The organism is Ancylobacter amanitiformis (assembly GCF_030814815.1).
In the GTDB taxonomy this organism is placed as follows: domain Bacteria; phylum Pseudomonadota; class Alphaproteobacteria; order Rhizobiales; family Xanthobacteraceae; genus Ancylobacter; species Ancylobacter amanitiformis.
In genome coordinates this window covers 227,757-339,118 of the sequence record NZ_JAUSVR010000003.1, presented here as the reverse complement: position 1 = coordinate 339,118, position 111,362 = coordinate 227,757, and the positions used below count along the sequence as shown (strand labels likewise).

General features: G+C 68.6%; 110 protein-coding genes (2 of these 110 cut by a window edge). 46 read left to right on the top strand and 64 right to left on the bottom strand.

All coding sequences use genetic code 11. The features are described 5' to 3' along the window. From clpB to ubiG, 3 genes are all read right to left on the bottom strand, one after another. Positions 1-1,017: the start of an ATP-dependent chaperone ClpB gene (gene clpB, locus QOZ99_RS07025; RefSeq protein WP_306889260.1), read on the bottom strand. The gene continues 1,602 nt to the left of window position 1, outside the view; 1,017 of the gene's 2,619 nt are visible here — the first part of the coding sequence; it begins with the start codon at positions 1,015-1,017; its stop codon lies off the left edge, out of view. 174 nt (positions 1,018-1,191) lie between these two features. Then, positions 1,192-2,433 (bottom strand): MFS transporter, encoded by a 1,242-nt coding sequence (locus tag QOZ99_RS07020; protein WP_306889259.1) that lies wholly within the window; start codon positions 2,431-2,433, stop codon positions 1,192-1,194. Between the two features lie 76 nt (positions 2,434-2,509). Next, complete coding sequence (ubiG, locus tag QOZ99_RS07015; protein WP_306889258.1) at positions 2,510-3,253, bottom strand: bifunctional 2-polyprenyl-6-hydroxyphenol methylase/3-demethylubiquinol 3-O-methyltransferase UbiG; 744 nt, start codon at positions 3,251-3,253, stop codon at positions 2,510-2,512. 182 nt (positions 3,254-3,435) lie between these two features. Here ubiG and QOZ99_RS07010 point away from each other — a divergent pair, with 182 nt between their 5' ends. From QOZ99_RS07010 to QOZ99_RS06990, 5 genes are all read left to right on the top strand, one after another. Then, entirely contained in the window at positions 3,436-4,686 is a 1,251-nt protein-coding gene (locus QOZ99_RS07010; protein WP_183190383.1) for an aspartate kinase, read from the top strand. A 187-nt stretch (positions 4,687-4,873) separates the two neighbouring features. After that, on the top strand, positions 4,874-7,141 hold the full coding sequence (gene ptsP / locus QOZ99_RS07005; RefSeq protein ID WP_306889257.1) for a phosphoenolpyruvate--protein phosphotransferase: 2,268 nt from the start codon (positions 4,874-4,876) through the stop codon (positions 7,139-7,141). Between the two features lie 10 nt (positions 7,142-7,151). After that, the gene (gene prfA, locus QOZ99_RS07000; RefSeq protein ID WP_306889256.1) at positions 7,152-8,249 is read left to right on the top strand and encodes a peptide chain release factor 1; all 1,098 of its coding nucleotides are present in this window, start codon (positions 7,152-7,154) and stop codon (positions 8,247-8,249) included. A gap of 13 nt (positions 8,250-8,262) precedes the next feature. Continuing rightward, the gene (gene prmC / locus QOZ99_RS06995; protein ID WP_370876812.1) at positions 8,263-9,111 is read left to right on the top strand and encodes a peptide chain release factor N(5)-glutamine methyltransferase; all 849 of its coding nucleotides are present in this window, start codon (positions 8,263-8,265) and stop codon (positions 9,109-9,111) included. 612 nt (positions 9,112-9,723) lie between these two features. After that, complete coding sequence (locus QOZ99_RS06990; RefSeq protein WP_306889254.1) at positions 9,724-11,019, top strand: DUF4167 domain-containing protein; 1,296 nt, start codon at positions 9,724-9,726, stop codon at positions 11,017-11,019. Positions 11,020-11,144: 125 nt separating this feature from the next. On the opposite strand, the gene QOZ99_RS06985 is transcribed toward QOZ99_RS06990, so the two are convergent. Further along, positions 11,145-12,002 carry an MOSC domain-containing protein gene (locus tag QOZ99_RS06985; RefSeq protein WP_306889253.1) on the bottom strand — a complete coding sequence of 286 codons (858 nt, stop codon included), beginning with the start codon at positions 12,000-12,002 and terminating at the stop codon, positions 11,145-11,147. Between the two features lie 246 nt (positions 12,003-12,248). Here QOZ99_RS06985 and thpR point away from each other — a divergent pair, with 246 nt between their 5' ends. From thpR to QOZ99_RS06960, 5 genes are all read left to right on the top strand, one after another. Continuing rightward, positions 12,249-12,782, top strand: a complete 534-nt coding sequence (gene thpR, locus QOZ99_RS06980) for an RNA 2',3'-cyclic phosphodiesterase (protein WP_183190388.1) — start codon at positions 12,249-12,251, stop codon at positions 12,780-12,782. Positions 12,783-12,853: 71 nt separating this feature from the next. Further along, positions 12,854-13,231, top strand: a complete 378-nt coding sequence (locus tag QOZ99_RS06975) for a YkvA family protein (RefSeq protein ID WP_306889252.1) — start codon at positions 12,854-12,856, stop codon at positions 13,229-13,231. A 203-nt stretch (positions 13,232-13,434) separates the two neighbouring features. Further along, positions 13,435-13,953: an invasion associated locus B family protein gene (locus tag QOZ99_RS06970; protein WP_306889251.1), complete on the top strand. Its 519-nt coding sequence runs from the start codon at positions 13,435-13,437 to the stop codon at positions 13,951-13,953. 146 nt (positions 13,954-14,099) lie between these two features. Next, positions 14,100-14,873 (top strand): hydroxyacylglutathione hydrolase, encoded by a 774-nt coding sequence (gloB, locus tag QOZ99_RS06965; RefSeq protein ID WP_306889250.1) that lies wholly within the window; start codon positions 14,100-14,102, stop codon positions 14,871-14,873. A gap of 8 nt (positions 14,874-14,881) precedes the next feature. Next, on the top strand, positions 14,882-15,397 hold the full coding sequence (locus QOZ99_RS06960) for a cupin domain-containing protein (protein WP_306889249.1): 516 nt from the start codon (positions 14,882-14,884) through the stop codon (positions 15,395-15,397). Between the two features lie 27 nt (positions 15,398-15,424). Here QOZ99_RS06960 and yddG read toward each other — a convergent pair whose 3' ends face one another. The 3 genes from yddG to QOZ99_RS06945 form a co-directional block, all read right to left on the bottom strand. After that, entirely contained in the window at positions 15,425-16,288 is an 864-nt protein-coding gene (gene yddG, locus QOZ99_RS06955) for an aromatic amino acid exporter YddG (RefSeq protein ID WP_306889248.1), read from the bottom strand. A gap of 265 nt (positions 16,289-16,553) precedes the next feature. Next, positions 16,554-17,279: an acetoacetyl-CoA reductase gene (phbB, locus tag QOZ99_RS06950; protein WP_306889247.1), complete on the bottom strand. Its 726-nt coding sequence runs from the start codon at positions 17,277-17,279 to the stop codon at positions 16,554-16,556. 179 nt (positions 17,280-17,458) lie between these two features. Beyond that, positions 17,459-18,637 carry an acetyl-CoA C-acetyltransferase gene (locus tag QOZ99_RS06945; protein ID WP_306889246.1) on the bottom strand — a complete coding sequence of 393 codons (1,179 nt, stop codon included), beginning with the start codon at positions 18,635-18,637 and terminating at the stop codon, positions 17,459-17,461. A gap of 271 nt (positions 18,638-18,908) precedes the next feature. Here QOZ99_RS06945 and phaR point away from each other — a divergent pair, with 271 nt between their 5' ends. After that, positions 18,909-19,487 carry a polyhydroxyalkanoate synthesis repressor PhaR gene (phaR, locus tag QOZ99_RS06940; RefSeq protein ID WP_306889245.1) on the top strand — a complete coding sequence of 193 codons (579 nt, stop codon included), beginning with the start codon at positions 18,909-18,911 and terminating at the stop codon, positions 19,485-19,487. 45 nt (positions 19,488-19,532) lie between these two features. Here the strand turns inward: phaR and QOZ99_RS06935 are convergent, their stop codons facing one another. The 4 genes from QOZ99_RS06935 to QOZ99_RS06920 all read right to left on the bottom strand — a co-directional run bounded on the left by QOZ99_RS06935 (position 19,533) and on the right by QOZ99_RS06920 (position 23,904). Then, the gene (locus QOZ99_RS06935; RefSeq protein ID WP_306889244.1) at positions 19,533-21,251 is read right to left on the bottom strand and encodes an EAL domain-containing protein; all 1,719 of its coding nucleotides are present in this window, start codon (positions 21,249-21,251) and stop codon (positions 19,533-19,535) included. A gap of 128 nt (positions 21,252-21,379) precedes the next feature. Then, positions 21,380-22,579 carry an alpha/beta hydrolase gene (locus QOZ99_RS06930; RefSeq protein ID WP_306889243.1) on the bottom strand — a complete coding sequence of 400 codons (1,200 nt, stop codon included), beginning with the start codon at positions 22,577-22,579 and terminating at the stop codon, positions 21,380-21,382. Positions 22,580-22,840: 261 nt separating this feature from the next. After that, entirely contained in the window at positions 22,841-23,026 is a 186-nt protein-coding gene (gene rpmF, locus QOZ99_RS06925; RefSeq protein WP_183190398.1) for a 50S ribosomal protein L32, read from the bottom strand. 197 nt (positions 23,027-23,223) lie between these two features. After that, positions 23,224-23,904 (bottom strand): transglycosylase domain-containing protein, encoded by a 681-nt coding sequence (locus tag QOZ99_RS06920; protein WP_306889242.1) that lies wholly within the window; start codon positions 23,902-23,904, stop codon positions 23,224-23,226. 201 nt (positions 23,905-24,105) lie between these two features. On the opposite strand from QOZ99_RS06920, the gene QOZ99_RS06915 reads away from it, so the two are divergent. Both QOZ99_RS06915 and QOZ99_RS06910 read left to right on the top strand, forming a co-directional pair. Continuing rightward, the gene (locus QOZ99_RS06915; protein ID WP_370876807.1) at positions 24,106-25,041 is read left to right on the top strand and encodes a polyprenyl synthetase family protein; all 936 of its coding nucleotides are present in this window, start codon (positions 24,106-24,108) and stop codon (positions 25,039-25,041) included. A 94-nt stretch (positions 25,042-25,135) separates the two neighbouring features. Then, a complete protein-coding gene (locus QOZ99_RS06910) occupies positions 25,136-25,423 on the top strand; it encodes a hypothetical protein (protein WP_306889241.1) in 288 nt (95 codons plus the stop codon). A gap of 239 nt (positions 25,424-25,662) precedes the next feature. Here the strand turns inward: QOZ99_RS06910 and leuB are convergent, their stop codons facing one another. The 11 genes from leuB to QOZ99_RS06855 form a co-directional block, all read right to left on the bottom strand. After that, positions 25,663-26,772, bottom strand: a complete 1,110-nt coding sequence (gene leuB, locus QOZ99_RS06905) for a 3-isopropylmalate dehydrogenase (protein WP_306889240.1) — start codon at positions 26,770-26,772, stop codon at positions 25,663-25,665. A 281-nt stretch (positions 26,773-27,053) separates the two neighbouring features. After that, entirely contained in the window at positions 27,054-28,625 is a 1,572-nt protein-coding gene (locus QOZ99_RS06900) for a GMC family oxidoreductase (protein WP_306889239.1), read from the bottom strand. Between the two features lie 13 nt (positions 28,626-28,638). After that, complete coding sequence (locus QOZ99_RS06895) at positions 28,639-29,175, bottom strand: twin-arginine translocation signal domain-containing protein (RefSeq protein ID WP_306889238.1); 537 nt, start codon at positions 29,173-29,175, stop codon at positions 28,639-28,641. Positions 29,176-29,266: 91 nt separating this feature from the next. After that, complete coding sequence (locus QOZ99_RS06890; protein ID WP_306889237.1) at positions 29,267-29,662, bottom strand: VOC family protein; 396 nt, start codon at positions 29,660-29,662, stop codon at positions 29,267-29,269. A 187-nt stretch (positions 29,663-29,849) separates the two neighbouring features. Beyond that, positions 29,850-30,206, bottom strand: coding sequence for a ribbon-helix-helix domain-containing protein (locus tag QOZ99_RS06885; RefSeq protein WP_306889236.1), 357 nt, complete (start codon positions 30,204-30,206; stop codon positions 29,850-29,852). A 170-nt stretch (positions 30,207-30,376) separates the two neighbouring features. Next, positions 30,377-30,763 carry a RidA family protein gene (locus QOZ99_RS06880; RefSeq protein ID WP_306889235.1) on the bottom strand — a complete coding sequence of 129 codons (387 nt, stop codon included), beginning with the start codon at positions 30,761-30,763 and terminating at the stop codon, positions 30,377-30,379. Positions 30,764-30,799: 36 nt separating this feature from the next. Beyond that, a complete protein-coding gene (gene leuD / locus QOZ99_RS06875; RefSeq protein ID WP_306889234.1) occupies positions 30,800-31,405 on the bottom strand; it encodes a 3-isopropylmalate dehydratase small subunit in 606 nt (201 codons plus the stop codon). Between the two features lie 104 nt (positions 31,406-31,509). Continuing rightward, on the bottom strand, positions 31,510-32,070 hold the full coding sequence (locus tag QOZ99_RS06870) for a cytochrome b (protein ID WP_306889233.1): 561 nt from the start codon (positions 32,068-32,070) through the stop codon (positions 31,510-31,512). A 64-nt stretch (positions 32,071-32,134) separates the two neighbouring features. Next, complete coding sequence (locus QOZ99_RS06865; RefSeq protein ID WP_306889232.1) at positions 32,135-32,566, bottom strand: metallopeptidase family protein; 432 nt, start codon at positions 32,564-32,566, stop codon at positions 32,135-32,137. 64 nt (positions 32,567-32,630) lie between these two features. Continuing rightward, entirely contained in the window at positions 32,631-33,149 is a 519-nt protein-coding gene (locus QOZ99_RS06860; protein WP_306889231.1) for a GNAT family N-acetyltransferase, read from the bottom strand. Between the two features lie 334 nt (positions 33,150-33,483). Then, a complete protein-coding gene (locus QOZ99_RS06855) occupies positions 33,484-33,627 on the bottom strand; it encodes a hypothetical protein (protein WP_306889230.1) in 144 nt (47 codons plus the stop codon). A 125-nt stretch (positions 33,628-33,752) separates the two neighbouring features. Here QOZ99_RS06855 and QOZ99_RS06850 point away from each other — a divergent pair, with 125 nt between their 5' ends. Next, positions 33,753-34,205: a hypothetical protein gene (locus tag QOZ99_RS06850; protein WP_306889229.1), complete on the top strand. Its 453-nt coding sequence runs from the start codon at positions 33,753-33,755 to the stop codon at positions 34,203-34,205. 50 nt (positions 34,206-34,255) lie between these two features. On the opposite strand, the gene leuC is transcribed toward QOZ99_RS06850, so the two are convergent. Continuing rightward, positions 34,256-35,677, bottom strand: coding sequence for a 3-isopropylmalate dehydratase large subunit (leuC, locus tag QOZ99_RS06845; protein ID WP_306889228.1), 1,422 nt, complete (start codon positions 35,675-35,677; stop codon positions 34,256-34,258). A 107-nt stretch (positions 35,678-35,784) separates the two neighbouring features. Continuing rightward, positions 35,785-35,979 carry a hypothetical protein gene (locus QOZ99_RS06840; RefSeq protein ID WP_246340155.1) on the bottom strand — a complete coding sequence of 65 codons (195 nt, stop codon included), beginning with the start codon at positions 35,977-35,979 and terminating at the stop codon, positions 35,785-35,787. A gap of 215 nt (positions 35,980-36,194) precedes the next feature. Here QOZ99_RS06840 and QOZ99_RS06835 point away from each other — a divergent pair, with 215 nt between their 5' ends. Beyond that, the gene (locus QOZ99_RS06835; RefSeq protein ID WP_306889227.1) at positions 36,195-36,482 is read left to right on the top strand and encodes a hypothetical protein; all 288 of its coding nucleotides are present in this window, start codon (positions 36,195-36,197) and stop codon (positions 36,480-36,482) included. Positions 36,483-36,596: 114 nt separating this feature from the next. Here the strand turns inward: QOZ99_RS06835 and rplS are convergent, their stop codons facing one another. The 5 genes from rplS to ffh all read right to left on the bottom strand — a co-directional run bounded on the left by rplS (position 36,597) and on the right by ffh (position 40,613). Continuing rightward, on the bottom strand, positions 36,597-37,004 hold the full coding sequence (gene rplS, locus QOZ99_RS06830) for a 50S ribosomal protein L19 (protein WP_306889226.1): 408 nt from the start codon (positions 37,002-37,004) through the stop codon (positions 36,597-36,599). 96 nt (positions 37,005-37,100) lie between these two features. Continuing rightward, positions 37,101-37,820 (bottom strand): tRNA (guanosine(37)-N1)-methyltransferase TrmD, encoded by a 720-nt coding sequence (trmD, locus tag QOZ99_RS06825; RefSeq protein ID WP_306889225.1) that lies wholly within the window; start codon positions 37,818-37,820, stop codon positions 37,101-37,103. Positions 37,821-37,829: 9 nt separating this feature from the next. Further along, positions 37,830-38,372 (bottom strand): ribosome maturation factor RimM, encoded by a 543-nt coding sequence (rimM, locus tag QOZ99_RS06820; RefSeq protein ID WP_306889224.1) that lies wholly within the window; start codon positions 38,370-38,372, stop codon positions 37,830-37,832. 143 nt (positions 38,373-38,515) lie between these two features. After that, positions 38,516-38,884, bottom strand: a complete 369-nt coding sequence (gene rpsP, locus QOZ99_RS06815) for a 30S ribosomal protein S16 (RefSeq protein WP_183190416.1) — start codon at positions 38,882-38,884, stop codon at positions 38,516-38,518. Positions 38,885-39,047: 163 nt separating this feature from the next. Beyond that, positions 39,048-40,613, bottom strand: a complete 1,566-nt coding sequence (gene ffh / locus QOZ99_RS06810; RefSeq protein ID WP_306889223.1) for a signal recognition particle protein — start codon at positions 40,611-40,613, stop codon at positions 39,048-39,050. Positions 40,614-40,888: 275 nt separating this feature from the next. Here ffh and QOZ99_RS06805 point away from each other — a divergent pair, with 275 nt between their 5' ends. After that, positions 40,889-41,119 carry a hypothetical protein gene (locus QOZ99_RS06805; RefSeq protein ID WP_306889222.1) on the top strand — a complete coding sequence of 77 codons (231 nt, stop codon included), beginning with the start codon at positions 40,889-40,891 and terminating at the stop codon, positions 41,117-41,119. Between the two features lie 151 nt (positions 41,120-41,270). After that, positions 41,271-42,797, top strand: a complete 1,527-nt coding sequence (locus QOZ99_RS06800; protein ID WP_306889221.1) for a pyruvate kinase — start codon at positions 41,271-41,273, stop codon at positions 42,795-42,797. Positions 42,798-42,857: 60 nt separating this feature from the next. Here QOZ99_RS06800 and QOZ99_RS06795 read toward each other — a convergent pair whose 3' ends face one another. Beyond that, the gene (locus tag QOZ99_RS06795; RefSeq protein ID WP_306889220.1) at positions 42,858-43,265 is read right to left on the bottom strand and encodes a DUF930 domain-containing protein; all 408 of its coding nucleotides are present in this window, start codon (positions 43,263-43,265) and stop codon (positions 42,858-42,860) included. 135 nt (positions 43,266-43,400) lie between these two features. On the opposite strand from QOZ99_RS06795, the gene QOZ99_RS06790 reads away from it, so the two are divergent. The 3 genes from QOZ99_RS06790 to QOZ99_RS06780 are packed head-to-tail and all read left to right on the top strand — an operon-like array spanning position 43,401 to position 44,932. After that, positions 43,401-44,135 carry a heme ABC transporter permease gene (locus QOZ99_RS06790; RefSeq protein ID WP_306889219.1) on the top strand — a complete coding sequence of 245 codons (735 nt, stop codon included), beginning with the start codon at positions 43,401-43,403 and terminating at the stop codon, positions 44,133-44,135. 24 nt (positions 44,136-44,159) lie between these two features. Beyond that, the gene (gene ccmD, locus QOZ99_RS06785) at positions 44,160-44,330 is read left to right on the top strand and encodes a heme exporter protein CcmD (RefSeq protein ID WP_306889218.1); all 171 of its coding nucleotides are present in this window, start codon (positions 44,160-44,162) and stop codon (positions 44,328-44,330) included. Further along, positions 44,327-44,932, top strand: coding sequence for a DsbE family thiol:disulfide interchange protein (locus QOZ99_RS06780; RefSeq protein ID WP_306889217.1), 606 nt, complete (start codon positions 44,327-44,329; stop codon positions 44,930-44,932). Before ccmD ends, QOZ99_RS06780 begins: the two co-directional genes overlap by 4 nt. Before the next feature lie 48 nt (positions 44,933-44,980). On the opposite strand, the gene QOZ99_RS06775 is transcribed toward QOZ99_RS06780, so the two are convergent. The 5 genes from QOZ99_RS06775 to QOZ99_RS06755 form a co-directional block, all read right to left on the bottom strand. Next, the gene (locus QOZ99_RS06775; protein WP_306889216.1) at positions 44,981-45,412 is read right to left on the bottom strand and encodes an Ivy family c-type lysozyme inhibitor; all 432 of its coding nucleotides are present in this window, start codon (positions 45,410-45,412) and stop codon (positions 44,981-44,983) included. 28 nt (positions 45,413-45,440) lie between these two features. Next, positions 45,441-45,950, bottom strand: coding sequence for a DUF1178 family protein (locus QOZ99_RS06770; protein ID WP_306889215.1), 510 nt, complete (start codon positions 45,948-45,950; stop codon positions 45,441-45,443). Then, entirely contained in the window at positions 45,947-46,864 is a 918-nt protein-coding gene (locus tag QOZ99_RS06765) for a carbon-nitrogen hydrolase family protein (RefSeq protein WP_306889214.1), read from the bottom strand. The genes QOZ99_RS06770 and QOZ99_RS06765 overlap by 4 nt, the downstream gene beginning before the upstream one ends. Positions 46,865-46,970: 106 nt before the next feature. Then, positions 46,971-47,228, bottom strand: coding sequence for a glutaredoxin 3 (gene grxC, locus QOZ99_RS06760; protein ID WP_183190426.1), 258 nt, complete (start codon positions 47,226-47,228; stop codon positions 46,971-46,973). Between the two features lie 36 nt (positions 47,229-47,264). Further along, positions 47,265-48,104 carry a ComF family protein gene (locus QOZ99_RS06755; RefSeq protein ID WP_306889213.1) on the bottom strand — a complete coding sequence of 280 codons (840 nt, stop codon included), beginning with the start codon at positions 48,102-48,104 and terminating at the stop codon, positions 47,265-47,267. Positions 48,105-48,235: 131 nt separating this feature from the next. Here QOZ99_RS06755 and QOZ99_RS06750 point away from each other — a divergent pair, with 131 nt between their 5' ends. After that, positions 48,236-49,207, top strand: coding sequence for a methyltransferase domain-containing protein (locus tag QOZ99_RS06750; protein ID WP_306889212.1), 972 nt, complete (start codon positions 48,236-48,238; stop codon positions 49,205-49,207). Between the two features lies 1 nt (position 49,208). Here QOZ99_RS06750 and mutT read toward each other — a convergent pair whose 3' ends face one another. From mutT to QOZ99_RS06735, 3 genes are all read right to left on the bottom strand, one after another. Next, positions 49,209-49,661 (bottom strand): 8-oxo-dGTP diphosphatase MutT, encoded by a 453-nt coding sequence (mutT, locus tag QOZ99_RS06745; protein ID WP_306889211.1) that lies wholly within the window; start codon positions 49,659-49,661, stop codon positions 49,209-49,211. Beyond that, positions 49,630-50,868, bottom strand: coding sequence for a bifunctional glutamate N-acetyltransferase/amino-acid acetyltransferase ArgJ (argJ, locus tag QOZ99_RS06740; protein ID WP_306889210.1), 1,239 nt, complete (start codon positions 50,866-50,868; stop codon positions 49,630-49,632). The genes mutT and argJ overlap by 32 nt, the downstream gene beginning before the upstream one ends. Positions 50,869-51,085: 217 nt before the next feature. Then, positions 51,086-52,126, bottom strand: a complete 1,041-nt coding sequence (locus QOZ99_RS06735) for a peptidylprolyl isomerase (protein WP_306889209.1) — start codon at positions 52,124-52,126, stop codon at positions 51,086-51,088. Between the two features lie 439 nt (positions 52,127-52,565). Here QOZ99_RS06735 and secA point away from each other — a divergent pair, with 439 nt between their 5' ends. Further along, positions 52,566-55,364: a preprotein translocase subunit SecA gene (secA, locus tag QOZ99_RS06730; protein WP_306889208.1), complete on the top strand. Its 2,799-nt coding sequence runs from the start codon at positions 52,566-52,568 to the stop codon at positions 55,362-55,364. Next, the gene (locus tag QOZ99_RS06725; RefSeq protein ID WP_306889207.1) at positions 55,361-55,774 is read left to right on the top strand and encodes a nuclear transport factor 2 family protein; all 414 of its coding nucleotides are present in this window, start codon (positions 55,361-55,363) and stop codon (positions 55,772-55,774) included. The genes secA and QOZ99_RS06725 overlap by 4 nt, the downstream gene beginning before the upstream one ends. Before the next feature lie 189 nt (positions 55,775-55,963). Here the strand turns inward: QOZ99_RS06725 and QOZ99_RS06720 are convergent, their stop codons facing one another. From QOZ99_RS06720 to QOZ99_RS06705, 4 genes are all read right to left on the bottom strand, one after another. Continuing rightward, on the bottom strand, positions 55,964-57,877 hold the full coding sequence (locus QOZ99_RS06720; RefSeq protein ID WP_306889206.1) for a L,D-transpeptidase family protein: 1,914 nt from the start codon (positions 57,875-57,877) through the stop codon (positions 55,964-55,966). A gap of 115 nt (positions 57,878-57,992) precedes the next feature. Further along, the gene (locus tag QOZ99_RS06715; protein ID WP_306889205.1) at positions 57,993-58,946 is read right to left on the bottom strand and encodes an acetyl-CoA carboxylase carboxyltransferase subunit alpha; all 954 of its coding nucleotides are present in this window, start codon (positions 58,944-58,946) and stop codon (positions 57,993-57,995) included. A 117-nt stretch (positions 58,947-59,063) separates the two neighbouring features. Next, on the bottom strand, positions 59,064-60,230 hold the full coding sequence (locus tag QOZ99_RS06710; protein ID WP_306889204.1) for a site-specific tyrosine recombinase XerD: 1,167 nt from the start codon (positions 60,228-60,230) through the stop codon (positions 59,064-59,066). After that, complete coding sequence (locus QOZ99_RS06705; RefSeq protein WP_306889203.1) at positions 60,227-60,370, bottom strand: hypothetical protein; 144 nt, start codon at positions 60,368-60,370, stop codon at positions 60,227-60,229. The genes QOZ99_RS06710 and QOZ99_RS06705 overlap by 4 nt, the downstream gene beginning before the upstream one ends. A 189-nt stretch (positions 60,371-60,559) precedes the next feature. Here QOZ99_RS06705 and QOZ99_RS06700 point away from each other — a divergent pair, with 189 nt between their 5' ends. The 3 genes from QOZ99_RS06700 (at position 60,560) to QOZ99_RS06690 (ending at position 63,707) form a co-directional block, all read left to right on the top strand. After that, a complete protein-coding gene (locus tag QOZ99_RS06700; protein WP_306889335.1) occupies positions 60,560-61,153 on the top strand; it encodes a shikimate kinase in 594 nt (197 codons plus the stop codon). Next, positions 61,150-62,289 (top strand): 3-dehydroquinate synthase, encoded by a 1,140-nt coding sequence (gene aroB, locus QOZ99_RS06695; protein ID WP_306889202.1) that lies wholly within the window; start codon positions 61,150-61,152, stop codon positions 62,287-62,289. Before QOZ99_RS06700 ends, aroB begins: the two co-directional genes overlap by 4 nt. Positions 62,290-62,447: 158 nt before the next feature. Further along, entirely contained in the window at positions 62,448-63,707 is a 1,260-nt protein-coding gene (locus QOZ99_RS06690; protein ID WP_503128550.1) for an HlyC/CorC family transporter, read from the top strand. A gap of 67 nt (positions 63,708-63,774) precedes the next feature. Here the strand turns inward: QOZ99_RS06690 and QOZ99_RS06685 are convergent, their stop codons facing one another. Beyond that, entirely contained in the window at positions 63,775-64,089 is a 315-nt protein-coding gene (locus QOZ99_RS06685) for a BolA family protein (protein ID WP_306889200.1), read from the bottom strand. 110 nt (positions 64,090-64,199) lie between these two features. On the opposite strand from QOZ99_RS06685, the gene QOZ99_RS06680 reads away from it, so the two are divergent. From QOZ99_RS06680 to cobT, 3 genes are all read left to right on the top strand, one after another. Continuing rightward, the gene (locus tag QOZ99_RS06680) at positions 64,200-64,817 is read left to right on the top strand and encodes a J domain-containing protein (protein ID WP_306889199.1); all 618 of its coding nucleotides are present in this window, start codon (positions 64,200-64,202) and stop codon (positions 64,815-64,817) included. A gap of 50 nt (positions 64,818-64,867) precedes the next feature. Continuing rightward, entirely contained in the window at positions 64,868-65,854 is a 987-nt protein-coding gene (gene cobS / locus QOZ99_RS06675; protein WP_306889334.1) for a cobaltochelatase subunit CobS, read from the top strand. A 226-nt stretch (positions 65,855-66,080) separates the two neighbouring features. Next, entirely contained in the window at positions 66,081-68,162 is a 2,082-nt protein-coding gene (gene cobT, locus QOZ99_RS06670; protein ID WP_306889198.1) for a cobaltochelatase subunit CobT, read from the top strand. Positions 68,163-68,695: 533 nt separating this feature from the next. On the opposite strand, the gene QOZ99_RS06665 is transcribed toward cobT, so the two are convergent. The 4 genes from QOZ99_RS06665 to hemC all read right to left on the bottom strand — a co-directional run bounded on the left by QOZ99_RS06665 (position 68,696) and on the right by hemC (position 73,578). Beyond that, positions 68,696-70,426 (bottom strand): heme biosynthesis protein HemY, encoded by a 1,731-nt coding sequence (locus QOZ99_RS06665; RefSeq protein WP_306889197.1) that lies wholly within the window; start codon positions 70,424-70,426, stop codon positions 68,696-68,698. Continuing rightward, positions 70,423-71,844, bottom strand: a complete 1,422-nt coding sequence (locus QOZ99_RS06660) for a COG4223 family protein (RefSeq protein WP_306889196.1) — start codon at positions 71,842-71,844, stop codon at positions 70,423-70,425. Before QOZ99_RS06660 ends, QOZ99_RS06665 begins: the two co-directional genes overlap by 4 nt. 94 nt (positions 71,845-71,938) lie before the next feature. Then, positions 71,939-72,643, bottom strand: a complete 705-nt coding sequence (locus QOZ99_RS06655) for a uroporphyrinogen-III synthase (protein WP_306889195.1) — start codon at positions 72,641-72,643, stop codon at positions 71,939-71,941. Between the two features lie 5 nt (positions 72,644-72,648). Then, complete coding sequence (gene hemC / locus QOZ99_RS06650) at positions 72,649-73,578, bottom strand: hydroxymethylbilane synthase (protein WP_306889194.1); 930 nt, start codon at positions 73,576-73,578, stop codon at positions 72,649-72,651. A 63-nt stretch (positions 73,579-73,641) separates the two neighbouring features. Here hemC and tsaD point away from each other — a divergent pair, with 63 nt between their 5' ends. The 5 genes from tsaD to acs all read left to right on the top strand — a co-directional run bounded on the left by tsaD (position 73,642) and on the right by acs (position 78,885). Beyond that, positions 73,642-74,703, top strand: a complete 1,062-nt coding sequence (tsaD, locus tag QOZ99_RS06645; RefSeq protein ID WP_370876806.1) for a tRNA (adenosine(37)-N6)-threonylcarbamoyltransferase complex transferase subunit TsaD — start codon at positions 73,642-73,644, stop codon at positions 74,701-74,703. Beyond that, the gene (locus tag QOZ99_RS06640) at positions 74,703-75,692 is read left to right on the top strand and encodes an NAD(P)H-dependent glycerol-3-phosphate dehydrogenase (protein ID WP_306889192.1); all 990 of its coding nucleotides are present in this window, start codon (positions 74,703-74,705) and stop codon (positions 75,690-75,692) included. The genes tsaD and QOZ99_RS06640 overlap by 1 nt, the downstream gene beginning before the upstream one ends. A 1-nt stretch (position 75,693) precedes the next feature. Beyond that, complete coding sequence (locus QOZ99_RS06635; RefSeq protein WP_306889191.1) at positions 75,694-76,113, top strand: EVE domain-containing protein; 420 nt, start codon at positions 75,694-75,696, stop codon at positions 76,111-76,113. Beyond that, the gene (locus QOZ99_RS06630; RefSeq protein ID WP_306889190.1) at positions 76,074-76,775 is read left to right on the top strand and encodes a class I SAM-dependent methyltransferase; all 702 of its coding nucleotides are present in this window, start codon (positions 76,074-76,076) and stop codon (positions 76,773-76,775) included. The genes QOZ99_RS06635 and QOZ99_RS06630 overlap by 40 nt, the downstream gene beginning before the upstream one ends. Before the next feature lie 151 nt (positions 76,776-76,926). Then, positions 76,927-78,885 (top strand): acetate--CoA ligase, encoded by a 1,959-nt coding sequence (gene acs / locus QOZ99_RS06625; RefSeq protein ID WP_306889189.1) that lies wholly within the window; start codon positions 76,927-76,929, stop codon positions 78,883-78,885. 94 nt (positions 78,886-78,979) lie between these two features. Here the strand turns inward: acs and QOZ99_RS06620 are convergent, their stop codons facing one another. Further along, entirely contained in the window at positions 78,980-83,824 is a 4,845-nt protein-coding gene (locus QOZ99_RS06620) for an NAD-glutamate dehydrogenase (RefSeq protein ID WP_306889188.1), read from the bottom strand. A gap of 253 nt (positions 83,825-84,077) precedes the next feature. Between QOZ99_RS06620 and QOZ99_RS06615 the strand changes: the two genes are divergently transcribed. Continuing rightward, positions 84,078-84,776, top strand: a complete 699-nt coding sequence (locus QOZ99_RS06615; RefSeq protein ID WP_306889333.1) for an OmpW/AlkL family protein — start codon at positions 84,078-84,080, stop codon at positions 84,774-84,776. Between the two features lie 72 nt (positions 84,777-84,848). Here the strand turns inward: QOZ99_RS06615 and purH are convergent, their stop codons facing one another. The 3 genes from purH to QOZ99_RS06600 all read right to left on the bottom strand — a co-directional run bounded on the left by purH (position 84,849) and on the right by QOZ99_RS06600 (position 89,752). Then, entirely contained in the window at positions 84,849-86,438 is a 1,590-nt protein-coding gene (purH, locus tag QOZ99_RS06610) for a bifunctional phosphoribosylaminoimidazolecarboxamide formyltransferase/IMP cyclohydrolase (protein ID WP_306889187.1), read from the bottom strand. A gap of 127 nt (positions 86,439-86,565) precedes the next feature. Beyond that, a complete protein-coding gene (locus QOZ99_RS06605; RefSeq protein WP_306889186.1) occupies positions 86,566-88,284 on the bottom strand; it encodes a heparinase II/III family protein in 1,719 nt (572 codons plus the stop codon). 118 nt (positions 88,285-88,402) lie between these two features. Beyond that, a complete protein-coding gene (locus QOZ99_RS06600; RefSeq protein WP_306889185.1) occupies positions 88,403-89,752 on the bottom strand; it encodes an RsmB/NOP family class I SAM-dependent RNA methyltransferase in 1,350 nt (449 codons plus the stop codon). A 167-nt stretch (positions 89,753-89,919) separates the two neighbouring features. Here QOZ99_RS06600 and QOZ99_RS06595 point away from each other — a divergent pair, with 167 nt between their 5' ends. Then, a complete protein-coding gene (locus QOZ99_RS06595) occupies positions 89,920-90,882 on the top strand; it encodes a glucokinase (protein WP_306889184.1) in 963 nt (320 codons plus the stop codon). A gap of 18 nt (positions 90,883-90,900) precedes the next feature. On the opposite strand, the gene QOZ99_RS06590 is transcribed toward QOZ99_RS06595, so the two are convergent. The 3 genes from QOZ99_RS06590 to QOZ99_RS06580 form a co-directional block, all read right to left on the bottom strand. Then, entirely contained in the window at positions 90,901-91,659 is a 759-nt protein-coding gene (locus QOZ99_RS06590; protein WP_306889183.1) for an RluA family pseudouridine synthase, read from the bottom strand. Positions 91,660-91,904: 245 nt separating this feature from the next. Then, positions 91,905-93,560: a patatin-like phospholipase family protein gene (locus QOZ99_RS06585; RefSeq protein WP_306889182.1), complete on the bottom strand. Its 1,656-nt coding sequence runs from the start codon at positions 93,558-93,560 to the stop codon at positions 91,905-91,907. A 21-nt stretch (positions 93,561-93,581) separates the two neighbouring features. Continuing rightward, a complete protein-coding gene (locus tag QOZ99_RS06580; RefSeq protein ID WP_306889181.1) occupies positions 93,582-94,364 on the bottom strand; it encodes a 3-hydroxybutyrate dehydrogenase in 783 nt (260 codons plus the stop codon). A gap of 183 nt (positions 94,365-94,547) precedes the next feature. On the opposite strand from QOZ99_RS06580, the gene QOZ99_RS06575 reads away from it, so the two are divergent. The 6 genes from QOZ99_RS06575 to QOZ99_RS06550 all read left to right on the top strand — a co-directional run bounded on the left by QOZ99_RS06575 (position 94,548) and on the right by QOZ99_RS06550 (position 100,069). Beyond that, positions 94,548-95,126 (top strand): Fur family transcriptional regulator, encoded by a 579-nt coding sequence (locus QOZ99_RS06575; RefSeq protein ID WP_306889180.1) that lies wholly within the window; start codon positions 94,548-94,550, stop codon positions 95,124-95,126. Between the two features lie 130 nt (positions 95,127-95,256). Next, positions 95,257-96,555: a flavodoxin-dependent (E)-4-hydroxy-3-methylbut-2-enyl-diphosphate synthase gene (gene ispG, locus QOZ99_RS06570; RefSeq protein ID WP_306889179.1), complete on the top strand. Its 1,299-nt coding sequence runs from the start codon at positions 95,257-95,259 to the stop codon at positions 96,553-96,555. 247 nt (positions 96,556-96,802) lie between these two features. Then, the gene (locus QOZ99_RS06565) at positions 96,803-97,093 is read left to right on the top strand and encodes a GIY-YIG nuclease family protein (RefSeq protein WP_306889178.1); all 291 of its coding nucleotides are present in this window, start codon (positions 96,803-96,805) and stop codon (positions 97,091-97,093) included. A 161-nt stretch (positions 97,094-97,254) separates the two neighbouring features. Then, positions 97,255-98,292 (top strand): aspartate-semialdehyde dehydrogenase, encoded by a 1,038-nt coding sequence (locus QOZ99_RS06560; RefSeq protein WP_306889177.1) that lies wholly within the window; start codon positions 97,255-97,257, stop codon positions 98,290-98,292. 182 nt (positions 98,293-98,474) lie between these two features. Further along, positions 98,475-99,110, top strand: a complete 636-nt coding sequence (locus tag QOZ99_RS06555) for a DUF1007 family protein (RefSeq protein WP_306889176.1) — start codon at positions 98,475-98,477, stop codon at positions 99,108-99,110. Continuing rightward, a complete protein-coding gene (locus QOZ99_RS06550) occupies positions 99,107-100,069 on the top strand; it encodes a nickel/cobalt transporter (protein WP_306889175.1) in 963 nt (320 codons plus the stop codon). Before QOZ99_RS06555 ends, QOZ99_RS06550 begins: the two co-directional genes overlap by 4 nt. Before the next feature lie 63 nt (positions 100,070-100,132). Here QOZ99_RS06550 and QOZ99_RS06545 read toward each other — a convergent pair whose 3' ends face one another. Further along, positions 100,133-100,873 (bottom strand): acetoacetate decarboxylase, encoded by a 741-nt coding sequence (locus QOZ99_RS06545; protein WP_306889174.1) that lies wholly within the window; start codon positions 100,871-100,873, stop codon positions 100,133-100,135. Between the two features lie 83 nt (positions 100,874-100,956). Beyond that, entirely contained in the window at positions 100,957-101,952 is a 996-nt protein-coding gene (locus QOZ99_RS06540; protein ID WP_306889173.1) for a WD40 repeat domain-containing protein, read from the bottom strand. A gap of 142 nt (positions 101,953-102,094) precedes the next feature. On the opposite strand from QOZ99_RS06540, the gene QOZ99_RS06535 reads away from it, so the two are divergent. Then, on the top strand, positions 102,095-102,970 hold the full coding sequence (locus QOZ99_RS06535) for a bifunctional helix-turn-helix transcriptional regulator/GNAT family N-acetyltransferase (protein ID WP_306889172.1): 876 nt from the start codon (positions 102,095-102,097) through the stop codon (positions 102,968-102,970). A 52-nt stretch (positions 102,971-103,022) separates the two neighbouring features. Here QOZ99_RS06535 and QOZ99_RS06530 read toward each other — a convergent pair whose 3' ends face one another. From QOZ99_RS06530 to QOZ99_RS06510, 5 genes are all read right to left on the bottom strand, one after another. Continuing rightward, complete coding sequence (locus QOZ99_RS06530) at positions 103,023-104,012, bottom strand: CobW family GTP-binding protein (RefSeq protein ID WP_306889171.1); 990 nt, start codon at positions 104,010-104,012, stop codon at positions 103,023-103,025. 144 nt (positions 104,013-104,156) lie between these two features. Further along, positions 104,157-105,191, bottom strand: coding sequence for a metal ABC transporter solute-binding protein, Zn/Mn family (locus tag QOZ99_RS06525; protein WP_306889170.1), 1,035 nt, complete (start codon positions 105,189-105,191; stop codon positions 104,157-104,159). An 18-nt stretch (positions 105,192-105,209) separates the two neighbouring features. Further along, positions 105,210-106,079, bottom strand: coding sequence for a metal ABC transporter permease (locus tag QOZ99_RS06520; RefSeq protein WP_306889169.1), 870 nt, complete (start codon positions 106,077-106,079; stop codon positions 105,210-105,212). Beyond that, positions 106,076-106,870, bottom strand: a complete 795-nt coding sequence (gene aztA, locus QOZ99_RS06515; RefSeq protein WP_370876805.1) for a zinc ABC transporter ATP-binding protein AztA — start codon at positions 106,868-106,870, stop codon at positions 106,076-106,078. Before aztA ends, QOZ99_RS06520 begins: the two co-directional genes overlap by 4 nt. An 11-nt stretch (positions 106,871-106,881) precedes the next feature. Further along, positions 106,882-107,244 carry a hypothetical protein gene (locus tag QOZ99_RS06510; protein WP_306889168.1) on the bottom strand — a complete coding sequence of 121 codons (363 nt, stop codon included), beginning with the start codon at positions 107,242-107,244 and terminating at the stop codon, positions 106,882-106,884. Positions 107,245-107,499: 255 nt separating this feature from the next. Here QOZ99_RS06510 and ppa point away from each other — a divergent pair, with 255 nt between their 5' ends. Further along, positions 107,500-108,027 carry an inorganic diphosphatase gene (gene ppa, locus QOZ99_RS06505; protein ID WP_306889167.1) on the top strand — a complete coding sequence of 176 codons (528 nt, stop codon included), beginning with the start codon at positions 107,500-107,502 and terminating at the stop codon, positions 108,025-108,027. Between the two features lie 124 nt (positions 108,028-108,151). After that, positions 108,152-108,871, top strand: coding sequence for a phosphoribosyltransferase (locus tag QOZ99_RS06500; RefSeq protein ID WP_306889166.1), 720 nt, complete (start codon positions 108,152-108,154; stop codon positions 108,869-108,871). A 6-nt stretch (positions 108,872-108,877) separates the two neighbouring features. On the opposite strand, the gene QOZ99_RS06495 is transcribed toward QOZ99_RS06500, so the two are convergent. The 3 genes from QOZ99_RS06495 to QOZ99_RS06485 are packed head-to-tail and all read right to left on the bottom strand — an operon-like array spanning position 108,878 to position 111,163. Continuing rightward, entirely contained in the window at positions 108,878-109,918 is a 1,041-nt protein-coding gene (locus tag QOZ99_RS06495; RefSeq protein WP_306889165.1) for an Ldh family oxidoreductase, read from the bottom strand. Beyond that, complete coding sequence (locus tag QOZ99_RS06490) at positions 109,918-110,736, bottom strand: creatininase family protein (protein ID WP_306889164.1); 819 nt, start codon at positions 110,734-110,736, stop codon at positions 109,918-109,920. The genes QOZ99_RS06495 and QOZ99_RS06490 overlap by 1 nt, the downstream gene beginning before the upstream one ends. A gap of 37 nt (positions 110,737-110,773) precedes the next feature. Further along, a complete protein-coding gene (locus tag QOZ99_RS06485; RefSeq protein ID WP_306889163.1) occupies positions 110,774-111,163 on the bottom strand; it encodes a RidA family protein in 390 nt (129 codons plus the stop codon). Between the two features lie 123 nt (positions 111,164-111,286). On the opposite strand from QOZ99_RS06485, the gene QOZ99_RS06480 reads away from it, so the two are divergent. Continuing rightward, positions 111,287-111,362, top strand: partial view of an ABC transporter substrate-binding protein gene (locus QOZ99_RS06480; protein WP_306889162.1) — the 5' portion only. The gene runs 956 nt beyond the window's last position; 76 of the gene's 1,032 nt are visible here — the first part of the coding sequence; the start codon lies at positions 111,287-111,289; its stop codon lies beyond the right edge, outside the window.

Here is a 111,362-nt window from a genome sequence, read left to right as displayed (position 1 = left end):
GAAGACGGGCTGGAAGCGGCGGGCGAGCGCGGCGTCCTTCTCGATATATTTGCGGTACTCGTCCAGCGTGGTGGCGCCGACGCAGTGCAGCTCGCCGCGCGCCAGAGCGGGCTTCAGGAGGTTGGAGGCGTCCATCGCCCCCTCGGTCTTGCCGGCGCCGACGAGGGTGTGCAACTCGTCGATGAACAGAATGATCCCGCCCTCGGCCGCCTGCACTTCCGACAGCACGGACTTCAGCCGCTCCTCGAACTCGCCGCGATATTTGGCGCCGGCGATGAGCGAACCCATGTCGAGGGAGAGAAGGCTCTTGTCCTTCAGGCTCTCGGGCACGTCGCCATCGACGATGCGCAAGGCGAGGCCCTCGACGATGGCGGTCTTGCCGACGCCGGGCTCGCCGATCAGCACGGGATTGTTCTTGGTGCGGCGCGACAGAACCTGGATGGTGCGGCGGATTTCCTCGTCGCGGCCGATCACCGGGTCGAGCTTGCCCTCGCGCGCCGCCTCGGTGAGGTCGCGGGAATATTTCTTCAGGGCGTCATAGGCGTTCTCGGCGGTGGCGCTATCCGCAGTACGACCTTTCCGCAGCGCCTCGATGGCAGCGTTGATCTTCTGCGGGGTGGCGCCCGCCTTGGCGAGGATCTTGCCGGCCTCGCTGTCCTTCTCCAGCGCGAGCGCAAGGAGCAGCCGCTCGACGGTGACATAGCCATCGCCGGCCTTCTTTGCCGCCTGCTCGGCCGCGTCGAACACGCGCGCCGTCGCCGGCGCGAGATAGACCTGGCCGGCGCCGGAACCCTGCACCTTGGGCAGCTTCTTCAGCGCCGCTTCGGTGTCCGCGAGCACGATGCGCGGATCGCCACCGGCGCGCTGGATGAGGCCGGCGCACAGGCCTTCCGGGTCGTCGAGCAGAACTTTGAGCAGGTGCTCGGGGGTGAATTGCTGGTTGCCTTCGCGCAGCGCAAGCGACTGGGCCGACTGCACGAATCCCCGCGCGCGCTCGGTATAGATCTCGAAATTCATGGCTCTCGCCTCCTTGCCCCACGTCCGCCCTCACGAGGCACGAACGCATCAACGGGATGACGGCGCCCGTATCCCGGCCACCGCAGCGGACCCCGATCCGGCGATCCGCTGAAGCTCATGTAGTGTGGCGAAACGGCAACGGAAGAGCCTTGAGCCGGGTCAAGCCGCGAATTTTCAGCCGGGCACGGCGGCAGGCCGCACGGCTGGGCGGGCCGCGGCCTCGCCCCCCGGCGCCCCGCCCGCGAGATAGGCGGCCGCCGCCACCAGCGCCACCCCGCCGAGCGTGAGGAAGGCCGCGGGATAGCCGGCATATTGCGCCACGAAACCGGCCAGTGTCGTCGAAAGCGCGGCGCCCACCCCCTGCGCCGTCATCACCACGCCGAGCCCGACATTGAACCGCCCCGTCCCCTGCAGGATGCGGGCGACGATGCCCGGCGTGGCGACGCCCAGCAGGCCCGCCCCGACGCCGTCCAGCATCTGCACGGGAAACAGCGCGAAGGCGATGTCCCACTGCGCCGCCGCCGCGGCGATCATGCCGCGCAGCGGCAGCGCCGCCAGCGCCATCAGCAGCACCAGCCGATAGCCGCGCGAGCGGGCGAGATGGGAGGCGATCAGCGCCATCGGGATCATGGTCGCCTGCGCCACCACCACGGTGAGCGCGGTGAGAGCGGAAGGGTCGCCCGCCCCGCGCGCCACCATGCCCTGCCCGAACAGCGGCAGCATGGCGCCATTGCCGAGATGGAACAGGCCCATGGTGAGAGCCACCGTCAGCAGCCGCTTGTCGGACAGCAGCGTGCGCCAGCCCTCCGCCTTGTCCCCCGCCGCCGCCGGCGAGGCCATGCCCCGCGCGGCCTCGTGGTCGATCTCCCCCGGACGGATCGCCAGCACCGAGAGGATCGAGCCGACCGCCATCGCCGCCATCAGCGCGAACACCGCCGGCAGGCCGAGCCACCAGCCGAACAGGCCGGCCAGCACCGCCGCGAGAATGTTGCCCGCGTGGTTGAACGCCTCGTTGCGGCCGAGTTGCCGATCGAATCCCCCCGCCCCGACAAGGCCGAGCGTGATGCCGGCCACCGCCGGGCCGAGCGCGGCGGCGGCGATGCCGTTGACGCCCTGCGCCACCGCCACCACGCCGAAACTCGGCGCCATCAGGATGGCGATGGACGCCGCGATCACCACCGCCGAGCCGACCACGATGATGGTCCGCTTGGCCCGGCTCGAATCGACCAGAGCCCCCATCGGGATGGTCGCCACCATGCCGGCGAGGCCCCCGAGGGTCATCACCAGCCCGATCTCGCCGGGTGTCCACTGCTTCTGTTGCAGGAACACCCCGAGGAAAGGCCCGAGCCCGTCGCGGACATCGGAGAGAAACAGGTTGAGCGAGGCGAGAGCGGCAAGCGAGGAAACGGCGGCCATGCAGTGCATTCCGGTATGAGAGTCTCGCCGGGTCGGCGCCGGGGGCGGGCGGGCGCCTCTCGCCGGAGCCCCCGAATCAGGCCGGCCGCTCAGCCAGCATCAGGTAGTTGACCGCGGTGTCGGAGGAACGACGCCACTGGTCCGCCAGCGGATTGAACACCACGCCCTCGCGATCGATCACGCTCAGGCCGCCGGCCTCCAGCGCCCGCGCCAGTTCGTCCGGGGTGACGAAGCGGTTCCAGTCATGCGTGCCCCTGGGCAGCCAGCCCAGCACATATTCGGCACCGACAATGGCCAGCGCGAATGACCGCGTGGTGCGGTTCAGCGTCGCGGCGAACAGCAGGCCGCCCGGCTTCACCATCTCGCTCGCGCGGGCGAGGAACAGGGCGACATCGGCCACGTGTTCCACCACTTCCATGGCCAGCACCACGTCGAAGCGCTCGCCCGCATCGGCGAGGTCCTCGGCGGTGACGGCGCGGTAATCCACGGGAATCCCGCTTTCCTGTGCGTGCAGGGAGGCGACGCCGATATTTCGCTCGGCCGGATCGATACCCACGACTTCCGCGCCCATCCGCGCCAGCGGCTCGCTCAGCAGCCCGCCGCCGCAGCCGATATCGAGCAGGCGCAGCCCTTCCAGCGGGCGCATCTGCCGCGAATCGCGACCGAAATGCTGGACGATCTTCTCGCGCAGATAGCCGAGCCGCACGGGATTGAACTTGTGCAGCACCCCCATCTTGCCGCGCGGGTTCCACCATTCGGCGGCAAGCGCGGCAAAACGCTCCACTTCGCGGGGATCGACAGTGGTTGCGGTCTCGGACATCGACACTCTCTCGGCACAGAACGCTTCAGGCGGTGCGGGCCGTGGCCCGAACCATTCCAACCTCGCCCCCTGGCCGTTGCGGGCGGGACGCGAGGTGGATATGTATACGCGCCTTTTCGACCGGGGGCCCTCTCTCTCTCCGGCTCGACCCCGACAAAAGAACACGAATACGGTTTCCCAGAATGGCACGTCTTGTGATGAAGTTCGGCGGCACGTCGGTCGCCAACATTGACCGCATTCGCAATGTCGCGCGCCATGTGAAACGGGAGATCGAAGCCGGCCACGAGGTCGCCGTCGTGGTTTCCGCCATGGCCGGCAAGACCAACGAACTGGTCGGCTGGGTGCGCGAGACCGCGGTGCTGCACGACGCCCGCGAATATGACGCCATCGTCGCCTCGGGCGAGCAGGTGACATCGGGCCTGCTGGCCATCGCTCTGCAGGAAATGGGCATTCCCGCCCGCTCGTGGCAGGGCTGGCAGCTGCCCATCTCCACCGACGACGCGCATGGCTCGGCCCGCATCCTCTCGGTGAGCGGCGACGAGATCGTGAAGCGCTTCAAGGAGGGCGAAGTCGCCGTCATTGCCGGCTTCCAGGGCATCAACCTCGCCACCGGCCGCCTCACCACGCTGGGGCGCGGCGGCTCGGATACCAGCGCGGTAGCGGTCGCCGCCGGCATCAAGGCCGACCGCTGCGACATCTACACCGACGTCGACGGCGTCTACACAACCGACCCGCGAATCGTCCCCAAGGCGAAGCGGCTCGACAAGATCGCCTTCGAGGAAATGCTGGAAATGGCCTCGCTCGGGGCCAAGGTGCTGCAGGTGCGCTCGGTCGAGCTCGCCATGGTGCACAAGGTGCGCACCTTCGTGCGCTCCAGCTTCACAGACCCGGACGCGCCGGAGTTGAAGACCGCCGGCGACCCGCCCGGAACCCTGATTTGCGACGAGGAGGAAATCGTGGAGAGTGAAGTCGTAACCGGCATCGCCTTCGCGCGGGATGAAGCCCAGGTCAGCATCCGCCGCGTGCCGGACAAGCCCGGCATCGCCGCCAGCGTGTTCGTGCCGCTCGCGGAAGCGAACATCAATGTCGACATGATCGTGCAGAACATTTCGGCCGAGGGCTTCACCGACATCACCTTCACCGTCCCGACGGCGGATTTCGAGCGCGCCAAGGCCGCGCTCGCCGCCGCGCATGGCGAAATCGGCTTCGAGACCATCGTCGGCGCCACCGATGTGGTGAAAATCTCCATCATCGGCATCGGCATGCGCAGCCACGCCGGCGTCGCCGCGCGCGCCTTCAAGGCGCTGTCGGAACGCGGCATCAACATCCGCGCGATCTCCACCTCCGAGATCAAGATCTCGGTGCTGATCGATGCGGCTTATACCGAGCTTGCCGTTCGGACGCTGCATTCTGTATACGGGCTCGACGCCTGAGCCAGAGCATGTGTCGACGGGATGGAATCATCCGGTCGACAAGGATTTGCTCACGTTTTTGAGTCGGGGGCGTTTTATCCGCGCGGATGGCCCCATCCGCGCGACAAGATCTCCAGCAGGGCGCGGCATGAGTCGCGTCCCCAGACGGATCGTCCGGGTTGCAGCGCCCGGAAACCGAGGACTGCCCATGCGTGGCGCACTCGGCGGCCCGCGCGTTTTGTTGCGGCGTCTCCGCGAGGTCATGGCGGAGCCCGTCAGCGCGCAGGACCGCCTCGACAAGATCGTGGTGCTGATCGCGGCCAACATGGTGGCCGAGGTCTGCTCGGTCTATGTGCTGCGCGTCGACGGCACGCTCGAACTCTACGCCACCGAGGGCCTGAACCGCACCGCCGTGCATCTCACGGTGATGCGCATCGACGAGGGTCTCGTCGGCACGGTCGCCCGCGAGGCGGAGCCGATCAGCCTCTCCAACGCGCAGGCCCACCCCGCCTTCTCCTACCGGCCGGAGACGGGCGAGGAGATCTACCATTCCTTCCTCGGCGTGCCGATCCTGCGCGCGGGCAACACGCTCGGCGTGCTGGTGGTGCAGAACCGCGCCCACCGCTCCTATACCGAGGAGGAAATCGAGGCGCTGCAGACCACCGCCATGGTGCTGGCGGAGATCATCGCCTCGGGCGAACTCACCGCCATGGCGCTGCCCGGCGCCGAGCCGGCCGCGCGCCGGCCGCTGCACCTGTCCGGGCTCGCCCTGTCCGAGGGCATCGGCCTCGGCCATGTCGTGCTGCACGAGCCGCGCATCGAGGTGACCAAGGTCATCGCCGACGACCTGCCGGCCGAGCTTGCCCGGCTCGACCACGCGGTCGACACGCTGCGCGCCTCCATCGACATCATGCTGGAGGACGAGGGCGTCGCCCGCGTCGGCGAGCATCGCGACATTCTCGAAACCTACCGCATGTTCGCGCATGATCGCGGCTGGATCGGCCGGATGCGCGAGGCGGTGCTGACCGGCCTCACCGCCGAGGGCGCGGTGGAGCGCGTGCAGTCGGACACCCGCGCCCGCATGCTGCGCATGACCGACCCCTATTTGCGCGAGCGCATGCACGATCTCGACGATCTGGCGAACCGCCTGCTGCGTCAGCTGACCGGACGGGCCGGCGGGCCGGACACGCTGCGGCTGCCGGAAAACGCCATCATCGTCGCCCGCAACATGAGCCCGGCGGCGCTGCTGGACTATGACCGCACCCGCATTCGCGGCCTGGTTCTGGAGGAAGGCGCGGCGACGAGCCACCTCACCATCGTCGCCCGCGCGCTCGGCATCGCCGCGGTCGGCCATGTCGAGAACATTGTCGGGCTGGTCGATTCCGGCGACGCGATCATCGTCGACGGCGTCTCCGGCGAGGTGCAGGTGCGCCCGCCCGCCGATGTCGAGACGGCCTATGTCGAGAAGGTGCGCTTCCGCGCCAAGCGGCTCGAACAATATGCCGCGCTGCGCGACCTGCCGACCCGCACCCGCGACGGGGTGGAGATCGAACTGCATCTCAATGCCGGCCTGCTGGTCGACCTGCCGCATATCGACGAGACCGGCGCGACCGGCATCGGCCTGTTCCGCACCGAACTGCAATTCATGATCGCCTCCGCCTTCCCGCGCACCAACGAGCAGCTCAAGCTCTATCGTTCGGTGCTGGACGCGGCCGGCGACCGCCCCGTGGTGTTCCGCACCCTCGATATCGGCGGCGACAAGGTGCTGCCCTACATGCGGGCGATCGAGGAGGAGAACCCGGCTCTCGGCTGGCGGGCGATCCGTCTCGGGCTCGATCGGCCGGGCCTGCTGCGCAGCCAGATCCGCGCGCTGCTGAAGGCGGCGGCCGGGCGCGAGCTGCGGCTCATCTTCCCGATGGTGTCGGCGGTGGAGGAATTCGACCGCGCCCGCCACATCGTCGAGCGCGAATTGACCCATCTGCGCCGCCATGGCCACGCGCTGCCCGAGCGCGCGCTGATCGGTGTGATGCTGGAAGTGCCGGCATTGCTGTTCCAGCTCGACCAGCTGTTCGAGCGCATCGATTTCGCCTCGGTCGGCTCCAACGACCTCGTGCAGTTCCTCTATGCCGCCGACCGGGGCAATCCGCGCGTCGCCGACCGGTTCGACCCGCTCGGCCCCGCCTCGCTGCGCGCGCTGAAGCTGATCGCCGACAAGGCCATGGCCCATGGCAAGCCGGTGACGCTGTGCGGCGAACTGGCGTCCAAGCCGCTGGAAGCCCTGGCGCTGGTGGCGATCGGCTATCGCAAGCTTTCGCTCTCGCCGGCCTCCTATGGCCCGGTCAAGGCCATGCTGCTGGAACTCGACCTCGGCGCGCTGGCCGCGGCGATCACGCCGCTGCTGGAATCGGGCACCGAGCTATCGACCCTGCGGCCGCAGCTCAAGGCCTTCGCCGAGATGGCCGGCCTGCCGCTGTGAGGACCCACCCGTGACGGCCCTTCCCGACGCCCGGCTCGACCAGCTCCTCGCGCGCCACGCCGAGATCGAGCACGCCCTCTCCGCCAGTCCGGATGCGGAGACCTATGTTCGCCTGTCGCGGGAATTCTCCGACCTCGGCCCGCTGATCGACAGCGTGAAGGCGCTGCGCGCCACCGAGCGCGAGCTGAAGGACGCCCGCGCACTGGCGGACGACCCCGCGGGCGACCGGGAGATGGCCGCCCTGGCGCAGGAGGAGGCGGCCGAGCTCGACGCGCGGCTGGAGAGGCTCGCCCTCGCCGTGCGCCTCGCCTTGCTGCCCAAGGATGCGATGGATGAGCGCGGCGTCATCGTCGAGGTACGCGCCGGCACCGGCGGCGACGAGGCGGCATTGTTCGCGGGCGACCTGTTCCGCATGTATGAGCGTTTCGCGGCGCTGAACGGCTGGTCGGTGGAGGTGCTGTCCACCACGGAGGGCGCCGCCGGCGGCTACAAGGAAATCGTCGCCGCGCTGCATGGCAACGGCGCCTATGCCAAGCTGAAATTCGAATCCGGCGTGCACCGGGTGCAGCGCGTGCCCGAAACGGAAGGCTCGGGCCGCATCCACACCTCCGCCGCCACGGTCGCGGTGCTGCCGGAGGTGGAGGATGTCGACATCGCCATCAACGAGGCGGATCTGCGCATCGACGTGTTCCGCGCCTCCGGCGCCGGCGGCCAGCACGTGAACAAGACCGAGAGCGCGGTGCGCATCACCCATCTGCCGACCGGAACCGTGGTGGCGGTGCAGGATGAGCGCTCGCAGCACAAAAACAAGGCGCGCGCCATGGGCATGCTGCGCGCGCGCCTCTACGACGCCGAGCGCGAGAAGCGCGACAGCGCCCGCGCCAGCGAGCGCAAGCTGCAGGTGGGCTCGGGTGACCGCTCGGAACGCATCCGCACCTATAATTTCCCGCAAGGACGCGTCACCGACCACCGGATCGGGCTGACGCTGCACAAGCTGCCGGAAATCCTCGCCGGCGATGCCCTGGGCGAACTGGTGGACGCGCTGACCACGGAATATCAGGCCGCGCTGCTGGCGGAGGCCGAGAGCAGCGGCTGGGGCGAGCGGTGAGGCTGGTGCGGTGATCAGCCGCAGCGAGCTTCTCGCCACTCTCGCCCGGCGCCTCGCCGAGGCGGGCCTTGAAGCGCCCGAGCGCGAGGCGCGTGCCCTGCTGCGTGCCGCTCTTGGTCTCTCCGACCTCGATCTCATCGTGCGCGGCACGGAAAAGGTGGCGGAGCCCGACGCGGTCCGCCTCACCGCCCTCGCGCGGCGCCGCGCCGCCGGCGAACCGTTCGCCCGGCTCATCGGCCGGCGGGAGTTCTGGAGCCTGGATTTCGCGCTCACGCCCGAGACGCTGGTGCCGCGCCCCGAAACCGAGACGCTGGTGGAAGCGTCGCTCGCGCTGTTCCCCGATCGCGCCGCACCCTTGCGGATCCTCGATCTCGGCACCGGCAGCGGCGCCCTGCTGGCGGCGCTGCTGTCGGAATATGCCAACGCCCACGGCCTCGCCGTCGACCGTTCCGAGGGCGCGGCGCGGACGGCCCGCGACAATCTCGCGCGGCTCGGCCTCATCGCCCGCGCGCAGGTGATGGTGGGCGACTGGGCGCAGGCGATCGCCGCGCCCTTTGATCTGGTGGTCTCCAATCCGCCTTATATCGCCGCCACGGATATTGCCGGGCTCGATGTCGACGTGCGCGACCACGATCCGCGTCTCGCACTCGACGGCGGCCCGGATGGGCTCGACGCCTATCGCGCCATCGCGAGCACCCTCCCCCGCCTGCTGGCACCGGGAGGGCGCGCCGTGCTGGAACTTGGCATCGGGCAGGAGCGCGATGTCGCCCTTCTGCTGGCGGCGGCCGGACTGCCGGCGGACGGCGCGGCGCGGCGCGATCTGGCCGGGATTGCCCGCGCTTTGGTGACCGTTCCGGCTTGAATTTCACTGCGGCAGTGCAAAAAAGCGCTTGGAACAAGGGTTCGAACCGACTAGTGTTCTTCATAGGAATCGACCCGAGACATTATCCGCACATGGTGAAACGGCCTGTGATTTCTCTTCGGAGTGATCGTGGCTGGCGCTAGCGGTGAGCATCTGAAGAAGGTGCCGTGTGTGTCTCGTGCGGACGAATGCTTCACGGTTTTGTTGGTGCGGCCTCGGTTGCACGACGAAGCATGGGAAGGGCAGATGCGCAGGGAAGCGCACGCCTGATTTCGGTCGAGTCATTTCGACCGGAATCGTTCGCGGCAGGCTTTGCCGGCCGCGGCGCATCCGGAGGATGCACTCCCATGGAATGAGGTCCAACGGTCGGGAGGCGACCTGCGGCACATGCTGGCGACGGGGCTTTGTTTTGCCCTGTGTCCGGCCTGGGCCGGGTGTTTGCCGATCGAGGGCTGACTTTCCGACGTTCCCTCCCAAGGCTCCGGCCGGAATGGAAGGGCGACGGACAACCAAGGCGATTGACACGCCTGTAGCCGGTCCGGGATGTCCCCACCGGCGGCGTATGGGCATCAGAGATCCATTTCGATGCGAAATAATAACCAGCAGAAGCGTATGCGTGGCCGCAACAACGGCAACCGGCGCAGCCAGAATCCGCTTACGCGCGTCTACGAATCGAACGGGCCGGATGTAAAGGTGCGCGGCACCGCTCAGCATATCGTTGAGAAATACCAGCAGCTCACGCGGGATGCGCAGGCCTCCGGCGATCCGGTCGCTGCGGAGAACTACCTGCAGCACGCCGAGCATTACTACCGCATCATCCTCGCCGCGCAGGCCCAGTTCGGCGTCCAGGCGCAGCCCTTCATCCGTTCCGACGAGGATGACGAGGACGAGGATTTCGAGGAAGGCGGCACCGAGGGGCAGCCGAGCTTCCAGGGCCGCGAGCCGCAGCCCAATCGCGAAGGCGGCTATCGGGACAGCGGCCAGCGCGACAATGGTCCGCGTGAAAATGGCTCGCGAGACGGTGGACAGCGCGAGGGCGGAAACCGGGACGGTGGAAACCGCGACAGCCAGCCGCGCGACTTCTATCGTGACCGCGATCGCGATGGCCAGGGCCGGCGCGACAACCGCGATCGCAACCAGGATCGTAATCAGGACCGCAACCAGGATCGCGGCAGTCAGGATCGCGGCGCTCCCGAGCGGGTGCAGGACCGCGCACCGCGCGAGGAGCGCGGCGACTATCGCGAGGCACGCGACACCCGTGAAGGGCGTGAACCGCGCGAGGGCCGCGAGCCGCGTGAAGGACGTGAGCCGCGCGAGGGGCGCGAGAACCGCTGGCAGCGCGACAATAACCGTCCCTTCCGCGAGCCGCGGGAACCCCGTGAGCCGCGCGAGGCGGCCGATACCAGCTATCGTGATCCCGCCCAGCAGCCGCAGCCCCGGCTGGGCCCCGAGGTCGAGGGTGAGATCGGCCTTCCCGCCTTCATCACGCAGAGCAGCGCCGCCTCGGTGAGCCCCACCGCGACGCCGGCCCCGCGTGTCGACACCGCCCGGGCCGAGGCGCCCAAGGCCGAGGCACCGAAGGCAGAGGCATCGAAGCCTGAATCGCCGAAGGCTGAGGCCCCCAGGGCGGAAGCCGCGAAGGTGCAGGCTCCGGCCGCCGAGATGTCCGCCCCGGCATCCGACGCTCCCGCCGAGCCCACCCCAGCACCGAAGGCCCCGCGCAGCCGCAGCCGCGCCGCCGCCACCTCCACCGCCCCGGAAGCCGCCTCCGTTCCAACCGCGGAAGCGGCTGCGGGAGACGAGGGCGAAGCCCGCGCCCCGCGCGCGCGCCGCCGTCGCTATCGCCGCGCCGAGACGGAAGGGGAAGCCGGCTCCGATGCTCCCGAGCCGGCAGAGGCGGGCGAGTGAGCCCGCCCCTCTCCCGCGGGAGGCACGCCTGACTGGCGGGCGGAACATGTGAAACGAGAAAGGCCCGGCAATGCCGGGCCTTTTCATTTTCCAAAGGTCATCATCCGGGTCGAGCGCGGCCCGTGTCAGAGCTCGATGCGCACCGGGTCGCCCTCGGCGATCAGGCCGCCCTGCAGCACCTCGGCGAAAATGCCGCAATCGGTATGCCCGAAGCTGCGCATCAGCGTGGCCGGCACGTCCATGTCGCGCTTGGCGCTGGCTGGATCGACATTGGTCGCCGCACAGCGGAAAATGCGCTGCGTCACCTTCAGCTTCACATGATTGCCGATCTCGATGGTCTGGCCGACCAGGTCGAACTCCTCCCACGGCTCCATGCCGTCGAGATAGAGATTGGCGCGGAACCGCAGCGGATCGACCGGCTGCCCGATGATGTCACCCAGCGCCCGGCAACTCGCGAGGTTGATCAGCGAGATGAAGCCTTCCGTCGTGTCGACGAAACGGAACCCCGCCGGCGCCGCCAGCACCTTGGGCGCACCGCGCAGTTCGTAGCGGAAATGGCGCTGGAAGAAGAGCTCGATCGCCGCCCGCCCCTCCTCCGTGCCCAGATTGCCGCGAACCACCTCCGCCCCCTCGTGGCGGATGACCAACTCGGCGGTCGCGTCGTCATAATGCGCATCCAGCGCGGCAAGCCGCTCGTTGCGCATCAGCATGAGAAACTTGATCTTTGGCTGGAAGCCCGGCGTCTCGGCGCTGAAGCCGGAGGGCCCGTTCTCGATGGCGAACAGCCGGTCGCCGGGGAAATAGCGGCCCGCCTCCAGGTCCACCACCTCCATCCGCTCGGGCGTCAGGCCCTTCACGGGATAGCGGAAGATCTGGGCGATGGTGGCAAACGTGACCGGACCGGCCAGAACCGCCTCCGTGGAGGACGGGCCCTCGGCCAGGGCATCGTCGAAAGTCTCGCCGTTCTCGGTCGATTCGCTCATCAGGATCACCATATAGGGTTCGCCCCGCTCCGTCAGCGGGGAGATAGGGCCGCCGCAAGGTCGACGCCGCGTATTGTGCGCAGATTGTCGATCTGCGGCGGGCAATGTCGTGGACGCGCGTTTTTGTAGCACGCGTAGTGGGCGTGTCTTATTTTACGCTTTTCCTCAAGGGGCGAATCCGTATCAAATCAATCCGGTTTCCTCGCGGGGAATTCCTCCTCGCGCGGGAAATTGCAGGAGGCGGCCATGCCAAGGCTTTTCACCGCCCTCGAAATTCCGTCAAACGTCGCGGAAACCCTGTCCATGCTGCGCGGCGGCCTGCCCGGCGGCCGCTGGATCAGCCCGGAATTCTACCACGTCACGCTGCGTTTCATCGGCGATGTCGACCACGCGGTGGCGCGCGATGCCGCAGCCTCGCTCGACGAGATCGACCGTTTCGGATTCGATGTGACGCTGCAAGGGGTCGACCAGTTCGGCAATCACAAGCCGCATTCGATCTTCGTCGGCGTCAAGGCGAACGAGGCGCTGTTCGACCTGCAGGCGGAGCACGAGCGGGCGATGAAGCGCATCGGCCTGCCGCCCGAGGGACGCAATTTCCGCCCCCATGTCACGCTGGCGCGCCTGCGCGATGTGGCCCCGCGCCAGGTGGCGGAATATCTCGCGCTGCGCGGCTATTTCCGCAGCCCGACCTTCGAGGTCTCGCGCTTCGTGCTGTATTCCTCGCGCGATTCGGTCGGCGGCGGGCCCTACCGGCTGGAGGCCGCCTACCCGCTGATGTGACAGCGCATGTCGCCGGCCCCATTGCGAAAAAGCCGGGCCGGGGCCATCTCGATTCGCGTGGAGGAGGCAGCATGGCCGCACAGTCCGACCCGATATTCGACGAACACAGCCCGTCCGGCATGGCCGGCGCGGACGAAGAGCGCGTGCGTGCCGGCTTCTGGCGCAAGCTCAGCGCCGCCGCTACCCGCATTCCGTTCGCCGAGGATGCCACCGCGGCCTATTATTGCGCGCTCGACACCCACACCCCGATGCGGGTGCGCGCAGTGCTGTTCGGGGCGCTGGCCTATTTCCTGCTCCCCTCCGATGCGGTGCCGGACTTCCTGCCGATGCTCGGTTTCGGCGATGACGCAGCGGTCATCGCCACCGCGCTCAACCTGCTGGCCAGCCATATCACCCCCGCGCATCGCGGCGCCGCGCGCGAGGCGATGGAACGGCTGCGCCAGCCCTGAGGCGATATCCTCAGCTCTGTTTACCGGTCGTTCACCATGGCCCTCAATTTGCCGCCATGGCTCGCGCATTTGAGCGTCAATGGCGCCGCTTTACCGCCGCAAGGGTTCACAGCCGCCGACCGGGCGGATATCCCTTGGGCGGCTTGATCGGCGAATCGTACGAATCCGCACAGCGGCAGCACCTATTGAGGAGGACAGAGACCATGGCACGACATTTCGTGCGCGCGGCACTCGCCAGCTTGGCATTGGTTATCGTCGGCACGGCCGGCGCCAGCGCTCAGGGTGCACCCAAACAGCTCGGCCAGTTTGGCGACTGGGGTGCGTATCTGGACGAAAGCGGCAGCGGGAAGATCTGCTACGCCCTCGCCCAGCCCAAGAGCCGGCTGCCGGCGGGATTGTCCCGCGATCCCGCCTATTTCTTCATCTCCACGCGCACCGCGGAGAACGTGAAGGGCGAGGTGAGCGTCGTCATGGGCTTCCCGCTCAAGGAAGGCGTCGACGCCACCCTTACCATCGGCACCGAGAACTTCGGTCTCTACACGCGCGGCACCGGCGCCTGGGTGCGCAACGCCGCCGAGGAGACGCGCCTCGTCAACGCCCTGCGCAAGGGTCGCGATGTCGTGGTGAAGAGCACCTCCCTGCGCGGCAATGTGACGACGGACAGCTACTCGCTGTCGGGCATCGCGGCCGCCATCGACCGCGCGGCGCAGGAATGCCGCTGACGCGGGCGCGGTGCATTTGCGGCGGCGTGAGCGAAGACCGCTGACGCCGCGCCGCTTCGTGCTCTAAGATGCCGGACTGGGCCGCCCTCCCGTTGACACCGGGCGGCCTTCCGCGAGCGTCCGAAGGACCAGCCCCGAGGAACGACATGTCGGTCGAACTGCGTCTCGTCCCCTGCCTCGCCGATAATTACGCCGTGCTGCTGCGCGACACCGTCACCGAGGCCACCGCCGTCATCGATGCTCCCGAGGTCGCCCCGATCGCCGCGGCGCTGGAGCGCGAGAACTGGGCGCTGACCCATATTCTCGTCACGCATCACCACACCGACCATATTGCCGGGGTGATGGCGCTGAAGGAGCGCTTCGGGGCCACCGTGATCGGCCCCAAGGCCGAGCGCGATACCATACCCGGCCTCGACTTCGCCGTGGTCGATGGCGACCCGGTCGCGGTCGGCAACCTGGTGGGACGGGTGATGGAGACACCCGGCCATACCAAGGGGCATATCGTCTTCCTGTTCGAGGAGGACCGCCTGCTATTCTCCGGCGATACGCTGTTCGTGATGGGCTGCGGACGCCCCTTTGAATGCGATCCGCCGGTCTTGTGGGAATCGCTGCTGCGGCTGCGCGCCCTGCCCGACGACATCGTGGTCTATTGCGGCCATGAATACACGCTGTCCAATGCCCGCTTCGCCCTCTCCGTCGATCCCGACAACGCGGCGCTGGCCGCGCGGGTGACGGAGGTCGAGGCGCTGCGGGCCGCCGGCAAGCCCACCCTGCCCACACTGATCGGCGCGGAGAAGGCGACCAACCCCTTCCTGCGCGCCGACGAACCCGAGCTGGCCGCACGCATCGGCCTTGCCGGTTCGGAGCCGGGCGCCGTGTTCACCGAACTGCGCAGCCTGAAGAACAGTTTCCGCGGCTGAAGACAGCGATGAGCGAAGCTTCGCCCGAACCGCCCTCACCCGAACCGCCCGCCGCCGTCACCAGCGGACACCTCGCCGGGACCCCGACGGTCGCGCAACCGACAGCCGCGCAGGTCATCGCCCGACTCGGGCTGCGGCCCCATCCCGAGGGCGGCCATTTCCGCGAGACCTTCCGCGACCCGCATCCGGCTGGCGAGGGCCGCGCGGTCTCGACCGCGATCTATTTCCTGTTGGCGGCCGGGGAAGTCTCGCACTGGCATCGCGTCGACGCGGCGGAAGCCTGGCATTGGTATGCCGGCGCGCCGCTGGAACTACGCATCGCCGGCGAAGCACCTGAACCGGTCGAGGTCCACCGGCTGGGCCCGGATGTGCTGGGCGACGAGGCGCCGCAGGCCGTGGTGCCGCGCGGCGCCTGGCAGGCGGCGCGCAGCCTCGGCGAGTGGACACTGGTCGGCTGCACGGTGGCCCCCGGCTTCGACTTTGCCGGCTTCGAACTCGCCCCGCCCGGCTGGTCGCCGCGCTGAGTGATGCGCTGAGCGATCCCCGCGCGTTCAGCGCCGCGCCAGCAGCGTCGCCACCACGGCGCCACCGACGATGAGCGCGCAGGCGAGGCCGAGCGACCAGCTCGCCGTCGCGAATCCCGCCGCCACCAGCAGCAGGGTCGACAGAACAGGCGCGGCGTAGGAGGCAACGCCGAGCAGGCGGATGTCGCCGCGCTTCATGCCGATGTCCCAGGTGTAGAACGCGATGCCGACCGGGCCGATGCCGAGCGCAAGAACGGCAAGCCACTCGCGCCCCACGGGCCAGATGGCCGGCTCGAACAGCAGGTGGCACAAGGCGGAAAGCGCCGCCGTGGCGAGGCAGAAGCCGGCCACCACTTCGGTCGGCACACCCGCGAAGCGCCGCGAGGCGACCGAATAGACCGACCACACGATGGCGCACACTCCGGCCGCAAGATAGCCCGGCACATAGGCTGCCGCGAAACCGAAGCCTCCCGCCTTCGCACCCAGCAGAACCACCGTGCCGGCCAGCCCCATCAGCGCGCCGACAATATGCGCCGGGCGCAGCCTCTCCCCCGGCAGGAAAGCGGAGAACAGCACGATGAGCAGCGGCCAGAGATAGGCGATCAACCCGGCCTCGGCCGGCGGCGCGAGCTTCAGCGCGGAAAAATAGAAGAAGTGGTAGCCGAACAGCCCGCCCACCCCGTGCAGCCACACCGGCCAAGGCTGGCGGAACACGGACAGGCCCACCCCGCGCGCGAGCCCGGCCAGCAGGCCGACGCTGCCGCCCACCGTGAAGGTGAGCGCGGTAAGCAGGAAGGGCGGCACGGCACCGGTCGAGGATGTCGCGAGGGCGAGCGTCGCCCAGAGCAGGATGGCGGTGAAGCCGATGAGCGTGGCGGTCATGCGGGACATGGGAAGCGGCACCAGGGGCGGGAAAGCCCGCTTAGCCCATCACGCCCGCCCGCGCACGCATCAAGTTACCCGCCGCCGCCTTCCCTGATTGGCACAGCGCGGATCGGCCGGATACCAATCCGGCAGCGCGTCACAGGGTGCGCGTCACAGGGAAGGCGCGACAGGATCACGGGAGGGGAAACCGCGCGTCCCGCCCACGCGCTTCAATCCCTCCCGCAGACCGACCCCTCCCGCAGACTGACGGCGAAGCCGCCCGCCACGGCTCTCAGACGATATACTGCCCGCCATTCACGCTCAGCGTCGAGCCGGTGATGAAGGCGGCCTCGTCCGCCGCGAGGAACACCACGCAGCGGGCGATTTCCTCGGGTTCCCCGAGCCGGCCGACCGGAATCTGCGGCAGGATGCGCTTTTCCAGCACTTCCTGCGGCACGGCCTTCACCATTTCCGTGCCGATATAGCCAGGGCAGATGACGTTGACGGTAATGCCCTTATTGGCGTTTTCCTGCGCCAGCGCCTTGCTGAAGCCGATCTCGCCCGCCTTGGCGGCGCAATAATTGGTCTGTCCAAGCTGGCCCTTCTGGCCATTGATCGAGGAAATGCTGATGATGCGGCCGAAACCGCGCTCGCGCATGCCCTCGATGACATTGCGGCACATGTTGAACACCGAATTGAGATTGGTGTTGATCACCGAATGCCACTGCTCCGGCGCCATCTTGTGCAGCATGCCGTCACGGGTGATGCCGGCATTGTTCACGAGAATGTCGATCGGGCCGAGCGTGGCCGTCACCTCGGCGATGCCGGCCTTGCAGGCCTCGAAATCGGCGACGTCCCATTTGAAGGCCGGAATGCCGGTCTCCTCGGTAAAGGCGGCCGCGGCGGCGTCATTGCCGGCATAGCTGGCGGCAACCTGGTACCCCGCTGCCTTCAAGGCCCTGCTGGCAGCCGCGCCTATACCGCGCGTGCCGCCGGTGACCAAAGCAACACGTGACATCTCACTCACCCCCTCTGGCGTCCTTCCCAAGGAACCGCACGACGGCTTGTACGTCGTTTTTTCGCGGCGGCAAGACAGGCAGCCCCGTGAGGCACCGCGCCTTGCCGCCCAGCCTTTTCACCGGCAGCCTGGGCTGTGTCTGACCCGCATCCGCGACATGCCGGGCGCGCCGGGGCGCGTCAGTCGCGTTCCACACACATGGCGATGCCCATGCCGCCGCCGATGCACAGCGTCGCCAGGCCCTTCTTGGCGTCGCGCTTCTGCATTTCATAGAGAAGCGTGGTGAGCACCCGCGCGCCGGAAGCGCCGATGGGATGGCCGATGGCGATGGCGCCGCCATTGACGTTCACCTTGGACGTGTCCCAGCCGAGATCCTTGTTCACCGCGCAGGCCTGCGCCGCGAACGCCTCGTTGGCCTCGATCAGGTCGAGGTCGGCGGCGCTCCAGCCGGCCTTTTCCAGCGCGCGGCGCGAGGCCGGGATCGGGCCGGAGCCCATGATCGCCGGATCCACGCCCGCCTGCGCCCAGGAGACGATGCGCGCCAGCGGCTTGGCACCGCGGGCGGCCGCGGCCGCGGCGGTCATCAGCACCAGCGCGGCCGCGCCGTCATTGATGCCCGAGGCGTTGCCGGCCGTCACCGTGCCGTCCTTGGAGAAGGCCGGGCGCAGCTTGGTCATCGATTCGATGGTGGCGCCGTGGCGGGGATATTCGTCATCCGCGACGATGATGTCGCCCTTGCGGGTGGAGATGGTGACGGGAACGATCTCGTCCTTGAAGCGACCGGACTTCTGCGCCGCCTCGGCCTTGTTCTGCGAGCCGACCGCGAAGCTGTCCTGTTCGTCGCGGGTGATCTGCCACTGGCGCGCCACGTTCTCGGCGGTGGTGCCCATGTGGTAGCCGTTGAAGGCGTCCCACAGGCCGTCCTTGATCATGGTATCGACCAGTTCAAGATTGCCCATCTTGGTACCGTTGCGCAGATGCGCGACATGCGGCGCCTGGCTCATCGATTCCTGGCCGCCCGCGACCACGATATCGCTGTCGCCATTGAGGATCGCCTGGTAGCCGAGCGCCACCGCGCGCAGGCCGGAGCCGCACAGCTGGTTGACGCCCCAGGACGGGCTTTCCACCGGGATCCCGGCCGCGACCGAGGCCTGCCGCGCCGGGTTTTGCCCCGCGCCGGCCGTGAGGATCTGCCCCATGATGGTCTCGCTCACTTCGCCCGGCGCCACGCCCGCGCGCTCCAGCGCAGCGGCAATCGCCACCTTGCCGAGCTCATGCGCCGGCAAGGACGACAATGCGCCGTTGAACGCGCCGACTGCCGTGCGTGCGGCGCCGACGATCACGATATCGTCTTTCATCAAACAGACCCTCCCGATCTGGTTCTGAAGGCACGTTGGCCGGCTCGCCGTCCCATGATGTTTACCCGCGCCCTTCTTTTTCTAAATGTGCCCGCATGGTGAGTGGCGCAACTGATTCATGTCAATGGGCCCCCGAATTTGCCGGCCGCAACGGAATGCATGAAGGGGCCGTCCTCGGGAAGCGCCGGATCAGGTTGCATAATCCTGTGGCGGGGCGCCTGGAAACGTCCTAGAATTTTTTAAGGGAAACGACCAAGGCGACTGGATCACAATGGCTAAATCCAACGAACCCGTCACCATCAAGAAATACGCGAACCGCCGACTGTATAACACCGGCACAAGCACGTATGTGACGCTCGAGGATCTCGCGCAGATGGTGAAGAACGGCGAGGATTTCGTCGTCTATGATGCGAAGTCGTCTGATGACATCACCCACTCCGTGCTGACCCAGATCATCTTCGAGCAGGAAGGAAAGGGGCAGAATCTTCTGCCGATCAACTTCCTGCGCCAGATCATCCGCTTCTACGGCGATAGCATGCAAATGCTCGTGCCCCGCTATCTCGACATGTCGATCGAGAACTTCACCAAGGAACAGGGCCCCCTGCGCGAGCAGTTTACCAAGACCTTCGGCGTCGGCGGTTTCGGCGTGATGGAGGAGCAGGTGCGGCGCAACATGGAAATCTTCGACCGCGCCTTCAAGATGTTCCTGCCCAATGCCCGCATGGACGAGGCCGCGGCGACGGCCGCCGCCGCCCCGGCCCGGCCGGATGATTTCGACGAGTTGAAGCGTCAGGTGGCCGACATGCAGCGGCGTCTCGACCAACTGGGCGACGGAACGAAGAAGGATTGACGCCGCGCGCCGGCGGCGCATCCACGCGGCAGGCTGGCCCCGCGTTCAGGCTTGCGCGGGAGTGTCGCCGAGGGGTGATGGCCCCTGCGCCAGCCCGATCAGTTGCCCCTGCAGATAGGTGCATCCCCATTCGGCGAGTTGCCGGGCGGTCGGCTCGTCCAGCACCCATTCGGCAACGGTTTCCATGCCGAGATTATGCGCCAGATCGAGCAGCGCGCGCACGAAATGGCGGTCTTCCGCGGATTCCATCAGCGTGCAGATGAAGCTGCCGTCGATTTTCAGCAGGTCGACGCCGAGCCGGCGCAGACTGCGGAACGAGGTGTAGCCGACGCCGAAATCGTCCATCGCGACCCGCACGCCCCGCTCCTGAATCCACCTCACGCGCCGGCGCATGACATCCAGGTCGAGGATGCCGGCCGCCTCGGTGATCTCGATGATCAGCCGCGCCCCGCGCCCCGCGCCCGTGCCCTCATCGAGGATCCGCAGCCAGACATCATCATGGATGCTGGTCGGCGAGACATTCACCGACAGGCGCAGCCCGGCATCGCGCGCCAGCGCCGCCAGCGCCAGTTCGAGCGAGCGCCGGTCGAGCAGCACGGTCAGGCCGAAGCGATCGGCGACCGGCATGATGGTCGCCCCGTCATGCATCCTGCCGTCGCGCCCGCGCACCCGCACCAGCGCCTCGTGAAACTGCACGATGCGGGTTTCCGTAGCGGCGATGGGCTGGAACGCGAGGAAGACGCGATTCTCGCCAAGCGCCGAGAGCATGTCGTCGACGAAGCGCAGATTGGCCCGTTGCTGGAGCGCGTGGTCGCCGGCCGCGTGGAAAGTCTCGAAACTTCCCGCCCCCCGGGCACGGGCGCTGCGCAGGGCGTCACGGGCATGTGCGAACAGTTCCGCCGCCCGGCCGCCATCGCGCGGCGCCACCACGGCGCCGGCGGACACGCTGGCGGTGACCAGCCCCGCGCTGGTGCGGAAGGGCGTGGCGTTCACCCGCGCGAGGAAATGCGGCGCCAGCGCCAGCCTTTCCGCTGCGAGAAGCAGGCCGAACTTGCTACCCGAGAATCGCGCCAGCACCTCGCCCGAGCCGCGTTCATCCCGCAGGCGCCTCCCGACGGCATCGATGAGTTCGTCGCCGATCTCCGAACCATAGGCCTCGTTGAGGCGGCCCAGGCGATCGAATCCCACCATGAGGAAGCCGAATTCCGCGTCTCCGCCCGCCGCCTCGGCCAGCTTCCGCTCGACCAGCCGCGTGAGATGCACACGCCCGGCCATCGGGTCGGCCCCGCCCTCCCCCGGCGCAGCATCCATGGCAGCATCCAAGGCGGCATCCATGAGCGCTGCCGGCACAGGCCGGACCATGCCATCAATGCGCAGCAATTCGCCATCCGTGTCGAACAGACCGACGCCGCAATCCTCCACGCGGAGCGTGGGCATGAAACTGCCCGGCGGGGGCAGCAGGCAATAGCTCGTCTCGAACAGCCGTGTTCCCGCCTGCGGGCCATGGATCGCGCTGACTCGCGCCGCTTCCGCCCGCGACAGGCCGGAGCCGCTGGCGATCAGCCCGTCATAGGCCTTCCCGCTCTTCAGGTGATCGCCGCGCGCGGGGCCCAGCATCGCCTCCGCGCCCTCGCTCCACACCATCCGGTCATCCGGCGGCGTCCAGCGATAGGCGGCAGCCCCGAGGTCGCGGATCACCTGCGCGACCGCGTCAGGCGCCAGCACATCGGGCTCCGCTCCGCCCCGGCGAGACTTGTCGATCATGGCGCGTCGGTCACCAGCCGCGAGACGGCACATTCATGCAAAACCGCGCCGGACCGCCCGCGGCGCGAGGCGTCCGCTTCTCGAATCAGCCCATCACCGCGCGGACGCCCGGCGAGAACCCGCCGGATCTATTGCGTCGGGGTCGCGGCGGCCGAGGGCGGGGCCGCGGCAACCGTGGTCGTTGGCAGATAACGGCCCATGCCGTCGAAGTGAATGCCGGTGAGGCCCGGCAGGGGCACGCCCTGCGCGACGCCGCCCTTGCGCGCCTGCGCCAGCATGCTGCTGATCTCCGGCGCCGCCGCCGCCAGCTGCGCGAACTTGCCGTGGTTGAAACCGTCCGACGACTTCACATTGGTCATGTCGACCACGACGGCGCCCAGCGCGACAAGATCCTTGTCGTCGGTATAGGCGCCGACGCGCGGCTTGTCGCCGGCGATGAAGTCGGAGAAGGCGAGCGCCTTGTCGTCGCGCGAGACGATGACGAAGAACGGCCTGTGCGGCGTATTGAACCGCTTGAGCTGCGATTTGAAGACGTCGACATCGATATCCGGCGAGGCCAGAACGATATTGCCGATCTTCTCCTGCGGCACCGGCTTGCCGGAGATCTGGATCTGGCGCAGCGCCTCGACCGTGACCCAGTTGCCCATGGAATGCGCGAGAATATTCACCTTCTCCGCGCCGCTGTCGAAGGCGAGACGGATGGTCTCCTCCAGCCGGTCGCGCGCGGCGGTGGCACTGTTGGTGTCGTAGACATAGTCCTGGATGCCGCCGCGCGAGGCCCAGGTGAACAGCACCGGCACGGCGGTCGACTTCGAATCCTCCGCCATCTGCGTGAAGCGGTACAGCGCCTCCGAATACAGCGTGTTGAAGCCGTGCACGAAGATGAACACCTGCTTCTGCCCCACCGGGCGAAGGGCCAGCTCGGCCTTGAGGTCGCTCGTGAATTCCTGCGGCGTGTCGCGATAGACCGCCTCGCGCACCACCATGTCGGTGGCGGGGTTGGGCTTGTCGCGCGGAAACTCCACCATGCCCGGCTTGTGGGTCGGCGGCACGCTCATGTCGACGCGGGCAAAGCTCAGGCCCGGCGTGCGCTCGCCATTGTAGAACACGCCCGGCCGCGGATCCCGCTCTCGCGAGGAAGCGACGAGGATGACGTGCTCCCGCGTGCCTGGCACCTGCGTCTCGACCACGGAAAGAGCATCGGGCCCGGGCCGCGAGGCGCAGCCGGCCAGCGCCGACAGGCAGATCAGCGCCGCGGCGACCCGCAGCAGAGGTTCCGAGATCTTTCCCCGGCAGAAGGCGACATGCCCGACACGCAACACAGCCACTCCCCCAGATCGACACGATCAGTCATAGCATCGCGCAGAGCGGTTGAGAAATGACCAATGCGGCCACGCTCAATTGCGGCACCCGCCATTGCACGGGGCGAGCCATCTGCCGATACGCAAAGGCCGGCCCCGCAACGAGACCGGCCTCAACGCCAGAGCGTGTTCTGCGACGTCATGCACCTCGCGATACCCTGCCTATTCCGATACGGGAACCAGCCGGCATCGATCAGCGCAGGCGGAGCGAGGCCCCGCCGGCCGGGCTCACGCCTCGACCTTGACCTTCAGCACCTGCCGGCCCTTGTACATGCCGGTCTTCAGGTCGAGGTGGTGCGGACGGCGCAGTTCGCCGGAATCCTTGTCCTCGACATAGGTCGGCTTGGCGAGGGCGTCCGCCGAACGGCGCATGCCGCGACGCGACGGGCTGGTCTTCTTCTTCGGAACGGCCATAGTCTTCTCCTGTGCCGGCATGGCTCTCGCCCTGTCAGGGCCGGCGCCGGGTCGTGCGTAATTCGAGTGGCGGCTTATACAGACTCAAGTGCGCGAGCGAAAGGGGGCCCGCACGCCCTTTTCCCCGGCCTCATAGCCCGTTTTGGCGGGCTCGCCAAGCGGGGACACCAAGCCGGCGCGCGGTTTCTCCCGCAGCGTCACGAGCCGAGGCCGAGACAGGCGGTCAGTTCCGGCCCCTCGCGCGGCAGGCGGGCGACCAGATTCCCCGCCAGCCGGCTGAGCCCGGGACCCGGCTTGCCGGCATCGCGCCTGTAGGGATTGGGCAGCATCACCGCGAGCAGCGCCGCCTGCCGGGCCGAAAGCCGACCGATGCCGCTGCCAAACGCCCGCTGCGCGCCCGCCTCGGCACCGAATTCGCCGGTCGGGCCCCATTCGGCCAGGTTGAGATAGATCTCGATCTGGCGCCGCTTGGACATCACCGCGTTGAGATAGAGCGCGAGCGGAAACTCCAGCCCCTTGCGGATGAAGCTGCGCCCCGGCCAGAGGAACAGGTTCTTGGCCAGTTGCATGGTGATGGTGGACGCCCCGCGCGAGGGCTCGCCATCGTCCGAATCGTCCATCGCGTTCTGCAGCTCGACGAAATCGACGCCGTCATGGGCGCAGAAGCGCGCATCCTCCGAGGCGAGCACGCTGCGGATCAGCGCGGGCGAGATGTTCTCGATCGGCACCCAGATGCGCGTCACCGGCTCCAGCATTGCCTGCCGCCACAGCATGAGCGTGGAAACCGGCTGCACCACATTATAGAGCAGGGCGAGCAGCAGCGGCGCCGCCACCACGACCAGCGCCACCCGCCAGGCCCACCATATCAGAACGCGCATCCCGATCCCCTTGCCGCGCGACATTACCCAGCGGCGACGCGGCGGTCGACCATCGATCGAGTGTTTCGCGCGCCCGCCGCACGCCAGCGCCGCATTGGCTCTGCCCCTTTCGCGGCACGCCCTGGCTGCGTTTCCCTTGACCGGCCGCGACGGCTCGGGCAGGCAAACTCAGCCGCAGCCGACAGCCAGAGGGTGACATCGATGAGCATCGCCGCCTCCGAGGACCTCTCCGCCCGCCTGATGCGGGCGCTCGGCGACTGCGCCGCCATGGTCACGGAGTATATGGACGGCGCCATTGCCCGCGCCGGCGGCCCGAGCCCGCGCCTCGCGGCGGCGATGCGGCATGCCGCGCTGGCGGGCGGCAAGCGGCTGCGTCCCTTCCTCGTCATCGAATCGGCGGCCCTGTTCGGCGTGGCGCGCACCGCCGCCCTGCCCGCCGCCGCCGCGCTGGAATGCGTGCACTGCTATTCGCTGGTGCATGACGACCTGCCGGCCATGGATGATGACGACCTGCGCCGCGGCCAGCCGACCGTGCACCGCGCCTTTGACGAGGCGACGGCGATTCTCGCCGGCGACGGCCTTCTCACCCTCGCCTTCGAGATTCTCGCGCGCGAGGATGCCGGCCCCGACGCGCACGCGCGAATCGCTCTGGTTGCCGGGCTCGCCCGCGCCGCCGGCGCCGGCGGCATGGTCGGCGGGCAGATGCTGGACCTCGCCGCCGAGGGCCGGTTCGCCGCCGCCGGACGCGGTGCCGCGACAGCGGGCGACATCGAGCACCTGCAGGCGCTCAAGACCGGCGCGCTGCTGCACTATGCCTGCGAGGCCGGCGCCGTGCTGGGCGGGGCGAGCGCGGCGGAACGCGCCAGCCTCGAGACCTATGCCCGCGCCATCGGCCGCGCCTTCCAGATCGCCGACGACCTGCTCGACGTGGAAGGCGATGCGGGCGAGGTGGGCAAGGCGGTCGGCAAGGATGCCGCCGCCGGCAAGGCCACGCTGGTGGACCTGATGGGCGTTCCGGGCGCGCGCGCCGAACTCGCCCGCCTTGTCGAGGAGGCCCGCGCGGCGCTGGCCGGCTTCGGCAGCAAAGCCACACTGCTCGCCGAAGCGGCGAACTTCATCGCCAACCGACGCAATTAGTACTTCTCTCATCTCGACGCGGCGATAAGTTGCGACCATATGTTATCGTGACGTAAGTCGCGTCGTCCGAAGCCGGCGTCGCCTGGAGGTAAAAATGCGCGTCAACCCGATCATGCTCGCGACCCTGATGGCTGGCGCGGCCTTTGTCGCCGGCACGTTCGTCGTCGCCGCGCCCGCGCAGGCGCAGGAGACGCGCATCATCATCCGCAAGCCGCCTCCGCGCTCTTTCCTGGATCCGGGCCCGGTGGTGAAGCCGGGCACCGCGCGCGACCTCAACTATGTGTTCGCGACGATCCCGCGCTATCCGACCTATGGCGATAACGGCTCCATCACGGGCACGCGCTGGCCGCTGCCGAGCGCCTTCGACCTGCCAGCCTATTGATCGCGCCGGCCTGTTGATCGCGCCGGCCTGCGGAACGGGCCGGGAGGTGGGTTTCACCCTCCCGCTTTTCCAAGCGCCCCGTGCCGACCGCCCCGTGCCGATCCCGCATGAAAAAAGCCCGGCTCGCGCCGGGCTTTTATTTTATCTGCCGATCCCATTGGCAAGACCGCCGGCATGAGGAGCGCGAGCCCGATGGGTCGCCGGCCCGGAAACCGCCGAGCTCATGCCGCCCTGTTGGGTCAGGCCGCCTTGGCCAATTCGGCGATGACCGCATCGCCCATGCCCGCCGTGCCGACCCGGGTCATGCCTTCCGACCAGATATCGCCGGTGCGGTAGCCATCCGCCAGCACGCCGGCAATGGCGGCCTCGACGCGATCGGCCGCCTCGATGAGGCCGAAGGAATAGCGCAGCGCCATGGCCAGAGAGCCGATCATGGCGATCGGATTGGCGACGCCCTGGCCGGCAATGTCCGGCGCGGCGCCGTGCACCGGCTCATAAAGCGCGCGGCGCTTGCCGCTGATCTCTTCCACCGCGCCGAGCGAGGCGGAGGGCAGCATGCCGAGCGATCCGGTGAGCATGGCGGCCACGTCGGAGAGAATGTCGCCGAACAGGTTGTCGGTGACGATCACGTCGAACTGCTTGGGCGCGCGCACCAGCTGCATGCCGCAGGAATCGGCAAGTTGATGTTCGAGCGTCACGTCATTGTAGTCGGAGCCGTGAACCTCGCTCACCACCTGCTTCCACAACACGCCGGTCTTCATGACGTTGTGCTTTTCGGTGGAGACCACGCGGTTCTTGCGGGTGCGCGCCAGCTCGAACGCGACGCGGGCGATGCGCTCGATCTCGTAGGATTCATAGACCTGCGTGTCGATGGCGCGCTTCTGACCGTCGCTGAGATCGGTGATGGTCTTGGGCTCGCCGAAATAGACGCCGCCGGTCAATTCGCGCACGATCAGCACGTCGAGACCCTCGACCAGATCGCGCTTGAGGCTGGAGGCGTCGGCGAGCGCGGGATAGCACATGGCGGGACGCAGATTGGCGAAGAGCTGCAGGTCCTTGCGCAGCCGCAGCAGGCCCGCCTCCGGGCGCACTTCATAATGGACATTGGCCCATTTCGGCCCACCGACGGCACCAAGCAGGATGGCGTCCGCGGCGAAGGCCTTGGCCATCGCCTCCTCGGAAATCGGCTGGCCGCAGGAATCATAGGCCGCGCCGCCGACGAGGTCCTCCTCGATGGCGAAGGAGGCGAGCCCCTGCGCGTCGAGCCAGCCGATGACCTTCTTCACCTCGGCCATCACTTCGGAGCCGATGCCGTCGCCGGGGAGGAGGAGGAGCTTGTGGGTGGCCATGGTTTCCCTCGCTTGCGCCTGTAGAGAATGCCGATGCTGCGATCAGTCATAGGGCCAGCGAGTGCTAATGGCTGGCGCGAGGACTGGCAAGCGGCGGCAGGGCCCCACCGGCAAAAGAACACCGCCGGCGCGTGGGCCGGCGGTGGGAGGGAGGCAGGTCGCCTGATCGGCCGGGCCGGCGGCGAGGCCGAGCCCCGACGGACGGCACGGAAACCTTGTCCGGCAGGCCGCAGGGCCGGAGCCCGCCGACGCAACGCCGGAAGGCTCTCGCCTGCCGCCGGTCAGATCGTCTTCTTCGACATCTCCCCGGCGATGAAGTCGGCCTGCCGCAGCGCCAGCGCCACGATGGTGAGCGTGGGGTTCTCGGCGCCGCCGGTGGTGAACTGGCTGCCATCGGAGACGAACAGGTTTGGCACGTCGTGCGTCTGCCCGTGCTTGTTCACCACGCCGTCGCGCGGCTTCTCGCTCATCCGGTTGGTGCCGAGATTATGCGTCGAGGGATAGGGCGGCGTTGGCATGGCCCGCACCGCGCCGACCGCCTCGTACATCGCCGTGCCCTGCCGGTAGGCGTGGTCGCGCATGGCGACGTCGTTGGCGTGGTCGTCGAAATGCACGTCGGCGACCGGCAGGCCATACTGGTCCTTCACGCTGGTGTTGAGCGTGACCCGGTTGGTCTCCTGCGGCATGTCCTCGCCGACGATCCACAGGCCGGCCATGTTGACATAGCCGTCCATGGCGGAGGTGAAGGAGCGGCCCCAGCCGCCCGGATCGAGGAAGGCGGCCATGAAGGGCAGGCCGAGCGAGAGCGTCTCCAGCTCATAGCCGCCGACGAAGCCGCGCTTGGTATCGAAACCCGCCTCGTCGCGCACGATGCCCGCCATGGTGGTGCCGCGATACATGTGCACCGGCTTGTCGAACACCGCGTAGACCGAGCCCGTCATGTGGCGCATGTAGTTGCGCCCGACCTGGCCGGAGGAATTGGCCAGCCCGTCCGGGAACATGTTGCTGGCCGAATTGAGCAGCAGGCGCGGGCTCTCGATCGAGTTGCCGGCCACCGCGACGATGCGCGCCTTCTGCCGCTGCGTCTTGCCGTCCTTGTCGACATAGACGACGCCCGTCGCCTTGCCGGAGGCATCGTGCTCGATCTTCTGCACCATGCTCTGCGGGCGGACTTCGAGATTGCCGGTGGCCTCGCCGCGCGGGATCTCGGCGATCAGCGTCGACCATTTCGCGCCCGACTTGCAGCCCTGGAAGCAGAAGCCGATCTGCTGGCAGGAGCCGCGATCGGCGCGCGGCTCGCTGTTGATCGCCATGCGGCCGGTCGAGACTTCCTTGTAGCCGATCTTCTTCGCGCCGGCCTCGAACACCTTGAAATTGTTGTTGCCGGGCAGGCCGGGAATGCCGTTGGTGCGCGTCACGCCCATGCGGTCCTCGGCCTTGGCGTACCACGGCTCCAGCTCTTTCAGCGTGATCGGCCAGTCCAGCAGGTTGGCGCCCTCGAGGCCGCCATAGGTCGAATGGGTCTTGAACTCGTGCTCCTGCAGACGCAACGAGGCGCCCGCCCAATGCACGGAAGAACCACCCACCGCCTTGACGATCCACGCCGGCAGGTTGGGGAAGTTCTTGTGCACGCGCCACGAGCCGGACGTGGTGCGCATGTCGGTCCAGGCCAGCTGGGCGAAGCTGTCCCACTCGTTATTGATGAAGTCTTCCATATTGTGGCGCTGGCCGGCCTCAAGGATCACCACCTTGATGCCCTTGAGCGCAAGCTCGGTGCCCAGCGTGCCGCCACCGGCGCCGGAGCCGACAATGACGACGACGGAATCATCGTTCAGATCGAAGGGTGCAGACATGTTCCCACTCCCCTCACAGCCAGGCGAGATCGTTGAAGCCGCGGTCGATGTAACCGCCCTTGTCGGCCGAGGAGCCCTCGTAGCCGAAGATCGGCCACACCTCCTCCTGGTTGTAGAGACCGACCACCAGTCCGGAGCGCACCTTCTCGAAGAAGGCGCCGCCCTCGATCTGCCGGAGCACGGCGACGCGCTGGTCCTCCCAGCCGAGATCGGCATAGGCGGTGCCATGCCGGGCCTTGGCCAGCGTATCGAGAGTGACCACGCCGTCCTCGATCAAGGTCTTCGTCGCGGGATCCTTGGCCGCTGCCGCCTCATAGGGCTTCACCGCGATGGCGTAGAAGCGGTCGGGCACGCGGTCATGGGGGTAGATGTCGCGCGCCATCACGATGAGGGTGCGCATGGTCTCCGGCTTGAGTGCGGAGACTTCGAGCCCCCACGCCTCGCGCGGGTTGAGCACCGCCGCCCCGCTCACCATCAGCGCGCCGGCGGCACCGATGCCGCCGAGCACGGCACGGCGGGACGGACCTCGCCTGTCGATCAGAGTTGGCATTCTATCCTCCCAAGATTTTTATATGTTCTTTGAGTCTTGTTTCAGTACAGCGCGCCGCCCTGGCGCTGCGGCGCGCTGCAGGTGTGGTCAATCAGCGATAGCGCCCGTGCTTCTGCAGCACTTCGATCTTGTAACCGTCGGGATCGGTGACGAAGAAGAACTTCGCGAGCAGTACGCCCTCGCGGAAGAATTCCTTGACCGGATTGGGATTGAGCCCGGCTTCAACGAAGCGGGCGTGCTCGGCGTCGAGATCATCCACCACGAAGGCGATATGCCCATAGCCATCGCCGAGCTGGTAGGGCTCGGTGCGGTCGTGATTGATGGTCAGCTCGACCTCGAAATCGGCTTGCGCGTTGCGCAGGTAGACCAGCGTGAAGCCGTCAAATGCGAAGCGATCGGCAATATCGAGCCCGAAGGCGCGATGATAGAAATCAACCGAGCGCGCCTCGTCGAGCACGCGGATCATCGAATGAATGGCCTTCGCCACCTGTTCCTCCGGCCTTGAATCCCGATGCGGCGCCGCTGCGCCGTCGAAGGAGGATGCTAGGCTCCGCGAGAGGCGGGAGGTGGTAGGCAGCTAACACATCACCACGATGTGCATTGCGATGCGGCAGCGGATGTCCTCGGGCCGGGGCCCTCGCGCCACACTTTCCGCGGAGAGAGCGAGCCAAGCCCTATTCCGCCGCCTGGAGCTGCAGCGTCGCGCTCTGGTGCAGATAACGCTCGCGCGCCGCTGCCGCGCTCATCGGCACGGGACCGGCCGCGCCGGGGCGCACCTCGGCGAGATAGATCAGGCAGGAGCAGCGCAGCAGCGAGGCGAAGTTGCGCACCTCGCCATGCAGGTCGAGCACCTCGTCATGCAGCTTGGTGACGAACTTGCCCAGACTCATGCCCTGATGTGCCGCCACGTCCTCCAGCACGGTCCAGAACGCGGCCTCCAGTCGAATCGACGTGGAATGTCCGCCGATGCGCACGGAGCGCGTCTGGCCTTCATAGGTCTCGGGCGCCTGGCCCGCGAAGATACGGCACATTGGGCGTCTCCCGGAACGTCCATTTATATTTTGAACGATTCCATCCCGGGACGGCGGCGCTGTAAAGGACGAAATTGCGCCGCCCGACATCTCACCCGTCTCCGTGCACCGACACGCGCGCGAATCACGACATTCCCCCCCCGTCCGGCGGGTGGACTGAGGGACCGTTGCTAGCGGCGCCGGCGCGCCGTCACCTCGATCTCGATCTTCATCTCCGGCTGCAGCAGGCCGGCGACGATCAGCGTGGCCGCCGGGCGCGCCGTGCCGAAATACTGGCCGAAGATCGGGAACACCTCGTCGGCATATTCCGCCCGCGTCACGATGTAGCGCACGCGCACCACGTCATCGAGGGAGCCCCCCGCCTCGCCGAGCGCGCTCGCGATGTTGCGGAAACAGCCATGGGTCTGCGCGAGAAGATCCTCGGGCAGTTCCATCGCCGCGTAATCATAGCCTGTCGTGCCGGAGACGAAGATGTCGTCCCCGTCCACCACCGCGCGGGAATAGCCGGCAATCGCCTCGAAGGACGAGCCGGAGGAAATCAGGCGACGCGTGCTCATGGGCGGATGTTTCTCGCGCTCGTCACGGCCGCCGGCTCACGCCCACGGACGATCCTCGGCGAGCTGGGCCTCATAGGTCTTGATCTTGTCCGCCTTCACCTGGGTGAGGCCGATATCGTCCAGCCCGTTCAGCAGGCAGTGCTTGCGGAACGGGTCGAGGTCGAAATGGATGGTGCCGCCATCCGGGCCGGAAATGGTCTGGCTCTCCAGATCGACGGTGACGCGGGCATTGGCGCCACGCTCGGCATCGTCGAACAGGGCGGCGAGCTGCTCCGGCGTCACCACGATCGGCAGGATGCCGTTCTTGAAGCAGTTATTGTAGAAGATGTCGGCGAAGGACGTGGAAATCACGCAGCGAATGCCGAAATCGAGCAGCGCCCAGGGTGCGTGCTCGCGCGAGGACCCGCAGCCGAAATTGTCGCCGGCGACGAGGATCGAGGCGCCCTTGTAGGCCGGCTTGTTCAGCACGAAATCGGGATTGTCCGAGCCGTCATCCTTGTAGCGCAGCTCGGAGAACAGGCCGGTGCCGAGCCCCGTGCGCTTGATGGTCTTCAGGTACTGCTTGGGGATGATCATGTCGGTATCGACATTGACCAGATGCAGCGGCGCGGCGATGCCGCTCAGGGTGGTGAACTTGTCCACGGCCAACATCCTCTTCCGGTCCGGGAGCCGGGCCCATGGCCGGTCCCGGAGATTTTCCCGCCCTCAATATCAACGCGCCGACCCGATGCCCAGCTTTCCCTGCATCAGTGCCGGGGCAACATGCGGCGCAGCACGTCGTCCTTGAGCACGAAATGGTGCGCGAAGGCCGCCAGCGCATGGGCCAGCGCGAGCAGGACCAGCCCATTGGCCAGCCATTCGTGAATTTCCTGCACCTCCCGCGCTGCCGTGCGATCGACCGGGATGGGCGAGGCAATCGTGAACAGGCTGAAGAACGACACCTCGTTGCCGCGCAGGAAGGCGAGATAGATGCCCACGAGCGGTGTGACGACGAGCAGCGCGTAGAGCAGCACGTGAACCGCGACCGAAGCGAGGTGAACCAGCCGCGACAGCGCCACCGAGGGCGGGGGAACCGGCCCCACCGCGCGAAACACGAAGCGCAGCACGACGAAGGCGAGGACGAGCAATCCCACCGATATATGCGTCCACCACAGCAGCGTGCGCCCCAGCGAACCGCGCTCGAAGAGCGGTTCGGCATATGTCACGCCGTACACGACGATGATCGCCAGAACGGTCAGCCAGTGCAGCGCACGCAGCGACAGGGGGTAGTGCGGGGTGAGCGACGATGAGGCCGTCGATAGCGACATGACACGCGTCTCCTAGGTTAGATTTATTCTAATCAGGACGACGCGCCCTTGCCAATCGGGTGGCCTACGTATCCGCCTGCTCCTCCAGCCGCTCCATGTCCTCGTCCGACAGCCCGAAATGATGGCCGATCTCATGCACCAGCACATGGGTCACGACATCGCCCAGCGTGTCCTCGTGCTCGGCCCAGTAGTCGAGAATGGGCCGGCGGTAGAGGAAGATCATGTTTGGCAGCGTGCCCGTCACCCGCTCATAGCCCTGCGCGAGGCCGATGCCCTGGAACAGGCCGAGCAGGTCGAACGGTGTTTCCGCCTCCATCTCCTCCAGCACGTCGTCGGTGGGGAAATCCTCCACCCGCACGACGAGATTGCCGCACATGGCGCGGAAGGCCTCGGGCAGCCGCGCATAGGCGTCCAGCGCCATCGCCTCCATTTCGGCCAGTGTCGGCGCGCTCAGCTTCAGCCACTCGGCCGCCGGCCGTCCTCCGTCAGCGCTCATCCGTCCAGCCTCCGCCTGTTGGGGATTGTCCTCGGCGGGCCCGCGCGAATCGGGGCTCCGCTCATCAGTTCTTGCTGAACATCATCGCGAAATGGCGGCAGCCGAGCGCCGAATGATCCGAGACGACCCGGTAGCCGATACGCTCGAATATGCCAATATTCTGGTCCAGCGTGGTTTCCAGCCAGAATTCCGTGCCCTGCTTATGGGCCTCGGCGAAGAGTTCCGAGGCGATCCCGCGACCTCGATGCTCCGCCAGAATGGCGACGAATTCGATGATGATGGGCTTGTTCCTGGGCCAGCTATCCCGGCGCTGCCATTCGGCCATCAGCGATCGAAACACCACCTTCAGCCCGCAGCCCAAGCAGATCGTCCAGAACCAGCCCCAGGCAACGGCGAGACTCAGCTTTTCGCGGCCCGACAAGATGATGGCGCCGACGATCCGGTCGTCCTGCTGCGCGATTATGGCCTGGTTGGGGGCTCCACTTGTCCACACCGAGAGCGCGGCCACGAACCAGACCTGCAAGGCGCCGAACGGCAAAGCTCCGGGCGGCAAACCTGCGGGTACGGCGAAAATGGCCCGCATGCTGGGCTCGGACAGGAAATTCTGCGCCAGAAAAGACGCGAGCGCCTGCCTGTCGGACGATTCCGCCGATCGGATTGTAAGCATGTTCTGCCGGCCGCCCCTGTTGCTGGCGCCGACACAGCATCACGTCTTCGCGGCGAAACTCCGGCGCATCCCGGTGCGGACGGAAAACGCATCGACATTGCGCCCGTGGAAGGCGGTATAAAACCCGAGCCCTCCAAAAATGTGACAGATGGAATGGCCCGCGAGCACCCGCGCGGGAACGCCGATCTCGCATTGTGTCATCGGCGTCCCACAGGCTCACCGCGCCGCGCGGCCCCGGGGCCACCGTTCCTCATCCCGGCAGCCGGACATAGGTCGTCAGGAGGTAATAGGCCAGCACGAGGCACGCCACGATCGCCAGCCCACGGCCGATCCGCCGGCCCCACATTTCCATGGGGTCGTCATCCGGCGAAGGCTCGAAGGGCGAGCGGCTCATGCCATCCTCTTTCCAATTCGCATGTTTCTCCACCCGTCACGCTGCGTCAGAAGGGCTGGCGGCCGGCCCCGACATCCCCACCTGCCCCGTGGGCGACGTCCTGCTGAAGTTACTGAAGGACGACGATGATGACTACAATCACGTCTCGCGCAGCCGGCGCGCTGAAGGCCGGGCTTCTCGCGCTGTCTCTCGTCAGTGTCGGTGCCGGCGCGGCTTCCGCGCATGGTTTCGGCGGCGGTGGCGGCCATTTCGGAGGCGGCCATATGGGCGGGGGTTTCGGCGAGCACCTGGGCGGCGGCGAATTCCACGGTGGATTCCGTGCCGCCCCGGCGTTCCACGCGGAGGGCTATGGCAGCCCGCTCTTCCTGCCCCACGCCCTTCATGTCCACGAGGCCTTCCACGGCGTTCCCGGCCATTACGGCTTTCCGCTCTTCCGCTCGGGCTACGCCTTTGCACCCTATGACGTGTTTCGCGACGACGTGTTTCGCGACGACGTCGGGCCGAACTGCTTCGACCGGGTCGTGAAGCTCGGAACGCGCGGGCATTACCACTATGCCCGCGAGGACAGCTGCGGCTGAGCAACGCGACGCGGCCCGGCCCCGCGAGGAGCCGGGCCGCGTCCATTCGATCAGTTCGAATAGGGCCACTGGCGGATGTCGACGAAGCGGCCGGCAATGGCCGCCGCCGCCGCCATGGCCGGCGAGACGAGATGCGTGCGCGCCTTGTGGCCCTGCCGCCCCTCGAAATTGCGGTTCGAGGTGGAGGCGCAGCGCTGCCCGGGGCCGATCTTGTCGGCATTCATGCCCAGGCACATGGAGCAGCCCGGCTCGCGCCAGTCGAAGCCCGCCGCCCGGAAGATGGCGTCCAGCCCCTCCGCCTCGGCCTGCAGCTTCACCAGGCCGGAGCCGGGAACCACCATCCCCGACACGCCCTCGCGCACCGTGTGCCCGGCGATCACCTTCGCCGCCGCGCGCAGATCCTCGATGCGGGCATTGGTGCAGGAGCCGATGAACACCTTGTCGATGGTGATGTCGGTAATCTTCGTCCCCGGCGTCAGCCCCATATAGGCGAGCGCCCGCTTCTTGGCGTCGCGCCGGCCCTCGTCCTCGATCAGTTCGGGATCGGGAACCAGCCCCTCGACCGAGATGACATCCTCCGGGCTGGTGCCCCAGGAGACGATGGGCGGCAGAGCCGAGCCGTCGAGCCGGATTTCCTTGTCGAAGAACGCGCCGTCATCCGTGCGCAGCGTGTCCCAATAGCGCAGCGCGGCGTCCCAGGCCGCACCCTTCGGCGCGCGCGGGCGGTCCTTCACATAGGCATAGGTGGTCTCGTCGGGCGCGATCATGCCGGCCCGCGCGCCGCCCTCGATGGACATGTTGCAGACCGTCATGCGGCCTTCCATCGTCAGGTTGCGAAACACCTCGCCGGAATATTCGATGACATGGCCGGTGCCGCCCGCGGTGCCGGTGGCGCCGATGATGGCGAGCGTCACGTCCTTGGCGGTCACGCCCTCGGGCAGCGTGCCGTCGACGCTGACGCGCATGTTCCGCGCCTTGCGCTGGATCAGCGTCTGGGTGGCCAGCACGTGCTCGACCTCCGACGTGCCGATGCCCTGCGCGAGCGCGCCGAACGCGCCATGCGTCGAGGTGTGGCTGTCGCCGCACACGATGGTCGTGCCCGGCAGGGTGAAGCCCTGCTCCGGGCCGATGACGTGGACGATGCCCTGGCGCCGGTCGAGCTCGTTGAAATACTCGATGCCGAAATCGCGCGCGTTCTCGGCCAGCGTCTCGACCTGGGTACGGCTTTCGGGATCGTCGATGCCGAAACGGCGGTCGGTGGTGGGCACGTTGTGGTCGACCACGGCCAGCGTCTTGGTGGGCGCGTGCACGCGGCGTCCGGCGAGGCGCAGCCCCTCGAAGGCCTGCGGGCTCGTCACCTCATGCACGAGATGGCGGTCGATATAGAGCAGGCAGGTGCCGTCTTCCTGCCGTTCAACAACGTGGTCCTCGAAAATCTTGTCGTACAGGGTACGGGGGGCAGACGTGCTCATGTCGGCGTCTCTTGAAGGAGGGTGTCATGACGGGGCTCGCAAGCCGTCAGGTTGGCAATCACCTGGCTCGCACGCGCGGCCGGGGGCGTGATCGCCCCGGACCGCGCTCAGCTAAGCCCCGCGACCGCGCTGGCGGTGAAGCGGCCGAAAAAGCGCGACGGCAGGCGGACATGGTCCGGCACGGCGGCAAAGCCGATGGTGGTCGGCAGGCGACGGCGGACTTCCGGACGCACGCCGCCGCAAGCCGCGGAATGCTCCGCGTCCCGGCTCGCCCCTGCCTTGATGTCCGGCATGCTGATCATGGAACTCTTCTAGCAAGTCTCACCGCCGCGAACAATCGGGCGGCAATCCGTCGCGGCCAGAGACGCACGGATACCGACCCGTCAGATGGGAACACCCGCGCGCTTCCGCAAGCACGCGCCCGTCATGCTGAAATAATGTATTATTGAGTAGTGACCGCAGATTTCGGCCGTGATTTCCACAAATGCCGCTGCGTCATTGATATGTAGCGCAATAGATGACGCTGCGTTACGCTGCTCCATCAATTCTGGAGCCGCACATGCGCGCAACCGATATCGCCCTGATTCTGGCCGCCATCGGCGCGCTCGTTGCTTCGGTTGAAAACCGCAATCGGGTTGAGGTGACGGTGCAGGCGAAACCTGTCGCCCGCGAGACCCAGCTCATCACCTGCCCGCTGCGCAAGCCCGACTTTGCCACCGTGATGCAGGCGGCTTTCCTCGGCGATGGCACGCTGATTGTCGAGCAGCAGACCAATACCCGCGTGCGACACATCAAGGATTGCTGAAGGCGCGCGCGCCGCCGCCACGCCCCCGCCACGCGCCCCTCGCGGGGGCGTCCCGACAAACAAAAGGCCGGGGCATGCCCCGGCCTTGTCGTCAGCCATGTCAGAAAACGGAGATCACTCGGCGGCGACCGGCGCGCCCTTCTTGCGGCTGGCGGCGTTCTTGTCCTGGCGCTCGGTGATGCGGGCGGCCTTGCCGCGACGATCGCGCAGGTAATAGAGCTTGGCGCGGCGCACCTTGCCGCGACGGACAACCTTCAGGCTGTCGATGTTCGGCGAGAAGAGCGGGAAAACGCGCTCGACACCCTCGCCATAGGAAATCTTGCGGACGGTGAAGTTCTCGTTGATGCCGCCGCCGGAGCGCGCGATCACGACGCCTTCATAGGCCTGAACGCGGGTGCGCTCGCCTTCCTTCACCTTCACGTTGACGATGACGGTGTCGCCCGGCTGGAAATCGGGAATGGCCCGGATTTCGGAAAGCTTGGCAGCCTGCTCGATGTCGAGCTCGCGGATAATATCGACCATTTTATCACCTCAGGCGAAATCGGCCTTTGCCGTTCGCATCTTGCTGTTGTCAGTTGGTAGTGATGGCGCGCCCTATACGCGAAGTCGGGCCGCTTGTCATGCCTTCTTCGTCGCAGAACGGTCATGCGCGGCGGCATGGGCCGCCCACAGGTCCGGCCGCCGCGCCCGCGTCACCGCTTCCGCCTGCTCACGGCGCCAGCGGGCCACCTTCGCGTGATCGCCCGAGGTGAGGATGGCGGGGATCTCCATCCCCTCGAAGCTCTGCGGCCTCGTATATTGCGGATATTCCAGCAGCCCGGCCGAAAAACTCTCCTCGGTGCCGGATTCGGGGTGCCCCATCACCCCGGGCAGCAGGCGCACGCAGGCGTCGAGCAGCACCAGCGCGCCAATCTCCCCCCCGGAGAGCACCACGTCGCCGACCGAGACCTCTTCCAGCCCGCGCGCCGCGACCAGCCGGTCGTCGACACCCTCGAAGCGGCCGCAGACAAGGACGACCCCCTCCCCCGCCGCCAGATCGCGCACGCGGGCCTGCGTCAGCGGGGCACCGCGCGGGGTCATGAGAAGGCGCGGACGGGCATCGCCCTCGGGCGCCGCAGCGTCGACCGCGCGGGCCAGCACATCCACGCGCATCACCATGCCCGGCCCGCCGCCGGCCGGGGTGTCGTCCACCGAGCGGTGGCGGTCGGTGGCGTGCAGGCGCGGGTCGACGGTCTCAAGCCCCCAAGCGCCCTGCCCGAGCGCGCGCCCGGCAAGCGAGACGCCGAGCGGGCCGGGGAACATCTCGGGAAAAATGGTGAGAACCGAGGCGCGCCACATGTGCCGCGCCTAGCTCTGGTCCGCCTCGGGAGGCGGGGCCTCCTCGCGCGCCCATTCGCCGGCATCGACCACGACGAGCCCGCCCTTCACGTCCACGCTCGGCACCACCGCGCGGGTAAAGGGCAGCATCACGGTCTTGCCGCCGCCCTCGGGCACGATCTCCAGAATATCGCCGGCGCCGAAATCATGCACCGCCGCGACCTTGCCGAAGGGCGCGCCCTCCGGCGTCACCGCTTTGAGCCCGATGAGATCGGAATGGTAGAAATCGTCCGCGTCATCGGGCGGAGGCAGCAGGCTGCGCGCGACATAAAGGCCGGTATTGGTCAGCGCTTCGGCCTGCTCGCGCGTGTCGACGCCCTCGATGCGGGCGACGAAATGCTCCTTCGCGGGCCGCATCGTCCTGATGCGGAAGGTGCGCGTGCCGCCTTCGTCGGAGAGCGGGCCGTATTCGCCGAGCGCATCGGGATTCTGCGCGAAGATGAACAGCCGCACCTCGCCCCTCACCCCGTGCGGGGCGCCGATGCGGGCGAGCATGACGAGGTCGTTCGGCATGGGCAGGGTCCAGCGCTGCGTGCTCCCTCTCCCCGACGGGGAGAGGGTCGGGGTGAGGGGCCTGTCGCCGGATGGGCAGGCAAGACCCCCTCACCCGGCCCGGAGGGCCGACCTCTCCCCGATGGGGAGAGGTGACGAAAGCCTCACTCGGCGGAGGCAGCAGCCGCGGCGGCGGCTTCAGCGGCCTTGGCGGCTTCGGCGGCGCGCTCCTGCGCCTTCTTGCCGGGAACGGCCTTCTCCGGGTTGTTGCGGGCGGCGCGCTTGACCAGTTCGAGGCTGTCAAGGAAGCGGGCGACGCGGTCGGTCGGCTGGGCGCCCTTGGCGAGCCAGGCCTTGGCCTTCTCCACGTCGAGGGTGAAGCGGTCGGCGGCGTCCTTGGGCTTCAGCGGATCGAAGGTGCCGATCTTCTCGATGAAGCGGCCATCGCGCGGGGAGCGCGAATCGGCGACGACGATGCGGTAATAGGGACGCTTCTTGGCGCCGCCACGGGCGAGACGAATCTTGAGGGACATGGGTCTTCCTTTCAGTGTGTCTGTTCTGTTTTTCGGTGTCGGCCGTCATCCCGGATGACGAAGGCGTCACGAACGCCGATCCGGGATCGCATGCCGCCCAAGGCGGAGAACGATCCCGGATCGGCGCTTGAGGCACCGTCCGGGATGACGGATGTTCAAACGCTCACTTCTTCTTCGGCCCCTTGCCAAAGCCCGGCAGGCCGGGAAAGCCGCCCGGCTTGCCAAGACCGGGGAAGCCGCCCGGCATGTTGCCGGGGAAATTCGGCGGCAGGTTCGGCAACCCGCCGGGGCCCGAGGCCCCGCCGCCCGGCATCTTCTCGGCCATCTGCTTGAGCTGCTCGGGGCTGGGCATGCCGCCCATGCCGCCGCCCCCGCCGAGGCCGAACATCGAGGCGAGGCCCGCCATCGGGCCGCCGCGCTTGCCGGCCGCGTTGGCGCCCATCGCCTTCATCATGTCCGCCATCTGGCGGTGCATCTTCATCAGGCGGTTGACCTCTTCCACCTTGGTGCCGGAGCCGGCGGCGATGCGCTTGCGGCGCGAGCCGTCCATCAGCTTCGGGTTGCGCCGCTCCTTGCGGGTCATCGAATCGATGATGGCCTTCTGGCGCTTGATGACACCGTCATTCATGCCGGACGCGGCAAGCTGGTTCTTCATCTTGCCGACCCCGGGCAGCATGCCCATCAGCCCGCCGAGACCGCCGAGCTTTTCCATCTGGTCGAGCTGCATGCGCAGGTCTTCAAGGTCGAACTGCCCCTTGCGCATGCGCTCGGCGGCGGCCATCGCCTTTTCGGCGTCGATATTCTCAACCGCCTTCTCGACCAGCGACACCACGTCGCCCATGCCGAGAATGCGCCCGGCGACGCGGCGGGGATCGAAATCCTCCAGCGCGTCCATCTTCTCGCCGGTGCCGATGAGCTTGATCGGCTTGCCGGTGACGGCGCGCATGGAGAGCGCCGCACCGCCGCGGCCATCGCCATCGGCACGGGTCAGCACGATGCCGGTGAGGCCGACGCGCTCGTCGAAAGCCTTGGCGGTGGTCACGGCGTCCTGGCCGGTGAGGCTGTCGGCGACGAGCAGCACTTCATGCGGCTGCGTCGCCGCCTTCACCTCCGCCACCTCGGCCATCAGCGCCTCGTCGAGCGTGACGCGGCCGGCGGTGTCGAGCATCACGACGTCGTAGCCGCCGAGGCGGGCGGCCTCCATCGCGCGCCGCGCGATCTGCACGGCGGACTGGCCGGCGACGATCGGCAGGGTGGCGACATTGACCTGCTGGCCGAGCGTGGCCAGCTGCTCCATCGCCGCCGGGCGGCGGGTGTCGAGCGAGGCCATCAGCACCTTGCGGTTCGACCGCTCGGTGAGGCGCTTGGCGATCTTGGCGGTGGAGGTGGTCTTGCCCGAGCCCTGCAGGCCGACCATCAGCACCGGAACCGGCGGGGCGGCATCGAGGTCGATCGGCTTGGCGTCGGAGCCGAGCATGGCGATGAGTTCGTCATGAACGATCTTCACCACCATCTGGCCGGGGGTGATCGACTTGATCACCTCGGCGCCCACGGCGCGCGTGCGCACCCGATCGGTGAAGGAGCGCACCACGTCGAGCGCCACGTCGGCCTCGATCAGCGCCCGACGCACCTCGCGCATGGCCTCGTTCACGTCGGCCTCGGTGAGGGCGCCGCGTCGTTTCAGCCGGTCGAGTATGCCGCCGAGGCGGTCGCTCAATGAATCGAACATGCGTTCGCTCAGCTCCATGTCCCCGCGGAAAGACACGCAATGCCGAACGCGCCCGAGGGCGCATCGCGCTGTCGGGCGTTAACCTCCGGACTCAAGGTCCGGGCGGCGGGTCGGCTCGCGACTATGCGAGGATGGCCGGGCTTTACCGTGGGACGGCGGCGGAGTCAAGAAATGGGTGCCTTTCCCCGCGCCGGGGCCTGTTCGATCGCGCCGGACTCCCCAAATCTTGCCCCCGGCATGCTAGCGTGATTCACGACGACGCAGGGGAGAGCATCATGGATCTGGAAGAACGGGTACTGGCGATCGTGGGCCGCTCGCGCGGCGGCCTGACGGTCGAGGCGGTATCCGAGGCCTATGCGAAGGACATGCAGAAAGACATCCAGGAAACGCTCGACAGGTTAAGTCAGGAAGGCCAGGTGAACCGCAATCGCGGCGCCAACGGCCAGCCCACCACCTATCACCGGGCCGTCATCCACCGTCGGGGCCAGTCGCCCGGCTCGGAATGACACGAGTCCGCGCTGGTCAAATCTTGTCTGTACTGAGCTTCATCTGCGCCCGTGGGGTATACTGGATGACCTATATCAAGAAGGCTCTGGTCACGGGCGCGTAACATCATCTGCCTAGCTTGGCGCTCTCACGCGCAGGAGCCTTCAGGCGATGAACGTTCAGGATCTGGCACCTTCCTTCACCCTCCCGGCGGGCGAACTCGACGACGCCGCGCTGCTCGATGCCGTCCTCGCGCTGCGCGCCGCCGTCTTTGAGGGCGCCGCGCCGCTCGTCGCCCGGTTCGCGGCGGCGGCGGAACGCGAGGAGCCTGCCCTCGTCAATCTCGCCCACTATCTCAGCCTGCGCCACCACGATCTGCGCGACCTGCAGCGCCAGCTGATGCAGCGCGGCCTGTCCTCGCTCGGCCGGCTGGAGAGCCGCGTGCTGCCGACGCTGGATGCCGTGATCGCCGCGCTTGCCGCCCTCGCCGGCCGCCCGGCCCCCTTCCCCGCCCCGGATGACGCGACCTTCTTCGCCGGCGCGGACCGGCTCGATGCGGCAAGCGCGACCAGCTTCGGCCCCGAGCCGGCGGGTCGCTACACGCGCATCATGGTGACGCTGCCGAGCGAGGCCGCGGGCGACCCGGATTATGTGATGAACCTCGCGCGCCACGGCATGGACGTCGCCCGCATCAACTGCGCGCATGACGATGCCGAGGCCTGGCGCGCCATGGCCGCGCATGTGCGGGCCGCCGGCGCGGCGCTGGGGCGCCCCATAACGCTGTTGATGGACATTGCCGGCCCGAAGATCCGCACCGGCGCCGTGCTGCCGGTGAGCAGGAAGGGCAAGCCCTCCGGCAAGCTGATGACCGGCGACCTCATGCGCCTCGTCGCCGAGGGCGAGCCGCGCACCGGCAGCGGCGTCGATTTCGCCGCCGCCGTGTCCTTGCCGGAAATCGTCACGCGCCTGCGCGTCGGCGATCGTGTACTCTATGACGACGGCAAGGTGTCGGGCGTGGTCGAAAGCGTCGGCGATGGCGAGGCGGTGATCCGCATCGTCCATGCCCGCGCCCAGGGCACCCGGCTGAAGCCGGAAAAGGGCATCAACCTGCCCGATACCACGCTCGGCCTCTCTCCGCTCACCACCAAGGACGATGCCGACCTCGCCACCGTGCTCGAGTGCGCCGACATGCTCGGCTATTCCTTTGTCAGCCGCGCCGAGGATCTCGACCTGCTCGACGCGGCGATCGCCCGCCACGGGCGCAACGACCCGGACGGCCGTCCGCTCGGCCTCATGGCCAAGATCGAGCGGCCGGAGGCGGTGCGGAACCTGCCGGACCTCATCGCCCGCGCCGCGCGCAGCGGGCCCTTCAGCGTGATGATCGCGCGTGGCGACCTCGCGGCGGAAATCGGCTTCGAGCGGCTCGCCGAGATGCAGGAAGAACTGCTGTGGATCTGCGAGGCGGCCGCCGTGCCGGCGATCTGGGCGACCCAGGTGCTGGAAGATCTGGTGCGCGACGGCATCCCCTCGCGCGGGGAGATGACCGATGCCGCCATGGCGGCGCGTGCCGAATGCGTGATGCTGAACAAGGGGCCGGCGGTGATCGAGGCGATCGACCTGCTGGACCGGCTGCTCGGGCGCATGGCCGGCCACCTCGACAAGAAGACGCCGACCCTGCGCGCGCTCAAATCGTGGTGAAGCACATTTCGGTGAAGCGCGCGTCCATAAAGCGCGCTTCAGCGACGCGCGCGTCGCCCTTCACTGCCCCACGAGATAGTGGCCGCTCCATTCGGACGTGGGGATGGCCGCGCCGAGCTTGTAGCTGAAGGACTTCACGTCCAGCCCGTCATGCTCGGTCTCGCACTCGTAGGACAGGTGATACCAGGTGTTGCCGCTGCGGACGGCGGCGCCCGGCGCCTTGATGCGCCAGCCCTTCACCACCGGATCGCGATAGGCATAGGCGACCAGTTCATCCGGCCTCATGGCCTTGTTGGCGCGCCCCACTTCGCCCATGGCGCGGGCGTTGCACCGCTGCTCGATTCGCTCGGAAGGTTCGAGCAGCATCATCTGCTCATTCTCCGACCGCGCCTGCGCCGGTGCGTGCAGGACAAGGGTGAGGCCGCCCAGGGCGAGGCCGGCGATTTTTGCGGCGGTCGACGGTGCCATGCGTACTCCAATCCCCTGACGAATCGTGTCGGCCCTCTTCAATCCGCCACTTGTGACCATCCTGTGACCCCCTTCCGCATTGTGACGCAGGCCGGGCGAGTTGCCGAGCCTGCAAGGCCGGATTAGAACCGGCCCATGGCGCTCATGGACCTTGCCAACCCCACCCGTTTCCTCGCCCTTTCCGGGCGGGTTCTGCCGTGGCTCGCCGGCGCCGCCGTGCTGGCGCTCGCCATCGGCTTCCTTCTCGCCTTCCGCGCCCCCGCCGACTACCAGCAGGGCGAGACGGTGAAGATCATGTATATCCACGTGCCCTTCGCGTGGCTCGCCATGTTCGGCTACACGCTGCTGGCGCTTTCGGCGATCGGCATCCTCGTGTGGCGCCATCCGCTGGCCGATGTCTCGCACAAGGCGCTGGCGCCCATCGGGGCGGTATTCGCCTTCCTGTGCCTCATCACCGGCTCGCTATGGGGAAGGCCGATGTGGGGCACCTACTGGGTGTGGGATGCCCGGCTCACCTCCATGCTGGTGCTGCTGCTGCTCTATCTCGGCCTGCTGGCGCTGCGCTCGGCCATCGAGGATGCCAGCCAGGCGGGCCGCGCCGTGGCGGTGCTGACGCTGGTGGGCTTCGTCAACGTGCCGATCGTCAAGTTCTCGGTCGACTGGTGGAACACGCTGCACCAGCCGGCCTCGGTGTTCCGCATGGGGGGATCGACCATCGATTCGAGCATGCTCTGGCCGCTGATGATCTGCGCGCTGGGCTTCACCCTTCTCATGCTCGCGCTGCACATGGCGGCGATGCGCAACGAGATCTTGCGCCGCCGCCTGCGTTCGCTGGAGGCGCGCGCCGCCGCCGAGGCGGCGCATGCGTAGGTTAGCTGTGCAGAGGGCGTATTGATGCTGGGTGAGCACGGGGGCTTCATCCTCGCAGCCTATGGGGTCAGTGCGCTGGCGCTTGCGGCGCTGGCACTGTCCACCTTGCTCCAGGGGCGAGCCGTGCGGCGCCGGCTCGGAGAACTGGAAGCGCGCGGCGTGCGTCGCCGCTCGGCACGGCGAAGCCCCTCATGAGCGCGGAACCCGCCCCGGAGAGGCCCGGCCGGCGCCGCCTTCTGGTGCTGTTGCCGCTGATCGCCTTCATCGCGCTGGCCGCGCTGTTCTATGGCCGCCTGTTCTCGGGCGATCCCGCGCGCATCCCCTCGGCGCTGATCGGCCGGGAGGCGCCCGCGCTCGACCTCGCCGCGCTGGAGGGCCTGTCGCGCGATGGCGCCCCGGTTCCGGGCCTCGCCTCGACGGAGCTGAAAGGCGGCGTCACGGTACTGAACGTCTTCGCCTCCTGGTGCGTGCCCTGCCGCGACGAGCACCCCTTCCTGGTCGATCTGTCGAAGATGCCGGGCTTCCGTCTGGTAGGTCTCAACTACAAGGATGACGCGGGCAATGCCCGCCGCTTCCTCGGCCGATTCGGCAATCCCTATGCGGCCGTGGGCGTCGACCCGAACGGGCGCGCCGCCATCGACTGGGGCGTCTATGGCGTGCCGGAAACCTTTGTCGTCGGCAAGGACGGGCGGATCGCCTACAAGTTCATCGGCCCGCTGGACGCCGAAGGCGTGAAGCAGCGCCTGCTGCCGGAAATCCAGAAGGCCATGGCCGCTTCTGCGCCCGCTGGCGGCTGAGGCCGGCCCGGCCGCTCTCCCGGCCCTTTGTGTTCCTGCGGCGCCGCTTTATTCCTGCAGCGCCTTCAGCAGGGCCTTGTGCATCACGACATTCGGCGAACCCAGCACCTGCGTTCCCGCACTCGTGCGCAGCGCGCCATAGGCCCTGGTGCCGTCCGGCGCGAAGATGACGCTGATCCGCGTGCTCGCGCACTCGTTCACCTTGCACAGCAGGAACACCTTGAAGCGCTGGGCATCGACCTGCACGATCTGCGCCGGCGACCAGATGCCGTGCCCGCCCTTCAGCCAGCGTTCGGACTTGATGACCGGGGCGGTGAGCTTCTTCCACGCCCCGCGATAGGGGTCATGGCCGATGACCTCGTAGAGCGCGAACTTGCCCTGCGTCGTGACCGCGCTGGTCGCGGCACGCGCCGGTGAGGCCAGCATCGGCGCGGCGCCGAGCAGGACGAGCACGGCCAATCCTGTGAGCACGGCCCTCATCACCATCTCCACCCGCCATCGGGCCGCATCAATTGCGCTCGTCGGGCAGCACGGGCAGCGGCAACACCTCGATCTCGTCCTCGACCAGCGCACGCACCTCGTCGGGCGTCGCCTCGCCATGGATGGCACGCTGCTCCTCCTCGCCCTCGTGCATGCGCCGGGCAAGGCGGGCGAATTCATCCCCGACATAGTCGGAATGGGCCGTGACATGCGCGCGCACCGCCCGCAGCATGGCCCGCAATTGCTGCTCGCGCTCCGACATCAGGGCGACCGGCTGGGCGGAGGGCTCGGCAGCCACCGGCTCGGGCGGCGCGGCAGCGGCAGCGGAAGACGCATCGGCCGGCGGTGCCGCCTCGACCTCGCGCTTGCGGGTGCCGCGCCCCAGCGCGGGCGCCATGATCGCCTTGTCGACCTCCGCCGAGCCGCAGACCGGGCACGTCACCAGCCCACGCGCCTTCTGCCCGTCATAGGCGGTCGAATCGCGGAACCAGCTTTCGAAATCATGATCCTGCGCGCAGTGCAGCCGGTAGAGAATCATGCGGCACCATCTGTCGTCACGAGGTGCAGGCGGCCGGCTTCGAGCGGCTCCACCAGTTCGAAGCGCCGCCCGTGCTCCAGCGAGGGAACGCGCGAACGTACCGCCCGCACCTTGGCGGGATCGATCTCGGCGAGAAGGACGCCCGGCTCGGCGCCGGCTTCGGCGAGGATCGTGCCCCAGGGATCGATGATGAGGCTGTGGCCGAAGGTCTGGCGGCCATTCTCATGCGTACCGCCCTGCGCCGCCGCCAGCACATAGGAGCCGGTCTCGATGGCGCGGGCGCGCAAGAGGATATGCCAGTGCGCCTCGCCGGTGGTCTGCGTGAACGCGGCCGGCACGGCGATCATTCCCGCACCCGCCTCGGCCAGCGCGCGGAACAGCGCGGGAAAGCGCAGATCGTAGCAGATGGTGAGGCCGAGGCGGATCTGCGGCAGGTCGGCCAGCACGGCAAACTCGCCCGGCCGGTAGGCGGCCGATTCGCGATAGACGTCGCCATTGGGCAGGTCGACGTCGAACATGTGGATCTTGTCGTAGCGCGCGGCGATCGCCCCATCCGGCCCGAGGAGGAAAGCGCGGTTGGCGGCGCGATGCTCGCTCGCCCGGATCGCCAGCGAGCCGATATGCAGGTGCACCCTGAGTTCCGCCGCGAGCGCGCGGAACGCCGCGAGCGCGGGATCGGTCTCTTCCTCGTGAAGAATGGCGAACAGCGCCTCGCGCCCCTCCTCCATCGTGCCGGTCATTTCCGGCGTCTGGATGTAGCTCGCCCCGGCCGCTGCCGCCTCGCGGATCAGGGCGGAAGCCGCCTCGACATTGACGGCCACGCTCTTGGCTGTGCGCATCTGCACCACACCCGCCACGAACGGCGCGCCCAGATGCAGGGGGCGGGGGCTGGAGGCCGGCGTGGTGTTGGTCATGGCGTCATCCCTTTCACGAGGGGCGATGGAGTGTCGGGATCGCAAAGTGCGTAAGGAGCGGCGTGACGAGGATTGCGGAAGCCGGCGCGCGGCTCCCCGGCCGGGCTCAGCTGCCCAGCAGCCCGTCGAGTTCGCCGGCCTCCTCAAGGGCATAGAGGTCGTCGCAGCCGCCGACATGGCGGCCGTCGATGAAGATCTGCGGAACGCTGGTGCGCCCGTTGGCGCGGGTCGACATGGTCGAGCGCCCGACGGGATCGCCGGTCACGTTGATCTCGGCAAAGGTCGCCCCCTTGCGCTTCAGCAGGTCCTTGGCGGCATGACAATAGGGACAGCTAGAGGTGGTGTAGATCTCGATCTGCGACATCGGTTTGCCTCACACCGCGCCGCGCGGCGCATGTTCCTATGATATGGGCGTATCGCGCCCGTCAACAACCCGCGCGAATACCAGCACATCGACGCGCTGGGCCCCCGCGCGCATCAGCGCCTTGGCGCAGGCGTCGATCGTGGCGCCGGTGGTCAGCACGTCGTCGACCAGCACCAGTCGACGGCCCCTCACTTCCGCGCGCATCGCCTCCGGCACCGTGAAGGCGCCGGCGACATTCTGCGCGCGGGCGCTGCGGTCGAGCCCGACCTGCGGCGTGGTTGCGCGGGCGCGCCTCAGCCAGCCCGCCCGCACCGGCACGCCGCTCACGCCGGCCACACCCCGCGCCAGCAGCATCGACTGGTTGAAGCGGCGCTTCCACAGCCGCAGCGGATGCAGCGGCACCGGCACCAGCGCCCCGGCATCGGCGAGAATGTCCTCTCCCGCGCGCGCCATCATCCGTGCCATGGGCGCGGCGATATCGAGCCGGTCGGCATATTTCAGCGCATGGATCATGTCGCGCGAGACATCGCCGAAGGTCGCCACCGCCCGCGCCCGCCCATAGGCCGGCGGATGGGCGAACGCGGCCTCGCTCACCACCGGCCCGGCCGGGCCGAACGTCCGGTACTCATGCGTGAGCGGAATGCCCAGCCGGTCACAATAGGGTCGCTCGATGAATCGCATGCGGCTCCAGCACGGCGCGCACAGGCACCCCGGCTCGCCCACCGCGGCGCGGCAGGCCATGCAGACCGGGGGCAGCGCGAGATCGACCAGCCCGCGCGCCCACATCCGCCCCATGCCGAGCCACCGCCCAGCGCGCAGGCCGGGCCTGCGCAGGCCCAGCGTGCGGTGCCGTTCGGGCGCGAGGGGGTTGTCCATGGACACCAGCTTACCATGTGTGCAGCGGCACCGTCGCTGCGGTTCCTCGCGGCATCGCGCTCCCGACTGCGGGAGCACGGCTTTGACCCGCCGCCGCCGCCGCCCTATGGCTCTCGCCCGAGGAGCATCGCATGTCCACACCCCCGAGTTCCACACCCCCGAGTTCCGCCCCCCCGAGTTCCGTCCCCCCGAGTTCCGTCCCCCCGAGTTCCGTCCCCCCGAGCCCACGCATCGTCGACATCTTCGATCCCCGCGCGCTCGGCGCGCGCCGCCGCCGCGCGCTGGCGCTGGGGCCGGAAACGTTTCTCATCGACCGGGTGGCGGAAGATCTCGCCGACCGGCTCGGCGCGGTGAAGCGGCAATTCGCGACGGCGGTCGACCTCGGCACCCCGACCTCCGCGCTGGCCGCCGCGCTGGCCGGCTCGGGCATGGTTGCGAAGCTCTTTGCCGCCGGCCCCTCCGAGCGGGCGGACGTGGATGTGGTAGCCGACCCGGAAGCCCTGCCCTTCGCCCCCGAATCGCTCGATCTCGTGGTATCGGCCCTCGCCCTGCAGACCGTGAACGACCTGCCCGGGCAGCTGGCGCAGATCCGCCGCGCGCTGAAGCCGGACGGGCTGCTGCTCGCCGCGTTTTTCGGCTCGGGCACGCTGGCCGAGTTGCGCGAGGCCTTCGCGGTGGCCGAGAGCGAGACGCTGGGCGGCATCTCGCCGCGCGTCGCTCCGTTCGCGGATCTGCGCGATCTCGGCGGCCTGCTGCAGCGCGCCGGCCTCGCTTTGCCGGTGGCGGATGTGGACCGCATCACCGTGCGCTATGGCGATCCGCTCGCGCTGTTGCGCGATCTGCGCCGCATGGGCGCGGCCAACCCCTTGACCGACCGGCGCCGCACGCCGCTGCTGCGCAAGACGCTGGCGCGGCTGTTCGATGTCTATGCCGAGCGCTTTTCCGACCCCGACGGCCGGCTGCGGGCCACGTTCGAGATCGCCTGGATTTCCGGCTGGGCGCCGCATGAGAGCCAGCAGAAACCGCTGCGCCCCGGCTCGGCCAAGCTGCGGCTGGCCGATGCCCTGAAGGTGCCGGAAGGCCGACTGCCGGGCGAGAGCTGAACTATCGCCCGGGTCCCAGCAGATCCAGCAGCATCGGGATCAGCGGCTCGTCGGCGGGCGGCATGGGGTAGTCGCGCAGATGGCCCGGCTTCACCCAGGCGAGGCGCTGGCCCTCGCGGCCGTGTGGATTGCCCTCCCAGCGACGGCAGATCCACAGCGGCATGAGCAGCTGGAAATTCTCATAGGTGTGCGACGCGAAGGTGAGCGGGGCGAGGCACGCCTCCTTCACCGTGATGCCGAGTTCCTCGGCAAGCTCGCGGATCAGGCATTCCTCCGGCCGCTCGCCGGCCTCCACCTTGCCGCCGGGAAATTCCCACAGGCCGGCCAGTGACTTGCCCTCCGGCCGCTCGGTCAGCAGCACGCGCCCGTCGACATCGACAAGCGCGCAGGCGGCGACGAGGAGCAGCTTCACGGCATCATCCCTATGAACGGTAATCGCCGTTGATGGCGACATATTCCTTGGTGAGGTCGCAGGTCATCACCCGATCCGTGCCGTGCCCCAGCCCGATATCGACGGTGATGTCGATCACGTCGTTTTTCATGTAGGCGGAGGTCTCCGCCTCGTCATAGGCCGGGTCGCGCGCGCCCTCATGCGCCACGCGGATCGGCCCGAAGGAAATCGACAGCAGGTCGCGCTCGGCCGGCTCGCCGGCCTTGCCCACCGCCATGACGATGCGGCCCCAATTGGCATCCTCACCGGCCACCGCGGTCTTCACCAGCGGCGAATTGGCGATCGACATGGCGATCTTGCGCGCCGATTCCTTCGATGTGGCGCCGGTGACATGGATGCGCACCAGCTTGCGCGCGCCCTCCCCGTCCCGCGCCACCTGTTCGGCGAGATCGGCCAGCACCTCGGTCAGCGCGCGGCGGAAGTCCGACAGGCGCGGGTCCATCGCATCGGCCATGCGCGGCGCGCCGGAGGCGCCGGTGGCGAACAGCATCAGCGTGTCGGAGGTCGAGGTGTCGCCGTCGATCGTCACAGCGTTGAAACTGTCGGTCACGCCCTTCGAGAGCAGCGCCTGCAGCGCCGGCGCCTCGATGGCGGCGTCGGTGAACACGAAGGAAAGCATGGTGGCCATGTCGGGCGCGATCATGCCGGCGCCCTTGGCGATGCCGGCCAGCGTCACCTCGACGCCCTCGATCAACACCTTGGCGGTGGCGAGCTTGGGGAAGGTGTCGGTGGTCATGATCGCCCTGGCCGGGTCGATCCACGGCAGCGGGGCGAGGCGCGTGGCGGTTTCGTCCAGCACGTGCTCGAACTTGGTGGCGTCGAGCGGCTCGCCGATCACCCCGGTCGAGGCGAGATAGATCTCGTCCTCCGCGCAGCCGAGCGCCCGGGCGGCGATCTTCGCGGTGAGCGCGGTGGCGTCGCGCCCCTTCCGCCCGGTGAAGGCATTGGCATTGCCCGAATTGACCACGAGGCCCCGCGCCAGCCCCTTGGGCAGGATGTCGCGGCACCATTCGACCGGAGCCGAGGGGCATTTCGACTTGGTGAACACGCCCGCCGCCGTCGTGCCGGCATTGAGCGCCAGCAACAGCACGTCCGTTCGCCCACGATAGCGAATGCCCGCCTCGGCGGTGGCGTAGCGAACGCCGGCCACCGGGCCGACATCCGGCGTGGTCTTGGGCGCGAGCGGAGAAACGGCGGAAGCGTGGGCCATCGGGCAGTCCCTGCGGGCAAATGAAAGCGCCACGGGTGTGCCCGATGCGCGCGACATCCGCAAGACGGCGGCGCCACCGCACGGCGCGATTCAATCCGCGCGACGTCCATGGGCCAAGGAAGAAGGCCCCGCGCCGGATGGCGCGGAGCCTTTTGATCAAACGGCGTTCAGACCCGGCCGAGAGCCACGCTCACGGCGCGCGGCTCACTGCGCCGGCTCACTGCGCCGGCTTGGGCGCCGTGGCGGGGGCGGCCGGAGCCGCGCCGGCGGGCTGGGTGGTGAGGTCGGCCGGGCTCGGGGCCGCGGCGGTCTTCTCGACCTTGGCGGACTCGCGGAACTTCTGCACCGCCTCGGCCTGCGCCTTCTGGGCGAGGAACTGCTGGATCTGCGGCTTCACCTCGTCGAAGGTCGGCACCGGCTTCTGGCGCTTTTCCTCAACCTTGATGACGTGCCAGCCGAACTGCGTCTTCACCGGCTTGGAAATCTCGCCCGGCTTCATCGCGAAGGCGACGTCGGCGAATTCCGGCACCATCTGGTCCTTGGCAAAGAAGCCGAGATCGCCGCCGTCCTTCTTGCCTGCGGGATCCTCGCTAAGCTCGCTGGCGAGCTTGGCGAAATCCTCGCCCTTCTTCAGGCGGGCCTCGACCTCGTCAGCCTTCTTCTTGGCCTCGGCGTCGCTCTCCTTCTTGGCCGGATCGGTCAGGAACAGGATGTGGCGCGCATGAACCTCTTCTTCCGGCTGCTGCTGCTTGATCGCCTCTTCATAGGTCTTCTTCAGCGCTTCGTCGGTCATCGCGGCCTTGGTGGCCTGCTCAAGCGCCGCCTGCATGAGCAGGCGCTTGCGGATGAAGGCCATCTGCTGCTGGAAGTCGGGGGTCTGGTCGAGCTTCTGCGCCTCGGCGGCCTGCGCCATGGCGGTGAGGTCGATCAGGAAGCCGAGCACATATTCGTCGCGTGCCGCGCCCTGGATCTGCTGCGGCAGGTTCTGCGCCAGCTCTTCCGTCGCGGCCTTCACATCACCACGGGTGATGGGCGCCCCGTTGACGGTGGCGAGCACCGTGTCATCGGCCTGCACGACCGGCGCGGCCGCAGGCGCCGCAGCCGCCGGAGCGGCGGTCGTCGCCGGCGCGGTCTGCGCGAAGGCCGGCATGGCAACGCCCATCAGCGCGGCCACCAGGCCAGCCCGCACGAGGCCGGCGCGGCGATTCTGCGCCTTGGGCGCCGACAGGGTTTCGGGGTGCGGACGATGGAAGTTCATGAAGGCCATTCCTTGGGTTGCGGTTGTCCGCTGTTCGGGCGGCGAAAGCTGGCGCAGTCGGACCGAGGTTGCAAGCGGGGGTTTAGGCAATCGGCAAAGCATGTCAGGTTCACGACGGCGATACCGGCGCGAGCCGCCGTCCGAAGCTCCGCTGCGTCAGGAAACTGTCGTCCGGCGCGCGATTGACAACCCCTAAACCCGTTCATAAGTGTGGCGGAAGGTGCGTGGTCGCTCTGATCCTCGCATTGATGTGACGCAACCACCCGAACGCCGTTCGCGACCGCCTGGCCCGGCAGACCCAATTCGGCCGCAAATGGCGTCTGGATGAATGGCATGGCCCGCATGGCGCGTGCCGGCGTGGGGCGGCGTCTCACTGGTCCCGGCGGCCCGTCACCGTTGGTACCCGACCTCTGCCCTGGCGGACACGGATTGGAAGCTCATGTTCGGCGCTCTCGCGCGAAAGCTGTTCGGATCGGCCAATGATCGCCGCGTGCGCGGTTATCAGCCGAAGGTCGCCGCCATCAATGCGCTCGAGCCGGAGTTGCTGAAGCTCACGGATGAGCAACTGCGCGCGCGGACCGTCGAGTTCCGCCAGCAGCTCGCCAACGGCGCCAGCCTCGACGACCTGCTCGTTCCCGCCTTCGCCACGGTGCGCGAGGCCTCGCGGCGCGCGCTCGGCCAGCGGCATTTCGATGTGCAGCTGATCGGCGGCATGGTGTTGCATGAGCGCGGCATCGCGGAGATGCGTACCGGCGAGGGCAAGACCCTGGTCGCCACCGCGCCGGTCTATCTCAACGCGCTGACGGCCAAGGGCGTGCACGTCGTCACCGTGAACGACTATCTCGCCAAGCGCGACGCCGAATGGATGGGCCGGGTCTACCGCTTCCTCGGCCTCACGACCGGCATCATCCATCACGGCCTCGACGACAATGAGCGCCGCGCGGCCTATGCCTGCGACGTCACCTACGCCACCAATAACGAGCTGGGCTTCGACTATCTCCGCGACAACATGAAGTACGAGCTGAACCAGATGGTCCAGCGCCCGCACTTCTTCGCCGTGGTCGACGAGGTGGACTCCATCCTCATCGACGAGGCGCGCACGCCGCTCATCATTTCCGGCCCGCTCGACGACCGCTCGGATTTCTACAACACCATCGACACCTACATCCCCCGCCTGTCCAAGGAGGATTACGAGGTCGACGAGAAGCAGCGCTCGGTCTCCATGACCGAAGTCGGCATGGAGAAGATCGAGACGCTGCTGCGCGAGGCGGGACTGCTCAAATCCGAGAGCCTCTACGACATCGAGAACGTCTCGGTGGTGCATCACGTCAACCAGGCGCTGCGTGCCCACACCCTGTTCCAGCGCGACAAGGACTATATCGTCCGCAACAATGAAGTCGTCATCATCGACGAGTTCACCGGCCGCATGATGCCGGGCCGGCGCTATTCGGAAGGTCTCCACCAGGCGCTGGAAGCCAAGGAGCGCGTCCAGGTCCAGCCCGAGAACCAGACGCTCGCCTCCATCACCTTCCAGAACTATTTCCGCATGTACGAGAAACTGGCCGGCATGACCGGCACGGCGAACACGGAAGCGCAGGAATTCGGCGACATCTACAATCTCGAAGTGATCGAGATCCCGACCAACCTGCCGGTCCAGCGCGTCGACGACGACGACGAGGTCTACCGGACGGCGGGCGAGAAATACAACGCCATCATCGACCTCATCACCGAGTGCAAGGCCAAGGGCCAGCCCGTGCTGGTGGGTACCACCTCGATCGAGAAATCGGAACTTCTGGCCGAACTGCTCAAGAAGCGCGGCTTCCGGCAGAAGGATTTCTCCGACCCCGACGCCTTCCGCCCGCTCTATGACGGCGACCAGGGCAAGGCCGAGGACAAGGTGTTCGCGGTGCTGAACGCGCGCCACCACGAGCAGGAATCCTACATCGTCAGCCAGGCCGGCGTGCCCGGCGCCATCACCATCGCCACCAACATGGCCGGTCGCGGCACCGACATCCAGCTCGGCGGCAATGCCGACATGCGCATCCAGCACGAACTGGCCGACCTGCCCGAGGGCGAGCAGCGCGCCGCCGCCGAAGCCAATATCCGCGCCGAGATCGCCACCCTCAAGGCCAAGGCGCTGGCTGCCGGCGGGCTCTACGTCATCGGCACCGAGCGCCATGAGAGCCGGCGCATCGACAACCAGCTGCGCGGCCGCTCCGGCCGCCAGGGCGACCCCGGCCACTCGCATTTCTTCCTGTCGCTGGAAGACGACCTGATGCGCATCTTCGGGTCGGACCGGCTCGACGGCATGCTGCAGAAGCTCGGCCTCAAGGAGGGCGAGGCGATCGTCCATCCCTGGATCAACCGCGCGCTGGAGAAGGCGCAGCAGAAGGTCGAGGCGCGCAACTACGACATCCGCAAGAACCTGCTCAAATATGACGACGTGATGAACGACCAGCGCAAGGTGGTGTTCGAGCAGCGCGTCGAGCTGATGCAGGACGAGGACGTCGCCGAGACCGTCGCCGAGATGCGTCACGGCGTGATCGAGGACATCGTCGTCAAGTTCGTCCCGCCCAACGCCTATCCCGAGCAGTGGAACACCGAGGGCCTCAATGAGGCGCTCGCCCGTGTCACCGGCCTCGACCTGCCGGTCAAGGAATGGGCGGCCGAGGAAGGCATTGCCGACGAGGAAATGCGCGAGCGCATCCAGAAGCGCGCCGACGAGGCCATGGCGGCCAAGCTCGCCCAGTATGGCCCCGACATCATGCGCTATGTCGAGAAGTCGATCCTGCTGCAGACGCTGGATCACCTCTGGCGCGAGCACCTCGTCACGCTCGATCATCTGCGCCAGGTGGTCGGCTTGCGCGGCTATGCCCAGCGCGACCCGCTGAACGAGTACAAGTCCGAGGCGTTCCAGCTGTTCGAGGCGATGCTCTCCAGCCTGCGCGAGGCCGTCACCGCCCAGTTGATGCGGGTCGAGGTGATGATGACGCCGCCGGCCGAGCCGGAGCCGCCGATGACCGCGCATCACATCGATGCCGTCACCGGCGAGGACGAGTTCGCGCTGGCCGATGCCGCCTTCGCCCAGCAAGCGACGCTGGCACCTTCCGCCGATGCCGGAGCCGCCGCGCTCCGCGATCCCAACGACCCCTCGACCTGGGGTCGGGTCGGCCGCAACGAGGCCTGCCCATGCGGCTCCGGCCTCAAATACAAGCACTGCCACGGCAAGTTCATATGAGCGTGCCGGCGGCGCCGCGGGCCGATGCCGATCTCGCCGAGGCCGAAATCGCCGAGGTCGAAATCGCCGAACGCCGCCTGCGTGACGCCGCGCTGGCGGGAGATACCTTCGCGCTGGATCGGCTGCTGGCCGACGATCTCGTCTTCGTCGACCAGCGCGGCCAGTTCCTGAGCAAGCAGGACGACCTCGACCTTCATCGCGTCGGCGCGCTGAAATTGAGCCGGCTTATATTTTCGGATTATCGCCTGCGCGCGCTGGCTCCCGGTGCGGTGGTCGCCGTGCTGCAGGCTGAGGCGAAGGGCCACGCCGGCGGCGCGGCCTTCACGGCGAGCCTGCGCATCACCCGCCTGTGGCATCGCTCTGCGGAAGGCTGGCGGGTGGTCAACCACCACGCCACTGTCATCAGCTGAAAAGCACTCTCTCGGCACGGTGATTGCGGGCTGCGGCAGCGCGGCGCGCGCGCTCATCAGATAGCCGACTTATGATATCCGGCATCGCCCGCACCCACATCACGTGCGCGGATCAATCTCTCACAGGCCATGAAACGCGAAGGCGGGCGAGAGCCACGCCAGCCTTCGGTCCATCGTGTTCTCACCGGCTTACTGGACGGTGGTGGAGAAGCTTCCCGAGGTGAGGATCGACGCGCCGGGAAGGGCCGGCGCGGTTCCGCTGAGCGGCTGACCCGCGGTGGCCGATGCCTGTGCGGAAGCCTGCGCGGGCGTCGGCACGGCGGGCGTGGCGGCCGCGGTGGCGGCCGACGGCGTCGGCACGGTGGAATAGGACGTGCTCGGCGTCGGCACCGCCGCATAGGCCGGCACCGCACCCGTGGCGGGCGCGGAATTTGCCGGCGCGCGCGCCGGGCGGGCGGAGGGGGCGGCGGCCGCTACGGGATGCTGGACGACAGGAGCCGAGGCGCGCGACGCCGCCTGCGGCGCGGCCACCGGCCGTACGGGCGGCACCGGCACATCGACCGCCGCGGCCTCCGCGGGAAGAGCGGGCGCCACCGTGTCAGCCGCGCGCGTCGAGCCGCCGCCAAACAGGCTGCTGAGCGAGAAGCCGGAAAACGGCGCCGGAGTGGCAGGAGCGGTTACAGGAGCGGCTGCGGCAGCCGCCGGAGCGGCAGACGTCATGCTGGCGGGGGCGGGAGCGGCGGCAGGGGCGACCACTGCCGCCGCCGCGCTGGCGGGCGGCTCGGTCGCGGGCGACGCGGTGGGCGACGCGGCGCCGCTGAAGAAGCTCTTCACGCTGGCGAGGAACCCGCCGCCCTCCAGCGCCGCAACCTCCGTACCCGGCGCGGTGACGGCGGGTGAACGGGCGGCAAGCAGGCCGGCGGCCGGCTCCGGCAGGGCGGGTGTGCCGGCGGGCTGTGAACTCAGCGGCGGCAGGTCGGTGGGGCGCGGCGTCGGCAGCGGCACATCGGCCGTGGTCGGCACGGACGCGGCGGTAGCCAGCGCGATGCTCTCGGCCGGCGCCGGCTCGTTGGTCGCCACGCCATAGTCGCTCCCCGGCGGCTTGACCACGGGCGGCAGCGAACCCGGGGCCTTCAGCTCGGGATTTTCCAGCTTGGCGAGGAACACCTTGTGCATGCCCCCGTCCTTGCCGGTCTTGACCGGCGCGACAGGCACCAGCGCCCCCGCGCTGGCGATCCGCGTCGCCACATCGCGCTGGCGGGCGGCGAGTTCCTCGCCGAGATCCCCCGGCTGGGTATAGGCGGGGCACGGCGAAGAGGCCTGGAACTTCTGACCCGGATCGACCGGCGTCGCGTTGAACACGTAGCGCTTGCTGCAATAATCGACCTTGGGCGGCGCCTTGGTCAGATCGAACGTGTCGCTGCCTTCCTTGAGCATCTTCCAGAAGGCGAGATTGGGATTGTTGCGGTGGCGGACCATGTTTTCCGGCGTCATGCGGAAAGGATAGGCCTGCACCTGGAAAGATCGCTGGCCGCCCCGGAAGCTCTCGCGGCCGAGCGCGAAGATTTCCTGCACCTGCTCGTCGGTCATCGCATAGCAGCCGCGCGAGGAGCAGTCGCCGTGCACCATCAGGTTGGAGCCGTAGCGGCCGAGCGCCCGGTCATAGGGGTTGGGAAAACCGAGGTCGAACGAGAGATAATAGCTCGAATTCGGATTCATCTGGCCGGGCGTGATCGTATAGAAGCCCTCCGGCGCCTGCCGGTCGCCTTCCGTCTTCTTTGGCCCCAGTTCGCCGGACCAGCGGCAGATCGGGTAGGTCTTGAGCAGCGCGTAGTCGCCATCCGTGGTCTGTTTCCAGACCTCGAGTTCCGATTCTTCCTTGAAAATGCGCACGACGAGCGGGCTGTCGGTCGACATGCCCTTCTCCTGCAGCAGCGCGACGGTCTGGGGCGAGAGCGTCTTCATCGCCTTGGACATCATCGGCGAGGGGCCGTCATCACCGGTGCAGCCGGCGAGCGAAAGGGCCGCGACACCCGACAGCAGGGCCATGCGCCAGCGCGCCGCCCCGCCACCGACCAGCCGCGAAAAAGCGGAAAGGTTCAAGCGCGACACTCCCCGTCCGTCCCCAGATGGACTCGACCGCGTAGTCGTTATCCTCGTGGCGACCATACAGCAAGCGTGCACCCGCCGCCAAACGGCACCGGCAACCGACGCCCGCCTACAGGGTGCGGCCGATGGCGAGGAACTTCTCGCGCCGCGCCTTGCGCAGGCCCGGGCCGTCCAGCCCTTCGAGATCCTGCAGCGCCGCCTCGATCGCGTCGCCCGCCCGGGTCATGGCGAGCGCGGGATCGCGATGCGCACCGCCCGGCGGCTCCGGTATGATGGTATCGATCACATGAAAGCGAGCGAGATCCTGGGCGGTGATCTTCATGTTCATCGCCGCCTCCTGCGCCTTGGCGGTATCGCGCCAGAGAATCGAGGCCGCGCCCTCGGGCGAGATCACGCTGTAGATCGAATGCTCCAGCATCAGCACCCGATTCGCCGTGGCGATGGCGATCGCCCCGCCGGAACCGCCCTCGCCGATGATGACCGCGACATTGGGCACGCTGAGCGCGAGGCAGGCATCGGTGGAGCGGGCGATCGCCTCCGCCTGGCCGCGCTCCTCGGCGTCGAGCCCGGGGAAGGCGCCGGCGGTGTCGACCAGCGAGATCACCGGCAGCGCGAAACGATCGGCCAGTTCCATCAGCCGCACGGCCTTGCGGTAGCCCTCGGGCCGGGCCATGCCGAAATTGTGCTTGATGCGGGTCTCGGTGGTGTTGCCCTTTTCCTGGCCGATCAGGCACACCGGCCGGCCGCGAAAGCGCGCCAGACCGCCGAGAATGGCATTGTCGTCGCCGAATTTGCGATCGCCGGCGAGCGGCTCGTATTCCTCGAACAGCGCGCCGGCATAATCGGAGAAATGCGGGCGCAGCGGGTGCCGCGCGACCTGCGCCTTCTGCCACGGCGTGAGATTGGCGTAGAGATGCACCAGCGCATCCTGCGCCTTGCCTTCCAGGCGGGCAATGTCGTCGCCGATGGCGACCGCGCCGCCCTGCGCGGCAACGGCGCGCAATTCTTCCAGCTTGGCCTCGAGTTCGGCCACGGGCTTCTCAAAATCGAGGTAGCTGCGCATGGGGTTTCGGTCAATCCGGCTTCGGGAAACGGTCGGCCTGCCGGGCAGGCAGGCCCTAAAGTTGCGCGGAAGCTGCCCCGAGAGCACGGCGACGTCAAGGCACGGCTTGATTCGCGCTTAATCGCCGGCGGAATCGCCCAGCGGATGCAGGTCGCGCACCAGGCTCTTCAGACGCTCGTCGAGTACGTGGGTGTAGATCTGCGTGGTCGAGATGTCGGTATGGCCGAGCAGCGTCTGCACGATGCGCAGATCGGCGCCATGCGCCAGAAGATGGCTGGCAAAGGCGTGGCGCAGTACATGCGGGGAGAGCTTGGCGGGGTCGAGCCCGGCGGCGAGCGCGAGGTCCTTCAGGTCCAGCGCCACCTGCTGGCGGGTAATATGGCCGCTCGCCGCAGCGGAAGGAAACAGCCAGCGCCCGGCAAGCGCCCTAGGTTCAACTCCGGCCTTGGTATCACGCCCGGCCCGTCCCTCGATCCCGGCCCGTCCCTCGATCCCGGCCCGTCCCTCGATCCCGGCCCGTCCCTCGATCCCGGCCCGTCCCTCGATCCCGGCCTTGCGTCCCGCCGTTCGGCCGCCGGCGGCACGGTCCTTGTCCCCCTGCGCCATGGCGTCGAGCGCGGCACGCCAGGCCCGCATCGCCGCCTTGGCGGGCTCGCCCAGCGGCACCAGCCGCTCCTTGGCGCCCTTGCCGCGCACGATGATCGCCTCGCCCCGCGTGCCGGCCGCCGAGGCCGGCAGCGCCGCCAGTTCGGAAACGCGCAGGCCGGTGGCATAGAGCAGTTCGACAAAACAGGCGACGCGCGCGCGCCGGGCCTGTTCGGCAAAGCTCGGCACCGCCTCGGCGGCGCGCGCATGGGCGGTCTCGATCAGCGCCGTCACCTCATCCAGCGTCAGCACCTTGGGCAGCGGGCGCGTACGGCGCGGACCCTCCAGCACCGCGGCGGGGTCGTCGCCGCGGTGATTCTCGACATAGAGAAAGCGGTGAAACTGGCGCAGCGCCGACAGCCGACGCGCCACGCTGGCGCTGGCGAGGCCGCGCGCCGACAAATCGGCGAGATAGGCGCGGATCTGCGTCGTCCCCGCCTCCAGCGCCCCCACGCCCTCGGTGGCGAGAAAGCCCTCGTAATCCTCGAGGTCGCGGGCATAGGCGGCGAGCGTGTTGGCGCTGGCGCCGCGCTCCGATGCCATCATGTCGAGAAACAGCGCCGCCGGTCCGGTGGAGCGCGGAGCGAGAGACCCGCCCGGCCTGCCCCGTTCGCCGCCCTTGGGGCCCTCCCCGCTCATCGGCTCGGCTTGTCGAGCGGCACGGTCACGCTCATCTCGCGCGGCTGCGGCTCCACCAGATTGGCCAGCGCCCACATCGCGCCATAGCCGATGCCGCCGAGCACGGCGAGGATGACGAGGAGGCGAATGAGGCTCGGCATGATGTCTCGGGCGTCCGACGAATCGATGGGGGTCGCTCGCCGCGACCTTAAGGCCTTTCGCCATCCGGACGGAAGGAACCGCGTGGCCACAGGCGATCCGCGCGTCGCAGCGCTTGTCGAAAGACACGCTCACATTGCGTCGCCCCCGCGCGGATGATAGTCCGCGAGGTGATGAGCGGACACGATGTCATGACGGCGGATTTCGTCCAGGACGACAAGGGGGCAGGCTTGCGCGAACGGCTGGGCTCGCGCTCGATCGTCCTCGTGGGCATGATGGGAGCTGGAAAGTCGTCGGTCGGCAAACGCCTCGCCCGCCGGCTCAACCTGCCTTTCGCCGATGCGGACGTCGAGATCGAGCAGGCCGCGGGCATGACGATTCCCGAGATTTTCGCCCATCACGGCGAACCCGCCTTTCGCGACGGTGAGAAGAAGGTGATCTCGCGGCTGCTGGAAAACGGGCCGATGGTACTGGCCACCGGCGGCGGCGCCTTCATGAGCGACGAGACGCAGGCGGCGATTGCCCGGCACGGCATTTCGGTGTGGCTGAAGGCCGAACTCGACCTGCTGCTGCGCCGGGTGCGCCGACGCGACGACCGCCCGCTGCTGAAGACCGACGATCCGGCCACGACCCTCGCCCGGCTGATCGACCTGCGCTATCCCGTCTATGCCAGGGCCACCCTCACCGTCGTCTCGCACGACGTGCCGCAGGACGTCATGGTCGAGGCGGTGGTAGACGCGCTGGCCGGCCATCTCGGCGCCGAGCCGACAGGAGAGACCCCGTGAGCCACGTTGCCGAGGAGCTTCGCCCCGATATCACCCGGCTGAATGTGGGGCTCGGCGAACGGGCCTACGACATCCTCATCGGCCCCGGCCTGTTCCACGAGGCGGGCGAGCGCATCGCCAGGCTGCGGCCCGGCGCGCGGGTCGGCATCGTCACCGATCGCCATGTCGCCGAGCGCCACCTCGCCACGGTGGAAGCCGCGCTCCGGGCCGCCGGGCTCACCCCCACGCCGGTCATCGTCGAGCCGGGTGAGAAATCGAAGTGCTTCCGCGTGTTCGAGGAGGTGGTCGACGCCCTGCTCGCCGCCCGCATCGAGCGGCGCGATCTGGTGCTGGCGCTCGGCGGCGGCGTGGTGGGCGACCTCGCCGGCTTCGCGGCGGCGGCGCTGCGGCGCGGCGTCGATTTCGTGCAGGCCCCGACCAGCCTGCTGGCGCAGGTGGATTCCTCGGTCGGTGGCAAGACCGGCATCAATTCGCGCCACGGCAAGAACCTGGTCGGCGCCTTTCACCAGCCGATCCTGGTGCTCGCCGACAGCGACGCGCTCGACACGCTGCCGCTGCGCGAATTCCGCGCCGGCTATGCCGAGGTCGCCAAATACGGCCTGATCGACAACGCTCCGTTCTTCGGCTGGCTGGAGCGCAAGTGGCAGGAAGTGTTCGAGGGCGGGCCGGCCCGCATCGAGGCGATCGCCACCAGCTGCGCCTCCAAGGCCGCCGTGGTTTCGCGTGACGAGAAGGAAACCGGCGACCGCGCCCTGCTCAATCTCGGCCACACGTTCGGCCATGCGCTGGAAGCCGGGGCCGGCTTCTCCCAGCGCCTGCTGCATGGCGAGGCGGTGGCGGTGGGCATGGCGCAGGCCTTCCGCTTCTCCGCCCGGCAGGGATTGTGCACCCAGGCCGATGCCGTGCGCGTCGCCACCCATCTCAAGACGGTCGGCCTGCCGACACGCATCCAGGACATTCCGGGCGATCTGCCGGACACGGACGGGCTGATGGACCTGATCGCCCAGGACAAGAAAGTCTCGCGCGGCGCGCTGACCTTCATCCTGGCGCGCGGCATCGGCCGCAGCTTCATCGCCCGCGACGTCGACCCGGCCGAACTGCGTGCCTTTCTTGAGGCCGAGCGCGCCGCCATCTGATATCCGGCGACGCCGTCGGCGCGGACGGGCGTCGGGCAGGCATCGAACGGGCATCGAACGGGCATCGAACGGGCATCGAACGGGCATCTTGCGCGCGGCAACCCGCGCCGCGGGATCGCCCGCATTCTGGGGAGGGCCATGTGACCACCTATGACTGGATGGCCCTGGGCGCGGTTGTCGTCTGCCTGCTGCTGTCGTTCTTCTTCTCCGGCAGCGAGACGGCCCTGACGGCCTCTTCCAAGGCGCGCATGCACGCGCTGGAGAAGAACGGCGACACGCGCGCCGCCCTCGTCAACAGCATGATGGCCCGGCGCGAGCGTCTGATCGGCGGTATCCTGCTGGGCAACAATCTCGTCAACATTGCCGCGTCCTCGCTCACGACCGGCCTGCTGCTCGCCTGGTTCGGCACCGCGGGCATCGCGTATGCCACCATCGGCATGACCATCGTCGTGGTCATCTTCTCCGAGGTGCTGCCCAAGACCATCGCCATCAACCATCCCGACCAGGTCTCGCTGCGCGTGGTGCGTCCGCTGCGGGTGCTGGTGAGCCTTTTCGGCCCGCTGACCCTCGCCATCGAGGCGCTGGTGCGCAGCATGCTGAAAGGGCTTGGGGTGCCGCTCGGCAAGACCCAGAGCGTGCTCTCCGCCGCCGAGGAACTGCGCGGGGCGGTCGACCTTCTGCACCGCGAGGGCAGCGTGGTGAAGGACGAGCGCGACATGCTCGGCGGCCTGCTCGACCTCAGCGAGCTGGCGGTATCCGACATCATGGTCCACCGCACCAAGATGGCCAGCCTCGATGCGGATGATCCACCCGAGACCATCGTCAGCGAGGTGCTGGCCTCACCCCATACCCGCCTGCCGCTCTGGCGCGAGCGACCCGACAACATCATCGGCGTGCTGCACGCCAAGGATCTGCTGCGGGAACTGCGCGCCATCGGCAACGACACGTCGAATCTCGATGTCGAGGCCATCGCCCGCCCGCCATGGTTCGTGCCGGACGTCACTTCGCTGGCCGACCAGCTCAAGGCGTTCCGCCGCCGCAAGCAGCATTTCGCCCTCGTGGTCGACGAGTATGGCGAGGTGATGGGGCTGGTGACGCTGGAGGACATTCTCGAGGAAATCGTCGGCGACATCACCGACGAGCACGACAAGGCGTTCACCGGGGCCCGCCGCCAGCCGGACGGCTCGGTCAGCGTGGAGGGATCGGTGGCGATCCGCGATCTCAACCGCGCCATGGGCTGGGACCTGCCGGACGAGGAGGCGACCACCATTGCCGGGCTGGTCATTCACGAGGCGCGCATCATTCCCGAGCCCGGACAGGCCTTCCTGTTCCACGGCTTCCGCTTTCAGGTGATGCGCAAGCAGCGCAACCGCATCACCCTTCTGCGCGTGGTGCCGCTGCGCCGCACGACGGTGTAAGGACGGGCGGCGTGAGGGCGGGCGCTGGAATTTCCGCCGGCGCGGCCCATATAGAGCGGGCTTGCCGTCACTCCCCGGGGGCTTTGGCCTCGATCGCGAGCGCATGCAGTCCGCGGGCGATCTCCTCCGCGAGCAGGCCGTTCACCACGCGGTGCCGGGCAATCCGGCCCTGCCCCCGAAACGCTTCCGCCACGATGCGCACGCGCAGATGCGTGAGCTGCCCCGCACGGTGTCCACCATGTCCCTCATGCCGATGGCTTTCGTCCTCAAGCTCCAGAACGCTCGGGGACAGCTGCGCCAGCGCGGTGCGCACGCGCGCCAGCGCGCTGGCGACGGCATCCTGCGCGTCAGGAATCTGGGAATTCGGGGGGAGCGTGCTCATGGCTGATGCGGTACCTCCCGCAGCGCGAAGCGTCAATATCGCCGTCCGGCACGGTGACGCACCGTTGGTTTCTTGTATACCCGTCCCAGCCCACGCATAATCACCCGACCATGAAACTCGACTCCCCCATATTCGACCGCATTCGTGTCAAGCCGGACCGGGAACGCCGTCTCAAGACGGAGTGCCCGACCTGCGAATGGGCGGGCTGCGACAAGCCGGCCACGCACCGCGCGCCCAAGGGGCGCCATCGCGAAGGGCAGTTCTGGCGCTACTGCTTCGACCACGTGCGCGAATACAACCAGTCCTACAACTATTTCGCCGGCATGCCGGACGATGCCGTGACGGCCTACCAGAAGGACGCGATGACCGGCCATCGCCCCACCTGGAAGATGGGCCAGAATGGCGGCGCCCGGCGCGGCGCGCAGGGCCAGGAACATCAGCCGGAAGGCTTTGCCGACCCGTTCGGCGTGTTTGGCGAGATGGGCGGGAGCAGCCGGCCCACCCCCGAGCCGCCGCGCGACGGGCGCATGATCCGCAATGCCGAGCGTCGCGCCTTCGAATCGCTCGGCGTGGAGATTTCCGCCACGCCGGAGGAGATCAAGGCGCGCTTCAAGCTTCTGGTAAAAAAATACCATCCGGACGCCAATGGCGGTGATATTTCCACCGAGGACCGGCTGCGCGACGTGATCCAGGCCTATAATCATCTGAAGACGGCGGGCTTCTGTTAGGGCCGCTATGCTGACAAGTCCGCGATCGCTAGCGCGGCAACGGAGGAATGATGACTGCCTCGCCCACGCATACCGCCGTGCTGCCGGACATGAAGGTGTCCGTCCGCCAGGTGTTCGGCATCGATGTCGATCTGGAAGTCCCGGCCTATGCCGAACCGGACGCGTATGTGCCGGAGGTTGATCCGGACTATCTGTTCGACCGCCCGACCACGCTCGCCATTCTCGCCGGCTTCGCCCATAACCGCCGCGTGATGGTGACGGGGTACCACGGAACCGGCAAGTCGAGCCATATCGAGCAGGTCGCGGCCCGCCTCAACTGGCCCTGCGTGCGCGTCAACCTCGACAGCCACATCTCCCGTATCGACCTGATCGGCAAGGATGCCATCGTGGTCAAGGACGGGCTGCAGGTCACCGAATTCCGGGACGGCATCCTGCCCTGGGCCTACCAGAACAATGTCGCGCTCGTGTTTGACGAATATGACGCCGGCCGGCCGGACGTGATGTTCGTCATCCAGCGCGTGCTGGAATCGGCCGGCCGGCTGACGCTGCTCGACCAGAACCGCGTCATCCGCCCGCACGGCGCGTTCCGGCTGTTCTCCACCGCCAACACGATCGGCCTCGGCGACACGACCGGCCTCTATCACGGCACGCAGCAGATCAATCAGGCGCAGATGGACCGCTGGTCCATCGTCACCACGCTGAACTATCTGGCGCATGACAAGGAGGTCGACATCGTCCTCTCCAAGGCCAAGCACTTCCAGACCGAGGGCGGGCGCGACACCGTCGCGCGCATGGTGCGCCTCGCCGACCTCACCCGTCAGGCCTTCATCAATGGCGACCTGTCGACCGTGATGAGCCCGCGCACCGTGATCACCTGGGCCGAGAACGCCGAGATCTTCCAGGAACTCGCCTTCTCGTTCCGCGTGACCTTCCTCAACAAGTGCGACGAACTGGAGCGCCCGCTGGTGGCCGAGTTCTACCAGCGCTGCTTCGGCAAGGAACTGACGGAATCGGCGGTCAACGTCGTCATGTCGTGAACGGGCTCTCTCCCTCTCCCCGCCGAACCCGGCTGTTGCCGGGTTCGGTTCGCAAGATCGAAGTCGGCAACAGCTGATTTTGATGGAGAGGGGTACGGTGAGGGGTACCCGACGCTTCGCAATCGCGCAGCCCCTCACCGACCCGCTTCGCGGGCCACCTCTCCCCCACGGGGAGAGGAATGAAACCTCGGCATCCGAGGCTGCCTCTCGATCCAAGGCGATGATCATGTCCACCTCGAACCGCCCGACCCGCGCCCAGCCCAAGGAAGCCCCGACCGAGCCGCTCAAGCGCGCCGTCACGGGCTGCCTTCGCGCCATCGCGGGCAATCGCGAGATCGATGTGAGCTTCGGCGCGGAACGGCCGGGCTTCGCCGACGGGCGCGCGCGCCTGCCCGAACCCACCCGCCGCATGACCAAGCAGGATGCCGCCATCATGCGCGGCCATGCCGATTCCATGGCGCTGCGCATGGCCTGCCACGACCCCAAGGTGCACCAGCGCCTCTCCCCCGTCGGCCAGCAGGCACGCGCCGCGTTCGAAGCCGCCGAGCAGACCCGCTGCGAGTCGCTTGGCGCGCTGCGCATGGACGGCGTGGCGCTCAACCTCTCCGCCATGCTGGAGGACCGTTACCAGAAGGCGAATTTCGCCAATCTGGCCGACCGTTCGGACGCGCCGCTGGAACATGCGCTCGCGCTCATGCTGCGCGAGCGCATGACCGGCATGGCCCCGCCGGCCGCCGCGCGCGAGATGGTCAATCTCTGGCGCGGCTTCATCGAGGAGCACGGCGCCACCGCGCTGGACGAGCTTGCCGGCTCAGCCGCCGACCAGACGCGCTTTGCCGAGGCGATGCGCGATCTTCTGTCCTCGCTCGGCATGGGCGAGGACATTGCTCCGTTCGACGAGAATAACGACCCCTCCACGGATGCCGATGACAGCCGCGACGAGGACAGCGGCAAGGGCAGCGACGCCGAGGAGGATGAGAACAGCGAGGGCCAGACCGAACTCGACACCGACCTCTCCTCCGACCAGAACCCGGAGGACAGCGAAGACCAGCAGGAACAGCCCACCTCCGACCTCGCCGACGAGGCCGAACTGGGCGATTCCGATGAATCGTCCGAGCCCTGGCAGCCGCAGAATGCCGTGCCGGCCGAGCCGCGCCCGCCGGAATACCACCCCTTCACCCCGCGCTTCGACGAGACGGTGAACGCGGACGAATTGTGCGACCCCGAGGAACTGGCACGGCTGCGCGCCTATCTGGACAAGCAGCTCAGCCATCTCTCGGGCGTCGTCTCGCGCCTCGCCAACCGGCTGCAGCGCCGGCTGATGGCGCAGCAGAGCCGCGGCTGGGATTTCGATCTCGAAGAGGGCATGCTCGACCCCGCGCGGCTCTACCGCGTGATCCTCGATCCGATGCAGCCGCTCTCGTTCAAGCGCGAGCGCGACACCGATTTCCGCGACACCGTGGTCACGCTGCTGCTCGACAATTCCGGCTCGATGCGGGGGCGCCCGATCACCGTGGCCGCCGCCTGCGCGGATATTCTCGCGCGCACGCTGGAGCGCTGCGGCGTCAAGGTCGAGATCCTCGGCTTCACCACCAAGGCGTGGAAAGGCGGGCAGGCGCGTGAGGCGTGGCTCTCCGCCGGCAAGCCGGGCGCGCCCGGCCGGCTGAACGACCTGCGCCATATCATCTACAAGTCGGCCGATGCCCCCTGGCGCCGCGCCCGCAAGAATCTCGGCCTGATGATGCGCGAGGGCCTGCTGAAGGAGAATATCGACGGCGAGGCGCTGGACTGGGCGCATAACCGCCTGCTCGCCCGCAACGAGCAACGCCGCATCCTGATGATGATTTCCGACGGTGCGCCGGTGGACGATTCCACGCTTTCGGTGAATCCCGGCAATTATCTGGAGCGGCACCTGCGTTGGGTGATCCAGCAGATCGAGGACAAGTCCCCGGTCGAGCTCATCGCCATCGGCATCGGGCATGACGTGACGCGCTATTACAAGCGCGCGGTGACCATCGTCGACGCCGAAGAACTGGGCGGGGTGATGACGGAAAAACTCGCCGAACTGTTCGCCGAGCACGGCCCCGTGCGCGGGGAGCGCGGAACCTCGCCGAAGGGCGCGGCGAAGGCGGCGGCCGCCCGAGCGGCGGCGGCGAAACCGGCTCCAGCCACCACGGCGGTGGCCGGCAAGACGCCGGGCGGAAAGACACCGAGCGGAAAGGCTGCGGGCGGAAAGGCTGCGGGCGGCAGGCCGGGCGCTCCCGCTGGGGCCGGGCCCGTGCATCTTCCCACGCGACGCTCGACCTGATCGGGCCGGTCTGTGAGGGCCGGTCTGGAAGGACCGGTCTCGCCCCCGCCTTCCGGCACATCGTTCGCCTGCAGGGGCCGCCTCCGGCTTCCCCATCCCGGCCATGCGGCAGGGAAACAAGGCTGCGGAGCGGCAGCGTCATTCATGCCGCCCCCGCCCCTTGAAATGCCGCTGCGGCATCCCACATTACTGACAACCCAGCCAGAACGGGGCTGTCGGTAGGTTGGCGCTTCGTCAGCGTCTCGCCGGCAGGAACGTGGTCAGGACGGATGTACTCCGGCCACGTTCGTTCCCTCCGGCCGCTTGACGAGCGGCCGGCTTCTGGCGGGGCATTTCCCGAACAGAGCGACATTCCGGCGCGCCGTCACGGCACGCTTTTTTTGCCGGTGGCCTGAACACGCCCCGCGCCTCGCGCTTGACGGGACATCGTGATCGGACGCAGGGGCGTCAGCTGCCTCCAGCGCCCCACAAGAGCGCTTCGGCCCGTGCCCTGCCGAGAACCACCGGTTTCGCGAGCACGGGCCGACGCCGCATCACACCCCGAAGGGACGGCGCCCGCGCGGGGATGCTTCCTCGTGAAGCGGTCCGGTGCCGGGATCGTCCGGCAGATGCGGCATGGCCACCACAACATCCGGCCCGGACCGCCCGCGTGCCGACGCGCCGGCCGGCGAACTGGGCGCGGCGACCAGTGTCTCCCCGGCGGCGGAAGACGGACGCTCGCTTGTCGCCCGATGAGCCTCGGCCTCCGGGGCCAGCGTCGGCGCGCCCGGCCCGGACGGCAGGTCGACCACGGCTGGCGCGGGCTGCGGCACGGGCTGCGGCACGGGCTGCGGCACGGGCTGCGGCTCCACCTTGGATGGCGCCACATCGTGCGGCACCGCCTGTGCCCGATCGGCATCCGCCTGCGCCACCGCGCGGCTTTCGATGGCGGCGGCGATCGCCGCCTTCACGCGCTCGGCCTCGTTTTCCAGCATCGGCGTCGCGGCGATGCCCGGCAGCACCTTCCATTCGAAGGCGTCGAGCTTGCCCGTCACCGGCGACACCGGCGCCCAGCGCTCGGCGACCACCCCATCCGCCACCCAGGCCGGATCGCGCAGGGCGCGCACCGCGCGCGCGGTCCATTCGCGCGCCTTGCCGACATCGGCGTGCTCGGCCGCTTCCAGCTCGGCCATCAGCAGGCAGACGCGCTGCGACGGCTCGCCCAGAAGCGGCGCCAGCGCCGTGCGGGCAATGTCGAATTCCTGCGCGTCGAGCGCGGCGCGCGCCATCACCATGGCGCTCTCCCGGTGCGCGGGCATGCGCGAGGTGAGCGTGCGGATGCGCTTGAGCCGCTCCTGCGAGGAATCGCCGGGCCGCAGATGCAGATAGGCGTCGGCCAGATCGGGATGCGGCGTCGCCGCATAGGCGGTCTCGATGATCTTCGCCGCCTTGCGGGCGTCGCCCACCGCGCCGAGCAGACGCCCGGCGACATCGGCCGCCGGCACCAGCGTCGAGGCAAGGCGGGTGGCCTCCACCGCTTTCTCGCGCGCCGTCGAGGGATCGGAAAGCTCCAGCGCCAGCGCCTGCGCGGCGAGCAGCACCGCCCGTCGGCGCCGGTGGGCCGCGCGGTCGAGCCCGCCATGGGCCGCCTCGCGCTCCAGCATGGCGAGCGCCCCGGCGAAATCACCGGAGAGGCAGCGCGCCTCGATCACCGCGTCCGCCGCCCAGGCGAGCCCCGGCTCCTGGCGCGCCGCTTCTTCCGCCGCCATCAGCGCGGCATTGGTGTCGCCGCGCCGGCGCGCCTCCACGTGCAGGCCGCGCAGGCCGAGCAGGCGGGTTGCCGGCGTTTCGGTCATGGTGCGGAAACTGGCCTCGGCCCCCGCGGTATCGCCCGAGAGCTGTGCCGCCTGCGCGGCGAGCAGCTGGGTCAGCGGCTCGCGGCCGAGCAGGCGCTGCGCGTCATTGGCGGCGCGGCGCGCGCCCATGATGTCGCCGGAACCGACCGCGACGAGCCCGCGCGAGATCGCCGCCCAGCCCTTGTTGCGGCGGCGGCTGCGCAGCGACGAGCCGATGAGATCGGGCGAGCGCACGAGGAGGCGCAGCAGCGTCCAGACGAGAATGGTGGCGGCCAGCAGCACCAGCAGCGCGCTCGCCGCGACGAGGATGCTGGTCTCGATGTGCCAGCCCTGCCAGTCAATGGCGATGTCGCCCGGACGGTCGGCCAGCCAGCCGACCCCGAAGGCGATGGCGGCGAGGATCAGCAGATAGAGGACGATGCGGATCACTGGACTCCTCCCGCGAGCGTGGCCAGCACGTGCTGGCTGAGGCCGGCCACCGCGGCGAGCGCCGCCTGACGGGCCTCGATGTCAGAGATGACCGGCGCGGCGAGCGCGCGCGCATCCGCCGGAAGGCCGTTCAGCGCCGCCAGCGCGACGGAGAGATCGTCACGCGCGAGCGCCGCCTCGGCCGTCGCAAGGCCGGACGTCGCGGCCTCGGAGGGCGCTTCCGTGCTGCGCCGCACGGTGACGAGATTGCCGGCGCTCTTCATCAGCCGGTCGACGATGCTGGCTTCGGCATTCGGCGCGGCGTCGGGCGCGGCCGGCTCGGCCTTCGGCGCGATCGCGGCCTTCAGTTGCGCGAGCAGAGCCGGCCCGGCGGGAAAGCCCGTGGCGGCACGGGGCTCCAGCGCCGCCAGCGTGTCACCGCCGGCGCCGAGCAGGGCGCGGCTGGCCTTGAGTTCAGTGACGAAGGGACGGCCGGCGACGACCGCCTCCTTCAGCGCGCCAAGCGCGGCAAGCTGCGCCGCCGCCTGCCCGCTGGCGCGCTGCTGCGCGCTGACCGTGGCGACCTGCTGCTCCAGCGCGCCGATGCGCGTACGCGCCGCCGCAAGTTCTTCCGGGGAAACGGCCGGTACTGGGGCGGGAAGTGCCGCGACATGGCTTTCCAGCGCGCCGAGACGGGTGTCGAGCGTGCCGACGCGGGTGCCGAGGCCGGACACTTCCTCGGCCGAGGCGCCGGGCGCGGGAGTGGCGGCGGGCGGAGCGCTGGCCATCTCGTTCACCTTGCCGCCAATGGCGGTGAGACCGGATTCCAGCGCATCGAGCCGGGTCGCCAGTTCCTGCGGCGCCAGCGCGCCGGCCGGCAGCGGGTTCGCCCCGCCCGTGGACGCCTCCAGCACGTCGATTCGCTGGCGCAGATCGAGCGCGCGGGCCTCGAGATCGGTGATGGCTTCCACATTCTCGCCGGCATTATAGAAGGTCGAGACCACCGCGAACGCCACCGCGCCGCCGATGAGGCCGGAGACCAGGGCGATCAGCAGGCTGGCGAACACGCCGGGCCGGCGGGTCGTTGCCGGGGCAACCGCCTCCGGCTTCGGGCCGGGCACTTCGCTGGGATGGACGGGCTCGGGCGGGGTCGCATCCTCCGTCGCGGGGGATTGCGCCGCAGAACCGGCGGCGGCAGCCTCGGAAGCGGCGGGCTCGGGAGAAATGCTCTCGGAAGCCAAACCCTCGGAAACGTCGGATTCGGCCGCCGGCGCGAGCGTATCTGCCGCCTCGGAAGCCTGCGCGGCCTCGCGCGCCGGCGGGGTGACGTCGGTGGCGGGCAGGTCGAGCGTCGGCGGAGGCCGGCGGCGCGATTTGTCTTTCGCGCCGGTCACGGCCGTCTCGTCGGTCGGGTCGAGTTTCGGATCGTCCTGCGCCACGTTGATACCCCTGACATCATAAACCGCCGAGCCGGTCCCGGTTCCGGGATAGACCGCGCCCACGCCCGCCGCAACCTCGGGAGACCCCCATGGTTCACCCGTCCAGCAGCGCGAACAAGCCCTCTTCCGTCGGCGCCGCCGCGATCCGCGTCGGCCAGCCGACAGCCACCAGCGGCGCCGCCACCTTCGCCGAGAAGCATAGATGCGTCACCTGCGCAAAAGGCCCCATCAGGCCCGCTTCGCCGGCCCGGGCGACCAGCGTCGCCGCCGTGCGCGGCGAGAAATGGAAAGCTCTGTCGATCCGCCCCTCCCGCGCCGCGGCCATGGTGGTAGCGCCGAGCCGCGGCGCCGCCACGGCACGGTAGATCACGAAAAGGTCAACGCCGATGCCGGCCGGCGCCAGCGCGGCGGAAAGATCGACCGCGCGATCCTCCCCCGCGACATGCAGCACGCGCATGCCCGGTGCGAGCCGCCCGCGCAGCAGCCCCGCCAGCGCCAGGCCGTCGCCACCGGCGATATGCACGGTGCCGAACGCGGCCGGCGCGGCAGCGGCGGTGCGCCGGCCCACCGCGTAGAGCGGCAGCGCGGCCAGCGCCGCCAGTTCGGGGCGCAGGCCGAGCAGGCGGGCGCCGTTCACGCTGGTCAGCGCCACCGCGTCGAACGCGCCCGCCGGCAGGCGGGCATCGGCGAGGGTTTCGACGAGCAGCAGCGGGTCGAGCAGCGCGGCATGGCCGGCGGCGGCGAGGCGGTCCGCCGTCGCCTGCGCATCGGGCTGCGGGCGTGTGACGAGCACCCGCATGGCGTTCAGGCGGGAAGCAGGTCGGGCGGCACCAGAGCGCGCATCTCGCGCCCGGCGGCGAGGCCGAGTTCAAGCGCCCGGTTGACCGGGCCGTGGCGCACCACCTCGTAATATTGCGTGCCGTCGGGCGAGAGCACCGCGCCACGGAAACGGATCTCGTCGCCGTGGATCTGCGCGTGGCCGGCGATCGGCGTGCGGCAGGAACCATCAAGTTCGGCGAGGAAGGCCCGCTCCACGCGCAGCGCCAGCCCCGTGGGGGGGCACAGGACGGGCACCAGCAGCGAATCCACGGCAAGGTCGCGCTGGCGCGATTCGATGGCGACGGCGCCCTGCCCCACGGCGGGCAGGAAATCGGCGGTGTTCAGCACCTCGCTCGCCTTGTCCGCCAGGCCCAGCCGGGTGAGGCCGGCCAGCGCCAGCAAGGTGGCGTCGAACTCGCCGCTCGCCACCTTGGCGAGCCGGGTCTGCACATTGCCGCGCAGCAGCGAGACCTCAAGGTCCGGTCGGAGACGGCGCAGCTGCGCCTCGCGCCGCAGCGAGGCGGTGCCGACCTTCGCGCCCGGCTTGAGGCCGGCCAGCGACCAACCCTCGCGCAGGATCAGCGCGTCGCGCACATCCGCGCGCGGCAGGTAGCCGACCAGATGCAACCCGTCCGGCAGTCTCGTCGCCATGTCCTTGGCCGAATGCACCGCGAGATCGATGCGCCGCTCCAGCAAGGCTTCCTCGATTTCCTTGGTGAACAGCCCCTTGCCGCCGGCCTGCGACAGCGCCCGGTCGGTGATGGCGTCGCCGGTGGTGCGGATGACCTGGATCTCCACCGCCTCCGCCTCCCAGCCATGCGCCTTGAGAAGGGCGTCGCGCACGGCATGCGCCTGCCAGAGCGCCAGCGGACTGCCGCGCGTGCCGAGCCGGAGACGGGGAAGCGATTGCGTCATGAGGTCCTGCGGTGCTAGCGGTTCGCGACGGGGTTCAAAACACTGTCCATCGGCATGGAGTCAATGCGCGATCTTCTTCTGCTCGGGATCGAGACCACTTGCGACGAGACCGCCGCGGCCGTTGTGCGCCGCCGCGCGGACGGCAGCGGCACGATCCTGTCGAATATCGTGCGCTCGCAGACATCCGACCATGCGGCCTATGGCGGCGTGGTGCCGGAAATCGCCGCGCGCGCCCATGTGGAGGTGATCGACACCATCATCGAGCAGGCTCTGCGCTCCTCCGCCGTGAAGCTGGTGGAACTAGACGGCATCGCCGCGGCGGCGGGGCCCGGGCTGATCGGCGGCGTCATTGTCGGGCTCACCACCGCCAAGGCGATCGCGCTGGCCGCCCGCAAGCCGCTGATCGCCGTCAATCATCTGGAAGCGCATGCGCTCACGGCCCGGCTCACCGACGCGGTGCCCTTCCCCTTCCTGCTTCTTCTGGTCTCGGGCGGGCACACCCAGCTCGTCGCCGTCACCGGTGTCGGCGAATATGTGAAGCTCGGCGGCACCATCGACGACGCCATCGGCGAGGCCTTCGACAAGACCGCCAAGATGCTCGGCCTGCCCTATCCCGGCGGACCGGCGGTGGAAGCGGCGGCCCGCGCCGGCGACGCGCTGCGCTTTGCCCTGCCGCGCCCGCTCTATGGCCGGCCGACGCCGGACTTCTCGCTCTCCGGCCTCAAGACCGCGGTGCGGCTGGAGGCGCTGAAGATCGCCCCGCTGTCCGACCAGGACGTGGCGGACCTGTGCGCCTCGTTCCAGGCCGCCGTGGTCGACATTCTCGCCGACCGGGTGCGCTGCGCGCTGCGGCTGATGCGCGAGCACGGGCTCGCCCCGCATGCGCTGGTGCTGGCCGGCGGGGTCGGCGCCAACCAGGCGGTGCGGCGCGCATTGCACAAGGTGGCGGCCGATGGCGGCACACGCCTCGCCGTGCCGCCGCCGGAACTGTGCACCGACAATGGGGCGATGATCGCCTGGGCGGGAGCCGAGCGGCTCGCGCTCGGCCTCACCGACGACCTCGCCACCTCCCCGCGCGCCCGCTGGCCGCTGGAAGACGTGGTCGGGGTCGACTGGGCGGACTGATGCCGGCATCCTTCACCCGGATCGGCATTGCCGGCGCCGGCGCCTGGGGCACCGCGCTCGCCAATGCCGCCGCCCGCGCCGGCCGCGAGGTCGTGCTCTGGGGGCGCGACGCCGACGCGGTGCAGGCGATGCGGGCGACGCGCGTCAACGCGCGGCATCTGCCCGGCGTGGAACTGGCCCCGGCGGTTCGGCCCACCGCGTCGCTGTCCGACCTGTCGGATTGCGAGGCGGTGCTGCTGGTCGTGCCCGCGCAGGCCAGCCGCGCGGTGGCGGGCGCGCTCGGCTCCCACCTCGCGCGGGGCACACCGCTGATCGCCTGCTCGAAGGGCATCGAGCGCGGCACCTCGCTGTTCATGACACAGGTGCTGGCGCAGGCCTGCCCCCACTCGCCCCCCGCCATTCTCTCCGGACCGAGCTTCGCCGCCGATGTCGCCGCCGGCCTGCCCACCGCCGTGACGCTGGCGGCGCGCGACGCCCGGCTGGCCGAGGCGCTTGCCGCGGCGCTCGGCTCTCCCTCGTTCCGGCTCTATCACAGCGAGGATGTGCGCGGCGTCGAGATCGGCGGCGCGGCCAAGAACGTGCTGGCCATCGCCGCCGGCATCGTCGGCGGGCGCCGGCTGGGGGCCAGCGCGGCGGCGGCGCTGATCGCGCGCGGCTTCGCCGAACTGATGCGCTTCGGCAAGGCCTATGGCGCGCGGGCGGAGACGCTGACCGGGCTGTCGGGCCTCGGCGATCTCATCCTCACCTGCTCCACCGCGCAGTCGCGCAACTACGCGCTCGGCCTGTCCATCGGCGAAATCGGCGGCTTCCACCCCACGGGCCGGCTGGCGGAGGGGGCGCTGACCGCCGGCGTGCTGGTGGCGATGGCGCAGGAGCGCGGCGTCGACATGCCGATCGCCCGCGCGGTCGAGGCGGTGCTGGCGGGGCGCAGCGATATCGAACAGGCGATCGGGTCGCTGCTGGCCCGTCCCCAGAAGGCGGAAAGTTGAGATGGCGCACTGGCTCTACAAGTCCGAACCGTTCAAGTGGTCGTGGGACCAGCAGGTCGCGGCCGGGCTGAAGGGGACCCATTGGGACGGTGTGCGCAACCATCTCGCCAAGCAGCAATTGCTCGCGATGAAGATCGGCGACCGGGGGTTCTTCTACCATTCGAACGAGGGCAAGGAGATCGTCGGCATCGTCGAGGTGATCCGGGAAGCCTATCCCGATCCCTCCGACCCCTCGGGCAAGTTCGTCATGGTCGACATCAAGGCGGTGGAGCCGCTCGCGCATCCGGTCTCGCTCGCCACCGTCAAGACCGAGCCGCGCCTGTCGGAAATGGCGCTGATGAAATTCTCCCGCCTCTCCGTCCAGCCCGTGACCGACGCGGAATGGGATATCGTGCTGGAACTGGCGAGGCAGGCCCGGTGAGCGGGGCTGCCGCCGCTGATCCCGCCGCTTTCATCCGCGCGGAAACGCGTCTTCTGCCGGTGCCGCTGGTGCCGGAAATCGTCCTCCACCTCGCCGCCGAATCGCTGCCGATCTGGCAGCGCACCGAGGAGGAACTGGGCGAGATCGGCCTGCCACCGCCCTTCTGGGCCTTTGCCTGGGCGGGCGGGCAGGCGCTGGCCCGGCATGTCCTCGACCATCCCGCCATCGTGCGCGGCAAGCGTGTGCTCGACTTCGCCTCCGGTTCCGGCCTCGTCGCCATCGCGGCCGCCAAGGCGGGGGCGGCGGGCGTCGAAGCGGCCGATATCGACGGATTCGCGCAGGCCGCCATCGCCGCCAACGCTCGGGCAAACGGCGCCGACATCACGGTGATTGCCGGCGACATCATCGGCACCGCCGGGACCTGGGACGTGGTGCTGGCCGGCGACATCGCCTATGAGCGCGACCTCAGCGCGCGCGTCTTCGGCTGGCTGGAGAGCCTGGCGGCGGGCGGGGCGGATGTGTGGATCGGCGATCCCGGACGGTCCTACCTGCCCCATGAGCGGCTGGAGAAACAGGCCGAATATGGCGTGCCGGTGACCCGCGACCTCGAGGATTCCGAGATCAAGCGCACCTTCGTCTGGCGTCCGCGCAGGGGGGCCTGAAGGCCGGCGCGGGACCGTCACGCGGCGCTAGGTGCGAATACATACCGACCAAAGTTAGCCCCGGCCATGCTTGTCGGCCCCCGAGCGGGTCCGCATAATCGTGCCAGAAGCAAGAGTGGCGCACAGCGCCGACCCAAGGGGAAGAAACGCCATGTCCGAGAAAATCTACGACGTCCCGGCGGATTGGGCCCAGCACGCCTATCTGGACGCTCACGGCTACAAGGCGAAGTACGAGGCCTCGGTGCGCGATCCCGACGCCTTCTGGGGCGAGGAAGGCAAGCGGATCGACTGGTTCGAGCCCTATACCAAGGTGAAGAACACCTCCTTCGACCCCGGCCATGTCTCGATCAAATGGTTCGAGGACGGCGTGACCAACGTCGCCTGGAACTGCATCGACCGTCATCTCGACACGCGCGGCGACCAGGTGGCGATCATCTGGGAGGGCGACAACCCTTCCGAGCAGCGCCTCATCACCTATCGCGAACTGCATGACGAGGTCTGCCGCTTCGCCAATGTGCTGCGCAACCGCAATGTCGAGAAGGGCGACCGCGTCACCATCTACCTGCCGATGATCCCCGAGGCCGCCTTCGCCATGCTGGCCTGCGCCCGGCTCGGCGCGGTGCATTCGGTGGTGTTCGGCGGCTTCTCGCCGGACAGCCTGGCGAGCCGCATCCGCGACTGCGATTCCAAGACGATCATCACCGCCGACGAGGGGCTGCGCGGCGGGCGCAAGGTGCCGCTCAAGGCCAATGTCGACGCCGCCATCGCCAAGCTGGCCGATGTCGAGGTCGATCACGTGATCGTGGTCCGCCGCACCGGCGGCACGGTCGATATGACCCCCGGCCGCGACGTCTGGTATCATGAGGCGGCCGATCTCGTGACCACCGAGTGCCCCGCCGCGCATGTGAACGCGGAAGATCCGCTGTTCATTCTCTACACATCCGGCTCGACCGGCCAGCCCAAGGGCGTGCTGCACACGACCGGCGGCTATCTCGTCTACGCCTCGATGACGCATCAATACGTGTTCGACTACCACGAGGGCGACGTCTACTGGTGCACCGCCGATGTCGGCTGGGTCACCGGCCACAGCTACATCCTCTATGGGCCGCTGGCCAATGGCGCGACGACGCTGATGTTCGAGGGCGTGCCGAACTACCCCAGCAATTCCCGCTTCTGGGAAGTGATCGACAAGTACAAGGTCACGATCTTCTACACCGCGCCCACCGCGATCCGCGCGCTGATGCAGTCGGGCGACGCGCCGGTGAAGAAGACCTCGCGCGCGTCGCTGCGCCTGCTCGGCTCGGTCGGCGAGCCGATCAACCCGGAAGCCTGGGAATGGTATCACCGCGTGGTCGGCGACGAGCGCTGCCCGATCGTCGATACCTGGTGGCAGACCGAGACCGGCGGCATCCTCATCACCCCGCTGCCCGGCGCCACGCGGCTCAAGCCCGGCTCGGCCACGCAGCCCTTCTTCGGCGTCATCCCGCAGGTCGTGGACGCCGAGGGCCGCGTGCTGGAAGGCGCCTGCGAGGGCAATCTGGTGATCGCCGATTCCTGGCCGGGGCAGATGCGCACGGTCTATGGCGACCATGAGCGCTTCGTGCTCACCTATTTCTCGACCTATCCCGGCAAGTACTTCACCGGCGACGGCTGCCGGCGCGATGCCGACGGCTATTACTGGATCACCGGCCGCGTGGACGACGTGATCAACGTCTCCGGCCACCGCATGGGCACGGCGGAGGTCGAGAGCGCCCTCGTAGCCCATCCGAAGGTGTCCGAGGCCGCCGTGGTCGGCTATCCCCACGACATCAAGGGTCAGGGCATTTATGCCTATGTGACGCTGATGTCCGGCGTGGAGCCGACCGAGGAACTGCGCAAGGAGCTGGTGTCGTGGGTGCGCCGGGAGATCGGCCCGATCGCCTCGCCCGACCTCATCCAGTTCGCCCCCGGCCTGCCCAAGACCCGCTCGGGCAAGATCATGCGCCGCATCCTGCGCAAGATCGCCGAGGATGAATTCGGCAATCTCGGCGACACCTCGACGCTGGCCGACCCCGGCGTGGTCGAAGACCTCATCTCGCACCGGCAGAACAAGAAACACGAGGCCGCGTGAAGCGGGGGCAGCCGCGACACGTCAATGAGAAGGGCGACCCTCGGGTCGCCCTTTTTTGTTGAGCTGCCGTTTTGTTGCCGGGCCGGCGCGCGCCTCAGCCGCGCACCAGATCCCCGATCAGGCTGGCCGCCACCGACAGCTTGGAGACCGACAGCCCCGAGCCGGCGATCTCGTGCACGCCGTTGCGGGCCCGCTCCACCGCCTCGCCGCGCGCCTGCGCCCAGGCGGTGACGCCTGCCGCACCGCTTCCATGCTCGACGACCACCTCCGCCGTGAGCCGGCGCACCGCCACCTCGAAGGCCGCCAGCGCCCGCTCCAGCGCCAGTCGGTCGTAATAATCGGTCACGACCAGCCCTTGCGCGGCGCCGAGAACGCGGTCGAGCCGGAAATGCAGCCCCACCGCGAAGAAGGTTGCCGCCACATCGCCCAGCGGGGCGTTGGTGCGGTCGGCGATCAGCACGATATCGGTGGCGCTTTCCACCGCCGGCAGCCGGGCGATGCGGCGGGCGAGCGGCTCGGGCACGCCGGCCTCGGTCCAGCGGGCGATGCGTGCATCATGCAGCGCGCGCGTCTCCTCGGGGATCAGCTCGCGCACCACCCCCTTCAGCGCCGCCTCCACCGGCGCGATGCCGAAGGCGTAATGCGCCACCAGTTCATCCAGGCTCTGGCGCAGATCGACATTGCGCAGGAACCAGACGGTGCGGTCGAGCAGCATGTCCTGCACCACCGCGTAGAGATCGAGCTGCACCGCGCCGGGCACAAGCCCGTCCAGCGCGTCGATTTCGCTATTCAGCGCGTTCAGCTCGAAACTGTCGCGCGTCGCCGCGAAGGCCTTGGCGATGGAGCCGATGCCGGCGCCGGTCTCGTCGGCCAGCCGTGCCGCGAAGGCCGGCCCGCCATGGTTGATCATGGCATTGCACAGCCGCGTGGCGATGATGTCGCGGCGCAGGCGATGCCCCTCGATCCCGTCGGCAAAGCGCGCGCCGAGTTCCCGGGGGAAATAGGCGGTGAGTTCGCGGGCGAGATACGGATCATCCGGCACGTCGGTATCGAGCAGGTCGGCATGGGCGGTGAGCTTGGCATAGGCCAGCAGCACCGCGAGTTCCGGCCGGGTCAGCCCATCGCCGCGCCCGCGCCGCTCCTGCAGCTCGCCGTCGCCGGGCAGGAACTCCACCGCGCGGTCGAGCAGGCGGCGCGCTTCCAGCTGCTGCATCAGGCGCTGGTGGAAGCCGAGGTCGCCCACCCCGCGCCGCTGCGCCAGCGAGAGCGCCAGCGTCTGCAGGTAATTGTTGCGCAGCACCAGCTGGCCGACCTCGTCGGTCATCGAGGCGAGGAAGGCCTTGCGGCTCTCGGCGTCCAGCCGGCCCTCACGCACCGCCGGCACCAGCGCGATCTTGATGTTCACCTCGACATCGGACGTGTTCACGCCAGCCGAATTGTCGATGGCGTCGGTGTTGACCCGCACGCCATGCCGCGCCGCCTCGATGCGCCCGCGCTGGGTCACGCCGAGATTGGCGCCCTCGCCGATCACCTTGGCCCGCACGTCGGCGCCCGCGATGCGGATGGCGTCATTGGCACGGTCGCCGACCTGCGCATCGCTCTCGGCCGCAGCGCGGATATAGGTGCCGATTCCGCCGAACCAGAGCAGGTCCACCGGCGCGCGCAGGATCGCGGCCATCACCTCGGCCGGCGAGGCCGAGCTTTTGTCGAAGCCGAGCGCCGCGCGGATGGCCGGGCTGAGCGCGATGCTCTTGGCCGCGCGCGAGAACACGCCGCCGCCCGCCGAGATCAGCGACGCATCGTAATCGCGCCAGGAGGAGCGCGGCAGCGCGAACAGGCGCTGGCGCTCCCTGAGCGAGGCCACCGGGTCCGGGCTCGGATCGAGGAAAATGTCGCGATGGTCGAAGGCCGCCACCAGTTTGATGGTGGTCTCCAGCAGCATGCCGTTGCCGAACACGTCGCCCGACATGTCGCCGACGCCGGCCACGGTGAACGGGCTCACACGGATATCGACGTCCATCTCGCGGAAATGCCGGCGCACCGCCTCCCAGGCGCCACGCGCGGTGATGCCCATCGCCTTGTGGTCATAGCCGACCGAGCCCCCGGAGGCGAAAGCGTCGCCCAGCCAGAAATCGCGCGCCATTGAGATCGCGTTGGCGGTGTCGGAGAAGGTCGCGGTGCCCTTGTCGGCGGCGACCACGAGATAGGGGTCATCCTCGTCATGGCGCACCGTCTCGCCGGGATGGACGATCTCGCTGCCGTCAATATTGTCGGTCAGGTCCAGCAGCGAGGAGACGAACAGCATGTAGGCCTGCGTCCCCTCGGCCTGGATCGCCTCGCGCGGACCCGTGGGCAATTGCTTGGGCACGAAGCCGCCCTTGGCGCCCACCGGCACGATGACCGCGTTCTTCACCTGCTGCGCCTTGACGAGGCCGAGCACCTCGGTGCGGAAATCCTGCGGCCGGTCGGACCAGCGAAGCCCGCCGCGCGCCACGCGGCCGAAGCGCAGATGGATGCCCTCCACCCGCGGCGAATGCACGAAGATCTCGAATAGCGGCTGCGGCAGCGGCATGCCCTCGACCTGGTGGCTGAGAAACTTGACGGCGATCGCCGGCTTCGGCCCGCCATCGGCGCCGAGCTGGTGGAAATTGGTGCGCACCGCCGCCTCGACGAGGTTGGCGAAGCGGCGCAGGATGCGGTCTTCATCCAGGCTCTGCACGCTCGCGAGCGCCGCCTCGATTTCCTCGCGGATCGCCGCCTCGCGGCCCTCCTCCGGGCCGGCATCGAAGCGCGCATGGAACAGCGCGACCAGCCGGTCGACGATGGCGGGATGCGCGTTCAGCGTCGCCCAGAGATAATCCTGGCTGAAGGGCACGCCGATCTGCCGGAGATAGCGCGCCAGGGTGCGCAGCAGCGCGATGTCGCGCCAGCCGAGCCGGGCGTTCAGCGCCAGCGCGTTGAACCCGTCGCTCTCCGCCGCGCCGCGCAGCACCGCCATCAGCGTGGCGTGCAGCCGACCTTCCAGCACTTCCAGCTCGATCTCCCCGCCACCGCGGCGACCGAGCAGCATGTCGTGGACATAGATCGGCGCCACGTCGTCGGGGCTGAGGGTGAAGGTGCGCTCGTCCACGACGACAAAGCCCATCGCCTCCAGCATCGGCACGCGCTCGGAGAGCAGGCGCGGCACCTCGTAGCTCAGCACCTTGAGGGAGATGCGCTCGCGCCCCGGCGCGCCCGGCGGGCGATGGAAATCGACGGCGACCGGATTGGCCGCGCTCAGTCGCTCGATCAGCCTGAGGTCCGCCAGCGCCTGGTCGGGCGTGTAGCTGCCCTGGTAGCCGGCGGGAAAGGCGGTGCCGTAACGGCGGGCGAGCGCATTCGCCTGCGCCGGCGGGAAGACCAGCGCCAGCGCGGCCGCGAAGCCATCGCTCCAGGTGCGGATGATGGCGCCGACGCCATCCTCCAGCTCGGCGCGCCCGACCTCCGGCACCACAGCCCCGGACAGTTCGACGATGAAATGGACACGCGTCAGCGGTCCTTCCATGAAGAGCGGGCGGAAGGCGGCGACCTGCCCGCCGAAGCTGCGCTCCAGCAGCGCGCCGATGCGCTCGCGCACCTCCGAGCCGTAGCGGTCGCGCGGCACGAAGACCAGCACCGAGACGAAGCGGTCGAAGCGATCGCGCCAGGCCAGCACGCGCACGCGCGGATGCTCGTCCAATTGGAGGATGGCCAGCGCGAAGGCATAGAGCGTCGGCGGGTCGATCTGGAACAGGTCGTCGCGCGGAAAGTTCTCCAGCACCTTGACCAGCGCGCGGCCGGAATGGCTCTCGGGCACGAAGCCGGCGCGCTCCAGCACGCCATCCACCTTGCGACGCACCAGCGGAATGGCGCGAACCGATTCGGCATAAGCCGTATTGGTGAACAGCCCGGCAATGCACAGGCCGCCGACGATGCGTCCTTCCCCGTCATAGCGCTTGACCACGACCACATCGATCCAGGCGCGCCGGTGGACCAGCGACAGCGTGCGCGACTTGATCACCACGAGCGGCGACGCCTCGCCCAGCACATTGCTGAGATCCACGCTCACCGCGCGCGGGTCGCTGTCGCGACGGAACATGCGGAACTCTTCGTCCGCCAGCACGCCGCGCGCATCCTTCATGCGGCGATCGAAGACCAACGGGCCGCCCGCCACCTCGCGGGCGTCATAGTGACGGCAGCCGAGAAAGGTGAAATTGCCCTCCACCAGCCATTGCAGGAAGGCGACCGCCTCGTCCGTCTCCTCGCGCACGCCGGCCGGGGCATGGGCGAGATCGGCCAGCGCCGCGCGCACCTGATCGATCATCGGCCGCCAGTCGACGACGGCGGCGCGCACCTGCGCCAGCACCAGCGCGATCTCGCCCGCCAGCGCCGCGCGCGTCGGTGCATCCTCGATGCGCGGAACATGGATGTGAATCAGGCTCTCGCGCCGTGCCCGCCCGCCCGCCGGCGCGTCCGCCGGGGCCAGCCCGTCCAGCGCCCCGGTCGCGTCGCGCTCGATACCGAGAATGGGATGCACGACGAAGGAGGCGCTGAGGCCGCGGGCATTGAGCGCCGCCATCACCGAATCCAGCAGGAAGGGCATGTCGTCATTGACGATCTCGACGACCGTCACCTTGGTCAGCCGCTGGCCGTCGGCGGCGGCCGACGGCGCCTCGACCCGGATGTCGGCCTTGCCGCCGGGAGCACGGCGGCGAAGATGGTCGTGGGCCGCGAGCGCCAGCGCCGCCAGTTCGTGCGAGGTATAAAGTCGCACATCCTCGGCGACCGCCCGCCCGAACAGCCGGCTGGCAAACTGCGTCGGAACGTCGCCATCGGTTGCCTGCAGGATGAGATCGGCCTGCTCGACCAACTGGCGCGCCGCGCGCTCGTCCTCTGTGGAGAGGAAGCCTTCCACGCCCATGATGTCTGTCTCCCGGACCCTGATCCTGCCGATTTCGCAAGCAGCGAGCCTAATTCTGCATCTTATATCATGCAGCACGATGACGGCACAGCATGATGTTGCAATGCGGTCACACGACGGCGCGGCAAGCGCCCGGATTGACCTGTATCAAGCACCGACGCGGGCGCCGGACGCACGGTCAGCCTCATGAACCGGACGATGATCCGGGCTGGGGCCAACTGGGATTTTACCGATGTCGACACGTCGTCCGGCACTGAACATGTTCACCGCCCTTGCGGCACTTCTCGCGCTGACGGTGTCCCCGCTCGCGCTCGTCGCGGCGGCCGCGCCGGCGGCGGCGGCGGACATCGCCACGCCGGTCTACAAGGCGCCGGTGGTACCGGTCGTCGAGGAGTTCAACCCCTGGCAGCTGCGCGTGCGCCTGCTCGGCGTCATTCCCGACGGAGGCGGCTCGGTCAACGGCGTGCCCGGTTCGGATCTCGACTATTCGAGCTCGGTGGTTCCCGAGCTCGACATCACCTACTTCTTCTCCAAGAACTGGGCCGCCGAACTCATCCTCGGCGTGACGAAGCACAATATTGACGGCGCCGGCACGCTCTCCAGCCTCGGCAAGATCGGCGAAACGTGGCTGCTGCCGCCGACACTGACCCTGCAATACCACTTCACCGATTTCGGCAAGTTCCAGCCCTATGTCGGCGCGGGCGTGAACTACACGTTCTTCTTCAATCAGAAGGCCGATGCCGCGGACTCGCTCGACGTGAAGGACACCTGGGGCTGGGCGCTGCAGGCCGGCTTCGACTACATGATCGACGAACACTGGGGCTTGAACGTCGACGTGAAGAAGCTGTTCCTGGAGCCGGATTTCGACGTCACGGTTTCCGGCACGCCGCTCACCGGCAAGGCGGACCTCAATCCCTGGATTGTCGGCGTGGGCGTTACCTACCGCTTCTGAGGGGCGCAGAACGGTGGGGGGAGAGGGCCGGCGCAAGCCGGCCCTTTTTTCGTGACTGCTGATCTTTCCCGCTCAGTGGCGGAAGTGACGCACGCCGGTGAACACCATGGCGATGCCGGCCGCGTCGGCCGCCGCGATCACGTCCTTGTCGCGGATGGAGCCGCCCGGCTGGATCACCGCGGTCGCTCCCGCCTCGATGGCGGTGAGCAGACCATCGGCGAAGGGGAAGAAGGCATCGGATGCCACCACCGATCCCCGCGTCAGCGTCTGCGCCAGCCCGGCGGCGGTCGCCGCCTCCTGCGCCTTGAGCGCGGCGATGCGCGCCGAATCGACGCGGCTCATCTGGCCCGCGCCGATGCCCACCGTCGCCAGGTCCTTCGCATAGACGATGGCGTTCGACTTCACGTGCTTGGCGACGCGGAAGGCGAAGGCGAGATCCGCCAGTTCCTTGGGGCTCGGCGCGCGCCGGGTGACGACCGTCAAGGTCATGTCGTCCACGACAGCATTGTCGCGCGACTGCACGAGCAGGCCGCCCGCCAGCGATTTCACCTGCGTTCCCGCCGCGCGCGGATCGGGCAGCGCGCCCGTCACCAGCAGGCGCAGGTTCTTCTTGGCGCCGATAATCGCGGCGGCTTCCTCGGTCGCGTCGGGAGCGACGATCACCTCGGTGAAGATCTCGACAATGGCGCGCGCCGCCTCGGCGTCGAGCGTGCGGTTCAGCGCCACGATGCCGCCGAAGGCGGAGGTGGGGTCGCAGGCGAGCGCCTTGGCGTAGGCCTCCACCAGGCTGGCCCCCTGCGCCACGCCGCAGGGATTGGCGTGCTTGACGATGACCACCGCCGGACCCTGCGCGGGATCGAACTCCGCCACCGCCTCATAGGCGGCATCGGTGTCGTTGAGGTTGTTGTAGGAAAGCGCCTTGCCCTGCAGCTGCCGCGCGGTGGCGACGCCGGGACGGGCCGCGCCGCCGCGATAGAACGCCGCGCTCTGGTGCGGGTTCTCGCCATAGCGCAGCGCTTCGGCCAGCGTGCCGTCGAAGATGCGGGTGCGCGGCGTGGCGTCCTCTTCGACCTCGGCAAACCAGCGGGTGATGGCCGCGTCATAGGTGGCGGTGCGGGCATAGGCCAGCTGCGCCAGCTTGCGGCGGGTCGCCAGCGTGGTGCCGCCCTGCGCGTCGAGGTCGGCGAGCACGGCCGCGTAGCCCGAGGGATCGACCACGACCGCGACATCGGCGTGGTTCTTGGCGGCGGCGCGGATCATGGCCGGCCCGCCAATGTCGATGTTCTCGACGCACTCGTCATAGCCGGCGCCACGCGCCACTGTTTCTTCGAACGGATAGAGATTGACCACGACGAGGTCGATCGGGCCGATGCCGTGCGCCGTCATCGCGGCCTGGTGCTCGGCATTGTCGCGAATGGCGAGGATGCCGCCATGCACCGCGGGGTGCAGCGTCTTGACCCGGCCATCCATCATCTCCGGGAAGCCGGTGAGGTCGGACACGTCGAGCACCTTCAGCCCGGCATCGGCAAGCGCCTTGCGGGTGCCGCCGGTCGAAACCAGCTCCACGCCACGCGCGGCGAGCGTCTGGGCGAAGGCCACCAGCCCGGCCTTGTCGGAGACCGAGAGGAGAGCGCGGGCGATCGGGCGGACATCGGTGGACATGGCGGCCATTGCTCTTGCGGGGGAACGGGCGGGGTGAACGTGCAGGCTGAACAGGGCGCCGCCCTATCACGTCTGCGCCGCGAGGTGAACCTTGCCGGCCGCAGCCCTGCCGCGCGCCGAGCCGGGTTCACACCCGCGCGGCCCGCATCCGCATGAAGGCCCAGGGCACCCGCGCCGCGATATGGGCGCGCCCGGTGATCACCAGTTGCCCGGTCGAGCGCGGTCCGCTGCTGGAGGCGAAGATGATGCTTTCCTCGATGCTGACCAGATGGTCCGGCGCGGTGAAGGCCCACTGGTCGCCGTCCGGCAGCCGCAGGATCACCGTATGCCCGTCCGCCGCGCGCGCCGGCTGCACGGCGGGGTGGAGGTGGAAGCGGATGGCATAGCGGTCGCGATGCTCGGGCGAGATGGTCTCGCCCTGGGCGATGCGGAACAGGTCCTCGCCATCGAGCCGCAGGCCATCCGGCGACAGGCGCCAGGAGCGCTGGTGAACGAGATCAAAGCGCCGGACATAGCCGTCATGGCTGGCGCGCAGCACATCCGCCCCGCCGCGCTCGCCCCGGTCGACATGCAGTTCCGCCGGCCCCTCGATGACAGGCGAGCCGCACAGCCGGCCGAGCAGGCCGCCGGCAATGAAGCGGCAGGAGGACGCGTCCTCGATCACGGCGGTCGAATGGGCGGCGGTCTGGCGGGCCACCGCGCGCCACTTTTCCCGCCCGGTGGCGGGCATGCCGCAATTGACCACGACGCGGCTGCGCCCCGACGACAGCTCGAAGGAAAGGCATCCCGCATGCGCCTCGTGGCTGAAGGCGATGGGCGGGGGCGCGCCGGTATCGGCGATCACCACCGTGCCGCCGGCCTCCATGCGCTGATAGCCGGAATAGGGCGCGTTCGACACCGGCCGGCCGCGGGCATCGTCATAGGCCGTCACGGTGGCGAGCCAGTCGGCCGGCGTCGGGCCCATGCCGTTGAAATGGGCGAAGACGCCGTCGCCATGCCGGAAGAAACGCAGCATCGGCATCATGCGGTCGATCGCGTTGAGCAGCGCCGGCGGCGGCGGTAGGTGGCGCGCGCCATAGCTCTGGCGCAGCGGCAGCAGATCCAGCAGCAGTTCGGTCAACAGGCCGGGATTGCGGCCGACATGGCCGCCATCGGCCAGCACCTGCCGGTCCAGTTCGTCCGACAGCCGTTTCTGGGCAAAGCGGATGAGCCGCGCCTGATCGGCCATGCACAGGCTGGCGAAGGCGAGGGCGAGAGCGCAATCGAGCCGCGGGCGCCCGTCGCGCACATGCGGCACCACCCGCTTGAGGTAGCGCACCTGCGAGGTGAGGCTGCGGATGAAACGACGGTGGAAGGCGGGATCGGCGTCCTGCAGGATCAACGGCGCCTGCGACAGCCAGTTGATGACGCGCCGCGCGGCGATTTCCGGCGTCAGCGCGACAGGCGCGCGGTGGCCGCGCAGGGTGATCCAGTCACCCACCAGCGCCCGCGCATTGGCCCGCGCGATCGAGGTTCCCGCCGCCTGCATGTGGCGCAGCCAGCCGAACGCCATCAGTTCCTCGGCCCATTCGCGCGAGGGCGGATCGACCTCGAAGGGCGAGGCGCCATCGGTCAGCACCGCCTTGCCGGCAAAGGCGAAGCGGCCGGAATAGAACTCGGTGGCCCGCGTCGGATCCCCGGTGCGCAGGTCATGGGGGGCGAAGATCAGCCGCGAGGGCACCGCGACGGAGCGCGAGCGCCAGGGGTACCAGCGGTGGGCGATCAGCCGGGTGCGCAGGCGCCGCCAGGCGGAATCGAGCACGAACCGCGTCAGCCGGCCGCGGTCCGCATAAATATTGCGGGCCATCAGCGCCTCGTTCCTCGTCGATTCCGGTCGAACTTCTCAGGCACCGAGCGCTCCTCCCGAACGGCCAGCTTAACCAAGCCGAAACCAAGGTCCAACCGCCGCGGTCCGGAAGCCGCTTTCAACCGCGGCGCAGCCGGGCGGCAAAGAAGCCGTCCAGCCCGGCGAAGCGCGGGTCCTCATCGGGCAGATGGACCGGCAGCGTGCGCACCTCGCCTTGCGGATTGATCCACTCGGCGGCGATGCCGCATTCGCCCGGCCGGACGGGGTCGCGGGTGAAATCGGGCCGCGCGGCCAGGAAAGCCTCGACCTGCCGCTCGCCCTCCTCCGGCTCCAGCGAGCAGGTGGAAAACACCAGCAGCCCTCCCGGCCGGACAAGATCGCCGGCATGGGCGAGGATGCGCGCCTGAAGCGCTCCGAGGCTGGCAATGTCGGCCGGCGCCTTGGTCCAGGCGACGTCGGGATGACGGCGGATGGTGCCGGTCGCCGAGCAGGGGGCGTCGATCAGCACGGCGTCGAACGGCCCGCCATTCCACGAGGTGGCATCGGCTTCCACGATCTCCGCCGCGAGATGGAGGCGGTCGAGATTCTGCTGCAGCCGCCGCAGACGCGGGCCGGAGCGGTCCAGCGCCACCACCTCAGCGCCGGTCGCCGCGAGCTGTGCGGTCTTGCCGCCCGGCGCCGCGCACAGGTCCGCCACGCGCTGGCCGGGCCCGGCGCCCAAGAGCCGCGCCGGCAGCGCCGCCGCCGCGTCCTGCACCCACCATTCGCCATCGGCGAATCCGGGCAGCGCGGGCACGTTGCCCGCCTCCGCCAGCCGCACCGTGCCGGTGGGCAGCAACCGCCCGCCCAACCGCTCGGCCCAGCCGGCGGCATCGCCCTTGACGGTGAGATCGAGCGCCGCCTCGCTGGCCAGCGCGCGGGAAATGGCCTGCGCCATCGGCGCGCCATAGGCGTTGGCCCAGCCGTCGATCAACCATGGCGGCTGGTCGGCCACGTCGGGGAGCACCGCCCGGCCCTCGCGGGCGATCCGCCGCAGCACGGCATTGACCAGCCCCTTGAAACCGGCCGTCGACTGATCCTCGCCGGCCAGTTCGACGCTGGTCGCCACCGCGGCATGGTCCGGCACGTCCATGAACAGGATCTGCGCGGCGCCGATGAGCAGCAGCGTCTCCACCCGGCGCGCCTTCTCCGGCAGGGCGCGCTCCAGCATGGAGCGCACCAGCGCGCGCAGGCTGCCGAGACGGCGCAGCACGGTGGCGGCGATCATGCGGGCCAGCGCCCGGTCGCGCTCGTCGAGGCCGCGTGCCGCCCGCTCGATCACCTCTTCGAGCGGGCGGGCTCTTTCCAGCACCGCGTCGATCGCCTCGGCGGCGGCGCGGCGCACGGCGAGGCCCGGCGCCTCGGGAGGCCGGGTGCCGGCGGGAGCGTTCGCGCGGGAACGGCGCGGTGCAGGTGATTTCGTGTTCATCGTCGATGGCACTAGGCCGGCACGCGCGCGAAGGCAACATCGCGATGGCCGCAAGGCGCCCGGAAGGGGAAGGATGACGCCACGTCGCACCGCCTCCCTTGTGAAAGCGGGCAAGATCGTCTCCTATCCTTTCCTCATCCCGAGGCCGTCTCCGCAGCGCTGGTTTCATGTCCCATCTGATCCTGATCGCCGATATCGGCGGAACCTCCTCGCGCCTTGCCCTGGTGGGCGTCGATGGCGTGCCGCGCGATGTCCAGATCCATCGCAATGATTCGTTCGCTGGCTTCGAATCAATGATCGAGGCCGACCTCGCCGCGCGCGATCCGGCCGCCGCCCAGGCGGTGCGCGGCGCGGTGCTGGCCATTGCCGGCCCGGTGGACATCGCCGAGGTGAGACTGACCAATCGCGACTGGGCCTTCACCCGCCCGGAATTAAGCGCGCGCTTCGGCTGGGACCGGCTTGCCGTGCTCAACGATTTCGAGGCCCTGGCCCATGGCGTGCCGGCGCTCGGCGCGGACGACGTGGTGACGATCAATCCCGGCCATGCCGCACCGGATGCCCCCTGCCTCGCCTGTGGTCCCGGCACCGGCTTCGGCACGGCCGCGCTGGTGCGCACGCCGGGCGATGCGACCGTTGTCAAGGGCGAGGGTGGTCATGTGCGGCTCGGCGCCGTCAACGTGCAGGAGGCCCGCCTGCTCGCCCATCTGTCGCGCGCCTTCGGCGGCACGGTGAGCGTCGAGAACGTGCTGTCCGGCTCCGGGCTCGCCCGCGTGCATCAGGTGTTTTCCGGCGATCGGCTGGAATCGCATGCCGTCATCGCCGCGGCGGAGGCGGGCGATGAAGAGGCGCTGGAAAGCTGCCACATCTTCCTGCGGGTATTCGGCCGCATCGCGGGCGACCTCGCTTTGCTGTTCGACGCGCGCGGCGGCGTGTTCCTGGCCGGCGGCGTCTCGGCGGGCCTCGTCCCGCTCTTCGCGGGCTCGCCATTCATGGAGGCTTTCCTGGAGCACCCACCCTTCGATGAGCGCCTCGCCGCGACGCCGGTATCGGTCATCACCCACCCGACGCCGGGCCTTCTCGGCGCCGGTCAGGTCGGTGCCAGCCTGGCGCGGGCTCTATCGGTGGGCTAGAGCGGCCCGAAGACGGCTCTAGCCGAGCTTCGAGAAGGCGATCGCATCGGCCGCGGCTTCCAGCGTGGCGGGGTCGAGGCCGGCGCGCTCCAGCGTCGCCCGCATGTGGCCGGGCAGCGGCGCCCGCACATCGATCGGCGGATGGCCCTGTCGCTGCGGGACCACCACGCGGCGCGCATGAAGATGCAGGATCGGGCCGCCGGGCAGGCGCGAGGCCCCGCCATAGATGCTGTCGCCCAGGATCGGATGGCCGATCGCGTCGAGATGCACCCGCAGCTGGTGCGTGCGGCCGGTGAGCGGCGAGAGCGCCAGCACGGCGAGGCCCTCGCCGGTAGCGATGCTCTCCCATTCGGTGATGGCTTCCTGCCCGCGCGGATCGACCGCCATCCACCAGCCGCGCGTGGGCGAACGCTTGGCCAGCTTCAGCTCGATGCGCCCGCGCGCCTCGCGCGGCACGCCGCGCACCACCGCCATGTAGGTCTTGCCCACCGTGCCACCGGCGAAGGCCTTGCCCAGCTCGGCCAGCGCCTTGCGGTGGCGGCCGAGCACGAGGCAGCCGGACGTGTCCTTGTCCAGCCGATGCGCGAGTTCGGGGGCGCCCGGCAGGCCGAAGCGCAGCGCGTCGAGATGATCGGCCAGCGTCTCCCCGCCCTTGGGACCCTTGTGCACGGCCAGTCCCGGCGGCTTGTCGATGACCAGCATCATGCCGTCGCGATGCAGCACGCGGGCGGCGATGTCGAAAGGGGCGGCCGCGAGGGGGGGATCGGGGAGGCTCATGACGCCGTCACACCACAAAAGCGTCGAGGCGTCGAGACCCCGACCTCCCGCGCATCATCCGCCCGGGTGATGCGCGGCCTCGGCGACCGGCAGCATTTTCGCGGGGATTCTGGTGCCGCCGTCCCGCGACACACTCTGCAGCCCGCCTCGATCTGATGGCGCTGCACGTGAATCGACGCGGGCTCCATCGCGGGCTTGGGGGCGGATTGACCGATCCGCCGGGTTCTATCTGGCCGATTCCGGCCCTAGCCGCGGCGAAGCTCCTCGCGGACGTCGAGCGTCGAGCGCACGCCGATATCGTCGAAATGGGCTTCCAGGAAGGCCTCGGCCGCCTCCCGGCCGATGGCCTTGAGGTAGACTAGGAATTCCCACTCGGCATTCATCTTGGTCGAGGCGTCGAGATTGACCAGCTTTTCCGCCCCGTCGATGCGGTGCAGGCGCAGGTCGCGATAGCCATCCACGCCGCCGCCCTTCTTCTTCAGCTTGCCACTGTCCAGCAGGCGGGTGACGAACTCGGCCGCGCGCAACTGGGCCAGCAGCGAGGCGTTGAAGGTGATCTCGTTCATCCGGTTGTTGATGTCGCGCGCCGTCTTCGGCGTCTCGCGGCGGATGATCGGGTTGATCTGTACCAGCAGAATGTCGTCGGTCTTCACCGCGTTATAGAACGGATAAAGCGCCGGATTGCCCATATAGCCGCCGTCCCAATAGGGAACGCCGTCGATTTCCACCGCCTGGAACATGAAGGGCAGGCAGGCCGAGGCCATGATCGCCTGCGCGGTCAATTCGTGCTTGGCGAAGACCCGTGCCTTGCCGGTGTGCACATTCGTGGCGGACACGAACACGTGGACATGATTGCAGGACTGCAGTTCCTTGAAGTCGACATGTTCCTCGATCAGCTCCATCAGCGGATTGATGTTGAGCGGGTTGAGATCGTAGGGCGACAGGAACCGGCTCATCATGTCGAAGGCGATGTAGGTGGGATTGCCGTTGAGCGACCAGTTGCCCATCAGCCGGTCGAGCAGCGTGCGCTGCAGCGGGCTGGTGCGCCCGTCCTTGGAAACCGCGCGCCAATAGCGGTCGAGCGCCTCGCGACCGCCCTGGTTTCCGCCACGCGCCAGACCAGTCGCCAGCACCGCGGCGTTCATCGCGCCGGCGCTGGTGCCGGAAATCCCCTCGACAGCGATGCGTCCATCTTCCAGCAGCCGGTCGAGCACGCCCCAGGTGAAGGCGCCATGCGCGCCGCCACCCTGAAGTCCCAGGTTGATCGGCTTGAGTTCCGGCCCCTTGGCGCCGGACGCCGCCTTGGCCTCGGCCGCGGGTCCGGGCGTGTGCCGGACCTCGCCCGTGCCGGCCGGGGTGGCCAGCGCCGCGGCGACGGTTTCGACCGGCGTGGTCGCCGCCTTCGCGGCCCGGCGCGCGGCGGGCTTGCGCGCAGCGGGCCTGCTCTCGGCCGGCGCTGTCCTGGACCGCGCATTCTTGGGGGGCGCCGGCTTGGCGGGCGCCGTATCGAGGGACGCGGGCTCTTCCGTCGTGGTGGCCACGGGGTCGGCCGGCTCCACGGCTTCTCCGGAGGACGCGGGATCGGCCGCCACCGTTTTCGTGGCGGGCCGGCGCCCCCGCCGGGGCGCGGGCGCCGCGTCGGCTTCAGGTTCGGGAGACGCGGCGACCGGCGCGTCGTCCGCCGGCTCACGCGGCACGGCCTCCGCAGAACCCGCCTCCAGCGTACCGGCCTCAACCGGCGCCGTCATTTCCGCAGGGACATCCGCCGGCACGGCCGGCGCAGCGGCCGGCGCGGCGATGGCAGGTGTCTCCGTCGCCGGGCTGGCGACGCTGTCGGCGGCAGTATCGGCAGCGGCTTTGGCGCGGCCGCGCCGCACCGGCTTCTTCGGGGTTTCAGCCATGCGGCGTCTCCGTTCCCGGGCTTATTCGGCGACCCAGCCGCCGTCGATCTGCTGCATCGAGCCGGTGATCGACTTGGCATTGTCGCCGCACAAGAATACCGCGAGCGCGGCGACCTGCTCGACCGTGACGAATTCCTTGGTGGGCTGCGCCGCCAGCAGCACGTCATGCTTGACCTGCTCCTCGGTGATGCCGCGCGCCTTGGCCTGCTCGGGCACCTGCTTTTCCACCAGCGGGGTCCAGACATAGCCGGGGCAGATGGCGTTGCAGGTGATGCCGAAGGTGGCGGTCTCCAGCGCCACGGTCTTGGTCAGGCCGGCAATGCCGTGCTTGGCCGCGACATAGGCCGACTTGAACGGCGAGGCGACCAGCGCGTGCGCCGAGGCGGTGTTGATGATGCGGCCCCATTTGCGCGCCTTCATGCCCGGCACGGCAGCCTTGGTGGCGTGGAAAGCGGCCGACAGGTTCAGCGAGATGATGAGGTCCCACTTGTCGTCCGGGAATTCCTCGATGGGCGCGACATGCTGCACGCCGGCATTGTTGACCAGAATGTCGACCGAGCCGAGCGTGTCCTCGGCAAACTTCACCAGGCCCGCGCATTCCGAGCCCTTGGTGAGGTCGGCGGCGGAATAGATCGCCTTGACGCCGAATTCGCTCTCGATCGCGGAGCGCTCCGTCTCGATCGCCGTCGCATCGCCGAAGCCGTTCAGCGTGACATTCACGCCTTCCGCAGCGAGCGCACGGGCGATGGCGAGGCCGATCCCGCTGGTGGAGCCGGTGACGACGGCGTTCTTACCCTTAAGCATCGAAGGCGCTCCTGCACATGTGTCGAGGCCGGCGGAGCCCCCAGGGCCTCGCGCCATGCCATTGGAATTCCCACATCAACTAGGCTAGCACGGTCGCATGGCGTGCAAAGCTTTTATCGCGGTGCATCACCTGGATGCGGCTGCGTGGTTTTCGCATCCCTAGCCGCAGGTTAAGATGACGTTATGACACCTTCCCGCGCTCCCCCTCGTCCGCCCCCCTCGGGGCATGACAGCCACCACGACCACGACCATGGCGCCTGCGTCGCCGTCGCGCTGGCGCGGGCGGAGGCGAGCTGCGGCGAGCGCGGCGCGCGCCTTACCCCGCTGCGTCGCCGCGTGCTGGAAGGCCTGGCCGACAGCCATGTGCCGCTTGGCGCCTATGAGCTGGTCGAACGGCTCGGCAGCACGGGCGACAAGCCGCCGCCCATGTCGGTCTACCGCGCGCTCGACTTCCTCGTCGCGGAAGGGCTCGCCCATCGCATCGAGAGCCGCAACGCCTATATCGCCTGCGGAAGCACCCACGGCGCCGATGACGTGATCGTGTTCCTCATCTGCGAGAGCTGCGGGCTGACCTCCGAGGTCGCCTCGCACGCCATCGGTCGCGATCTGGCCTGGGCGGCGCGCGCCGCCGGCTTCGCGCCGCGCGCCTCGGTGATCGAGATTCCCGGCACCTGCGCGCGCTGCCGCGCCACGGCGGCGGCGGCGATCGAGCCCCCCGCCGGGGAACAGGCATCGGAACCCGCCCCGGAATCGGCCCGTTGACGCGGCCGGGCACCCGGCTTAACCCGATGAAGCTGCGGGACGCGGCGCCGATGGCGCGGGAGCGCAGGACCGATCGCCGCGCCGCAGCCAGATGCTCGCCCGCAAGATGCTCGCCGCCGAGAGATGCCGCATGGATGCCCTGACCGCCCCCCCCATCGTCGCCCCCGATCTGGAGGCCGCCGGCCCCGCCGCGCGGCGGCATACGGTGGCCGTGCGCGTCGGCAAGGTCATGGTCGGCGGCGGCGCGCCGGTGGTCGTGCAGTCCATGACCAATACCGACACGGCGGATGCGGAAGGCACGGCGCGGCAGATCGCCCAGCTCGCCCGTGCCGGTTCGGAGATCGTGCGCATCACGGTGGACCGCGACGAATCTGCCGCCGCCGTGCCCGAGATCAAGGAGCGCCTGCTGAAGATGGGGCTGAACACCCCCATCGTCGGCGACTTCCACTATAATGGCCATCTGCTGCTGACGAAATTCCCCGACTGCGCGGCGGCGCTCGACAAATACCGCATCAATCCCGGCAATGTCGGCTTCGGGCAGAAGCGCGACCGGCACTTCGCCACCATCGTCGAGCAGGCGATCAAGCACGACAAGCCGGTGCGCATCGGTGCCAACTGGGGCTCGCTCGACGACGATCTGCTCACCGCGCTGATGGACGCCAACGCGAAACTGCCCCGCCCGGCGGAGGCCCGCGCCGTCACCCGCGAGGCGCTGGTGCGCTCGGCGCTGCTCTCGGCGGCATTGGCCGAGGAGATCGGCCTGCCCAGGACCAAGATCATCCTCTCCGCCAAGGTCTCGGCGGTGCAGGACCTGATCACCGTCTATGCCGAGCTGGCGCGCCGCGCCGACTATGCACTGCATCTCGGCCTGACCGAGGCGGGCATGGGCTCGAAGGGCATCGTCGCTTCCTCCACCGCCATGGGCGTGCTTTTGCAACAAGGCATCGGCGACACCATCCGCGTCTCGCTGACCCCTGAGCCGGGCGGCGACCGCACCCGCGAGGTGACGGTGGCGCAGGAGATGTTGCAGACGATGGGCCTGCGCACCTTCGTGCCGCTGGTCGCCGCCTGCCCCGGCTGCGGCCGCACGACGTCCACCACCTTCCAGGAACTGGCCTTCGAGGTGCAGGACTTCATCCGCACCTCGATGCCGGAATGGAAGAAGCGCTATCCCGGCGTCGAGACGCTGAACGTCGCGGTCATGGGCTGCATCGTGAACGGACCGGGCGAGAGCAAGCACGCCGATATCGGCATCTCGCTGCCCGGCACCGGCGAATTCCCCACCGCCCCGGTCTATCTCGACGGCAAGAAGGCGATGACCCTGCGCGGTCCCAGCCTGCGCGACGACTTCAAGAAGATCGTCGAGGACTATGTGGCGAAGCGCTTCGGGGTGGGCCGTGCGGCGGCCGGAGCGGACGCGGCGGAGTGAATTGGCCAACAGGAATATTGTTACGCCTCAATACAATCCCCCATCAGACGACTCGATACTGGCGACATGGAATTTGCAGAAAGAAATTCGCGACCTTGGTGATCAGATAGGTCGCGTCGCGAGCTTTCTTGCCCTTGCATCGCTCTGCAATTTGATTTTGCGTGCCTTTATCCTTTGGCGTGTTTGGTAAGAGTCATCCCGGCCGAAGCGCAGCGAAGAGCCGGGATCGCGTGAAGGTCTGGAGCGGATGAAGCGCTTCTTCGTCTACATGCTCGCGACCCGCAAGGACGGCCCGCTCTATGTCGGCGTCACCAGTGATCTCCCCAAGCGCATCGCCGAGCACCGCTCCCACGCTATCTCCGGCTTCACCGCTCGGTACAATGTGGATCGCCTCGTCTGGTTCGAGGCCCATGATGATGCCGGCAACGCAATTCTGCGCGAGAAGCGGATAAAGCGATGGCGGCGCGAATGGAAGATTACGCTTATCGAAACGGATAATCCCGAATGGCGCGACCGCTTTCCCGATATCGCAATGTGATGGACGGAAAGCATCGCCGGTCGCGGACGATCCCGGCTCTCCGCTACGCTGCGGCCGGGATGACGGCCAAGGGCGCCCCATCCTTGCCCTTCTCCCCCTTATCGCGTAAAAGCCCGCGCTCGCCCGAGCCTGTGAATGGCAGGGCTTTCAGGAGAATGATCATGGGCTACAAGGTCGCCATCGTCGGAGCCACAGGCAATGTGGGCCGCGAAATGCTCGACATCCTCGCCGAACGGGGCTTTCCCGCGGATGAGGTGGTCGCGCTCGCTTCCCGCCGTTCGGTCGGGACGGAGGTTTCCTTCGGCGACAAGACGCTCAAGATCAAAGCTCTGGAGAATTACGACTTCGCCGACACCGACATCTGCCTGATGTCGGCCGGCGGCGACGTGTCCAGGGAATGGTCGCCCAAGATCGGCCGCCAGGGCTGCGTGGTGATCGATAATTCCTCGGCCTTCCGCTATGACAGCGACGTGCCGCTGATCGTGCCGGAAGTGAATGCCGATGCGGTGAAGGGCTTCACCAAGAAGAACATCATCGCCAACCCGAACTGCTCGACCGCCCAGCTCGTCGTGGCCCTCAAGCCGCTGCATGATCTGGCGACCATCAAGCGCGTGGTGGTGGCGACCTATCAATCCGTCTCCGGCGCCGGCAAGGACGCCATGGACGAACTGTTCTCGCAGACCCGCGCGGTGTTCGTCTCGGACCCGGTGGAGGCGAAGAAGTTCCCCAAGCGCATCGCCTTCAACGTCATTCCTCAGATCGACGTCTTCATGGAAGACGGCTACACGAAGGAGGAGTGGAAGGTGATGGTGGAGACCAAGAAGATCCTGGATCCCAAGATCAAGCTCACCTGCACCGCCGTCCGCGTTCCCGTGTTCATCTCGCACTCGGAAGCCGTGAACGTCGAGTTCGAGAAGCCGATCACCGTCGAGGAAGCCACCGAGGCCCTGCGTGCCGCGCCGGGCGTGCTGGTGGTCGACAAGCGCGAGCCCGGTGGCTACATCACGCCGTATGAAGCGGCCGGCGAGGACGCCACCTATGTCTCGCGCATCCGCGAGGACGCGACGGTGGAAAACGGCCTCTCCTTCTGGTGCGTGTCGGACAACCTGCGCAAGGGCGCCGCGCTCAACGCGGTGCAGATCGCCGAAGTGCTGGTGAACCGCAAGCTGCTGCTGCCGAAGTCCCAGAAGGCGGCGTGAGCCGGCTCGCGCGGCTTCTTGCGAGGCGGCGCACGCGCGCGCCATCACGCTGAAGCACCGGAACGTGATGCATCTTTGACGGCCGCCTTCGGGCGGCCGTTGTCGTTTCACGAATAGCTGTCACCTTTCCGCCGAACTGCACCGCCACGAATCCCTCAATGCGGTCTGCTTCGGTGACACGGATGCTCAAACGATTTCTGGCGGCGGCCTTCGCCCTCGCCGCCCTGATGGGCCCGGCCCTCGCCCATCCCCATGTCTGGGTGAGCGTGGAATCCCGGCTCGACTACGCGCCCGACGGCACGCTCACCGGCATCCGCCACGACTGGACCTTCGATGAAGGCTTCTCCAGCTACGCGCTGCAGGGGCTCGAGAACGGGCCGGACGGCAAGCCGACCGAGAAGACCCTCAAGGAACTGGCCCAGGTGAACATCGATTCCCTCAAGGAGTTCGACTATTTCACCTACCCCAAGCGCGGCAAGGAGGCGCTTTCCCTGCTGCCGCCGAAGGACTATTCCCTGACCTATGACGGCACGTCGCTGACGCTCCACTTCACCCTGCCCTTCGCCCAGCCGGTGGCGAAGAAGGGGACGATGACGCTGGACGTCTACGACCCCACCTATTTCGTCGCCTTCCAGCTGGCCGATACCGATCCGGTCAAGCTCGCGGGCGCCGCGGGCGGCTGCACGCTCACCCTGCATCGGCCGGACCCGGCGGCGGTCAACACCACCAACCTCACCGAGGGCTTCTTCAACGCCCTCACCACGGCGAGCAATTACGGCTCGCAATTCGCCAACCGCGTCACGGTGAGCTGCTCGTGAACCGCCGGCTCGTTCTCGCGGCCCTCGCCCTGGTCATGGGTGCCGCCGCGCTTCACCCGGCGCTGGCGCAGAGCCCGTTCGGCGTCGGCGCCCGCTCCCCTCCGGGCGATGTCGGCGGCATTGCCGGCTTCATCCTCGCCAAGCAGGCGGAATTCTACCGGCTGCTCACCAGCGCGGTGCGCCAATCCCGGCAGGATGGCCACGCGCTTGCCCTGCTGGGGGGCATCTCCTTCGCCTATGGCATTTTCCACGCCGCCGGCCCCGGCCATGGCAAGGCGGTGATCTCCTCCTACCTCCTGGCCAACGAGGCGACGCTGAAGCGCGGCATCGGCCTCGCCTTCGCCAGCGCCTTCGCGCAGGCGCTCACCGCCATCCTGGTGGCCGGCATTTTCGCGGTGGTGCTCGGCGCCACGGCGGCGACCATGAGCCGCGCGGTCTTCATCATCGAGCTGACCGCCTATGCGCTGATCGTGCTGATCGGCCTGCGCCTCGCCTTCATCAAGGGCCGCGCGCTCCTCGCCACCTGGCGCGGCACGCCGGGCCATCTTCATGGCGCCGATTGCGATTGCGGGGACGAGCACGCCCATATGCTGGCGCCGCAGGACCTGCCCAAGGGCCGCGGCTGGCGCGAATGGTGGGGGGCGGTGCTCTCGGTGGGCCTGCGGCCCTGCTCCGGCGCGATCCTCGTGCTGGTCTTCGCGCTGACGCAAGGCATATTCTGGGTCGGGGCCGCCTCGACACTGCTGATGGGCGCGGGCACGGCCATCACCGTGAGCGCCATTGCCGCCATCGCGGTCTTCGCCAAGCGCACCGCGGTGCGGCTGGCCGCGAACCGTCCGGGTTCAAGCCGGGCGGTCCTGCTGGTGGGCGTGGAATTCCTCGCCGCGCTGGCGCTGGTCGCCTTCGGCCTGGCGCTCACCTTCGGCTTCATGGCGAGCGAGCGGCTGAGCCTCGGGTGAGGTTGACGCCGCGATCCCGGACGGCCCGAGGCCGATCCGGGATCGCAAGGCAGAGAGAGCCGCTCAGTCTTCGAGATAGTCGTGCACCACCTTGCCGAGGCCAAGGGTGAGGTCGGTGCGGAAATGCGCCGCCGACAGAACCTCGAGCACCGGCAGTTTGGACACGTCCGCCAGCGCATGCGGGAACAGGCCGAGCGCGGCCGGGCCGGTCCAGGCTTCCTTCACGACGAGGTCTTCCAGATAGTACTCGACCAGTTCGAGCACGCGCGGCGAACCGTCGACATGGGGGATGATCTTGAGCATCCAGTTCGGCGCCAGCAGCGACTTGTGCAGGGCCTCCTTGTCGAGCTCCGCGAACTTGTAGCCCATGGTGGCGCTGGTCACGAGGACGCTGCCATAATGCAGCTTGCCGACCAGCGTGTCGCTTTCCACCTCGAAGGTCGGCTTGGCATATTTCTTGGGGAAGCCCCACAATTCGCGCCCGCCGGCGATGGGGCCTTCGTCGTCGAGATACATGGAATGGACGTAACCGCCCTTCACGCCATTCAGTTCGACCGGGATCACCTGCCCCGTCTCGGTGTAATCGCCGAAGCCGGTCGAATCCGGCATGCGGATGAACTCATACTTGACGATCGGCTCCACCACCTTCAGCGGCTCGGGCACCACCTTCTGCAGCGCTTCGAGGTCGGTGCGATAGGTGATGACGAAAAATTCGCGGTTGAAGAAGCGATAGGGACCCTTGGGATAGGACGGGTTGGTCAGCGGCATGGAATAGGCGGTGCGGCGGACGTCCTCGATCTTCATGGCGAATACCTCGTGGCTGACAGATGCCGGGAGCCTAGTCGAGGATGCCGCGCCGCAACAGCACGAACCGCGTCACCATACCTTCACAGCACGATGAGCCCGCCCGCGCCGTCTTCCGTGCCGATGGCGAGCGCCCCGCCATCGGCCCGCCAGGCCAGCGCGCTCACCGGCCCGCCGGCCGGCGCGCGGGCGAGGATTTCCGCCCCGTCCGAGATGCGCGCCAGCAGCACCATCCCGTCCTCGTAGCCGCAGGCGATGACCTCGTCCTTGGGATGGGCGGCCACCGCCGAGACGCGCACGTCGCGCGGGGCAAGCATGGTCGGCTGCTTGCCCATCGGGCCCTCCTTGGCCACGAACGGCCAGAGGATGACCTCGGTCGAGCCGGAGGTGGCGAGATAGCGCCCGCCGGGCGTGAATTCCATCGAGCGCACGCGGGAGGGATAGCCCGACATGCGCATATGCGCGCCGTCCGGCAGGCGCCAGCCATGCAGCGCTGCCTCCTGCATCGTGGTGACGATGAAGCGGGCTTCCGGATGCCAGAGGATGCCGCGATGCGAGCCCTTCCACTCCAGCACTTCGGGCTTGGCCTGCGCATTGGGGAACCACAGCGTCGCGCCGCCATAATGGGCGATGGCGAGCCGCGTGCCCTTGGGCGCGAAGGCCAGCCCGCCGACGGTGGAGGGCAGGTCGAGCGATTTCCGCTCGCCCTTCACCGGCTGGAAATGCGCGCTCTTGCCGACCGAGAAGGCGAAGGCGCCATCCGTCGCCACCGCCACATGGTCGATCCAGCGGCCCTTCTGCTCGAACAGCGTCTCGCTCGACCCATCCAGCCGCGTCGCCACCACGCGCCCGTCATCGCCAGCCGTCACCAGGCGCTTGCCGTCGCTGGCCAGGGAGAGGATGGCGCCCTTGTGCGCGTCGACCCGCGTCTCCTCATGGCCGGCCAGCACCACGTCGCCCTCGCCCAGCGCGAAGGCGGCGGTAGTGCCGAGAAAGCGGACACCGACCACGCCGGACCCGAGATCGAGCCGGCGCAGCTTGGAGGTGATCGAGGAGGGCGTGGAGGACAGGGCGGCCATGGCACTACCGGCTTTCTGCAGGGATGGATGAGGGCGTAACCGAATTTGCGCCCCGCGTCACGACCCGGCCGCACCGACGCCTCCCCCGACCGGCGCACGGAGCGGTTTGACAGGGAGATTTACCTGACTTAAGTCAGACATTATGCCAATCGATGCCAATGCACGCTTCCGCCGTTTCAGCCGCGCCGTCACCCGCGAGGTCGGCGCGCTCGACACCTCGTTCCTTGGCCGCGGCCGGCCGCTCGGTGCCGCCCGCGTGCTCAACGCGATCGGCAGGGGCCGGTCGGACGTGGCGCATCTGCGCGACGATCTCGGGCTGGATTCCGGGCTGATGAGCCGCCTGCTGCGGGGACTGGAAGAGGAGGGTCTCGTTCGCACGTACACCCACCCGGATGACGGGCGCCGGCGCTTGGCGACCCTCACCGAGGAAGGGGAGCGTGAATTCCGCGCCTACGAGGAGCTTTCCGATGCGCAGGCCACCACGATTCTGGCCCGCTATCCGCACCGCGAGGCGCTGCTGGCGGCGATGGACCTGATCGCCGTGGCGCTGGGGCGCGATCGCCTGTCTCTCCAAGAGGTGGACCCGCGCGGCGAGACCGCCCGCCATTGCCTCGGCCAGTATTATGCCGAATTGGCGCAGCGTTTCGAAATGGGCTTCGACGTCGCGCGATCACGCGATCCGGACGCGCGCGACATGATCCGCCCGCGCGGCGCGTTCATCGTCGCGCTGCTGGACGGGCTGCCGCTGGGCTGCGTCGGCGTGAAGGGAACGGGGGGCGGCCTCGCGGAAATCAAGCGCCTGTGGGTGGCGCCCTCGGCACGCGGCCTCGGCATTTCCCGGCAGCTGATGACGGCGGCCGAGAAGGCCGCGCGGGACCTGTCGATCCGTGTCCTGCGCCTCGATACCAGCAGCGCCCTGCCGGAGGCGGTGCAGCTATATCGCAAGACCGGCTGGACCGAGATCGAGCGCTTCAACGACGATCCCTATCCCGACGTGTTCTTCGAGAAGCAACTCTGAACGCCCGGCGGCACCCGCCCCGGCAAAGGGAGGGCGCCGCCGGCGGGATGCCTCACGCCACGCAGGCGAGGAAGCCTTGCTCCAGCTTCATCGTGCCGAGCTGACGGCCGATGAAGACGATGCGGCTCACCTTCGCCTCGTCGGCGCGCCAGGGGCGCTGGTGATCGCCGTCGAGGATCATGTGGACGCCCTGGAACACGAAGCGGTCGGGGTCATCCTTGAAGGCGAGGATGCCCTTCGAGCGCAGGATATTCGGCCCTTCCGTCTGGGTCAGTTCCTGGATCCACGGGAAGAACTTGTCGGGGTCGAGCGGCTTGTCGGTGGAGAAGGACACCGACTTCATGTCTTCGTCGTGGAAATGCTTGTGGCCGCCTTCGAGAAAATCCGGGTCGAGCGCCTGGATGCGGTCGAGGTCGAACGCCCCCTGCCCCAGCACCTTGTCGATGGCGATGTCGGATTTGTGCGTGCGGTGGATCCGCGCGAACGGATTGATGGCGCGGATGCGCATCTCGACGTCCTTCAGCTCGGTTTCCGAGACGAGGTCCGTCTTGTTGAGCAGGATGACATCGGCGAAGGCGATCTGGTTCTTCGCCTCGGGCGCGTCCTTCAGCCGGTCCTTCAGCCACTTGGCGTCGGCCACCGTCACCACCGCGTCGAGCGTCGTCTTGGCGCCCACCGTCTCGTCGACGAAGAAGGTCTGTGCCACGGGCGCGGGATCGGCGAGGCCGGTGGTCTCGACGATGATGCCGTCGAAATCGCCCTTGCGGCGCAGCAGGCCGTCGATGATGCGGATCAGATCGCCGCGCACGGTGCAGCAGATGCAGCCGTTATTCATCTCGAACACTTCCTCGTCGGCGCCGACGACGAGGTCGTTATCGATGCCGATCTCGCCGAACTCGTTGACGACGACGGCGAATTTCTTGCCGTGCGGCTCGGAGAGAATGCGGTTGAGCAGCGTGGTCTTGCCGGCGCCGAGATAGCCGGTCAGCACGGTGACGGGAATCTTGGCGGGCTGCGTCTCGTTCGGCTTGGTCTCGGGCATCTGGGTCGCTCCAATCCTTGTCTTCCCTCTCCCCGTCGGGGAGAAGCGGTCCGCGAAGCGGATCGGGGAGGAAACCGGCGCCGGACGCCGGAAAGCCCCTCACCCCGACCGGCTCCCCCTCAGCGAGAGGGAGCTGTCACCGCCTCAGCTCGACAGCGCCGAGGAGAGCTCGCGGACGTTACTCTGTATCATGTCGATGTAGGTGCTCGCCGGGCCTTTGTCATCGGAGAGCGCATCGGAATAAAGCTCGCCGCCGACGCGCGCGCCCGATTCCTTGGCGATGCGCTGGGCCAGCCGCGGATCGGCGATGTTCTCCAGGAACACGGCGGGGATCTTCTGCGACTTGATCTGCCGGATGATGCGGCCGACATCCTTGGCGGAGGCCTCCGCCTCGGTCGACACGCCCTGCGGCGCCAGCAGCTTCAGCCCGTAGGCATCGCCGAAATAGCCGAACGCGTCATGCGAGGTGATGATGCGGCGCTGCTTGACGGGAATGCCGGCCATGGCGGTGCGCACCTGCGCGTCCAGCACCTTGAGCTTCTCGATATAGGCGGCCGCCTGCGCCTTGTAGGCCTCCGCGCCGGCCGGATCGGCCTTGATCAGCGCGTCGCGGATATTGGCCGCGTAGATCTCCACATTGGCCACGTTCTGCCAGGCATGCGGGTCGAGCGGCCCGTGGTCGTGGCCCTTGTGCGCCTCGGCGGGGGCGGCTTCGGCATGATCATGCCCGGCCGCGCTCTGGCCGGCCGCGTCATGCCCCTCCTCCTCGTCATCGTCCTGCGGCTCGCTGGCGGTGCGGTAGCGCGGCGTCACGCCCTGCGTGACGGCCACGAGTTCCGCCTTGGTGCCCGACGCCTTGACCAGGCGATCCATCCAGCCCTCCAGTCCGAGGCCGTTCTCAAACACGACGGCGGCCTCCGCCACCTCCTTCGCGGCCTGAGGGGTGGGCTGGTAGACATGGGTGTCGCCATTGGGGCCGACCAGCGTGACCACCGAGATGCGGTCGCCGCCCACATTCTTCACGATGTCGCCGAGGATCGAGAAGGTGGCGACAACCGGCAGGGGATGGGGCGCGGCATCCTGCGCGAGCGCGGGGGTGGCCAGCGGGAGGCCGGCGGCCAGAGTTGCGGCCAGCCCGGCCAGAAGGGCGCGGCGCCGGGAGATGCTGACGGAACGCATGAGCTTCAATCTCCGAATTCAGGCTTCGAGATGACGGCGCGGCGCGAGGCGGGGAAGGAGCCCGCCCACCGGGCCGAACAGGACCGACAGCGCATAGGCGCCACCGGCCACCAGGATGATGGCGGGCCCGGACGGCACGCCCCAATGGTAGGAAACCAAGAGGCCGATCACGCCGGAGGCGCAGGCGATCAGCACCGCGCAGCCGACCATCACGGTCAGTTCGCGGGTCCAGAACCGCGCGCTCGCGGCCGGCAGCATCATCATGCCGACCGCCAGAAGCGTGCCGAGCGCATGGAAGCCGCCAACCAGATTGAGCACCACCAGCGCCAGGAAGGCGAGATGGGTCGGCGCCCCCGCCCGGCTGACCGAACGCAGGAAGCCGGGATCGACGCTTTCCAGCACCAGCGGCCGCCACAGCACGGCGAGCACGACGAGGGTGAAGCTGGAGATGGCGGTGATGAGCAGCAGCGTCGCGTCGTCCAGCGCCAGCACGGTGCCGAACAGCACGTGCAGCAGGTCGACATTGGAGCCGCGCAGCGAGACCAGCAGCACGCCGAGCGCCAGCGAGACGAGATAGAAGGCGGCCAGCGCCGCGTCCTCCTTCATCTGCGTGGCGCGCGCCACCGCCCCGGCGCCCAGCGCCACCGCGAAGCCGGCGACCAGCCCGCCAAGGGTCATGGCGAACAGGTTCAGCCCGGCGGCGAGGAACCCGATCGCCGCGCCCGGCAGAATGGCATGCGCCATGGCGTCGCCGGCCAGGCTCATGCGCCGCAGCATCATCAGCACACCGACCGGCCCGGCGCCGAGGCCGAGCGCCAGCACGCCGACCAGCGCCCGGCGCATGAAATCGAACTCGGCGAAGGGAGCGATGAGATAATCGTAGATCATGCCGCCCGCTCCACTGCCGGTGAGCCGGGCGCGCAGGCCGGTGCCCCATCGTCCCACGCCTCGCACATGCGGCGGGCCTCGATGAGATTGGCGGGGGTGAGCACCTCGCGCGTCACCCCCCAGCCCACCGTCTCGCGCGCCAGCAGCAGCGTCTGCGGAAAATGATCGCGCACCAGTTCCATGTCGTGCAGCACGGCGAGCACGGTGCGCCCCTCCCCGTTCCAGCGCTCGATGAGCGCGATGAGGTCGGCCGTGGTGCCGGCATCGAGCGCGGTGAACGGCTCGTCGAGCAGGATCAGCCGCGCCTCCTGCAGCAGCAGCCGGGCGAACAGCGTGCGCTGCATCTGCCCGCCCGAGAGGGTGCCGATCGGCCGGGCCTCGAAGCCCTCCAGCCCCACCGCGGCAATCGCCGCCTCGATACGGGCGCGGTCGGCCTTGCCGATGCCGCCGAACAGCCCGGTGCGCCGCCACAGGCCGGTCGAGACCAGGTCGAACACCTCGATGGGAAAGGTGCGGTCGATCTCCGCCGCCTGCGGCAGATAGGCGACCTCGCGCTCCGGCACGCGGCACTCGATCCGGCCGGCAAGGGCGGGGAGAATGCCGACAATGCCCTTGAGCAGGGTGGACTTGCCCGCCCCGTTCGGCCCGCACACGGCGAGCAGCGCCCCCTCGGGCACCACGCCGTCAAGGTGATGCACCGCCGGGTGGCGATCATAGCCGAGCGTCAGGTCGCGGAAGGCCAGCACGTCGCCCATGGATTTGCCTCCCGCTTTCGCTGCCTTGTTTTCCATCATCGGCCTCCTCACGCGCCGCCCGCGGCCAGCACCGCCAGCGCCAGCGCCCAGATCAGCGCGGCCAGCGGCAGCGCGATGGCGAGGCGCTGCACGGCGGAAAGCCGCAGCAGCGAGAATCCCGGCCGCGCCGGCGGATGACGCCGCCCCGGCCCGTGCGAATGGCGGTGCGACGGGGAATGAGAATGGGATGCCCCTGCGCGATGCGCGGGAATGGCGACGCCCTCCTCGCCATGGCCATGATCGTGGGCATGGCCATGATCAGGATCGCGCCCCTTGGCGTGGGAGTGGGCGTGGGCGTGCCCGTCGCCCGGGTCACGCCGCGTGGCGGGATCGAGCAGGGGCGGCGCGGCGGGGGCAGGCGAAGCAGGCATGGGTGAACTCCGTGGGTCGGAGTGATACAACATATCGGACAGCAGCGTCCACCCGCTCACGATACATTATATCGGGCCGGTATGTCTCCGCCCGGCTCCCTACCCGATTGCCGCCCTGGCGCGGTGGGGCGCCGCCTGCGACAGCGCGTCGGCCGAATTGATGGGGCGGCCTGTCTCGACGGCGCGCCCGCCGCGCCTTATGAGAAGGCGCCTTGCTCGCCGGCGACGCCGGCCTGTTCGTTCTGGAGCCCGTTCATGGACATTTCCCGCATTTCGGCCGGATCGAATCCGCCTGACGAAATCAACGTCATCATCGAAATTCCGGCCGGCGGCGCGCCGGTGAAATATGAGCTCGACAAGGAATCGGGCGCGCTCTTCGTCGACCGTTTCCTGCACACGCCGATGTTCTACCCCGGCAATTACGGCTTCATCCCGCAGACGCTCGGCGATGACGGCGATCCGCTCGACGTGATCGTCATCTCGCCGATTCCGCTGCTGGCCGGCTGCGTCATCGCCGCCCGCCCGGTGGGCGTGCTGATGATGACCGACGAGAAGGGCGGCGACGAGAAGATCCTCGCCGTACCGGCCAACTCGGTCTACCCCTACCACTCGGGCGTGACCAACTACACGGACCTGCCGCCGATCATCGTCGACCAGGTCGCCCATTTCTTCACCCACTACAAGGACCTGGAGAAGGGCAAGACCGTCAACATTGCCGGCTGGAAGGACGCGGCCGGGGCGGGCGAGGTCATTCTGAAGGGTATCGACGCCGCCAAGAAGTGAGGCGCGCCCGCCCCCGGAGCCCGCGCCCTTACATGAACAGAGTTCAGAAGCCGCCCGCGCCGCGCGGGCGGCTTCTTGGCATCGCGCTTGCTGCGGACCGCGCGTCTCGCGTTCCGGAGTTCCCATGCCGCTCAATTTCACCGATCGCGGTTGCTATCGCGACCGCCTCATCCCCGCCGCCGACCTCTCGGGTCCCGGCGAGCCGCCCTACACGGACAGCTATCCCGTGAAACTGCCGGATGGCGATTGGGCGGACCTGCCCTTCCTCGCCCTGCCGCCCGATTTCGATACGGCGATCGCCTATCTCTGCATCACCGAAAACTCGTTCGCGCTGGAAGACCGCCTGTCCTCGGCCATGGTCGAGGTAGTCCGCGACCTCGAACCCGACGTGGTGGTCGGCATGCCGACGCTGGGCATGGTGCTCGCCGCCTCGGTGGCGAAGAAGCTCGGCCATCCGCACTACGTGCCGCTGAGCTATTCGCGCAAGTTCTGGTTCGAGGACGAACTGTCCATTCCCGTCATCTCCATCACCAGCCCGCTCAAGCCGAAAACCGTGTTCATCGATCCGCGCCTGCTGGAGCGGCTGGAGGACAAGCGCGTGCTGCTGGTCGAGGATGTCATCTCCACCGGCGGCACCGTCTCGGCCGAGCTGGAACTGATGAAGCGGATCGGCGCCAACGTGGTCGGCGTCGCCACCGCCATCCAGGAAACCAATGTCTGGCAGAAGACGCTCAGTGCCATCGATCCCGCCTGGCCGGGCCTCGTCCGGGCGCCGATCCGTTGCCCCCTGTTCCGCAAGGTCGAGGGCGGCTGGGCACCGGACTGGTCGACGATGCCAGCCTGAGCCGTCTCAGCCGGGAAACCCCATCCCGGCCAGCGCCTTCTGCAGGCTGGCGCCGAGCACCACGCCCTCGCGCGCCGCGCGCGCACGGTTCACCAGCCGGCGCGTGCCCGGCAGGCGCGCGCCCGGCTCCTGCTCGATGGCGTGCGCCAGCCGCTCCAGATGGTCGAGATAAGCGTCGCCCGCGACGACCCCGGGATCGATGGCGATGACGACATGGCCTACCGCCGCCGGGGGGCCCTTGCCGTCGAAGAAGCTCGGCGCGTCGAAGGCGAAAGTGGAGGCGGTCAGCGCCGCCGCCATCACCTCGATCATGAAGGCCAGCGCCGTGCCCTTGGCCTCGCCCATCGGCACCATCGTGCCGGCAAGGCCCGCCTTGGCGTCGGTGGTCGGGTTGCCGTCGCAATCGAGCGCCCAGCCCTCGGGAATGCTGCTATCGCCCCGCTGCACGGCGGCGAGCAGGTTGCCGCGCGCCACTTTCGCCACTGACAGGTCGACCAGTGCCGGCGGGCGCCCCTTCAGCGGCGTCGCGAAGGCGATCGGGTTTGTGCCGTACACCGCGCGCTTGCCACCCCACGGCGCGATGGAAGCCGGTGCGTTCGAGAAGGCGAGCCCCACCAGCCCCTCGCCCGCCAGCTTTTCCACCGGCTGGCCGGCGACGCCGAAATGGCTGGAGCGGCGGATCGCCATCATGGCGATGCCGGTCTCGCGCGCGACCTCGGCCAGCCGCGGCAGGCCCAACTCGATGGCGGGATAGGCGAAGCCGTTGCCGGCATCCACCGCGATCACCGACGGCGCGACCCGGTGCAGCGCGGGCTCGGCATGGCCGTCGATCTTGCCGCTCGCGACCATGGCGCCATAGCTCGGCAGCCGGGCGAGGCCGTGCGTGCCCAGCCCATCCGCCTCCGCCGCCACCAGCGCCTCGGCGGTGCGGCGCGCATTTTCGGTGCCCGTGCCGAAATGGGCGAGAACCCCGGCCGCATGGGCGCGCGCCGCGTCGAGGCTCAGATGAAGGTCGTGGAAGGCCGGCACGGCAGGCAAGGCCTCCATCACGCGCCGCCGCCGCCGAGCGGCCCGGCGGCCAGGCGCCCGAGGTCGAAGCGGTGGACGTCGGCCAGCAGTTCGACGAAGGCACGCGCACCATAGAGCGCGCAGGCCTCCCCCTTCTCCAGGCTCGCCTGCGTGGCGTCACCCATCGCCCCGCTCGGCTGGATATCCTGCGCCATCCAGCCGAAGCCGGCCGGCGTGCCGGCGCGCAGGAAGGAGAATTCCTGCTCCATGGCGAGGGTGACGGGGGCGAAGTCGCGCACCTCGCCTTCCTTCACCGTGTCGCGGCGGAACGCGAGCATGAGCGAGGTCTCGACCCCGGCGGCATGAATGCCGTGCTGGCGCTCCTGCGCGGAGAACAGCCCCTCGGGATAGCCGAAGCGGTGCCAGGAGACCGTCACCGCCAGCATGCCGAGCCGGGCCCGCAGGTCACGAGCCACGATGTCGAGAATCGGCACATTGCCGCCATGCGAATTGACGATGACCAGCTTGCGCACCCCCGCCCGGTGCACGCTCTCGCCGATTTCCGTCCAGGCGCGGATCACCGTCTCGGCCGAGAGCGTCAGCGTGCCGGGAAAATCGACGTGCTCGTTCGACTTGCCGATCGACTGCACGGGCAGGAACACGGCCGGCGTCTCGTCCGGCAGCAGCCGCGCCACTTCCTTGAGATAACCCTCGGCGATGAAGCTGTCGACGCCCACCGGCAGATGCGGCCCATGCTGCTCCACCGCCGCTACGGGCAATATGGCAATCCAGTTGCCGACATCGCCCGCGGCGAAATCGGTCCAGCTCATTTCGGTCCAGAAGCGTTTGGGCGGCATGGCGAGGCTCCGGGGCGGCAAAGTCGGGCTTTTAGGCTCAATCGCGCCGGGCCGCCAGCGCCTCGATCTCCACCTTGAACTCGGGCCGGGTGAAGCCGGAAACGATCATCAGCGTGGAAGCCGGCGGCGGATCGGCAATGAACCGGTCGCGCGCCGCCATGTAGCCTTCCATGTGGGCGCGCTCCGTCACATAGGCGTTGAGCCGGACGATGTCGGCGGCTCCCATGCGCGCCTGCGCGAGGCAGGCCGCGATGGCGGCGAAGCACAGATCGGCCTGCGCCTCCGCGCTTTCGGGGATGTCGTCCTGCGCGGAGATTCCAAGCTGGCCGGAGACCAGCAGCAGCCGCGCGCCGGCCGGCACCTCGACGGCGTGGCTGTAGCGGGCAAAGGGGCGGCGAATGGCGGCGGGCAGCAAATGGCGGAGCATGGCGAAGATCCAGACTGGGGGAATCTGCGTAGGAAGCGTCAGCACATATGTGCATCCAGATTAAGCTCGCCTATCATGCCGGCAATCTCGCACACCGTTCATCGTCCCGCGATGGAGACATCGATGCGCCTTCGCCTTCCCCACATGTGCCTGCCCAGCCTGCGCTCCTGCCTGCCCGCCCTGGCCACCCTCGCTCTCG

Bases quoted from the DNA above. Each gene is read 5' to 3' on its own strand.
- QOZ99_RS07020 (WP_306889259.1), bottom strand. From the start codon at position 2,433: ATGGCCGCCGTTTCCTCGCTTGCCGCTCTCGCCTCGCTCAACCTGTTT.
- ubiG (WP_306889258.1), bottom strand. From the start codon at position 3,253: ATGTCCGAGACCGCAACCACTGTCGATCCCCGCGAAGTGGAGCGTTTT.
- QOZ99_RS07010 (WP_183190383.1), top strand. From the start codon at position 3,436: ATGGCACGTCTTGTGATGAAGTTCGGCGGCACGTCGGTCGCCAACATT.
- ptsP (WP_306889257.1), top strand. From the start codon at position 4,874: ATGCGTGGCGCACTCGGCGGCCCGCGCGTTTTGTTGCGGCGTCTCCGC.
- QOZ99_RS06990 (WP_306889254.1), top strand. From the start codon at position 9,724: ATGCGTGGCCGCAACAACGGCAACCGGCGCAGCCAGAATCCGCTTACG.
- QOZ99_RS06985 (WP_306889253.1), bottom strand. From the start codon at position 12,002: ATGAGCGAATCGACCGAGAACGGCGAGACTTTCGACGATGCCCTGGCC.
- thpR (WP_183190388.1), top strand. From the start codon at position 12,249: ATGCCAAGGCTTTTCACCGCCCTCGAAATTCCGTCAAACGTCGCGGAA.
- QOZ99_RS06975 (WP_306889252.1), top strand. From the start codon at position 12,854: ATGGCCGCACAGTCCGACCCGATATTCGACGAACACAGCCCGTCCGGC.
- QOZ99_RS06970 (WP_306889251.1), top strand. From the start codon at position 13,435: ATGGCACGACATTTCGTGCGCGCGGCACTCGCCAGCTTGGCATTGGTT.
- gloB (WP_306889250.1), top strand. From the start codon at position 14,100: ATGTCGGTCGAACTGCGTCTCGTCCCCTGCCTCGCCGATAATTACGCC.
- QOZ99_RS06960 (WP_306889249.1), top strand. From the start codon at position 14,882: ATGAGCGAAGCTTCGCCCGAACCGCCCTCACCCGAACCGCCCGCCGCC.
- yddG (WP_306889248.1), bottom strand. From the start codon at position 16,288: ATGTCCCGCATGACCGCCACGCTCATCGGCTTCACCGCCATCCTGCTC.
- phbB (WP_306889247.1), bottom strand. From the start codon at position 17,279: ATGTCACGTGTTGCTTTGGTCACCGGCGGCACGCGCGGTATAGGCGCG.
- QOZ99_RS06945 (WP_306889246.1), bottom strand. From the start codon at position 18,637: ATGAAAGACGATATCGTGATCGTCGGCGCCGCACGCACGGCAGTCGGC.
- phaR (WP_306889245.1), top strand. From the start codon at position 18,909: ATGGCTAAATCCAACGAACCCGTCACCATCAAGAAATACGCGAACCGC.
- QOZ99_RS06935 (WP_306889244.1), bottom strand. From the start codon at position 21,251: ATGATCGACAAGTCTCGCCGGGGCGGAGCGGAGCCCGATGTGCTGGCG.
- rpmF (WP_183190398.1), bottom strand. From the start codon at position 23,026: ATGGCCGTTCCGAAGAAGAAGACCAGCCCGTCGCGTCGCGGCATGCGC.
- QOZ99_RS06920 (WP_306889242.1), bottom strand. From the start codon at position 23,904: ATGCGCGTTCTGATATGGTGGGCCTGGCGGGTGGCGCTGGTCGTGGTG.
- QOZ99_RS06915 (WP_370876807.1), top strand. From the start codon at position 24,106: ATGAGCATCGCCGCCTCCGAGGACCTCTCCGCCCGCCTGATGCGGGCG.
- QOZ99_RS06910 (WP_306889241.1), top strand. From the start codon at position 25,136: ATGCGCGTCAACCCGATCATGCTCGCGACCCTGATGGCTGGCGCGGCC.
- leuB (WP_306889240.1), bottom strand. From the start codon at position 26,772: ATGGCCACCCACAAGCTCCTCCTCCTCCCCGGCGACGGCATCGGCTCC.
- QOZ99_RS06900 (WP_306889239.1), bottom strand. From the start codon at position 28,625: ATGTCTGCACCCTTCGATCTGAACGATGATTCCGTCGTCGTCATTGTC.
- QOZ99_RS06895 (WP_306889238.1), bottom strand. From the start codon at position 29,175: ATGCCAACTCTGATCGACAGGCGAGGTCCGTCCCGCCGTGCCGTGCTC.
- QOZ99_RS06885 (WP_306889236.1), bottom strand. From the start codon at position 30,206: ATGTGCCGTATCTTCGCGGGCCAGGCGCCCGAGACCTATGAAGGCCAG.
- QOZ99_RS06880 (WP_306889235.1), bottom strand. From the start codon at position 30,763: ATGAGCACGCGTCGCCTGATTTCCTCCGGCTCGTCCTTCGAGGCGATT.
- QOZ99_RS06870 (WP_306889233.1), bottom strand. From the start codon at position 32,070: ATGTCGCTATCGACGGCCTCATCGTCGCTCACCCCGCACTACCCCCTG.
- QOZ99_RS06865 (WP_306889232.1), bottom strand. From the start codon at position 32,566: ATGAGCGCTGACGGAGGACGGCCGGCGGCCGAGTGGCTGAAGCTGAGC.
- QOZ99_RS06860 (WP_306889231.1), bottom strand. From the start codon at position 33,149: ATGCGGGCCATTTTCGCCGTACCCGCAGGTTTGCCGCCCGGAGCTTTG.
- QOZ99_RS06855 (WP_306889230.1), bottom strand. From the start codon at position 33,627: ATGAGCCGCTCGCCCTTCGAGCCTTCGCCGGATGACGACCCCATGGAA.
- QOZ99_RS06850 (WP_306889229.1), top strand. From the start codon at position 33,753: ATGATGACTACAATCACGTCTCGCGCAGCCGGCGCGCTGAAGGCCGGG.
- leuC (WP_306889228.1), bottom strand. From the start codon at position 35,677: ATGAGCACGTCTGCCCCCCGTACCCTGTACGACAAGATTTTCGAGGAC.
- QOZ99_RS06840 (WP_246340155.1), bottom strand. From the start codon at position 35,979: ATGATCAGCATGCCGGACATCAAGGCAGGGGCGAGCCGGGACGCGGAG.
- QOZ99_RS06835 (WP_306889227.1), top strand. From the start codon at position 36,195: ATGACGCTGCGTTACGCTGCTCCATCAATTCTGGAGCCGCACATGCGC.
- rplS (WP_306889226.1), bottom strand. From the start codon at position 37,004: ATGGTCGATATTATCCGCGAGCTCGACATCGAGCAGGCTGCCAAGCTT.
- trmD (WP_306889225.1), bottom strand. From the start codon at position 37,820: ATGTGGCGCGCCTCGGTTCTCACCATTTTTCCCGAGATGTTCCCCGGC.
- rimM (WP_306889224.1), bottom strand. From the start codon at position 38,372: ATGCCGAACGACCTCGTCATGCTCGCCCGCATCGGCGCCCCGCACGGG.
- rpsP (WP_183190416.1), bottom strand. From the start codon at position 38,884: ATGTCCCTCAAGATTCGTCTCGCCCGTGGCGGCGCCAAGAAGCGTCCC.
- ffh (WP_306889223.1), bottom strand. From the start codon at position 40,613: ATGTTCGATTCATTGAGCGACCGCCTCGGCGGCATACTCGACCGGCTG.
- QOZ99_RS06805 (WP_306889222.1), top strand. From the start codon at position 40,889: ATGGATCTGGAAGAACGGGTACTGGCGATCGTGGGCCGCTCGCGCGGC.
- QOZ99_RS06800 (WP_306889221.1), top strand. From the start codon at position 41,271: ATGAACGTTCAGGATCTGGCACCTTCCTTCACCCTCCCGGCGGGCGAA.
- QOZ99_RS06795 (WP_306889220.1), bottom strand. From the start codon at position 43,265: ATGGCACCGTCGACCGCCGCAAAAATCGCCGGCCTCGCCCTGGGCGGC.
- QOZ99_RS06790 (WP_306889219.1), top strand. From the start codon at position 43,401: ATGGCGCTCATGGACCTTGCCAACCCCACCCGTTTCCTCGCCCTTTCC.
- ccmD (WP_306889218.1), top strand. From the start codon at position 44,160: ATGCTGGGTGAGCACGGGGGCTTCATCCTCGCAGCCTATGGGGTCAGT.
- QOZ99_RS06780 (WP_306889217.1), top strand. From the start codon at position 44,327: ATGAGCGCGGAACCCGCCCCGGAGAGGCCCGGCCGGCGCCGCCTTCTG.
- QOZ99_RS06775 (WP_306889216.1), bottom strand. From the start codon at position 45,412: ATGAGGGCCGTGCTCACAGGATTGGCCGTGCTCGTCCTGCTCGGCGCC.
- QOZ99_RS06770 (WP_306889215.1), bottom strand. From the start codon at position 45,950: ATGATTCTCTACCGGCTGCACTGCGCGCAGGATCATGATTTCGAAAGC.
- QOZ99_RS06765 (WP_306889214.1), bottom strand. From the start codon at position 46,864: ATGACCAACACCACGCCGGCCTCCAGCCCCCGCCCCCTGCATCTGGGC.
- grxC (WP_183190426.1), bottom strand. From the start codon at position 47,228: ATGTCGCAGATCGAGATCTACACCACCTCTAGCTGTCCCTATTGTCAT.
- QOZ99_RS06755 (WP_306889213.1), bottom strand. From the start codon at position 48,104: ATGGACAACCCCCTCGCGCCCGAACGGCACCGCACGCTGGGCCTGCGC.
- QOZ99_RS06750 (WP_306889212.1), top strand. From the start codon at position 48,236: ATGTCCACACCCCCGAGTTCCACACCCCCGAGTTCCGCCCCCCCGAGT.
- mutT (WP_306889211.1), bottom strand. From the start codon at position 49,661: ATGTCGCCATCAACGGCGATTACCGTTCATAGGGATGATGCCGTGAAG.
- argJ (WP_306889210.1), bottom strand. From the start codon at position 50,868: ATGGCCCACGCTTCCGCCGTTTCTCCGCTCGCGCCCAAGACCACGCCG.
- QOZ99_RS06735 (WP_306889209.1), bottom strand. From the start codon at position 52,126: ATGAACTTCCATCGTCCGCACCCCGAAACCCTGTCGGCGCCCAAGGCG.
- secA (WP_306889208.1), top strand. From the start codon at position 52,566: ATGTTCGGCGCTCTCGCGCGAAAGCTGTTCGGATCGGCCAATGATCGC.
- QOZ99_RS06725 (WP_306889207.1), top strand. From the start codon at position 55,361: ATGAGCGTGCCGGCGGCGCCGCGGGCCGATGCCGATCTCGCCGAGGCC.
- QOZ99_RS06715 (WP_306889205.1), bottom strand. From the start codon at position 58,946: ATGCGCAGCTACCTCGATTTTGAGAAGCCCGTGGCCGAACTCGAGGCC.
- QOZ99_RS06710 (WP_306889204.1), bottom strand. From the start codon at position 60,230: ATGAGCGGGGAGGGCCCCAAGGGCGGCGAACGGGGCAGGCCGGGCGGG.
- QOZ99_RS06705 (WP_306889203.1), bottom strand. From the start codon at position 60,370: ATGCCGAGCCTCATTCGCCTCCTCGTCATCCTCGCCGTGCTCGGCGGC.
- QOZ99_RS06700 (WP_306889335.1), top strand. From the start codon at position 60,560: ATGACGGCGGATTTCGTCCAGGACGACAAGGGGGCAGGCTTGCGCGAA.
- QOZ99_RS06690 (WP_503128550.1), top strand. From the start codon at position 62,448: ATGGCCCTGGGCGCGGTTGTCGTCTGCCTGCTGCTGTCGTTCTTCTTC.
- QOZ99_RS06685 (WP_306889200.1), bottom strand. From the start codon at position 64,089: ATGAGCACGCTCCCCCCGAATTCCCAGATTCCTGACGCGCAGGATGCC.
- QOZ99_RS06680 (WP_306889199.1), top strand. From the start codon at position 64,200: ATGAAACTCGACTCCCCCATATTCGACCGCATTCGTGTCAAGCCGGAC.
- cobS (WP_306889334.1), top strand. From the start codon at position 64,868: ATGACTGCCTCGCCCACGCATACCGCCGTGCTGCCGGACATGAAGGTG.
- cobT (WP_306889198.1), top strand. From the start codon at position 66,081: ATGTCCACCTCGAACCGCCCGACCCGCGCCCAGCCCAAGGAAGCCCCG.
- QOZ99_RS06655 (WP_306889195.1), bottom strand. From the start codon at position 72,643: ATGCGGGTGCTCGTCACACGCCCGCAGCCCGATGCGCAGGCGACGGCG.
- hemC (WP_306889194.1), bottom strand. From the start codon at position 73,578: ATGACGCAATCGCTTCCCCGTCTCCGGCTCGGCACGCGCGGCAGTCCG.
- tsaD (WP_370876806.1), top strand. From the start codon at position 73,642: ATGCGCGATCTTCTTCTGCTCGGGATCGAGACCACTTGCGACGAGACC.
- QOZ99_RS06640 (WP_306889192.1), top strand. From the start codon at position 74,703: ATGCCGGCATCCTTCACCCGGATCGGCATTGCCGGCGCCGGCGCCTGG.
- QOZ99_RS06635 (WP_306889191.1), top strand. From the start codon at position 75,694: ATGGCGCACTGGCTCTACAAGTCCGAACCGTTCAAGTGGTCGTGGGAC.
- QOZ99_RS06630 (WP_306889190.1), top strand. From the start codon at position 76,074: ATGGGATATCGTGCTGGAACTGGCGAGGCAGGCCCGGTGAGCGGGGCT.
- acs (WP_306889189.1), top strand. From the start codon at position 76,927: ATGTCCGAGAAAATCTACGACGTCCCGGCGGATTGGGCCCAGCACGCC.
- QOZ99_RS06620 (WP_306889188.1), bottom strand. From the start codon at position 83,824: ATGGGCGTGGAAGGCTTCCTCTCCACAGAGGACGAGCGCGCGGCGCGC.
- purH (WP_306889187.1), bottom strand. From the start codon at position 86,438: ATGTCCACCGATGTCCGCCCGATCGCCCGCGCTCTCCTCTCGGTCTCC.
- QOZ99_RS06605 (WP_306889186.1), bottom strand. From the start codon at position 88,284: ATGGCCCGCAATATTTATGCGGACCGCGGCCGGCTGACGCGGTTCGTG.
- QOZ99_RS06600 (WP_306889185.1), bottom strand. From the start codon at position 89,752: ATGAACACGAAATCACCTGCACCGCGCCGTTCCCGCGCGAACGCTCCC.
- QOZ99_RS06595 (WP_306889184.1), top strand. From the start codon at position 89,920: ATGTCCCATCTGATCCTGATCGCCGATATCGGCGGAACCTCCTCGCGC.
- QOZ99_RS06590 (WP_306889183.1), bottom strand. From the start codon at position 91,659: ATGAGCCTCCCCGATCCCCCCCTCGCGGCCGCCCCTTTCGACATCGCC.
- QOZ99_RS06585 (WP_306889182.1), bottom strand. From the start codon at position 93,560: ATGGCTGAAACCCCGAAGAAGCCGGTGCGGCGCGGCCGCGCCAAAGCC.
- QOZ99_RS06580 (WP_306889181.1), bottom strand. From the start codon at position 94,364: ATGCTTAAGGGTAAGAACGCCGTCGTCACCGGCTCCACCAGCGGGATC.
- QOZ99_RS06575 (WP_306889180.1), top strand. From the start codon at position 94,548: ATGACACCTTCCCGCGCTCCCCCTCGTCCGCCCCCCTCGGGGCATGAC.
- ispG (WP_306889179.1), top strand. From the start codon at position 95,257: ATGGATGCCCTGACCGCCCCCCCCATCGTCGCCCCCGATCTGGAGGCC.
- QOZ99_RS06565 (WP_306889178.1), top strand. From the start codon at position 96,803: ATGAAGCGCTTCTTCGTCTACATGCTCGCGACCCGCAAGGACGGCCCG.
- QOZ99_RS06560 (WP_306889177.1), top strand. From the start codon at position 97,255: ATGGGCTACAAGGTCGCCATCGTCGGAGCCACAGGCAATGTGGGCCGC.
- QOZ99_RS06555 (WP_306889176.1), top strand. From the start codon at position 98,475: ATGCTCAAACGATTTCTGGCGGCGGCCTTCGCCCTCGCCGCCCTGATG.
- QOZ99_RS06545 (WP_306889174.1), bottom strand. From the start codon at position 100,873: ATGAAGATCGAGGACGTCCGCCGCACCGCCTATTCCATGCCGCTGACC.
- QOZ99_RS06540 (WP_306889173.1), bottom strand. From the start codon at position 101,952: ATGGCCGCCCTGTCCTCCACGCCCTCCTCGATCACCTCCAAGCTGCGC.
- QOZ99_RS06535 (WP_306889172.1), top strand. From the start codon at position 102,095: ATGCCAATCGATGCCAATGCACGCTTCCGCCGTTTCAGCCGCGCCGTC.
- QOZ99_RS06530 (WP_306889171.1), bottom strand. From the start codon at position 104,012: ATGCCCGAGACCAAGCCGAACGAGACGCAGCCCGCCAAGATTCCCGTC.
- QOZ99_RS06525 (WP_306889170.1), bottom strand. From the start codon at position 105,191: ATGCGTTCCGTCAGCATCTCCCGGCGCCGCGCCCTTCTGGCCGGGCTG.
- QOZ99_RS06520 (WP_306889169.1), bottom strand. From the start codon at position 106,079: ATGATCTACGATTATCTCATCGCTCCCTTCGCCGAGTTCGATTTCATG.
- aztA (WP_370876805.1), bottom strand. From the start codon at position 106,870: ATGGAAAACAAGGCAGCGAAAGCGGGAGGCAAATCCATGGGCGACGTG.
- QOZ99_RS06510 (WP_306889168.1), bottom strand. From the start codon at position 107,244: ATGCCTGCTTCGCCTGCCCCCGCCGCGCCGCCCCTGCTCGATCCCGCC.
- ppa (WP_306889167.1), top strand. From the start codon at position 107,500: ATGGACATTTCCCGCATTTCGGCCGGATCGAATCCGCCTGACGAAATC.
- QOZ99_RS06500 (WP_306889166.1), top strand. From the start codon at position 108,152: ATGCCGCTCAATTTCACCGATCGCGGTTGCTATCGCGACCGCCTCATC.
- QOZ99_RS06495 (WP_306889165.1), bottom strand. From the start codon at position 109,918: ATGGAGGCCTTGCCTGCCGTGCCGGCCTTCCACGACCTTCATCTGAGC.
- QOZ99_RS06490 (WP_306889164.1), bottom strand. From the start codon at position 110,736: ATGCCGCCCAAACGCTTCTGGACCGAAATGAGCTGGACCGATTTCGCC.
- QOZ99_RS06485 (WP_306889163.1), bottom strand. From the start codon at position 111,163: ATGCTCCGCCATTTGCTGCCCGCCGCCATTCGCCGCCCCTTTGCCCGC.